This is a genomic window from Acetobacter oeni (genome assembly GCF_011516825.1).
In the GTDB taxonomy this organism is placed as follows: Bacteria; Pseudomonadota; Alphaproteobacteria; order Acetobacterales; family Acetobacteraceae; genus Acetobacter; species Acetobacter oeni.
Map to the genome: position 1 here is coordinate 57,499 of NZ_WOTA01000005.1, position 115,343 is coordinate 172,841.

Here is a 115,343-nt window from a genome sequence, read left to right on the forward strand (position 1 = left end):
TTCGAATGAATGAGGCGGGAGATGGTGATTCCCGCCGCGGTGCCGGCATAGGAGGTCGGAGGGTACAGCACGGTATTCGGCAATGTGACGAAATCGGTCTTTGTGCTTTACCTGGCTGACTGCAGGGCGGTCAGCATGTGCGGGGTCAGCTTTTTTTCCGGTGCGAACATCATCGGGCTGAAGACCGCGACGAACGGAATAACGGTATCGGGGACGAAGGCGCCTTTTTCGTTCGGAGTGCGTGTGATTGCGATCGGTTGATTCTGTGAGATCTGGATGGCGCGCATGAAATGGTTGGATTCATCGGCCACCTGGAATGGCGGGGTCAGCAGCAGGCAGACCGGCCCGGCGATCAGCATGAACAGGCCGAAGAGTTTACAGACAGGCCAGCCGGAGAAATATGCGAACAGGTTTGTAAAGCGGATTTCCGGAGATTTCTGCTTCGCGATAAATCTGTTCAGTGCGCTGACCAATTTATTCTCCTCCGGGCAGGCTTTTTGCCTGTTATTCCGGGCGTGTAAAGAATGAAGGCTGGCTGTGCGGGTGTAAAAGTCGTTCCGGGACACGGGTGGCAATGAGAATTGCGGGATCGCCTGGATTTCAGAGGAAGGTCCTGACAAATTCGTCGAGTTCATCGGCTTCGGCTGCGGGTTTGTCGGTTCTTATACGGGCGACGCGGGGGAAGCGGAGGGCGACGCCGCTTTTGTGTCGTTTTGAATACTGCGCGGCGTCGAAAGCGATTTCCAGGACGAGGCCCTGCTCGACTTCGCGGACCGGGCCGAAGCGGGCGGTGGTATGGGCGCGGACCCAGCGGTCGAGGAATTTCAGTTCCTCATCGGTAAAACCGGAATAGGCTTTACCGATGGGCACGAGTTCGCGGCCGTTCTCGCCTTCCCGCCACAGGCCGAAGGTATAATCGGAATAGAAGCTGCTGCGTTTGCCGTGTCCGCGCTGGGCATACATCATAACGGCATCGACGGTCAGGGGCTCGCGTTTCCATTTCCACCAGGGGCCGCGCGGGCGTCCGGGGACATAGGGGCTGTCGGCGCGTTTGAGCATCAGGCCTTCGATGCCTTCTGAGCGCGCGCTTTCGCGCAGGGCGGCGAGTTCGCTGAAATTTTCGAAGGGGATCAGTTCGGACAGTGTCATGCGGGGCGGGGACAGCCGGGCGAACCAGGTTTCGAGTCTTTTTCTGCGGGCGTCGAAGGGCAGATTTCTGAGGTCTTCGCCATCTTCGAACAGGATGTCGTAGAGGCGCACGCCGGCGGGGCGGTCGCGGAGCATGGTTCTGGCCGGTGATTTCCGGTTGAGGCGTTGTTGCAGGTCGGCGAAGGGGGCGGGTTCGTCGCCCTGCATGACGAGCAGTTCGCCGTCGAGCACGACGTGGCTGTCGAGGTCGGTGAGGATTTCCAGCAGGTCGGGGAAAGCGTGGCCGATATCTTCGGCGGTTCGGGTGTAGACCCGTTCTCCGCCAAGGGTTTTCACGAGCTGGGCACGGATGCCGTCCCATTTCCATTCGGCGCGCCAGTCTGACGGATTGAAGGTGGTCAGATCGACGCCTTCCAGCGACTGGGCAAGCATGGGGGGTCTGAAGACGGGGGCGTCTTTCGGGTCGGGCCTGGGGGCGTGGCCGCTGATCCAGGCGAAGAGCGGGGTGTAGGGTGGTTCCAGGCCGTGCCAGACTTCCTCGATTTCGTCGGGTGTGACGCTGCCTGATTCGGCCAGGGCGGTTTTGGCCAGGCGGGCTGAGGCGCCGACACGCAGGGAGCCGGTGATGAGTTTCAGGATGGCGTAGCGGGAAGAGCTGTCGGAGATGTCGAGCCATCCGGCCACAAGTTCCGGCAGGTCTGCTTTTGGCGTGGTTTTCAGGGCTTCGACGACTTCGGCCAGGCCTGGGGGCAGGCTGTTCGGGCGTTCCGCCCTGCCCCGCCAGATCAGCGCGACCGTTTCGGCGAGGTCTCCGACATAGTCATAGGACCAGGCGAAGAGTTCCGGGTCGGTGCGTTCCATGGCGAGGGCGCGGAGCATGGCGGGTTTTGCCGCCGTGAAGGACAGCGCGCCGGCCATTGCGGCGAGGGCGTATCCGCGATCGGGATCGGGGGTTTCGGCAAAGTAGTTTTTCAGCAGGGCGATTTTCGTATTGCGGGAGGGGGTGAAGGCGAGCCGTTCCAGCAGGGCGGCGAAGGCGATCATGCCGTGACCTCGTCGGCTTCGGTTTCACTTTCGGTTTCGTCTTCCTCTTCGTAGCCGACAAGACGGAGGGCGCGGCCCTTGATGCCGCGCAGGCCGAGGGCGTGGATGAGGGCTTCCTCTCTTCCGTGTGTGACCCAGACTTCGGAGGCGCCGGTTTCCTCGCAGGTTTTGAGGAGCGCGTCCCAGTCGGCATGATCGCTGATGATGAGAGGAAGTTCCACGCCGCGTGCTTTGGCGCGTTGCCGGACCTGCATCCATCCTGACGCGAGGCAGACGACCGGGTCGGCGAGGCGTCTGGCCCAGCGGTCGGCGATGGCGGAGGGTGGTGCGAGCACGATGCCGCCGCGCAGTTCGGCTTTTTCGGCGACGGTAGCCTGTTTTAATTCTCCGAGCGGGATGCCGAATGTTTCGTAAAGCGCGCACATACTGATGAGAGCGCCGTGCAGCCAGACGGGTCTGTCGTAGCCGCTCTGTCTGAGCAGGGCGATCAGGCGCTGGCATTTGCCGAGCGCGTAACAGCCGACGACGTGGGTTCTGTCCGGAAAGAGTCTGAGATTATGGAGGAGTTTCGCGATTTCGTGGGCCGGGTCCGGGTGACGGAAGACTGGCAGGGCGAAGGTGGCTTCCGTGACGAAGAGATCGCAGGGCACGACCTGGAAGGGTTCGCAGGTCGGGTCGGGAGCGCGTTTGTAATCGCCGCTGACGACGGCGCGTTGTCCTTCGTAGTCCATGACGATCTGGGCGCTGCCGGCGACGTGGCCGGCGGGGGCGAGCCGGAGTGTGACACCGTTAATGGTGATTTCTTCACCGTATGCGAGGGGCTGCTGCACGTCGCCGGCGCGGTCGTCGCCCATGCGGAGGCGCATGATGGCGAGGGTTTCCGGTGTGGCGATGACGCGCCTGTGGCCGGGGCGCGCGTGGTCGGAGTGGCCGTGGCTGATGACGGCGCATGCGACGGGGCGCAGCGGGTCGATGTAGAAACCACCCGGAATGCAGAACAGTCCTTCCGGTTCAGGTGCCAGCCAGTCCATATTCACCCCTCCCGCTTACAACGCCTGAACCTGATCCGGTGTTCCGCGTTTGTTCAGTTATATGAGAGATCCGCTTCCTCCGGTATTCAGAACGTGGTTCGCGCGGCGTGGCTGGCGCATCCATCCGCATCAGCTTGCGATGATCGAAGCGGCTCGACGCGGGGAATCAACGCTTCTGATCGCGCCGACCGGCGGGGGCAAGACCCTGGCCGGCTTTCTGCCCTCTCTCATTGAGTTGTCAGAAAAGCCTGTTCAGCCGCCGAAAATACATACGATCTATGTCAGCCCGCTCAAGGCGCTTTCGACCAACATTGCCGACAGTCTGTCCCGCACCGTTGCGGAGATGGGGCTGCCGGTTTGCATAGAGACCCGCACTGGTGACACGTCAGCCACGCAGAGAAAGCGCCAGCAGAAAACGCCGCCGCATATTCTGCTGACGACGCCGGAGAGTCTGAGTCTGCTGCTCTCATATCCGGATGCGGCCGGGACTTTTGCCGGGCTCAGAGCGCTTATCATTGATGAAGTTCACGCTCTTGCCGGGACCAAACGGGGCGATCAGCTTGCTCTCTGCGCCGCGCGCCTGAATACGCTCGCGCCCGCGCTCCGGCGCAGCGGCCTTTCCGCCACGGTTTCCTGTCCGGATGCGATCGCGGCCTGGGTGTCTCCGACCGGGAATGCGGATGACATCCGTCGGGTCGTTGCGTGCGAGGGGGCGGAGCCGGACGTGTCGCTGCTGCTGCCAGACCGGAACGGGTATCTTCCGTGGTCGGGTCGCATGGGTCTGGGGAGCACGACGGCCATTCTGACTGAGATCGCGCGGACGCGGCTCACCATTGTTTTCGTCAATTCCCGTGCTCAGGCTGAGCTGCTGTTTCAGGAACTTTGGAAACATAACACCGACAATCTGCCCATCGGTCTGCATCACGGCAGTCTTGGCGCGGAGAAGCGGCTGCGCGTGGAACAGGCGATGGCTGCCGGGCAGCTTCGCGCTGTTGTCGCCACGTCTTCGCTGGATCTCGGGATCGACTGGGGCGATGTGGAGCAGATCATCCAGGTTGGTGCTCCGAAGGAAGTCACCCGTCTGGTGCAGCGGATCGGGCGGGCGAATCATCGCATGAACGAACCTTCTCGCGCGCTTCTCGCGCCGGCCAGCCGGTTTGAGGTTCTGGAATGCGAGGCGGCGAAGGAGGCGGTTGCGGCCCGCGATCTGGACGGGCCGCCTCCGGGGCCCGGCACGCTCGATGTTCTGGCCCAGCACATCATGGTCACGGCGTGCAGCGGTCCTTTCTTTCCGGACGCGCTTTACGATGAGGTTCGCCGCGCCGCGCCTTATTGGGCTCTGTCGCGAAAAGATTTCGATGATGTGCTGGGGTTTGTTCAGGACGGGGGCTACGCGCTTAAGGCGTATGAGCGTCACCACCGGTTGTTTCGTGATTCCCTCGGGCAGTTCTGGGTTCGCAACGAGCGGATCATGAAGCAGTTTCGCATGAATATCGGCACGATTGTCGATACGCCGATGCTGCGGGTCAGAACCCGCGGGGGGAAGCAGATCGGCGAGATCGACGAATACTTTGCCTCAACCCTGGTTCCGGGCGATACGTTCCTGCTCAGCGGCGAGCTTTTCCGGTTTATCGGGATGCGGGACACGACGGTTCAGGTCTCAAAGGGCAGTTCGAAGGAGCCTCGTATTCCTGTTTACGGGGGTAACCGGCTTTCCATTTCGGCCAGTCTTGCCTCCCGTGTCCGGGCCATGCTGCATAATCCCGATGCGTGGCATGTTCTGCCGGAACCGGTGCGGAACTGGCTGGACATGCAGCGGCGCCGTTCTCATCTGCCGGGCGCTGACAATCTTCTTGTTGAGACATTTCCGCATCGCAACCGGTGGTATCTTGTGGCGTGCTGTTTTGAAGGGCGCAATGCTCATCAGACCCTGGGCATGCTTCTTACGAAGCGGCTGGAGCAGGCGGGCGCCGGTCCGCTTGGGTTTGTAGCCAGCGATTACATGCTCGCCTGCTGGTCTGTTCGGGAACCTGTTAATATTGACAGGCTGTTTGACGAGGACATGCTGGGCGACGACCTGACTGAGTGGACCGCGAACAGTGCCATGCTGCGCCGGACGTTCCGGGATGTTGCGATCATCTCCGGGCTCATTGAGCGCAATCATCCCGGGCGTGAAAAAAGCCGGCGCCAGATGACCATCAGCAGCGATCTGCTCTACGATGTTCTGCGCAGGCACGATCCCGATCATGTTCTGCTTCGCGCCACCCGGGCGGACGCCGCTCATGGTCTTACGGATCTTGACCGGATTGCCGCCATGCTGAAGCGGATCAGGGGCCGCATCGACCATGTGCGTCTGTCGCGCGTCTCTCCCCTCTCCGTCCCGCTCATGCTTGAACTCGGTCGGGAAAAAATCAAAGGTGGTGCGGGAGAGGAGCAGCTTCTTGCTGAAGCGGACGCGCTTTTTGCCGAAGCGGACGCATCCGGATGACAGCTTCACCCGTTATTCTGGCGGGCGAGACGCTTCTGCTGCTGCCGGAAGGCGCGGTCTTTCATCCTGCCGGCAGGACGCTGATTGTCGCTGATCTTCATCTGGAAAAAAGTTCGTCCCGTCGGGAGGCGGGGCTATTGCTGCCTCCTTACGATACCGGTGTGACTCTGGAGCGCCTTACGGCTCTTGCTACACACTGGCAGCCGCAACGGATCATTGCTCTTGGTGACAGTTTTCACGACCGCGAGGCCGGCGAGCGGCTCTTATCCGCTGACCGGGCGCGTCTGGCTGTTCTTGGGGAGATGGCGGAGCTGCTCTGGCTGACCGGCAATCATGATCCGGTTGCTCCGGCAGATCTGCCCGGAGTCTGGCAGGCGGAGCATCAGGAGGGGCCGCTCCTGTTCCGTCATATTCCGGCTGGCGTCGTTCCGCCGGGGTTTGCTGAACTGGCCGGACATTTTCATCCGAAAGCACGTGTCACGCTCAGGGGGCATACGCTGTCGCGGCCGTGTTTCGTAATGGACGGGCGGCGTTTGCTGCTGCCTGCTTCCGGCGCCACCACGGGCGGGCTGGATGTGCGGGACCCCGCTATTTCCGGGCTTTTTCCGGGTCCGATGCAGCTCTGGCTGAGGGGGAGGAACCGTCTCTTCCGGATGACCTTACGCGCGGGCGATGTGGAGTAACTGTTTTACGGATCAGACGGGGGTGGCCGGGGGGCGCCATAATCGGAAGGCTGTGTCATCGCCAGTAACTGCTGCACGGCCTGGCTGGCCGCCGCCAGGTTGGAGCCGGACGGGTAGGCTGTTTCCTTCATCACGGCCAGCAGGGCCGCGCGGTCCGCGATCAGAAGTCCTGACAGTTTCTGCGGGGTCATATCGCCGGACATGACGGTGCCCCGTGCCATGCCATGTGCCATCAGATAGGTGTAAATCAGCGTATGCGGGGTTGTCCTCAGGCTGACCTCCGACGAAGTCTGGCAGGCGGATACCGCGCAGAGCACCGCTATGACACCGGCCGGGCGCAGGGTCGCGCGCAGACGCCTGGATCCCCGACGCAGCATGGCGGAAGTCCGGCCGGGCGGGTGCATGATGTTTTTTCCCTGATGCAACAGGTCATCTTTCCGGTTATGGCGGACGAACCGTCAGGAGGTGGGACGAAAGCACATGCGACCGGCAACTCCGAAACAACGCGGATCACATGGTTCCGAACTTATCCTTCCGCACAGTCGCGGGCAAACCCGGCCCGGCGGACACCCGCGGCATCCGGAACTTATGCTGTCATGAGACTTCCCGATTTTGAAGCCTGGGCCATTTTCGCCAGAGTTGCCGAACACGGTTCTTTCGCGAAAGCCGCCGATGACGTGCAGCTCTCCAGGCCCACCGTTTCCAAAGCCATCACCAGACTCGAAACGTCGCTCGGTCTTTCCCTGTTCAATCGCAGTTCCCGCCAGCTTTCCCTGACGGAGATGGGGCGCCAGCTTCTCGCTCACGCCCGTCAGCTCATTGCTGAAGCGGAGATGGCTGAGGCCGAGGCGCGCGAGACGATGCTGATCCCGACGGGACAGGTGAGAATCGCGGCGCCGATGACGTTCGGGATTCATCATCTGTCACCGCTTCTGCCCGGATTTTTCACCCGCTATCCGGATGTTGATGTCGCCATCGACTTCAGCGACTCTCTTGTGGATGTCATTGCTGATGGCTTCGACTTCGCGGTCCGTATTGCGACCCTCGCCGATTCCTCGCTCAGAACCCGCAAGTTGTGCGATGTCAGGCTGCTTCTGGTCGCCAGCCCCGTCTGGATCGACAGGACGGCGCCTTTACGCAGCCCGCAGGATCTCGAATCCCATAAGGGCTTTGTTTATACCGGCACGAGCACGCCCGGGCTGATCCGCCTGGCCTGTCGCACCGGAGAAACCTGCACGCTCACGCAACGCGCGGGCTTTCGCTCCAACAACGCCGAATCTTTTCTGCCTTCGCTTGAAGCGGGGTTTGGCTACGGGTTTTTCCCCGAATTCATGATCTGGGAGGCTCTGCGCGACGGCCGTCTGAAAAGGCTTCTGCCTGAGTGGCACGCCTCTCATGTCGGCATCTGTCTGGTCTCGCCGCCGAACGCCCTGCGTCCGAAACGCGTCCAGGTTCTTATGGACTATCTGTCCGAAACCGTGCCCGCGGCGCCGTGGGTCCGCCGCGAAACGGACGAACCCACATCTCTGTAATCCGCGTCTCCGGAAGGTGCGGAGGTCGGATCAGGAGGCCAGTTTTGTTGCGATCCCGGCGACATGGGTTCCGAGATATTTCGCGCCGTCCAGTTCCGTTACGGTCGGCTGCCGGGAACCGTCGGCCGCCGCGATGGTCGATGCGCCATAGGGGGTGCCGCCCTCGACCTGATCCAGACGTGTCAGTCCGGCGAAGCTGTAAGGCAGTCCGCTGACGATCATGCCGTGGTGGATCAGGTTGGTCATCAGCGAGAACTGTGTCGTTTCCTGTCCGCCATGCTGGCTGGCCGTGGAGGTAAACACGGCTCCCAGCTTGCCGATCAGGGCGCCTTTTGCCCAGAGGCCGCCAGTCTGGTCCCAGAAATTCGCCATTTGTGACGGCAGACGGCCAAATCGTGTCGGCGCTCCCAGGATAATCGCGTCGTATTCGGGCAGTTCGGCCGGCGTTGCGAGCGGAGCTTTCTGATCGAGCTGGAAATGGCTTGCCTTTGCGACTTCCTCCGGCACCAGTTCCGGAACGCGCTTTACGACGGCTTCGGAACCGGCTTCCCGCACGCCGTCGGCCACGGCGTAAGCCAGCTTTTCGACGTGTCCATAGGATGAATAATAAAGAACCAGCACTTTCGGCATCAGGTCACTCCTTTTCAGATCTTCGCCGTACCGGCGCCGGTTGTTCAGCGCGGATATGCGGCGTTGCAAAGATACTGTCCGCCCGGGCGGGGCACAGAGAAAATAACGAAACGCACGGTTTCGGTTTTTTCCGGAAAATTCCGTGCCCCGGTCAGAACGATTTCAGTAGCCGGTCAAGATATTCCAGTTCCTGAGGCGGACGTGTCCTGTCCGAATCACGCCGGCGAAGCTCTTCCTCGATCTCGTGCGCCCGCTCGCGCGACATCGCATCGGGGATATGGCCGCCCTGATTTGTCCCGCTATCATTGCCTTCTCCCGTCGCGCGGCCCAGCGGATCGCGGTCGGCGTTCTGATCGGAACCGGAGCCTTCATCGCTGCCGTCATCGCCGTCGTCGCCGGAGTCACCCGAGCCGCTCTGGTCATTGCCGCTGCCGTGACCGCCGCCGAAGGAGGGCACGAAACTCGTCGCCCCGGAACCGCCGCCCTTGCTCTGCAATGACTGCTTCATCTGCTGGCGGCTCTGCCGCAGATCCTGAAGCGCCTTCTGCTGCGCCGTCACCGCCTGAGAATCGTTGTTCTGCGCCAGCGCATGTCGCGCGTCCTTCATATCGGCCTGGGCTTTTGCGAATGCCGGGGGCGTCTTGCCTGTCAGTTCCTTAAATTCCTGGCTCAGTTCGTCCGTTGCCCGCATCAGCGCGTGCTGGGAGGCGCGGTCGGCCTGCTGCTGTTCCGCCGACGTGGCTTTCGCAGCGTCCGAATTCTCTGCCGGCCGGGGCTGAGAGGAATCCCCTTCCTGCGCGTTCTGGCCCTGATCATTCTGGCCCTGCCCGTTCGGCCTCGGAGCGGGCTGAGCATTCTGTCCGGGCTGAGGTTCGCTGCCCTCTTCACCTGGCGGAGGGACAAGACCCAGCTTCCGCAGAAGATCCTGCGTCGACATGGTTGAAAGGTCCTGGTCTCCGTCTTCATCCGGCGGAGTCATGCGGTCCCGCCGCGTCGCGTCGGCCCGGTGCGTCTTATCGATCCGTGACTGTGCGTGATCGAGCAGCGAGGTCTGCTGCTTTACCAGATCCTGCAAACCCGCCTCCTGCTCCTGCAACTTCTGCTGTGCCTGCATCTGCTGCGCCATCTGCGCCAGATCCTGTGGCGTTGCATTGCGCATCCGCTCGATGGAATCCTCAAGCTGTTGCAGCTTGTCGCTCGCACCCTCGCGCCCTTCGGCGGCATCGTCCTGAAGCTGCTTCATCAGTTGCTGAAATGCCCGGTCTCCGTTCTTCGACAGGCCCGGCAGATCCGGAACCGCTGTTCCGTCCCGCATTGCCTGTTGTGCGAGCGCCTGCATTTTGCGCGAAATCGCCTGTCTCAGCGCCTGCATCCGGCGCTGCAACTCGGCCTGTTCCTGCGGGCCGTGCGCGTTATCCTCGCGCATATGCCGAAGCTGCTGCTCCACGGCTTCCTGCGCGGCCCGCACATCGATCGACGCCAGGGCGCCTTCAGAACCGCCATGCAGCCGGTCTTCGATATCCAGCGCGAGATCCCACAGCCGCCCGACGGCCTCGTCCCGCGCGGCATCGTCGGCGACGTCCTGATCTTCGAGCAGAGAAGCCGTTGCTGTCAGATTCAGAAACATTCCGGTATTTTCGGCGATTGGTCCCGGTGTTTCACCCAGCGCCGCCAGATCTTCCGCCGCCGCGCTCCGCGATTCCGAACCCAGCGCCAGCCTTTTACGCAGGTCCAGCACGGCCCGCGCCACCGGCGACTTAAACTGCTGCGATCCGAGCGTGAACGTCACCGCCTGGCTTCGTCCTTCCTGGTGACTCACGCTGGTCGCCACCAGAACCGCCGAGACCTGCTCTCCGGCCCATGGATCGGACGACAGATCGGGCGTGGCGGTCCCCTTTGCATCGATCGGATGGCCCGAGAGCGGCAACGGGATGCGCAGCACCCGTTTCTTCGCGAGGAAGGACGGGTGCGCGAGCCGCATTTCCACGACAAGTGAGGCAATCCCGTACGCATGATGCGCCTCGAACGGAATCCGCGTCCGGCGGCCGCCTTTTTCGCCGCCGGGGTCTTTGCCCCATTTGACTGACGGCACGGAGTCCGGCGCGACTGTAATATCCCATCGCGCGATTGTTCGCCCGCGTGCCCGGAGCGCGAGAACGCCCGAAGATTCAAGTTTCCCCTCGACGCGCCATGATCGCCTGTCCAGCGCCTTTAATGTCTGGCCTCCGAGATGCCCCGAAAGTTCCGGCGCGCCGTGCAGTCCGGTCACTGTTGCTGTCAGGACGGCGCCCTGGGGCACGGAGCCCGGGGCCGTGGCACCCGGTGACCCGGTCTGGCTCAGGAAAACCGGGGCCGAAGGGGCATAGGCCGGCGGGGTAATCCATGCTTCCACATGCGGCATCGGCACATCCGGATCGTCCCATCCGGGGACGAACCCGGCCTCAATCCGGCCGGGCGCGTGACTGCCCGCCAGCGCCGCCGCAATCACCACGGCCGGCACCAGCAGCAAAGCAGCCCGCCAGGGATCGCCCGATGCGAACCGCAACTGCGGCCATCCTGTCCGCAGCGGCCCGAGCGCCGCGACAAGGCGGCTCTGATAGGCCGACCACAACGCTCCTGATCCGATCCCCGCCGAGCGGTCTGTCAGGCTGGCCAGTGGCCGGTTCCGCAATCCCGACGCCTGCTCGATCCGCTGGTCCGCTGCCGCGCCGGTCGGTGGCTGGTAACCACGCAGTCCCCGCCGCGCGAGGAGGCCTGTCCCCGCCAGGCATGCCAGTTCGACAAGACCGTGCAGCCAGTCCGGCAGTTGCTGCGGCACCCGCAGGAGTGTTGCCAGGACATAAAGCAACAGAACGGAGAGGGCCGGAATGAGCCGGCGGGCGACCTGTTCCGTTACGAGGACTCTGTGTGCTCTCCGCCGGGCGGCTTCCAGCATCGTCACCGTCGGAGGGAGGCCTGGCAGAACCGGGTCCGTGTTTCCGTGCTGCTGTGCGCCGCTCATGCCGTCTGCTTGATCCATTCCGGAACCACTTCGTCCGCCCACAAAGTTTCCACGTTCTGACGTGGCCGGATCACCGACCATCGCTCGCCATCCACCAGAACCTGGGCTGCCAGTGTGCGTGAATTATACGTGGAACTCATCACCGCTCCGTAAGCTCCGGTGTCCAGCACGGCCACTCTCGCCCCGCGTTCCAGCCGGGGGAGCACCCGTGCCGGCGCGAATGTATCTCCCGACTCACAAACCGGGCCGACAACGGCGACTGTTTCCACATCGGCGACGGCATCGCGGGGTGATAAGGGGACAATTCCATGCCAGGCATCATAAAGAGAAGGCCTCAACAGATCGTTCATCGCCGCATCGAGAATGATGAACGGGACGCCGCCTGTCACCACCTTGCGCAGCACGACCGTTGACAGGAGCACACCGGCCGGCGCCGCGATCCAGCGTCCCGGCTCGATCGCCAGGCGTACGTCCAGGCCACCGAGCTCCGCGCGGATGGCACCGGCCCAGGCGTCCGGCGATCCTTCGCCTTCATCACGGTAACAGATTCCCAGTCCGCCGCCGCAATCCAGCGCGCTGACGGGATAACCCGCTGCCCGCGTGGCTTTCACCAGCGTCGCCAGCCGGGCATAGGCCTCGCGGAACGGTTTTGCCGACAGAATCTGGCTTCCGATATGCATCGCGTAGCCGGCGGGGCGGAGGCCTGGCAGTTCCGAGGCACGCCGGTAAAGCGCGAGCGCCTCGTCATACGGCACGCCGAACTTGTTTTCCGCCACGCCGGTCGTGATCTTGGCATGCGTGCCGGCATCGACGTCCGGATTCACGCGGAGCAGCACTGTCATCTCCCGGTTGCACGCGCTGGCGAGCGCCGAGAGAATCTCAAGCTCTTCGGCGCTTTCGACATTCACCTGGGCGATGCCTTCGGCCAAAGCCAGCCGCAGTTCCGCGTCTGTCTTGCCCACGCCGGAAAACACGATGCGGGAGGCTGGAATCCCTGCATTCCGCGCCCTTCGCAGTTCGCCGCCGCTGACTACATCCGCTCCGAACCCGGTTTCGGACAGGATTCTGAGAACCGCCACATGGTCATTCGCCTTCACCGCGAAGTGCGGCGCGACCGAAAGCCCGGCCTGCGTCATGGCGCCGAGCAGACGCTGCGCCCTTACCCTCAGCGTTCCCGCGCTCATCACCCAGCATGGCGTACCGACCTCATCCGCGATGGCGGAGAGCGGCACGCCTTCGAGCATCAGCCCGCACTGCACATCGGATGTGAGCTGGGGATGCGTTGCGAGAAGGTCGCGCACGGTTGGGTCAGGGGTGGTAAAAACTGTCGGTTCGGCCATTCGCGCACGTTACCGGCTCCGCCTCCGCTCTCCAAGGGGCAACGCGGGGCTGCCGGCTGTTACATGGCAGATGGCCACCTGGCTGATCGGGGGACTTCAGAATAAACGTAGCCTTAACCGATTGGGTAAAGATAAAACGCGCGGCATGGGAACACACCCCCTGAACGGAGCCTGTGGATGAGCAAAACCGCCCCCTGCCTGACCGGCTTCTGGAACGGGCAGTTCACCTATCCCCGCATCCTTAATCCGGAGCATTTCACCGCGTCTCTTTTTGAAGCGGACGGGCTGCTGGGGGGCAGCATTACGGAGCGGGCGAGTTCCGGCACGGCCGGGGGGCTTCGCTTTCTCTCATCCGTGCATGGGAAACGGGATGGGTTTGCCGTCCGTTTCACCAAAACTTACGAAAGCGGCAGCCGTCAGCATGCTGTCATCTATACTGGCATGCTGAGTGGGGATGGCGCTGAGATCGAAGGGCGCTGGCATATCCCTGGCTCCTGGTCGGGGAAGTTCCTGATGATCCGCAATTCCGGTGTCAGTGCAGAAAGTGTGACCGAAACCGAGGAGCTCATCCAGGCGCGGTTCTGAAATATCCATGCCACGGACAGGCGGGCGGGACATTTCAGGCAGGTATTCTGTTGCATATCCGACACGGTGAAAACCGGCTGAATAAAACGGTGATTATTATGCGGCCGGCTTTCCGGTTGCCGGAGAGGGTGCGGGCTACCGGACGACATCGTTGCAGGCTGATTTTCAGTATCCTGAACATCCCGGTGCAACCACAACTTTTCACGATGCGGCCATCCTGGGTGGCCAGTTCACAACGAATTTCTAATTCGCTCCCTGAAGGACGGACGTTACGGCAAGGATATTCACGTCGTGTTATGATCTGCTCCGGAGCTTTCCAGGTTTTCCTGTAAGCTCCGGTCAGATTCACGGCATGGCCTGAAAAAAATCATCTCTTCGTGGCGGTTGTGCCGCTTTTTTTCATCAGACAATCACCCGATCCAGCGCGCCGCAGAACCGCTCCATTTCTCCGGCGGAGCCGACGGTGATTCGTGACGCATTCGGCCACACGGGCCAGTTTCGTCCGATATCGATCCCCTGTTCGGCGAAGGCTGCCTTGACGGGGCCTGCCGGTTTCTTCCAGTCCACGATAAACATGTTGGCGTCACTCGGGATATAGGTGATGCCGCGCTGGCGGAGATGCGCGAATGTTGCTTCGCGCGCGGCGATCATTTCATTGCGACGGCGAACGATATTCTGTGCCTGCAAGAGGCTGGATGACCCGACGGCGACCGCTACGATCGACAGTGTTCCGCTTTGATTTTTGCCGTCGTAGCGCATCATTTTCGCATGCAGTTCCGGCTTTGCGAACGAAAAGCCGAGCCTGAGTCCGGCCATGCCGAACAGCTTGGAGAATGTTCGCAGAACGATCACGTCCTGATTCTGCGCCACCAGATAAGCCGCGCTTTTTGCTTCGGAAAAATGCAGATAGGCCTCGTCCACGAGCACAATGGAGCCGGCGGGCTTGTTCGCGACCAGCCAGGCGATATCCGCGACAGGGGTCAGCGTGCCTGTCGGGTTATTCGGCGAGCAGACATAATAGACGCCCGCGTTCGGATCGGCGGCCAGCATCGCTTTCACATCAGTGGCGTAATTGTTTTCTGGCCGCAGCGGGACTTTCGTGCATTTTACATTCAGCCATGCTGCTGTTCGCCAGGATGCCTCGAAGGTCGGGTCGGCTGTCACCAGGCCGCGTCCGGGCGAGCAGAAGGTGACGACCACACGCGAAAGCGGATCGCTTGAGCCGGGCCAGGGCAGAATGTGGCTTTCCGGCAGGGCTTCGACCTTTGATGCGTTGGTAATAAGCTGAGAGCGGAGGTCTCCCGGTTCGTAACGATTGCCCAGTTTTACTGTTGCCGCGCCTGCGACGGCGGCGGAAGGAAATGGCCCTGTCCAGCATTCGTTGGTGCCGATGCGCACCATATTCCGTTTATCCGGGCGGGACATTTCCGGGATATCCGTCGTCGTGGCGGCCCTGCCCGTGCTCATGAATTTCGGCAGTGTCGCTGCGGCGGCAACGGGCATTCCCAGCAGCGCCGCAATACGACCAAACTGGCGACGGGAATAACCGCGGGCAAGAAGCTCCTCGCGGCCTTCTTTAGAAATCATCGACGTCATCCGGCACTCCTGACACGACCGGCTCCGTGCCGGCTCGGATGCCTAACTCTTTACCTGAGCAGAATGACTGTCAATATCCGGTGCGATTTCGCAACGACGGAACGTGTTGCCGGTCTGTTATATGCCGTTCGCTCCGGGATTAAAGACAGAACTCCGGACTGCGTGTCTGAAACGGGAGAGGCACCCCTGTCGTCATCGGTCCCGGTATGCGGCAAACATGTCGTTCCCTGCCATTTGTCCTCTGTGGGATGATCCGTTTTCTTCGGTCCCTGCCCTCCCAATCCGGCACACCTGCCGCCCGCACTGTTCTGAACTCTTCATCTTGCCTGCCAGCCCGCTGCTTCCTATACATTTTTCCCCTGCCATCCCGGCAGCGAAGAGCCTGAAGAGCCTGTAGGACGTCCGGCCATGACCGAAGAGTTCCACCGCATCCGTCGCCTTCCGCCTTATGTTTTTGCGGAGGTCAACAAGGCCAAGGCCGCCGCCCGGGCGCGGGGTGAGGACATCATCGATCTTGGGATGGGCAATCCTGACACGCCCACGCCGCCGCACATCGTCAAAAAACTGGTGGAAACGGTCGCTGATCCCCGCAGTCACCGCTATTCGGTGAGTCGGGGTATTCCCGGTCTCCGCAAGGCGCTGGCCGGTTATTATGAGCGCCGGTTCGATGTGAAGCTCGATCCGGAAACGGAGGTGATCGCCACGCTGGGCTCGAAGGAGGGCCTCGCCAATCTCGCTTCCGCGATCACCAGCCCCGGCGACACGATCCTGGTGCCGAACCCGTCCTACCCGATCCATCAGTTCGGTTTCATCATCGCCGGCGCTTCCGTTCGCTCCATTCCGGCTCATCCGGACGAGAACATGCTGCGTGCTCTGGAGCGTGCCGTGCGGCACTCCGTGCCGAAGCCCACGGCTCTGATCGTCAACTTTCCGTCGAACCCGACCGCCTATCTGGCCGATCTCGATTTCTATAAGGAAATCGTCGCGTTCTGCCGTAAGGAAGAGATCTTCATCCTTTCCGACCTTGCTTATGCCGAGATCTATTTCGGCGATCTCGTGCCGCCGTCGATCCTTGCCGTGCCGGGCGCGAAAGACATTGCCGTCGAGTTTACGTCTCTGTCCAAGACCTATTCGATGGCGGGCTGGCGCATGGGGTTCGCGGCGGGCAACCCGCATCTGATCGCCGCTCTGACCCGGATCAAATCCTATCTCGATTACGGGGCTTTCACGCCGATTCAGGTTGCTGCCGTCGCGGCGCTCAGTGGTCCGCAGGATTGCGTCGCCGAAATCCGGGCGATGTATAAGGAGCGGCGCGATGTACTACTTCGTGGTCTTCAGGGATCGGGCTGGGATATTCCTTCTCCTGAAGGATCGATGTTTGCGTGGGCGCCGATTCCCGAGCCTTTCCGCGATATGGGCAGCGTGGCTTTCTCCAAACTTCTGTTGCAGGAGGCTGGTGTTGCCGTTGCGCCGGGGCTTGGCTTCGGTGAACATGGCGAGGGCTTTGTCCGCATCGGGCTGGTCGAGAACACACAGCGCCTGCGTCAGGCAACACGCGCCATTCGCGGCTTTCTCAACGCACATGGCGTCGGGCCTGCTCAGCCGGCGTCGAAATCCGATAAACAGCCGGTTCTGGAGGACAGCGCATCGTGACATCAGCCCCCGGACACGCCACATCACCCGGACCTCTGCGGCTTGGCGTGGCCGGGCTTGGTACGGTCGGCGCCGGCCTTATCTCACTACTTCGTGACAATGCTGACATCATAACGGCCCGTGCCGGTCGGCCGATTGAGGTCACTGCCGTGGCGGCCCGGGACCGGCATCGTGATCGCGGGATCGATCTCAGCCGTTTTCGCTGGCATGACACGGTTGCCGGTCTGGTCAGTGATCCGGATGTGGATGTTGTTGTGGAGCTTATTGGCGGGGCGGAAGGCACGGCAAGGGAGCTTGTCGAATCCGCGCTGGCCGGTGGAAAGCCGGTTGTGACCGCCAACAAGGCGCTGATCGCCCTGCATGGTGACAGGCTGGCGCGTCTCAGCGAGCAGAACAGGGCGCCGTTGCTGTTCGAGGCGGCTGTTGCGGGTGGTATCCCCGCCATCAAGACCGTGCGTGAAGGGCTGGCGGCAGACCGTCTTCTGTGGATTGGCGGCATTCTGAACGGAACCTGCAACTACATTCTTACGGCGATGCGCGAAACGGGCCGTGATTTTGCGGATGTGCTCGCTGAAGCTCAGGCTCTGGGGTATGCGGAGGCCGATCCTTCCACAGATGTCGATGGCATCGATGCTGCGCATAAGCTGACGATTCTTGCTTCGCTGGCCTTCGGTAATCCGGTTATTTTCGAAAGTGTTCATGTCGAGGGTATTCGCCGTATCGGTGCGCTTGATTTCAGTTTTGCCCGGACGCTTGGCTACCGGATCAAGCTGATCGGTCTTGCGAGGCAGAGCGAAAACGGGGTTGAAGCCCGGGTGGCGCCATGCCTTGTTCCCGAGACCTCGCCTGTTGCTCAGGTTGACGGCGTCTTCAATGCAGTGATCGCGGAAGGGACGTATGTCGGTCGTCTCATGGTTGAGGGGCGTGGCGCCGGGGCGGGTCCGACGGCCAGCGCCGTGGCGGCGGATCTCATCGATCTCGCGCGCGACACGGCTGTTCCCGTATGGGGCACGCGAACGACCGCTCTCACTCCGGTTCACAGTCGTCCGGTATCCGAACGCGAGGGCGCATTTTATATCCGTCTGGCCGTTGAGGACCGTCCGGGGGTCATTGCCGACATTGCGGCCATCCTCCGGGATTGCAACGTGTCACTTAACAGCATGATCCAGCATCCCTCCGCCACACAGAGCGCGCATGTCCCGCTTGTGCTGGTGACCCATCCCACCCCTGAAGCAGGAATGCAGGCAGCCGTTCATAAAATTACTTCTCTTCCTGTCGTTGTTTCCGAACCGGTTCTGATCAGGATCGAAAACATCTGATGGTGCCATAAAAAAGACTGTTTGACCGCCGACGACCCTGACCGGTGCAGTGCCACGTGATACGAAAACACGGGGATGCTGACTGAGTTTTCAGACTGAATCTGCAACGCAGAAATCCGTTGCCGCCCGGAAAAGGCGGCATCATAACCGGAGAAACGCCATGTCGAGCAAAGCCACTCCCAGATCTTTCGTCGTATCGGATCGCAATCTCGCTCTTGAACTCGTTCGCGTTACGGAAGCCGCTGCTCTGGCTTCTTCGCACTGGACGGGCCGTGGTCAGAAGAATGACGCGGACGGGGCCGCTGTTGAAGCGATGCGCACGGCATTCGATACCGTTGCCATCGATGGCACCGTCGTGATCGGCGAAGGCGAGATGGACGAAGCGCCGATGCTTTATATCGGCGAAAAAGTCGGTGCCGGTGGCCCGGCCATGGACATTGCGGTTGATCCGCTTGAGGGCACCAATCTCTGTGCCAAAGACATGCCCAATGCCATTACTGTTGTTGCTCTTGCGGAACACGGTAACTTCCTGCATGCGCCGGACGTTTACATGGACAAGATTATCGTCGGCGCGGGGCTGCCGGACGATGTGACCGATCTGGACGCGCCCATCGGCGAGAATCTCCGCAATCTGGCGAAGGCGCGCGGCAAGGATATTGGCGAGATTGTTCTCTGTGCTCTGGATCGTGAGCGTCATGCCGAGCTGATTGCGAAAACCCGTGAAGCCGGTGCCAGGGTTCGGCTGATTTCAGATGGTGACGTCGCGGCCGGTATTGCCGCCTGTCTTGATACGGCGACCGTTGATATCTATGCCGGGTCCGGTGGCGCGCCGGAGGGTGTGCTGGCGGCGGCGGCTGTTCGCTGTATGAACGGTCAGATGCAGGCGCGTCTGCTGTTTGAAGACAAGACACAGCGTGAGCGCGCATTAAAGATGAATCCGGGCAAGGAGCCTGACAGGAAACTCGGGCTGCATGATCTTGCTGCGGGAGACGTGCTGTTCTCAGCAACGGGCGTTACGACGGGCTTTCTGCTTCAGGGCATCAAGCGGCGCATCAATCATGCTGTCACTCATTCGCTGGTCATGCGTTCCAAGTCCGGGACGCTTCGGTTTGTGGAAGGGCATCATAACTTCAACACAAAAACCTGGATCAGCAGCTAAACCGTGGGAAGCGTGATGCTCCGCGTTTCCGGCTGTCTGGCAGGGTAATCGGTCTGCTTCATGACAACCGGCGTTATTGACACTGACAACGAGGACGGCGCGCTTTCACCCGCTGCGTTCGGGGTGGAATCGAGCCTGTCCGGCGGCCGGTGGCAGTGGCGTCCGAGAGCGGACAGTCCCGTGACGGCCAGGCTGGGTTCGGCGATTGCCCAGCGGTATGATCTCCCTGAGATTGTCGGTCGGGTCATGGTGCTGCGTGGTATTCAGCCTGAGAATGCCGAAACATTTCTCGATCCGACTTTACGCGCGTTAATGCCGGACCCGTTCTGCCTGAAGGACATGGACATTGCGGCGAAACGTCTTGCTGAAGCGATAAGAAATCAGGAAACGGTTGCTGTTTTCGGCGATTATGATGTGGACGGGGCGTGTTCGACTGCGTTGCTCGCTACGCTGATGCGGGATCAGGGCTGTCCGGTTCTCACTTATATTCCGGACAGAATGACGGAGGGTTATGGCCCCAATGCTCCGGCGTTGCTTTCGCTCGCCGATCAGGGTGCCACACTTGTGGTCTGTCTCGATTGTGGCACGGCCGCGGGGGATATTCTGGATTGTCTGAAGGGCCGCGCGGACGTTGTTGTTATCGATCACCACAAATCGGAAGGTCAGATTCCGGACATTGTTGCGACCGTTAATCCGAACAGGTCTGACTGCGGGTCACAGCTCAACACTCTTTGCGCCGCAGCACTGACATTTTTTGCGGCGGTTGCCACTGTTCGCGAACTTCGCAGAACGGGGTGGTTTTCGGAGCAGCGACCGGCTCCGGATCTGCTCCGGCAACTGGATATTGTGGCGCTGGCGACTGTCTGCGACGTGATGCCGCTTACGGGTTTAAACAGAGCTTTTGTCCGTCAGGGTATTCGTGCGATGGCGGGGCAGGCGCGGCTGGGTCTGCGCCATCTTTCGGAGGTTGCCGGGCTTAAGTCCGCGCCTTCTGCTTTTACCTGTGGTTATACGCTCGGGCCGCGCATTAATGCGGGCGGCCGGATTGCTGAATCCGATCTGGGAGTACGGCTTCTCACAACGCAGGACGCTGAAGAAGCGCAGATTCTGTCGCAACGTCTTGATGCGATCAATCGCCGGCGGCAGGAAGTCGAAGCGGATATTCTGGAGCCTGCGATAGAGCAGGCGCAGCTTCAGAACGATCAGGGTAATGCGGTTCTGGTGCTGGCCGATGCGAAATGGCATGCCGGTGTGGTCGGGATTGTTGCCAGTCGGATCAAAGAACGGTTCAATCGTCCTGTTCTTGTCTGCGCGGAGCAGGATGATGGTCAGCTGAAGGGATCGGGGCGTTCTGTTCCCGGGCTGGATCTGGGGGCTGCTGTTATCGCGGCGAGAGAGCACGGGTTACTGACTAATGGCGGCGGTCATATGATGGCCGCCGGATTTAGTCTGTCGAAACTCAATCTGCCGGCTTTTCACGCTTTTCTGAACCAGAGGCTGGCGAATGCGCTTTGCCGGCCTGACCGGACAATATACGAAATTGACGCGCCGCTTTCGCCTCGCGGGATTTCCGTGGAAACCGCGAAGGCGATGGATGTTCTGGCCCCTTTTGGTCAGGGGAATGAAGAGCCGCTGATTTCGGTTTCTGACGTACAGGTTCTGCGGCTGGACCGGATTGGTTCAGATGGCACGACGATCCGTCTTATTCTGGCCGGAGACGGAAACCGTAGTATTAAAGCGCTTATGTTTCGTGTTACCGATGACTCACTTCTGGCGGTGTTTGAAGATCGCACAAGGCCATTTCTCACTGTTATTGGTCATCTTCGGCACGAAGTCTGGCAGGGACGTGAAGGTGTGACATTCTTTATTCGGGATGTGGCAGTGTGTCGTCAGTCGGGCAGGACGACGGCGGAAGCGATCTGACCGGGTTAAGTTAAAGCAGCCCTTTTTCCGCGAAACTCAGCCATCGGCCGTTTCCCACGATGATATGGTCCCGGACGACCAGTCCCAGGATTGCGGCCGCCGCGCTGACCTGTCGTGTCATAGCCAGATCGTCCGGAGACGGTGTCGGGTCGCCGCTTGGGTGGTTATGTACCAGAATGATCGATGTGGCGCCGAGTTCGAGCGCTCTCCGCACGACTTCTCGTGGGTAGACGGGCGTGTGGTTGACCGTTCCGCGGGCCTGGGCCTCGTCCGCGATGAGTGTATCGTCTGACCGCAGGAATAAGATCCGGAACTGTTCGATGACTTCCCGTGCCAGTACTGCTGACAGGTACTGATAAAGGCGTGGCCGGTCTGACAGAATTTCGATGCTCTGCAATGAGGCGCGGTGGAGCCGCAATGCGGCATCCTGCATGATCCGGATTGCGGAAAGCAGATGCGGGCCGACGCCGGCGATGGCTCGTAATGACTGATTTGTTGCCGTGAGAACGCCGGAAAGAGACCCGAAATGAAGCAGTAAACTCTGGCTGAGCTGCCCCGGATCTTCGTGTTTTGGCATAGCGAGCCGGATCAGGGCGGTTACTATGTCGAGATCACTGGTAATACTGTAATCATCTGAAAGTATGTCAGATTTTTTGATCGCGATGGCTGAATGACCGGAATTCGGTTCCGTTTTACGGGAATAGCCAGAAGCCGCTATCTGGGCGTAAAGCAGATTTGAAGGCAATCCGCTGTCGGATAATCCTTTCACGTCTTCGCCCAACCTCCGCCTCCATCTGCACGCAGTGTGCTGACGGAAAAATAACTGCGGTTATTGAGTTATGTAAGTAAGTTCCTGTATTTATGTTTTAGATTATTCCAAATAATATTACTTTTTATATGTTTTTTCGAATATTATTGTTCTATATAAATATTTATTATTTTCTATAATACAAAAAATATTCTAATTATCTAAAGTAATTGTATTATATCATCTATATTATGTGAATATTACCTTAAATTCTCGTTCTGATTCCTGGGCAGAGTGATGTAATCTCTCAGACCTGTCTGGAAATTCGATGTGATTCAAGCTTTGAATGTGGACGCCGGAGCAACGGAGCCGGATGCCCGAAGGGCGAAATGCTACCTGTCCGGCAGGACGTGCAGGCAATGGGAGCAGGCCGGGTCGCTGATGTCGCAGTCAGGGGCGCGGCGGACCACGGAAGATCGGGTCCATGAGGTGATTAACATGGACAGCACGAAAAGCCTGGGGACTATTCTCGCGGAAGGGGCATGGGGATAAATTTCTGCCGGACGACCTCCAGGCGGTGGCTCCTGGCCGTGATTACGAATGTCGCATGGACATGCCACAGGCAAACCGATCCGTGTCTGATTTTATCAGAAGTTATACGATTACGGATCACCTTCGGGAGAAGAGCTCGTTTAACTCAGAACATGAAGTACGTGTTTATATATCTCATGTGAATATTTGAATTCGAAATATAATTATGGCGGGAGACCTGTATTCTCCCGCCTGGTTAATATCAGCCGGCCGGCACAGGGCAAATCGCACAGAGTTTATTGCCATCCGGGTCACGCAGATAGGCGAGATAGAGATCGCCCATTGCTGTCTTACGAATTCCAGGCGGGTTTTCGATCGCCTCGCCACCGTTGGCGACGCCTGCGCGGTGCCAGGCCTCGACATGCTCCGGGCTGTCGACGGAGAAGCCGATTGTTCCGCCATTTGCCGCGGTTGCGGGCTGTCCGTTGATGGGTTTGCCTATCATGAGCTGCTGCTGATGATGTGCATAGACCAGCCGGCCTTTTTCGTTAATTTCGGACGGAGGGATGCTTATTGCTTCAAAGACAGCATCATAAAACTTTTTCGACCGCTCAATGTCATTACTGCCGAGCACGATATGGCTGAACATTAGATTCTCCGTTGTAAACGAGCGGAGCCTGCCATCCGGAACCGAGTTCGACTACCTCAAAAAATGACCCGTCTGGCATCTCGTCTCCGCGCCCCTTACAGTCTGCTTATGACTGATGAGCCCAGGCCCAACCCATCCCGCCGTCGTGTGCTGTCTTCCGTTGCCACAATTGGCGCTGCGGCCTGCCTTTCCGGGCCCGCACGGGGGGATGATATGCCTGTTCCACCGAATGTGCCGGCGAAGCCCGCCGTGCCGCAGGCGCCGGATCATGACCGGACGACTGAGCCCAATGCCTCCCATCCCTCCCCTGCTGACCAGCCCGGCGTGATTTCGCGTCCGGTGGTGAAAACTCAGAGCGATACGCTTTACCGGCCGACCGTTCATTTCTCTCCCGTCACCGGATTTATGAACGATCCTAACGGGCTGGTATTCGATGGAATGCAGTATCATCTGTATTACCAGTATGATCCTTTCGCGCCGTATGCCGGGCGTGTTCACTGGGGCCATGCGACCAGTTCTGATCTGTTAAACTGGCAGGACCAGCCGATTGCCATTGCCGAAACGAAAGATGGAGAAGCCTATACGGGCTGTGCCGTTATTGATGAAAAGAACGCCACGGGGCTTTTCGGGACCGGTGAGAGCCGGATCGTGGCGATCTATACCCGTGCCTCGCCCGAGAAGCAGAGTCAGTTTCTTGCGATCAGCGACGATCATGGCAGGACATTTACTGATTACGTACATAATCCTGTGCTTGATATTGGCAGCAACTCCTTTCGCGATCCGCAGGTTCAGTTTCATAAACCCACGAACCAGTGGGTGATGGTGGTCGCTAAATCGCGGCTGCATCAGATTGCATTTTTTGCCTCTGTTGATCTGATTCACTGGGTACATCTGAGTGATTTCGGACCGTCCGGTTTATTTGGGGTCGACTACGAATGTCCGAATCTTATTGAGATCCCTGTTGAAGGTGGTGGTTCGCGGTGGGTTCTGTTTGTTTCTGTCAATCCGGGCGGCCCGACGGGCGGAAGTATTACTCAGTATTTTGTGGGAAAGTTCGATGGCTCGTGGTTTATTCCGGATGATACGGTTATCGGTCTGACCGATTTTGCAAAAGATGCTTATGCGCTACAGGTTTATAATAATATGCCGCATGGGGAGGCGGTCTCCGTCGCCTGGCTGGGAAACTGGCAGTATTGTCAGGAACTGCCGACGCAGAGCTGGCGCGGCGTGATGACTGTTCCGCGCACGATGACGCTCCGGCGGGATTTTGCCGGGTGGCTTCGTCTGGCGCAGCAGCCGCGGGGAATTGAGACGCTGCGGGAGGTGGCTATTCCTTTTACTGTCCACCGGCTTGAAGCGGGGGCGAGTGTGCAGATCGTCATTCCGGTCGGGACAGCGCTTGATCTGTCCATGAACGTGACCGTTGATGAACGGGCGCCTGATCTTCCACCGGGGGATAAGGGACGGACGGGGCGATTTGTCATCGTGCTCGGCAATGAGGATGGAGAGACGCTGAGCATCGGGTTCGACGCATTTTCGGGGCAGATGTGGCTGGATCGAAATAACCTTCGCGGGTTTGCGCAGCCGTTTTTTACCGGTGAGTTTTCCACGGTGCTGAACCCGGATGATCGCCACTTTGACATCCGCATGATTTTTGATGCCTCGACGCTGGAGATTTTTGCCAACGGAGGGCTTTCTGTCGGGACGGCTCTGGTTTTCCCGGCGGCGCCGCTCGATTTTCTGCGGCTTGAGACAAGCGGCGCCGGGGCGACTGTGGAGAGCCTGTCTCTCTGTCCGCTGCGGAAAGTCACGAACCGCGAAACGGCATTGTGAGGGACGGATCCGACGGAAAACGGGGACGAATCGCCAGGCCGCGCAATCAGGAGCAGGCCTGGCTTATTACTGAGAGGACTGAGTATATTTATGACTGGTATTGAAGACGCGCTTCGCGGATCGGCTGTTCTGTTCGATCTTGACGGGACCATTGTGGATTCACGGGCCGGGATTATCGACAGTCTCCACAGCACGCTCAGGGATCTTGGTCATACACCTGATCCGTCGCATGATCTGAACTGGGTTGTGGGGCCGCCGCTTCGTGATCTGATCGGTGAAATCCTGTTGCATTATAATGACACACGCTGCGACGAGGCGATGGAGTTTTATCGTCGGAACTATGAAAAGAACGGGATGAAGCGGACGCCTGTATTCGCCGGGATGCGTGAGGTGATCCGGGCTGCTGGCGATGCCGGAGCGCGGTTATTTATTGCGACGTCAAAACCGGCGACGCTGGCGCGTGCCATTCTGAAACAGAATGATCTTCTCTCGCATTTCAGCGAAGTGTATGGCGCGCGGCCCGATGACAGCGGGGCTGAGAAGCCGGAGCTGGTTGGCGCTGTTTTGCGGGACCATGAAATTGACAGTCACCGTGCGGTGATGATCGGGGATCGCCGGTTTGATATTTCCGGTGCTCACGCCAACAATGTTCGCGCTCTTGGCGTTCGCTGGGGGTATAGCGGCGCGGGTGAGCTTGAAGAGGCGGGTCCGGAGGTGATTGTCGCGGAGCCGGCTGATCTTCCTGCCCTGATTGCCGGGCAGCTTGCGGCGGCAAAGCGGCACATTCATACGACAACGACAATCTGAGGCAGCGGCCGGGGGTATTCCGTCAGGCGTGTTGTGCGGCTGTTAACGGCGTGACGCGAGGCTCGTTCATCTTCGGGGATGACGGGACCGGGCTGGATTGCGTGTGTCCGGATTGCTCATTGCCTCGTTTTCCGGTCAAGTGTTGCCCCCGAGTAATTACCCCCGGTCATGTGGGGATCAGACAGGTATCCAGGAGAGACAGGCCGTGAGCAGCGCCGACGATTTGACGTTCACCCACCTTCCGCATCCTCATCCGACTTCGCCGGAGAAGCGGGCGGCGATGATGGCCGATCCTGCCTTTGGCCGCGTTGCGACGGATCATATGGTGATGATTCGCTATAAAGAGGGCAAAGGCTGGTATGACGCGCAGGTTATGCCGCGCGGGCCTCTGACGCTCGATCCTTCGGCGGCAGTTCTGCATTATGCTCAGGAAATTTTTGAGGGCATGAAGGCGTTCCGGACGAACGAGGACGGGATTGCGATTTTCCGTCCGGAGGCGAATGCGCGGCGGTTTCAGAAATCGGCGGAGCGGATGGCGATGCCGGTTCTGCCGGAAAAGCTGTTCATTGAGGCGGTCGACCAGTTTGTGAAAGCGGATGCGGACTGGGTGCCGGAAGGCGAGAGTTCAAGCCTCTACATCCGTCCGTTCATGTTTGCGAATGATGCGTTTCTGGGCGTGAAACCAGCGTCCGAGTATATTTTTCTGGTGATTGGCGCGCCGGTCGGGGCTTATTTCAGCAACGGTGCTGTAACGGTCTGGGTTTCGGAGACGTATACGCGCGCGGCGCCGGGTGGAACGGGTGCGGCGAAGTGTGGCGGCAACTATGCGGGTAGTCTGCTGGCTCAGGCCGAGGCGAAGGAGCATGGCTGCGATCAGGTGGTGTTCCTGGATGCCGTGAAGCATCGTTTCGTTGAAGAAATGGGCGGAATGAATGTGTTTTTTGTGTTTGAGGACGGGTCGATTGCAACCCCTCCCCTGACCGGCACCATTCTGCCGGGGATCACGCGGGATTCCGTGCTGACGATTGCGCGTGAGCAGGGTCTGACGGTGCGTGAAGAGCCTTATGCGATTGATCAGTGGCTGGAGGATGCGAAATCGGGTCGTCTGACGGAGGCTTTTGCCTGCGGGACGGCGGCGGCTATCTCACCGATCGGCGCGGTGAAGACAAGTGCGGGTGAGGTGAAGATCGGCAGCGGAACGGGTGCGGGACAGGTGACGGGGGCGTTGCGGACGGCGTTGCTGGGCACGCAGCGCGGACGGGTTGCGGACACGCATGGCTGGGTGCATCGGGTGGTCTGATCTGGCTTTTTGCCGGGATTGTTCCGGGGCTCTGCGTCACACATGATGTGATGCGGGGCCTTTTCGCTTTCTGGCGGACCGGATGTCTGTCTGTGGTTTCGGGATTGCGATCCTGACCGGGATGAAGCGGATTTTCTAAATAAAATGGGATGTCTGTGAAGGGACAGGCATAAAGCGGGACGGTTTTAAACCGGATCTGCTGCGCTGTGTGCCGTTACTGATTGATAAATTTATCTGTTGCAGAACTGCTTGTTGAGACTTTTTTTACTTATTGCGCGGCATAGAGGTCCACAGACATATCCCGGGCGCAAAAAATCATTATGAAAAATCTTTTGATTTGTACAACCTTTTTGACAATCGTTATTTTTCCTGTTGAAAGATCGGCTGCTGCGTCGCTGACGATCAGTGATTCGTCGTCTTCGCCTGTGTCTTTGTCGGGAAACGATACGCTTACTGTTGACAGTGCCGGAGCACTGGCAACCGGGGACGAGAAAGCTGTCACGCTTTCAGACCCGTCGGCTATCAGTATTACGACGGCGGCAGGCAGCACGATTTCCGGTGATGATGATGGGATTCATGCCAGTTCGACGACGGATGGCAGCGGAACGATCAGCATCGTTAATGACGGGACGATCCATAGTACTGGCGGTCAGAGCATTGATCTGGATGATGTGTCGGCTTCCGGCGTGACTACGACCATTACAAATGGTGCCACGGGTCAGCTGATTTCAGATAATGCGGATGGCATCCGGCCTGGAAACAATGCCACTGTTATTAACAATGGTCTTATTTCGGCCAGCGGAGCAACCGGAGAAAGTCATGACGGGATTGATTTTCAGCAGTATTCGGGAACGGTAATCAATAAGAGTGGTGGTGTGATTACGGGAGAGCGTCACGGAATTACGTCCTCAACCAACGTGGATGTCACGAATGAAGCGGGCGGGACGATTATCGGACGGAACGGGTCCGGTGTCGGGTCTGACGGGACGGGCACGGTCGTCAACTATGGCACGATTATTGGCTCTTATGACGGGTCCGGGCCTGGGGATGGTGACGGGGTTGATATTGACGGAGATTTCTCAGTCACCAATTACGGCACGATTTCGGCGCAGGGGGCTGCGGGGTATGACAAAACAGGCCAGCTGAACGTTTCGGAAGGTGTGGCGCTGACCGGAAGCGGCACACTGACTAATGAGGCAAGCGGAGTTATTACGTCCACACAGGTAGGTGTGACGCTGTGCTGTAATGCGGGAACGCAGTCCTTTATCAATTATGGAAGTGTTTACGGGGCGGATGTCGGGTTTCGTTCGACACAGAGCACGGTGACGCTGACGAATTACGGGCAGATTTCAAGTGACCGTTTCGGGATCGATAATATTGCGAACTCCGGGCTCGCGTCTGTTCTGCTGATCGACAATTATGGCAGTATTTCCGGGGCGGCGGATGCGTTGTTTCTGGAAAACGGGACGACGACTGTGCTGACCGTTCATCCGGGCTCTGAGATCAATGGAGCGATCAGTCTTACAGGCTCGCTGACTGTGGACGCGGACACGGCTTACACGCTGTCCGGGGCTCTGAGCGGGACAGGCGATTTTACCAAGACCGGTAACGGCACTCTTGTTCTTGCCGGGGATGCTTCCGGATATAGCGGGGCGGTAACCGTCAGTGCGGGCGCGCTTGAGAGCACGGCGTCCGGTTTTGGAAGTGGTGCCATTACAGATAATGCTTCTCTTGTACTTGCTCAGAAACAGGATGGAACGCTGACGAATACTGTCAGTGGCACCGGATCGCTGCTGAAGACGGGGAGTGGCGATCTCACTCTGACGGCTGAGAATACGTATAGCGGTGACACGACTGTTGAGGCCGGGACACTGACTGTTTCCGGTTCTGTTGCTCAGTCCGCAGTTTCTGTTGAAAACGGCGCCACGCTGACAGGGACCGGCACAACAGGCGCGACGAGCGTTCAGGCGGGAGGGACGCTGAATACGGCGGTCAGCGGCGTCGGCACGCAGTTTCATGTAAATGGAAATCTGGGTTTGCAGTCCGGGTCAGATTATGTCGCGGCGGTCGGGACCAGCGGGAATGCCAGTCAGACCGTAGTGAGTGGCGCGCTGAATATTGGTCAGAGCACGCTTATAGCAGATTCAGCCGCAGGGGCTGTTCTTACAAAGGACAGCCAGTATACGCTGATTACTGCTGCGGGCGGGATTTCAGGGGCATTTTCATCGTTTCAGAGCAATCTCATCAATCCTTATTATTTCCTGTCACCGACGCTGGCTTACAGTACGGACAGTGTTTCTCTGCTGATGGCGCGTAACAGCCGCAGCTATGCTTCTGCGGCTGTTACGCGAAACGAGTATGGGGTGGGCAGTGCGCTCGATACGATGAGCGGGAGTTCGGTGATCAACGCTATTGAGGGGCTGGATGAGAGGGGGGCGCGGCACGCATATAATGCGCTGTCGGGTGAGATCCATGCTTCCGCGCGGACAAATCTGATCCAGGATGCTTTCTATATTCGTAATGCGGCTCTGGACCGGTTGCAGACGGCTGATTGCGTAAGCGGGGTCAGTTACAGCACTGTCAAAACTTCGGATCTGGCCGGGCATAGTACGGCGGGGTGCGATAATCGGGGGGCGGCGCTCTGGGGAACGGCTTACGGGGCATGGGGACGGAATGGTGGAGGAGGGAATGCCGGGGCCACGCATCATGCGACCGGCGGGTTTATTATCGGGGCCGACACCATGGCTTTCGAGACCTGGCGTATCGGCGGACTTGTCAGTTATGGACACACGTCTTTTGATACGGGCGCGGTGAATTCATCCGGACATAGCGACGACGTGAGCGTTGGCGGTTATGCCGGCACACACTGGGGGCATATTCATTTCAAACTCGGTGCTTTTTATAGCTGGGACATGCTGTCTGCGGTGAGGACGGCGGCTATCGCGGGCTATCGTGACCGCCTGAGCAGCAGTTATCCGGGCGGTACGGCGCAGAGTTTCGGGGATCTCTCCTACAGGTTTCATGTCGGAAAAACGGCTGAGGTCGAACCTTTTGCGAATGTGGCCTATGTAAATGTCCATACGAACCATTACCGCGAGAATGGTGGTGCGGCGGCACTTGAGGGGCGCGCTATGGATACGGGGACGACGTATTCTACTTTCGGCGTGCGGGGCGGAGCGTCTTTCAGGCTGGGTGGAATCACCCTGACTCCGAATGCCAGCCTTGGGTATCGTCATACTTACGGGCTGGTGACACCGACGACTCATGAGGCGTTTCGTAGCGGAAGCAGCGATTTTGAAGCAGCCGGAGCTTTGCTTGCCCGGGATGCGGCGGTGCTGAATGCGGGCATGTCGACCAGACTGACGGACCGGGTGGATGTCGGACTGTCTTATATCGGGCAGTATGGCAGGAACTACACGGACAGCGGACTTCGCGGGAAGGTGACGCTGAAGTTCTGAGCGGCGCAAACTGTGTTTTCCCCTGCCCTTGCGGCAGGGCGGGATCAGAGGGGATTTTTCAGATATAATCTGAGCGCCGGGTTTTTGGGCGGGTTTCTTCGAAAGAGAGTATTCTCTTCATGAAGAGAACATGGACTGCTGCGTTTTTTCATCGGGGGCGCTGAAAGAAGGCTGCATTGATCTGTGGGCTTCACAATGTCCCACTGACAGGACGGTCGTACGAAAAGATGGCGTTGCGAGAACAGGAAAGGCTCAACGTATCGGTACCGCGATACGTTGAGGGATATTTCCTTACCGGATCAGTCTGTTTCAGAAATGCAGGGCGCCGTCATACGCAGCGAGAACGGCTTCGTGCATGGATTCCGAGATTGTCGGATGCGGGAAGATGGTTTCTTTCAGTTCGGCTTCCGTGAGTTCGCCGGTTCTGGCGATGACGTAGCCCTGGATCATTTCCGTGACTTCGGCGCCGATCATATGGGCGCCCAGAAGTTCGCCGGTTTTCGCGTCGAAGACGGTTTTTACCAGGCCTTCGGGTTCGCCCATGGCGATGGCCTTGCCGTTGCCGATTAAGGGGAAACGACCGACGCGGATCTGGTAGCCTGCGGCTTTCGCTTTCGCTTCGGTAAAGCCGACGGACGCGATCTGCGGGCGGCAGTAGGTGCAGCCGGGGATTTTTGTGATGTCGATCGGATGGACCGGGAGGCCGGCGATGGCTTCCACGCACATGACGGCTTCGTGGCTGGCTTTATGAGCGAGCCAGGGCGCGCCGGCGACATCACCGATGGCATAAATACCGGGTTCACCGGTTTTACACAGGTGATCGGTTTTGATGTGCGTGCGATCGGCCTCGATCTTTGTATTTTCCAGACCGAGTTTTTCGACATTGCCGACGATGCCTACGGCGGAGATAACGCGATCGAACGTCAGCTTTTCCGTGCCTCTGGCTGTGGTGATCTCGACGGTCACATCGTCTTTGCCTTTTGAAAGCGGACCGGGCTTTGCGCTGGTGAGGATTTTCATCCCCTGCTTTTCGAAGGCGGTATGGGCCAGCTTGCTGATTTCTTCGTCCTCGACCGGGAGGATGCGGTCGGCGACTTCGACGAGAGTCACCTCCGATCCCATATTCCGGTAGAACGAGGCGAATTCGGTTCCGATGGCGCCGGAGCCGATGACGAGGAGGCGGCGGGGCAGAATGTCGGGGACGAGAGCCTCGCGGTAGGACCAGATGAATTTACCGTCCGGCTCAAAACCGGGAAGCACACGGGCGCGGGCGCCGGTGGCGAGGATGACGTGCGCGGCTTTCAGCTCAGTCGTGCTGCCGTCGTTCAGTGCGACGGTGATTTTTCGTTTTTTACCGTCCGTGCCGTTGAGTTTTCCGAATCCATTAAAGACAGGGATTCTGGCTTTTTTGAGCAGGTGGCCAATGCCACCGGAAAGCTGCTTTGAGACGGCGCGTGAACGTGCAACGACTTTTTCAAAATCGAAGCGGGGATTGTCCACGGTGAAGCCGAACTGTCCGAGATCGTGCAGGAGGTGGTTGATCTCGGAGGCGCGCAGCAGCGCCTTTGTGGGGATGCAGCCCCAGTTCAGGCAGATACCGCCGAGGTGATTTCCCTCGACGACGGCGACGGAAAGTTTGAGCTGGGCTGCGCGCAGGGCCGCGACGTAACCGCCCGGGCCGCCGCCGATGACAACCAGATCGAAGTCGGTTGTGCTCATATGTGTGCTCCTGAAGTCGTCTCTGACTGAAAGGCTTGATGTCTCAGACCACCAGGCTGATGGGGTTTTCGACGACGGAACGGAAAACCGACATCCATTGCGCGGCCAGGGCGCCATCGACGACGCGGTGATCGACGGAGATGGTTGCGGTCATCACGGTGCCTATAGCGAGGCTGTCGCCTTTGACGACCGGGCGTTTTTCGCCGGCCGCGATGGCGAGGATACCGGCCTGAGGCGGGTTGATGATAGCCGAGAAGGCGCTGATTCCGAACATGCCCATATTGGAGATCGAGAATGATCCGCCCTGGAATTCTTCCGGTTTCAGTTTGCCGGCGCGGGCGCGGGCGACGAGGTCTTTCGTCTCGTTGCTGATTTCGCGCAGGCTTTTCTTATCGGCGTTGCGGATGATCGGGGTGATCAGCCCGTCCGGGATCGAGACGGCGACGGAGATATCGACGTTCGGGTAATGGACGATGGCGTCCGGTGCATAGGACACGTTCATATCGGGGACGCGGCGCAGGGTGAGTGCGGTGGCCTTGATGAGCATATCGTTGACGGAGAGTTTGAACGCATCATCGCCTTCGGGCGGCGAGGCGGCATTCAGTTGCTGGCGGAGGCTGAGCAGCGCGTCCAGCTGCACATCCACGGAGACGTAGAAATGCGGGATCGTCGTTTTAGCTTCCGTCAGGCGGCGTGCGATAACTTTCCGCATTGACGACATCGGAACGGTTTCGGCTTCAGCCGGAAGGACCGCTGTTGCGGCGGGCTTTGCCGGGCCGCGTGTTTTCGCGTTCTCGACATCGCGTTTGACGATGCGACCGTTGGGGCCAGAGCCTTTGATGCCGCTGAGATCGAGACCGGCCTCTTTCGCGATCCGCTTTGCTAGCGGGGACGCGACGATCCGCCCGGTCGGCGTGGCGACCGGTTGCGGGGTTGACGCAGGCGCCATTTTTTGTGGCGCGGCGGCGGTTTTCGGTGTGGCGGCTGTGGCCTCCGGCTGTCTGACCGGTGCGGTTTTCGGCGCGGGAGCCTGCTCGGGGACGGCCTCGCCTTCCTCGATCAGGACGGCGATGGGGGTGTTGACGGCGACGCCTTCGGTCCCTTCGGGGATGAAGATTTTGCCCAGGATGCCTTCCTCGACGGCTTCCACTTCCATCGTGGCCTTGTCGGTCTCGATTTCAGCGATGACCTGACCGGGGCTGATGGTTTCGCCTTCTTTTTTCAGCCAGCGGGCGAGTTTACCTTCCGTCATGGTCGGCGAGAGGGCCGGCATCAGGATATCGGTAGCCATGACGTTCTCCTCAGACCAGTTTGCGGACGGCATCCACGACCCAGTCGGGCTGTGGCAGGGCCAGTTTTTCGAGGTTGGCGGCGAACGGCATCGGCACATCCACGCCGGCGACGCGGACGGGCGGCGCATCGAGCCAGTCGAAGGCGTGTTCGATGACCTGCATGACGATTTCCGCGCCGATTCCGGCGAACGGCCACCCTTCTTCGACGGTGACCAGGCGGCTGGTCTTTTTCACGCTTTCGACGATCGTTTCGGTATCGAACGGGCGCAGGGAGCGAAGGTTGATGACTTCGGCGTCGATCCCCTGTTCGGCCAGAAGGTCGGCGGCGGCGAGCGCGGTGCCGACGCTGATCGAGAAGCCTACGAGAGTGACGTCTTTGCCGGGGCGTTCGATCTTTGCCTTACCGATCGGCAGGATAAAATCTTCATCGACGGGACAGGGGAATTTCTGTCCGTAGAGAATTTCGTTTTCGAGGAAGATCACCGGGTTCGGGTCGCGGATGGCGGCGCGGAGCAGGCCTTTGGCGTCGGCGGCGGACCAGGGAGCGACGACCTTCAGGCCGGGGACATGGGCGTACCAGCTGCCGTAGCACTGGGAGTGCTGCGCGCCGACGCGGGATGCGGGGCCGTTCGGGCCACGGAAGACGATGGGGCAGCCCATCTGGCCGCCGGACATATAGAGGGTTTTGGCGGCAGAATTGATGATCTGGTCGATGGCCTGCATCGAGAAATTCATGGTCATGAATTCGACGATGGGTTTCAGGCCGGTCAATGCGGCTCCGACGGCCATGCCGGTGAAGCCGTGTTCGGTGATCGGCATGTCGAGCACGCGCTTTTCGCCGAATTCGTCCAGCAGGCCCTGGGAGACTTTATAAGCGCCCTGGTACTGGGCGACTTCCTCGCCGAGCAGGAAGACGTCCTCGTCGCGGCGCATTTCCAGCGCCATGGCGTCGCGCAGGGCTTCACGGACAGTGATTTCTGCTGTCTCGCCCCAGTCTTTTTCGGGTTCGGGGGCGGATTTTACCGGGGCAGCCGGGGGGCTGGCGGCTTCGGGCACCTGGGTCGCGGGCTTTTCCCCGGCGGCGGATTTCGGGGCGGTTCCGGTCGCTTCGGCGGGGGGCGTTTCGCCTTCCTCGATCAGGACGGCGATGGGGGTGTTGACGGCGACGCCTTCGGTGCCTTCGGGGACGAAGATTTTACCGAGAATGCCTTCCTCGACGGCTTCTATTTCCATCGTGGCCTTATCGGTCTCGATTTCAGCGATGACCTGACCGGGGCTGATGGGTTCGCCTTCTTTTTTCAGCCAGCGGGCGAGTTTGCCTTCCGTCATGGTGGGCGAAAGGGCCGGCATGAGAATCTGAACAGCCATAATGTATCAAGCCTCTACGAGCACGTCTGTGTACAGTTCGGACGGATCGGGCTCGGGGCTCGTTTCAGCGAACTCTGTCGCCTCGGCAACCACGGCCTTTACGCCGGCTTCGATTTTTTTCAGATTTTCTTCTTCGACACCGGCGGCCAGCAGCGCGTTGCGGACATGGTCGATCGGGTCGCGTTTCTGACGGATTTCATCGACTTCTGTGCGGGCGCGATATTTTGCCGGATCGGACATCGAGTGACCGCGATAGCGGTAGGTCGACATCTCGAGAAGGTAGGGACCATTGCCGGCGCGGCAGTGTGCGACGGCTTCTTTTGTCGCTGCGTTGACGGCCGACACATCCATGCCGTCGATCTGTTTGCCGGGGATGCCCCAGGGCTCGCCGTTGCGCCAGAGTTCTTTGGAGGCGGAGGCGCGTTCGACACTGGTGCCCATGCCGTAGCGGTTGTTTTCGATGACGAAAATGCAGGGGAGTTTGTGCAGGGCGGCGATGTTGAAGCTTTCGTAGACCTGGCCCTGGTTCGACGCGCCCTCACCGAAATAGGCCACGGAGACTTCGTCGGTTCCGCGGTATTTGTTAGCAAAGGCAAGGCCGATACCGAGCGCGACCTGGGCGCCGACGATGCCGTGGCCGCCGTAGAAATTCTTTTCCCGGGAGAACATGTGCATCGAGCCGCCCTTGCCGTGCGAATAGCCGGTGGCACGCCCGGTCAGTTCGGCCATGACGCCTTTCGGGTCCATGCCGGCGGCGAGCATCTGGCCATGGTCACGGTAGGAGGTGATGATTTTATCGCCCTGTTTCAGTGCAAGCTGAACCCCGACGACGACGGCTTCCTGTCCGATATAGAGGTGGCAGAAGCCACCGATCAGACCCATGCCGTACAGCTGGCCGGCTTTCTCTTCGAAGCGCCGGATGAGAAGCATGTCGTGAAAGGCATGTTCCAGTTCCTGTGTTGAGAGGCCGGGATCGTTTCGTCCCTGGGTGGCCATGCCCGCACCGTCATTCATAAACCGCGCTCCATTTACTCATCGCATGAAGAGTCGGCAGAGACGCCCGGAGAGGCGCTCTGTCTGGTCTTCGCCTGAATTCAGCCCGACTCGCCGGGCGCTACGAAAGTCCCGGACCGACCACCGGATTTTTGCATAAGGCGTATATCTCCGATACGCATTGTTCGATCCAAAGCCTTACACATGTCATAAACTGTTAGTGCGCAGACGGTCACGGCCGTCAGTGCTTCCATCTCAACGCCTGTGGGTCCCGTGGTTTTCGCCACGGCTTCAATTTCGATCCCGGAGGCATCCGGTTTGAGAAAAACCTTGAGGGATGTGAGAAAAATCGGGTGGCAGAGCGGGATGAGATCAGAGGTTTTTTTGCCCGCCATCAGGCCTGCGATCCGGGCGGTGGCGATCACATCACCTTTTGGTGTGTTGCCGCTCACGATCAGGTCGAGAACATCCGGTCTGATGTCGATACGACCACGGGCGGTGGCGGCCCGCTCCGTATCAGGCTTGGCGGAGACATCCACCATGACCGCGTTGCCCGCGGCGTCCAGATGGGTGAGGCCCGGCTTTGTCGCGGCTGCCCGGCTGTCTTCGCCGGGAGGAGACATCGGTTTGTGCTCTGTCACAGGTTTTGACAGGGCTTAGCTGTTGCCCAGCAGCGCGCGGATGCCCGCGCCCGGATCGGGGTTGCGCAGCAGGGATTCTCCGACGAGGAAGCCGCTGGCGCCGACGGCGCTCAGGCGCTGGACGTCCTCGTGTGTTTTGATGCCGCTTTCCGAGACGATAATTTTATCCGGCGGGACGAGCGGCGCGAGGTTTATGGTCGTCTGAAGATCGGTCCTCAGGGTTTTGAGGTCGCGGTTGTTGATCCCGATCAGAGACGTGTCGAGCACGAGTGCGCGGTTGAGTTCGTCTTCGGAGTGGACTTCCACGAGAACATCCATGTCCAGGCCCTTGGCGTGATCGACGAGGTCGGCGGCTTCCTCGTCGGTCAGGATGGCCATGATGAGCAGGATGCAGTCGGCGCTGATCAGGCGGGTCTCGTAGACCTGCCAGGGATCGACGATGAAGTCCTTGCGGAGGATCGGCAACTGACAGCCGTTACGGACGGCAACGAGATCATCGGGGCTGCCGTGAAAGCAGGAATTTTCCGTCAACACGGAAAGGCAGGCGGCGCCGGCGGCTTCGTAGGATTTCGCGATGGCGACGGGGTCGTACGGGTCACGGAGCAGGCCTGCGGAAGGCGAGGCTTTCTTGATTTCTGCGATCAGGCCCGGGGTCTGGTCGGCGGTTTTTTCCTTGAGCGCCCGGCCGAAACCGCGCGGTTGAAAATCGATTTCGCGCGCTTTCGCTGAAATTTCTTTCAGGCTTGTCAGGGTTGAACGGTGAGCCACTTCGATGCGCGTCCGCGCGACGATGCGGTCGAGCACATCCGGAGCGCATTCGGCGACGTGCTCAAGAGTTTTATCCGGTGTCTCGTTCATCATATTTCTGTCTCGCAACTGGACGTGAATAACAACGCGCGACGTCTCGTGCGCAGCATGGCGTGAAAAACCGTCTGACGTTCGGAGATCCGGCCCCTGAAGGCATGATGGCGGATCGTGGCGTTGCAGACGGAAACTGTATATCCGGCCCCGGTCATTGCCTTATGACACCTGCCCGTTGCCGGGCCGCGATGTGCTGGCGCGGGTCGCGTTCAGGACGGCCAGGGCGGCGCCGTTATCGAGCACATGGGCTGCCGAAGATACCAGACTCTTCAGCGCGGCGGGAACGATCCGGTTGTCTTTCAGAAGCATGCCCTGTCCTGCCACATGCAGGGCGCAGGCAGCGTTCAGCAGGACTGTATCGCGGTACGGACCTTTGCTGCCGTGCAGCAGGGCTTCGAGAGCGGCGGCATTCTGAACCGGGCCGCCGCCTGCGATGGCGGAAACGGGGGCTTCGGGGAGTCCGGCCATGTCGGGGGTCAGGCTGAAGCTGAAACGGGTACCGTTTTCGAGGGCTTCGACGTGGGCAGGACCGGCGAGCGTGACTTCATCGATGGTGCCAGCGGTTCCATCCGGATGATCGCCCGGGATTTCGCCGCAGACGCACCAGATGCGCTCTGATCCGAGCTTTTCAAGGGTATCGACGATCGGTTTCATCCACTGCATGGAGGAGACCCCGATGAGCTGCCGTCTGACCTGTGCGGGATTGGCGAGCGGGCCGATGAAGTTGAAGAGCGTGCGGATGCCGAGGGCTTTGCGGGCGGAGGCGGCGTGCCGCATGGCGGGATGGTGTTCGGGGGCCGACAGGAAGGCGAGCCGGCGGTCGCGCAGATCTGCGCCCAGTGTGTCGGGGTCTGTCTTCAACGGCACGCCGAGCGCTTCGAGCACATCCGAGGCGCCGGAGAGGGAGGACAGCGCGCGGTTGCCGTGTTTGGCGACCGGGACGCCGAGTGCGGCCAGAACGAACGAGACGGCAGTGGACACGTTGAGGGTGCCGTGGCCGTCGCCGCCGGTTCCGCAGACATCGATGGTGCCGGCGGGTGCGTTCGGGACGGCCTTCATCCTGGCGCGCATGGCCCGGACGGCGCCGATGAGTTCCTGAGGCTGTTCGCCGCGCACGCGCATGGCCATCAGCAGGGCGGCGATGCGGGATTCACCGACGAGACCGTCCATGATCAGACCGAAAACGTCCTCGGCTTCCTGTTCGGAAAACACTTTTCCTGTGGCGGCGGCTGTCAGAAAATCCTGAAAGCGGCGTTCGCCCTGCGCCGGAACGGAGGATGCGGGCATTATGCGGCATCCTGAGAGAGCATTGTCATCGGTTCAGGCGGCTCGCGACAGATCGTGCCACTGGCGGGCGATGGACAGGAAATTCCGCAGAAGATCGTGCCCGTTTTCCGAGGCGATGCTTTCCGGGTGGAACTGCACGCCGTGGATCGGGAAATGCCGGTGTTTCAGGCCCATGATGATGCCGTCTTTTGTCCAGGCGGTGCGTTCCAGCACATCCGGGCAGGTTTCGGGCTCGACGATGAGGCTGTGATAGCGAGTAGCCTGGAAGGGATCGGGCAGTCCTGCGAAGACGCTGGTGTTTTCGTGGAAAACGGGGCTCAGCTTCCCGTGGACGGGTTTCGGGGCGCGGGCGACTTTGCCACCATAGACCTGGCCGATGGCCTGATGGCCCAGGCAGACACCGAGGATCGGGGTTTGCGGGCCGGCGGCGCGGATGAGATCGCAGCAGATGCCGGCTTCGGTCGGGGTGCAGGGACCGGGTGAGATGACGATGGCTTCGGGCCGGAGGGCGATGGCCTCTTCGACGGTCAGGGCGTCGTTACGGCGGACGTCACACTCGGCTCCGAGTTCACCGAAATAGTGAACGAGGTTGAATGTGAAGCTATCATAATTGTCGATCAGCAGGATCATGACATTATGATGGCCTTCACACCGGCTGCGGTCAAACATTGTTGATATCCGGCTGTGGTGTTTCATCCGAATTCAGTGAGTTTCCGTTTATGCATCCGACTGAAAAACAGCGCTGTTCTCCCGCTCGGGCGACCGATGACGTTAACCATTCGGCGGGACCGGTGCGCGGGGTGAGACGGCGTCCACGAATCTATCTTGCGGGAGATCTGGTTTTCCGGCCCGGGGCGGAGGCGATCTTTGCCGGCCTGAAACAGATCTGCGCCGAAGCCGGGCTTGAGGGGGTCGCGCCGCTGGACGGGCAGATGGATCTGAGTGGTCTGGAACCGGGATTTGAGACCACGATGGCCATTATTTCGGCGGATCGCGGGCTGATGGACGGATGCGATGCAGGGCTGTTCTGTCTCGATCCGTTCCGCCGGGCGGCGGATATGGACCCCGGGACGGCGGTGGAGATCGGCTATATGGCCGCGCAGGGGAAGCCGCTCTGCGGCTACACGGTGGACGGACGGTTTTATCCGGAGAAGGTTCGGGACTACTGGCGCAAAGCCTGGGGGGCGGAATTGCAGCGGCGGTCGGGTGCTGGCGGGAGCGGCGATCTGGAGGACACGGATGGGATCATCGTGCATTCCGAGGGCATGGTTCAGAACGGGATGACCGAGGGGTTCATCCGGCTGTCCGGTGGTACGGTAGGGGTTGGGGCGACGCTGTGTGAGGCCGCCCTGTCGGCGATCAGGGTGCTGGCGGAGCGTCTGCTTCCGGCGGAGTGACCGCCGGTTCGGTGATGGTGGGTTCAGTGATGGCGGGTTCGGCTTTTCGTTCGAGGACGGCGGCGAAGAAACCGTCGGTTTCGTCTTTTGCGGGAGAGAGCGAGAGGATCGGAGAGTCCCGGAACCGCTCGGGGATCTCGGCTGTGTCCGGGGCGACCAGTGAAAAATCGCTGTTGCGGGCCATGAACGCGTCGATCTGGTTGCGGTTTTCGGCGTCGAGGATCGAGCAGGTGGCGTAGACCATGCGACCGCCGGGACGCACCAGGGCGGCGGCTCGGTCGAGGATGTCGGCCTGCTTGACGGTGAGTTCCTTCAGGTCCCGTTCTTCGAGCCGGACGCGGGCGTCCGGGTTACGGCGCCAGGTGCCGGTTCCGGTGCAGGGGGCATCGACGAGGACGCGGTCGAAGGATTTCGCGCGGCGTTTGGCCCATTTGTCGCCGGGGGTGAGCAGATGGCGTTCGACGTTGTGGGCTCCGGCGCGGCGGAGGCGGCGGACGGCGCCGTCGAGACGGGGAACGGAGACATCGCAGGCGATGATGTGGCCGCGATTCTGCATGGTCATGGCGATGGCGAGCGTTTTGCCCCCTGCCCCGGCGCAGTAGTCGAGGACGCGCATTTCGGGTGTGGCGCCGAGCATGGCGACGACGAGCTGGCTGCCTTCGTCCTGGATTTCGACGAGGCCGTCTTTGAAGGCGGCGCTGCTGGTGACGGGCAGACGGCCCGGCAGGCGCAGGCCCCAGGGGGAGAGCGGGGTCGGTTCGGCGTGGAGGCCCTCGCGCATGAGTTTTTTGCGGACGGTTTCACGGTCGCCGCGCAGGGTGTTGACGCGGAGATCGAGGGTGGCTTCCTGGCCCAGGGCTTCCAGTTCTTTTTCCAGATCGGCGCCGAATCGCGCCTGGAGGTGGGGGAACAGCCAGTCGGGGATTTCGAGCCTTACGGCATCGGGCTGCTGTTCTGACGGGTCGGCTCTGGCGATGCGGTCGAGCGTGTGGCGTTCGTTCTGGGTGAGCGCGCCGGGCGCAAAGCGGCCTTCGACGAAAGCCTGGGAGATGGCGCCGGGGGTTGAGCCGGTCAGGATCTGCCGGCTGGCGATGCGCAGGCGTGGCGTTGGCTCGCCACCGGCGCGTTCGATGAACCAGGCGGCGCGACGCCAGTGACGGAGGGAATCCCAGACCAGGGCGGAGATGGCTCTCCGGTCGCCGCCGCCGATAAAGCGTCGTTCACGGAAAAAGCTGTTGGCGACGGCGTCGGCGGGGCGACGGGGCGCGGCGTCCATTTCCGCCAGCAGGTCGATGGCGGCGGCAAGCCGGGCGGAGGGCGTCATACGTGATCCTGGTATCCGGGAGAGAGCGGGTGGTGCCGGACGGCGGCGGGTGCGCCGTCCGTCCGGCGGTACGATCAGTCGCGCCGGTAGTTTGGTGCTTCGCGAGTGATCGAGACATCGTGGACGTGGCTTTCGCGGAGGCCGGCATTGGTGATGCGGCGGAAGCGGGTTTTTGTCTGGAGTTCTCCGACCGTGTTGCATCCGGTGTAGCCCATGCCGGCTTTCAGGCCGCCGACGAGCTGATGGACAACGGGGCCCATGGCGCCTTTGTAGGGCACCTGGCCTTCGATGCCTTCCGGCACCATTTTGCGGGTGTCCTTGACTTCGTCCTGGAAGTAGCGGTCGGCGGAGCCGCGCGCCATGGCGCCGAGGCTGCCCATGCCGCGATAGGATTTGTAGGAGCGGCCTTCGTAGAGGAAGACTTCTCCGGGGGATTCGTCGGTGCCGGCGAGCAGGGAGCCGACCATGACGGCGTCGGCGCCGGCGCCGATGGCCTTGACGAGATCGCCGGAGGTGCGGACGCCGCCGTCGGCGATGGCGGGAACGCCGAGTTCATGACAGGCGGCGGAGGTTTCGAGCACGGCTGAGAACTGCGGGACGCCGACGCCCGCGACGACGCGGGTGGTGCAGATCGAGCCCGGACCGATGCCGATTTTCACGCCGTCGGCGCCGACATCGATGAGGGCGCGGGCGGCTTCCGGGGTGGCGACGTTGCCGGCGATGACCTGGACTTCGCTGCCGGCGCGTTTAATGCTTTCGACGGCGCGGAGGACGCCGGAGGAATGGCCGTGGGCGGTGTCCACGACGAGCACGTCCACCCCGGCTTCGATCAGGAGGCCGGCGCGTTTGAAACCGTCCTCGCCGACGCCGGTCGCGGCGGCGCAGCGGAGGCGGCCCATACCATCTTTCACCGCGAGCGGGTGGGTGACGGCTTTATCCATGTCCTTGACGGTGATGATGCCGATGCAGCGATGGGCGTCGTCCACCACGAGGAGTTTTTCGATACGGTGTTTGTGCAGGAGTTGCCGGGCGGTGCTGGCGTCGGCGCCATTGCGGACCGTGACGAGATTCTCGCGGGTCATGAGTTCGCTGACGCGCTGGCCCGGGTCGTTGGCGAAGCGGACGTCTCGGTTGGTGAGCACGCCAACGAGTTTCTGCGAGGAGGGCTCGATGACGGGCAGGCCGCTGATGCCGTGATGGCTCATGATGGCGCGGACTTCGGCGAGGGTCTGATCTGGGCCGACGGTGACGGGGTTGACCACCATGCCGGATTCGAAGCGTTTGACGCGACGGACCTGTTCGGCCTGTTCGGCCGGCTCGAGGTTTTTATGAATGACGCCGAGGCCGCCCTGCTGGGCCATGGCGATGGCCATGGCGTCTTCGGTCACGGTGTCCATGGCGGCGGAGACCAGCGGGATATTGAGGTCGATGGTGCGTGTCAGGCGGGTGCGGGTATCGGCGTGGGCAGGCAGCACGTCGGAGGCTGCCGGGACAACGAGGACGTCATCGAAAGCGAGGGCTTCGGTGATACGATCGTAAAGTGAACCTTTTGAAGCCATGGCGCGGGGACCCCTGATTGCGTGCTGCGGGCGTCCCGATTCCATTTTCAGGGCGGCTGCCCTGTGCACAATCGTATTTGCCAGCGGACACGGGCGACGACGAAGCCGGCGCGGCGTGTCCCGGGCGGAACGATGTGTCAAGCGAGCCTCGGGTTCCCGACCGTTGGCGCTTCCTCATAAGTACAAGGGATACGGCTGACAAGAAAAACACGCGGTCTTTTGGCGATTTTTTTACCGGGAGGGCCTGCGCGGGCGCACAGGGATACTATCTGTACATTTTGCCGGAGATTTAGTGCGGGGCCTGTGGCACATTGCAGGGTTGCTCTTTTATGGCTGAGCGGGCGACCGGAAAACAACAGGGGCGCAAAGCTCCGACAGGGCCGGAGACAGGGTGTGGGTTTATTTCATCACAGCAGGGGCCGTCGGGACGAGCCGACGCTTCCTTCAGAACGGCCGGACGCGCTTATGGGCGTTGTGCTGGCCTCGGCGCTCGGGCCCGCGGTGGACGCGCATCCGGAACGTGTGAAGGACCGGGAGCAGGCTATTCTCGATCTTTGCCAGACGGCGCATTTTCGCCCGGAGGGGCTGACGGGTCCGTTTATTCTGCATCTTTCGGTCAGCGGGCATTCGGGGCTGGTGTTCGACGTTCATAATGAAGAAGACACGCCGCTTTATACGTATGGGATTTCTCTTTCGCCTTTCAGTCGCCTTATCAAGGATTACGCGCTGATGATCGAGAGTTTTGAGCTGGCGATGGAGGAGGGCAACCGCACGAAGGTTCAGGCGATCGATATGGGGCGGCGGGGTGTTCATGACGAGGCGGCGGAGCTGCTGACGGAGCGGCTGAAGGGGAAGATCGCCATGGATCTGCCGACGGCGCGGCGGCTGTTTTCGCTGATGTGTCTGCTGGCTCAGAGGCGGTAGGCCGGTTCCTCGTGAGATCTGAAAGGATGTGCGCCGTCGATGACTGAGGCTGCTCCCGGCGCCGAGGCGCTGATGCCCTGGTTTCCTGTTACACTGCGGATGGATTCCGCCGCGTCCGCGCTTGTGGTCGGTGGAGGCGGTATCGCGGCGAACAAGGTCGCGCTGCTGGCGACGACGGAGGCGGCTATTACCGTGCTTTCGCCGGATCTCAATGCGGAGCTGGTCCGGCTCGTGGCGCGGGGGCGGATCTCTCATGATCCCGTTCCGGTTTCGCGGGAGGTTCTGGGGAAGCATCTGCCGGGGAAGCGGCTGGTCTTCGCGGCGACGAATGATCGCGCGGTGAACCGGCTGGTCGCGGAAATGGCCCGGGGGATGAACATTCCGGTCTGCGCGGTCGACGATCCTGATCCCTCGACGTTTATTACGCCCGCGATTGTGCGTCGTCCGCCGGTTCTGGTGGCGATTTCCACTGCCGGGGCGGCTCCGGTTCTGGCGCGGCGTCTTCGGGAGCAGATTGAGAGTCTGTTACCGGCGCAACTGGGGCGGATGGCGCGGTTTATGCAACGTCTGCGTCCGGCGGTTGCGGCGCTGCATCCGGTGGCGGAGACGCGCAGGCGGGTGTGGGAGCGGTTTCTGGACGGGATCGGAAGCGAGCAGGCGCTGGCGGGCGATGAGGCCGGGGCGCGGCTGACGCTGGAGCGGGAAGCCCGGGGCGAGACCGGCTCCGGAGAGGTGTGGCTGGTCGGCGCGGGGCCGGGAGATGCGGATCTTCTCACGCTGAAGGCGCTGCGGCTGATGCAGAATGCGGACAGTGTTCTCTACGATCATCTTTTGCCGCCTGAGATTCTGGAGCGGGTGCGACGGGATGCGGAGCGGGTGTTTGTCGGCAAGCAGCGCAGCGATCATGCGTTACCGCAGCCGGCGATCAACGATGAGCTGATCCGGCGGGCACGGGCGGGCGAGCGGGTATTGCGTCTGAAGGGGGGCGATCCGTTTATTTTCGGGCGTGGAGGCGAGGAGATCGAGGCGCTGATGGCGGCGGACATTCCGTTCCGCATCGTGCCGGGAATTTCGGCGGCGAACGGGTGTGCCGCGTCGGCGGGGATTCCGCTGACTCATCGGGATTGCGCGCAGTCCTGTCTGTTTCTGACCGGTCATGCGCGGGCGGACGGGACGCTGGATCTGCCGTGGGACACCATTGCCCGGCGCGGGCAGACGGTGGTGATTTACATGGGGCTCGGCGGCATTGCGATGCTGTGCGAGCGGCTGATGCGGCATGGTCTGCCGCCGGACTGGCCGGCGGCTGTTGTGGAAAAGGGTACGCAGCCGGATCAGCGGGTGGTTGTCGGGGATCTGCGGTCGCTGCCGGAGCAGGTCATGGCTGAGGTATTTCGCAGTCCGTCGCTGATTATTGTGGGTGAGGTTGTGCGGCATCGGGTAGTGTCACGGTCTGTTTCGCCGGATGTGACGGCGGGTACTGGTGGCGGCCCACCGGAGGTTGTATAGCCGGATTATGTTCTCGCTTTCCTCTCTGATGGCTCTCCTCCAGGTCGTTCTGATCGACATTACTCTGGCCGGGGACAACGCTGTTGTTGTTGGTCTTGCCGTCAGGCGGCTTGAGGCTTCGCAGCGCAGAATCGCGGTTCTGACAGGTGTTGGCGCGGCGGCGGTGATCCGGCTGGCGCTGGCTGTGGTCGCGACGAAGATGCTGGCGATCATCGGGCTGCGGTTTGCTGGTGGTCTTTTGCTACTCTGGGTCTGCTGGAAGATGTATCGCGAGCTTCGCAGACCGGATGTTCATGACGAGGATGGCGCGCCGGCTCCGGGGGCGCTCCGGAGCGCCATTATCCGGATTATCGTTGCCGATCTGTCGATGAGCCTGGATAATGTGCTGGCCGTTGCCGGGGCGGCGGGCGAGCACATCTGGGTGCTGGTGTCCGGGCTCGCTATTTCCGTGATTCTCATGGCGGTTGCGGCGACTGTGATTGCGCGTCTGCTCGACCGGTATCGCTGGATTGCCTGGGTTGGCCTGCTGGTTGTTCTGGGGGTTGCCATCGAGCTGATCGTGGGCGGCGGGCATGAGGTTCTGGAGCATGTGACTTGACCGGGCGCCGGCTTCGCCTGATTGCGGTGACGGCGGGGCTGTCCGCCTGTTCCGCCGCGCCGCAGACCGGACCGGCGGTGGTGTCGCCTCCGGCCTGGCCGACGGAGCAGCAGGCGACGACGGCCGCTGTGTCAGATGATGTGGCCGCACGGCTGACGGTCTGGCTTCGGCTGACAGGTCCGGGCGATCCCGCGATTCCCGCGAAAACTTACGCGGATTTTCTGGCCACACGGCCCGTGTGGCCGCGCTGGCATATGATCGAACTGCGTTATCAGGCGGCGCTTGCTGCTGAACCCGATGATGCGGTTGCCTCGGCCTTGTGCGGCGAGCGCCCCCCTGCCACGGCGAAGGCGCTGAGCCGCTGTGTGGGTGTGGCCGGAAAGACGCCTGCGATGCGGGATGCGGCGCGCGCGATCTGGCGCAACGGGGCGGAGGGGGCCGGGGACGCCGCGCTTGTGCGGTTGCTGTTCGCCGCCGATCTGACGCCGGGGGACAGCTGGGAGCGGTTTTTGCGGGAGGAGCGGACCGGGCAGCTGACGGCGGCGGCGCAGACGGTGAGTTCTCTCCCGGCGGACAGGGCCGGGCTGGCGGCGGCACGGCTGGCGTTTCGCAGGAATGACGCCGATGCGGAAACGGCACTGAGCGCCCTGCCCGCCTCTGAGGCGTCCGATCCGATGCTGGTGGTCGATCATGCGCGCTGGCTTCGGAAGGCGCAGCGTGAAGACGATGAGCTGGCTTTGTGGAAGACGCAGGGTTTCGCGGTTGAATCGGAGGCGCCGGCGTCTGCCAGGGGTGCGTTCTGGACGGAACGGGATGCGCTGGCGCGCGATCTGCTGGCGGCGGGACGGGCGCAGGATGCGTTCACGCTAGCGGATGACACGACGCAGACGGACGACACGAAGCGGTGGAACGCGGCGTTTCTGGCCGGCTGGGTTTCTCTGCGGCAGTTGCATAATCCCGCGCAGGCCGAGGCTTTTTTCAGAAAGATGACGGAGAGTCGTTCGCTTCTGACGCGCAGCGGCGGGTATTACTGGCTTGGTCGCGCTCATGCGGAAATGGGCAATATGTCGTCGGCCACGGCTGACTGGCAGCGGGCGGCGGAAACGCCTCAGACGTTTTACGGTCAGATGGCTGTCGCGGCGCTGGCGCATGGGGGCACGACGCTGCTGTCTCCGGCGCAGCCGTGCCCGGCGCTCCGGGATGCGTTGCAGCGCTGGCAGCGGACGACCCGGGGTGGCGCGGATGTGACGGCGACGACCGTGCATGTGGACGGCAGCGACCTGGCGCAGGCGGCGCAGATTCTGGTGTCGTGGAACGACCGGGCGCATGCGCGTGAGTTTCTGAATCTGTTGCTGGCGCAGGATAATGAGCCGTCGGATCAGCGGGCTGTCGCGGAACTCGCGGTGAAGCTGGGGATACCGGATATCGGAGTCGCTGTGGCGCGGAAGGCGAGCATGCGGGGCGTATCGATGCCGGACATGGGGTGGCCGGAGCCGTTTGCCGAACCTTCGACGGATCTGCCTCGCGGGCTGCCGCTCGGGCTGATGCGGCAGGAGAGCAATTTCAATCCGGATGCGGTGAGTTCGTCGGGGGCGATCGGGCTGATGCAGCTGCTGCCCGGCACGGCGCGGGATATGGCGCGGGCGACCGGGGCAGGAAGTCTGAATGTGGCGGAGCTTCATGCGCCGTCCGTCAATATTCAACTGGGCACGGCTTATCTGGACCGGATGTATAAGAAATTTGACGGTGTGGTGCCTTATACGGCGGCGGCATACAATGCCGGCCCGCATCGGGTCAGTCAGTGGCTGGAAGCGGGTGGCGATCCGGCACGGACGGGTGCGGACCAGGACGCGCTGATCGACTGGATCGAGCAGATTCCGTATTCCGAGACCAGAAGTTATGTAAAACGCGTGTGGGAAAGCATGGTTGTTTATTCAGTCCGCGATCAGGGCTGACGGGGTCGGCAGCGAAAATCCGCCCGGTGGACTCTGTGGCCGGTGGTTGCTGTTATCTGCCCTGCCCGTTCCGCTTCGGAGAGTGAATTTTGAACACAGAGACCGAGGATCAGGCCCCGGCGCCGTCAGCACGCAGACTGTCGCCTGAGGGGGCCTCGCCCGCGATGGCGCAATGGTTTGCGCTGAAGGCCGAAAATCCGGAATTTCTTCTGTTTTTCCGGATGGGCGATTTCTACGAGTTGTTTTTTGACGATGCGATTGCGGCTGCTTCGGCGCTCGACATTGCGCTGACGGCGCGGGGGTCGCACGGGGGGGAGCCGATTGCGATGTGCGGGGTGCCGGCGGCGGCGGCTCCGGCTTATCTCTCCCGGCTGATCCGTCGCGGGTTTCGGGTTGCGGTTGCGGAGCAGACGGCGCAGGCGCCTTCGAAGAAGGCGGGAAAGGGGGGCAAATCCGGGCCGGCTCAGAAAGGTCCCCTGCCCCGCGCTGTTGTCCGGCTGGTGACGCCGGGCACGCTGACCGAGGATGAACTGCTGGAGCCGGGGCGGTCCAATCTGCTTGTGGCGCTGGTGCCGGGCGGTGGCGGGCGCGGAGAGGCCGATTTGCGTGGCGTTGCGTGGATCGACATTTCCACCGGGCAGTTTGAGACGGCATCGTGCGCTCCGGGCGAGCTGGGGCATCTGCTGGCACGGCTTGATCCGGCGGAGATCCTGGCGTCGCAGGACTGCGATCTGGGGGAGTATGAATCCCGGCGTCATCCGGGGGCGGCGGTGCCGCCGGCTCATGCGGCACGGGCGCGGCTGGCGGAGACGTTCAGCGTGGCCAGTCTGGATGCGTTCGGCACGTTTACGGATGCCGAGGCGGCGGCGGGTCTGATGGCGGTCGAGTATATCCGGCGGTCTCAGGCGGGGTCGATGCCGCGTCTGTCGCATCCTCAGCCCCAGGCGGACCGGGATACGCTGGGGCTCGATCCGGCGACGCGGGCCAGTCTCGATCTCCTGCGGGCGCGGGATGGCGGTGTTGAGCACACGCTGTTTTCGGCGGTGAACCGGACGGTGACGGCGGCGGGCGCGCGGCTGCTTTCGACCTGGATCGCTGCGCCGCTGACCAGCCCCGAGCGGATCGGGGCACGGCAGGCCTGCTGGGACTGGCTGCGGCATGACAGCGCCAGCCTGGAAGCGTTGCGTCAGGTTCTTCGCGGAGCGCCTGATATTGACCGGGCGCTGGGGCGGCTCTCGGTCGGTCGGGGGCAGCCACGCGATCTGGCGACGTTGTGGGATGCGGTGAGTGCGGCGCACAGGGCGGCGGCCGTGCTGGAATCGGTAAAGCACGGGACGCGGCCGCCGCTCATGGAAACGGCGCTGACGGCTTTGCGTGGCGCGGGGGCACTGGAAGGGGAACTGGAGCGGGCGCTGGCGGATGAACTCCCTGCCCGGCTTGAAGACGGCGGGGTGATCGCGGCTGGTTATGACGGCGAACTCGACGCGCACCGGGCCTTGCGGGATGATTCGCGTCGGGTGATCGCGACGCTTCAGAACGAATATGCACAGCGTTTTGGCGTGGCGAGTCTGAAGATCCGGCATCATGCACAGCTTGGCTATGTCATGGAGGTGCCGGTCGCCGCCGGGGCAAGGCTGCGGGAGCGGGACGATCTGAGTTTCCGGCAGGGCACGACGGGTGCGGCGCGGTTTGCGACTGAGGAACTGATCGATCTGGATTCCCGGATCAGCGAGGCGACCGAGCGGGCCGCCATCCGGGAGCGGCAGATTTTCGGGGCACTGGTTGCCAGGGCGCTCGATGACAGGGAGTTGCCGCCGCTGGCGCGGGCGCTGGCGCTTATGGACGTGGTGCAGTCATGCGCGGGGCTGGCGACGGGCGGAACATGGTGCCGGGCCAGGATCGATGACGGTACGGCGTTTGATCTGACGGCCTGTCGTCATCCGGTGGTTGAGGCGGCGCTGGGGACGGGCGCGCGGTTTACGGCCAATAACTGCTCTCTGGAGGCGGATCATCGGGTGATGCTGCTGACGGGGCCGAATATGGCCGGGAAATCGACATTTCTGCGACAGAACGCGCTGGCAGTGATTCTGGCTCAGGCGGGGCTGCCGGTTCCGGCGAAGGCGGCTCATATCGGGGTGGTTGACCGGCTGTTCTCGCGTGTCGGCGCATCTGACGATCTGGCGCGGGGGCGCTCGACCTTCATGGTTGAGATGACGGAGACGGCGGGCATTCTGAATCAGGCGGGGCCGCGTTCTCTGGTTGTTGTTGATGAGATCGGGCGCGGGACATCGACGCTGGACGGGTTGTCGATTGCGTGGGCGGTGCTGGAGGCGATGCACTCGACGCTGCGCTGCCGGACGATTTTCGCGACCCATTTTCATGAGCTGGCGCAGCTTTCGGAAACGCTGCCCCGGCTTTCCCCGCATACGATGGCGGTGCGGGACTGGAAGGGCCAGGTGGTGTTTCTGCACGAGGTTGTTCCGGGTTCGGCGCGGAAGAGCTGGGGCGTGCACGTGGCGCGGCTGGCGGGTGTGCCTCTGCCGGTGGTGAATCGTGCGGCCCGGCTGCTGAAGGAACTGGAGCAGGAACATTCCGTCGGGCAGCGTCCCCTGCCACTGTTCGATGATTTACCGGCGGCGTCTGAGGCGCAGCCGGAGGGCCGGAATGGCAGCGAAAATGTCACACGGGAGATTTTCGAGCAGGTGCTGGGCCTTGATCCTGATTCTTTGTCTCCCCGCGACGCGCTTGCCGCGCTATATCATCTGAAGAATGCGGCGCTTGAAACCGAAAATCGTCTGGCCCGACCATAGTTTCCCCTTCCCTCCGGATTTCCGAGCCTGATCTGAACACTATGTCCAGTCTTCAAACAGTTGCTTCTCCTGTCGTTTCAGAGGTTTCTCTTTCCGGTGGCGACGGTTCGTTATGTCCTGAGCTGCTGGCGGACAGCCTGTCGGCCGCGCTGCACGATGCGGGCGGCCCGGATGGCACGCCACCGCCCCGGGATATGGCCCTGACCATTTTCCGGCGGCATCTCGGGCGGTATCAGACCGATGTGCGGGCGCAGTTCGAGAACCGCGAGATCAAGGGCGTGGATGCGGCGAAGGCCCTGGCGGCGTATGCTGATGTGCTTGTGAAGGCGCTGGCGGAGTTTGCCGGGACGGCTCTGGGGTTCGGGCAGGAGGCGCTGGACCAGATCGTGGTTGCGGCGACCGGTGGTTATGGCAAGAGGCTGCTTGCGCCGTTCAGTGACATCGATCTGCTGTTTCTGACATCCGAGCAGCCGTCGGCCGATGTTCTCAGTCTTGTTGAATATATCCTGTATTTTCTGTGGGATATGGGGCTGAAAGTCGGTCATGCGACGCGCTCGATCAGCGAATGCGTTGCGCAGGCGGAGCAGGATACGACCGTGCGGACAGCGCTGCTGGATGCGCGGATGCTGATCGGCAGTTTCAGTCTGTTCGCGATGTTTGAGGCGCGGTTTATCGTGGCCTGCGTTGAGGCGGGGTCGGCGCGGTTTATCGCTGACAAGCGGGCCGAACGGGCGGAGCGGCATCGCCGGTTCGGGGACAGTCCTTATCTTGTTGAGCCGAATATCAAGGAAGGCCGGGGCGGTTTGCGGGACATGCAGACGCTCTACTGGATGTGCCGGTATATTTTCGGCACCCGGCATGTGTCCGATCTGCTGGCACCGGAATTTACCCGGCTTGGTTTTCTGACCGAGCAGGAAGCGGCGCGGGCGCGGCGGTCCTGGGATTTTCTGTGGACGGTGCGGCTGCATCTCCATTACGTCGCTGGTCGTGGCGAGGACCGGCTGACTTTCGACATGCAGCCCGTGGTGGGCGGACGCATGGGCTATACGCGGCACGGGCGGCAGAACGGTGTCGAGCGGTTCATGCGGCACTATTTTCTGACGGTGCGCGAGGTCATGCGGCTGACGCATGTGCTGGAGCCGACGATCATGCGGGTGGCGCTGGGGCCGGCGGCGCATGTGATGAAGGCGGACGACGCGATGCGTGAGGCGGGCTTCACGCTGATCGACGGCAAGATCCTGGCGGACCGGGGGGTATCGTTCGAGGCTGAGCCACTGAAGATGTTCGAGTTGCTGGAATGGGCGCGGCTGCGTCATCTGGCTCTGCATCCGCTGGCACGTCAGCAACTGATCCGGTGGGAGCGCAGGGCTTCGACATTGCGGTCGAACCCGAAGGCGGCGGAGATTTTTCTGGATCTGCTGTGCGATGACCGTCCGACGCGGCTCAGGCGCCCGGCTGCCCGGGAGAAGAAGGACGAGCTGGCGGTTTCTGAGACTGAGCAGAACAGTCATCTCGACCATGTGCACTGGCTGCGGGTACTGAATGAGACCGGGCTGTGGGGCGGGCTGATCCCGGAATGGTCACGCATTGTCGGGCAGATGCAGTTCGACACGTATCATATCTTCACGGTCGATGAGCACACGATCGAGGCCATCCGTATTCTGCGCTGTGTCGAGAACGGCACGATGGCGGATGAGATTCCGGTTGCTTATGAACTGGCGCGGGGCATTCAGTCACGGCGGGCGCTTTATATGGCGGTCATGCTGCATGACATCGCCAAGGGGCGTGGCGGCGATCATTCCGAACTGGGTTCGGAGATCGCTCTGGAGCTGTGTCCGACGCTGGGGCTTTCCGGCGAGGAGACGGAGACGGTTTCGTGGCTGGTGCTCCAGCACCTGCTGCTGAGTCATACGGCGTTTCAGCGCGACATTGATGATCCGAAGACCATTCTGGATGTGGCGGATGTGGTGCAGTCGCCGGAGCGGCTGCGGCTGCTTCTGCTGCTGACGATCGTGGATATGCGGGCGGTCAGTCCGCGCGTGTGGAATGCGTGGAAGGCGACGCTGCTTCGGGAGCTTTATACGCGTGTGGCCGAGGTGCTGGAGGGCGGACTGGCGACGCCGGAGCGCGATATGCGTGTGGCGCATAGCAAGGCGATGCTGGCTGAGTTGCTGGCTGAGGAAGGTGCCTCGAAGGCTGAAACGGATCATTTTCTTGAGCTTGGCTATGCGGGGTACTGGCTGTCCTTTGACCAGGAAACGCAGCTTCGTCATGCGCGTCTGATCCGTGAGGCGGAGGCGCGGTCCGCGCCGTTTGTGATCGAGACGCAGCCCCTTCCCTCACGCGGGGTTACGGAAGTGACGATCCATACGCAGGATCATCCGGGGCTTTTTGCTGAGATCGCCGGGGCGATGGCGCTTGCCGGGGCCTCAATCGTGGATGCGCGGATTCATACGCTGACCAACGGCATGGCGCTGGATACGCTGTGGATTCAGGATGCGTCGGGCGAGGCGTTCGATGAGCCTCACCGTCTTGCCAGGCTGTCTGCTCTGGCGGAGCGGGCATTACGGGGCGGGCTCGATATTGAGGCGGAGATCAGGAAGAATCAGCCGGGCCTGACGATGTCACGGACGCGGGCTATCCACGTGCCGCCACGTGTTGTGATCGATAACCGGGCGTCCAATTCGCATACCGTCGTGGAGATTAACGGGCGTGACCGGTCCGGGCTGCTGCATGACGTGGCCAGCGCCCTGAATGAGCTGAAACTTCAGATCGGGTCGGCGCATATTACAACTTATGGCGTTCGGGCGATCGACGTTTTTTATGTAAAAGATCTTTCTGGCCTGAAGGTGACGGACGAGCGGCGCCTCGCGCATATTCGCGAGCGGCTGCTGACCGGTCTGAAAAAGGCCGAGGAGAAGATCAATCCTGGCTATCATGAGTCAGAACTGACTGCGGATCAGCCGGAATAAGGTGGTTTTCCCCGTGAGTCTGTCTGGTGGAATGACCTGACGGGTGTTTGTTTCAGAGTGCGGGGCGTACTCTGCCGGCGGGTAGTGCCGCGAACTGTGACGGGCCGTAAATCTCTCTGGCGCGTTTGATAAACGCGGAGACCATGAGGCGGACGGCCTCGTTGAACACGACGCCGATGGCTGCCTGGAGCAGACGCGAGCGGAACTCGAAATCGACGAAAAAATCGACGAGGCAGCCTTTTGGGTCTGCCGTAAAGGTCCAGACGTTATTGAGGTAACGGAACGGGCCTTTTTCATAGGTCACGCGGATGACGCGGGGGCGGTCGAGCGTGACGCGGGAGGTAAAGGTTTCGCGAAACGGTCCGAACCCGACGGTGAGGTCGGCGACGAGTTCCTGCGATGTTTTCGATTTTACCCTTACATTTGTGCACCAGGGCAGAAATTTCGGATAATTAGCGACGTCGGCAACGAGATCGAAGATCTGTTCCGGTGTGTAATTAAGAACACGACGTTCGGAATGGGTGGGCATATCAACAAGGTTCCGCGTGAGCTGGGTGCGTCGGAGCGGGCGCGGCTTTTTGCAGTTGCGCGTCTCTGGCGGCGCGCAGGGCGGCGAAGTCGGCGTCTGCGTGATAGGAGGAGCGGGTCAGCGGGGTGGAGCTGACCTGAAGGAAGCCTTTGACACGGGCCATGGCGGCGTAATCGTCAAACTCCGCGGGTGTGACGAAGCGGGCGACGGCGGCATGTTTGACGGTGGGCTGGAGGTACTGGCCCATGGTTATGAAATCTATGTCGGCGATACGGAAATCGTCCATGACCTGCGCGACTTCCGCTTTCTCTTCGCCAAGTCCGAGCATCAGGCCGGATTTGGTGAAGATCGAGGGGTCAAGCTGTTTGACGCGATCGAGCAGGCGGACGGACTGGTAGTAACGCGCGCCGGGGCGGATCGTGGTGTAGAGCCTGGGGACGGTTTCGATATTATGATTGAAAACATCCGGGCGGGCGGCGACGACGATTTCGAGGGCGCCGCGTTTGCGCAGGAAGTCCGGGGTGAGGACTTCGATTGTCGTTTCCGGCGAGGCGGCTCTGATTGAGGCGATCACCTGCGCGAAGTGGTCGGCGCCTCCGTCCGCGAGGTCATCGCGGTCAACGGAGGTAATGACGACATGCCTCAGCCCGAGCTTTGCCACGGCGTCTGCGACGCGGGACGGCTCATCGGCATCGAGCGCGCCGGGCAGGCCGGTGGTGACGTTGCAGAAGGCGCAGGCGCGGGTGCAGATCTCGCCCATGATCATCATGGTGGCGTGGCGCTGTGACCAGCATTCGCCAATATTCGGGCAGGAGGCTTCTTCGCAGACCGTGACGAGGTTGTTGTCGCGCATGAGCTGACGCGTCTCGTGGTACACGGGGTGGCCCGGCGCCTTGACCCTGATCCAGTCGGGCTTGCGCGCGATCGGGTTATCGGGCCGGTGCGCCTTCTCGGGATGGCGGGGCGCCTGGGGATTTTTGCGATGATCGATCAGAACGCGAACGCTCATTGGGTTCCTGTCCGGGCGCGAGAAGAGATTTCTAACAAGTGAGACGAGCGCGATCGATCGTCAAGCGCTGTCTCCGCAAGGCGAGGGCAAGGTTTCGCGAGCAGACAGCGGCGTGCCCTCCGTGATAGGGGTTATGCTCGTCCGTCCGGCCCCTGCCCGTCTTTACAGACATGTCATGGTTGCAAAGCGTCTTATTTTTGCAACATGTGTTTCGGAGCAGTCTTCCGGGCTATCAGTTCTGCCAGCCCGAAGAGTCCCGTGACCACGCAATCTCATCTCGAACGCCTTAATCCTGAACAGCGCGCTGCTATTGAGACCACGGAAGGGCCTCTGCTTGTTCTTGCCGGCGCCGGCACGGGCAAGACGCGGGTGCTGACGACGCGGTTCGCGCATATTCTGCTCTCCGGGCATGCAAAGCCGTGGCAGATCCTTGCGGTGACGTTCACCAACAAGGCGGCGCGGGAGATGCGGGAGCGGATTTCGGCGCTGATCGGCGAACCTGCCGAGGGGCTGTGGCTGGGGACGTTCCATGCCCTGTGCGCGCGGATGCTGCGCCGGCATGCGGAGTATGTCGGGCTGACGAGCGGGTTTCTGATTCTGGACACGGATGATCAGCTTCGTCTGGTGAAGCAGGTTGTGGAACCCTGGCGGATTGATGTGAAGCGCTGGCCGCTGCCCGGTCTGCTGGGGGTGATTCAGCGCTGGAAGGATCGCGGACTGACGCCGGACCGGGTGACGGGGGCGGAGGATTGCGGATATGCGGACGGACATGCGCGGGCGATTTACGCGGCGTATCAGACGCGGCTTCGTGAGCTGAATGCCTGCGATTTTGGCGATCTGATGCTCCATATTGTCGAGATTCTGCGGACGCGGCCGGACGTGCTGGAGCAGTATCATCGTCTGTTCCGCTATATTCTGGTGGATGAGTATCAGGACACGAATACGGTTCAGTATCTGTGGCTGCGTTTGCTTGCGCGGCGGGAGGGTGCTCCGTCGAACATCTGCTGCGTGGGGGATGACGATCAGTCGATCTACTCCTGGCGGGGAGCGGAGGTTGAGAATATCCTTCGGTTCGAGAAGGATTTTCCGGGTGCGAAGATTGTCCGGCTGGAGAGAAATTACCGTTCGACGGCGCAGATCCTGGGGGCAGCGGCGGGGCTGATCGCGCATAATGACGGGCGGCTGGGCAAGACGCTTCGTCCGGGGCGGGAGGATGCGCAGGGGCTGCCTGTACAGATTATCAGCACCTGGGATTCGGACGCCGAGGCGCGGGATGTGTGTCAGCGGATCGAGACGTTGCGGCGTGACGACCATGCATTAGGTGAGATGGCCATTCTGGTGAGAGCCGGTTTTCAGACGCGGGCGTTTGAGGAGCGGCTTGTACAGTTCGGTATTCCTTACCGGATTGTCGGTGGTCTGCGTTTCTATGAACGGGCTGAAATCAGGGATGCGCTGGCTTACATGCGGGTGCTGATTAATCCGGTGGATGATCTGGCGTTCGAGCGGATTGTGAATGTGCCTAAGCGTGGCGTCGGGACGGCGGCGTTGCAGAAGCTGCATGCCGAGGCGCGCGCAAGGCGATCCGGGCTGGCGGAAGCGGTGGAGAGCCTGTTGCAGTCGGATGGATTCCGGGGGAAATCCAGGGAGCGACTGGCTTCTCTGATGGATGTGTTTTCAGGGCAGCGTCGAACTCTTGAGAAAGAAGGCCATGTCGTTGCGGTGAACGGACTGCTTGAGGACAGTGGCTATCTTGAGATGTGGCGCAATGACACCTCTCCGGATGCGCCGGGGCGGCTGGAGAATCTGAAGGAGCTGGTCCGGGCGCTGGCTGATTTCGGGACGCTTGGCGAGTTTCTGGAGCATGTCTCGCTGGTCATGGATGCCGAGGGCGCGGCGGAAGAGGCGCGGGTTTCGGTCATGACGCTGCATGGCGCCAAGGGGCTGGAGTTTGACACGGTGTTTCTGCCGGGCTGGGAGGAAGGCGTCTTTCCTTCCCAGAGAACGCTGGACGAAGGTGGCGACAAGGGGCTGGAGGAGGAACGGCGGCTTGCTTATGTCGGCATCACGCGGGCGCGGCATCGGGCGGTGATTCTGCATGCGGCGAGCCGGCGGATTTATGCGAACTGGCAGGAATCCATGCCGAGCCGGTTTCTGGATGAGTTGCCGGATGAGTATGTCGAGCGCGAGGGCGAGACGCCGACGCGGCGGGACCGGCAGGATTATTCCGGGTTCTTTAGCAACAGTGTGTTTTCCGACAGTCAGAACAGCACGATGGCGCCGCTTGTTGCGAAGCGGCGACGGGTTTCTCCGGTGCATGAGGATCTGATGAACAGCGCGCCGCAGATTGAGGTGGGCGTGCGGGTTTTTCACCAGAAATTTGGATCTGGCGTGGTGGTCAGCGCGGATCGCGGGGCGACTGAGGTGGCGTTTGAGGAGTCCGGCACGCGGCGGGTGATGTCGTCCTATTTGCAGGTTATGTCGGACTAAGATCGGACGGCGTCTTTCGCCGTGCTCCGGGCAGGCATTTCCGCCCTCTGGGTTTGAGAGGCAAGCTCTGATATTCAGCGGGCTTTCGTGGCCGGCTCTCCCGGCTGCCGCCTTACTGCCCTTCGGGAGGAGTGCCAGATGACCGCTTCACGCCGCAGACATGCGACCGGACTTGAGACCATTTCCGTCACGGTGCCGGAGGCCGGGGTTGAAGCGTATGAGAATGCGATCGGTCTGGTCTGCACGACGGTTGGAATTTTCGAGTTCGATGAGGAAGAGAAGCTCTGGCGCGTGGAAGGTGTCAGGGATGCGGGCCACAGAGAGGATGAACTGGTGGCGGCGCTGGCGATTGCCGCGCTGACCAGCGGTATTTCGGCTGAACCTGAGCGCTCGGAGACGGAATCCGAGGGCTGGCTGGCGCGGACGTATGAGTCGTTTCCGGAGCAGAATGTCGGGCGGCGGTTTACGGTTCGGGGATCTCATCTGGATGAGCCGGGACCGACGAACCGGATCACCATCACGCTTGATGCCGGTATGGCGTTCGGCTCCGGCGAACATGGTTCGACGCGGGGATGTCTGCGGGCGCTTGAGAAGATTGCTTACAGAAATCCTCAGCGCATTCTCGATCTGGGATGCGGGTCCGGCATTCTGGCGATGGCGGCGGCGGCGCTGTTTCACCGGCATGTGCTGGCGACGGATATTGATCCGTGGTCGGTGCGGATCACGGAGGCGAATGCGGCGCGAAACGGGTTGTCGCGGCTGGTTGAGGCGCGGCTGGGTAACGGGTGGTCGACTCCTCAGATCCGGCGGGAGGCGCCGTATGATCTGGTGTTTGCCAATATTCTGGCGCGTCCGTTGTGTCTGATGGCGACGGATCTGGCGGCGAATCTGATGCCGGGCGGCACGGCGATTCTGGCCGGGCTGCTGAACACGCAGGCACGGATGGTGCTGGCGGCGCATCGGCGGTGCGGGCTGGTGCTGGAGACGCATCTGCGTGAGGGGGACTGGGGGACGCTGATCGTTCGCAAGCCGTTTTAAGGGCGCTGGTCTGTTTTGGCGGGGAGGCTGGTTTCGGGTTCTTCAGGGAAAGGGGCCGTTATCTGGTCCCGATTCATTTTTTTCGGATGCCTGCCGCCATCTCCGCTTCGTGAACGCCATGCGTCAACATCGCCCCTGATCGCGTCAAACGATCGTTCGTTCTTTATATTTGAAAGAACGGCAGCAGACGGCGCGAACCGCTCCGTCGGACCCGGAAACCGTTTAACGGCGCGCCGGGCCACATCCTGCCCGGGCAGGAACATATAATGGGCCTCAGCCGAATTTCCCGGGAATCATCTCGCTTTTACTGAATGATATGCTTTTACGTCCTGCGCCGTGCTTCACAAACGGCCTCCCTCCCGGCCTGTCTTCCGTCACCATACCGCCCCTTCCCGGACCCAACGATCGGGTAAGCCTTGTCAGCATCTGCTTTCGTGAGAATAAGGTCATCGACCTGATCGTTTGGCGGGGCTGCAATCGTTTTTATTGATGGAGGTCTGACATGGGGTTCGTGATTAAGCCGGCGGAAGAATGGGATGTGCCGGCGATCCTTGCGATCACCAATCAGGCCATCCGGGAGACGACGGCGCTGTGGGTTTCGGCTCCTTATACCTATGAGGAGCGGCTGGCCTGGTTCCGGCAGCGGCGGGATGAAGGGTTTCCGGTTCTGGTGGCGCATGAAGCGGGGCAGGTTCTGGGGTTCGGGTCTTACGGGCATTTCCGGGTTTATGAGGGGTATTCGCAGACTGTCGAACATTCTGTGTATGTCGATGCGGATTCCAGGAAACGGGGTGTCGGACGGGCGTTGCTGGAGGCGCTGGCTGATACGGCGGCGCGGCAGGGGCTGCACGTTATGATCGGAGCGATTACGGCGGACAATGCGGCGTCGGTCGGGCTGCATGAGCAATGTGGGTTTGTGCGGGGCGGGGTTCTGCCTGAGGTGGGACGGAAATTCGGAAACTGGCTCGATCTTTTGTTTATGTACAAGTTGTTATCCATGAATCCTGATATTGAATCTGAACAGATTGTGTGACTGAAACGGGAACCGCCGGGGCTTCTGGCACGCTGTAACAGCGGATTTGAAACGACAGGACCTGTGAAATGGCCGGTAATTTTGAAACATTCCGCAAAACCTGACAGCGGACGTGCCACCGCCTGGAACGGATCTGGCGCTGTCGGCCATCTGATGGGCGGGGCATGGCGATCCGGAACGGGCGCATGAATGTGTTCAGGCGGACGAGGGCAATCCGGATTGCGATATTGTTCATGCCTGGCCGCATCGGCGGGAGTGCGATCTCAGTAACGCGCGCTACTGGTACCGGCGGGCCGGGTGGCCGGTTTCCTCGCGGTCGGTGGATGCGGAGTGGGAGGTGATTGTGCGGTTTCTGCTGAACCGGGAGGCGTGACGGAAGCCGGGTAAAATTATTTGGCCAGACCCTGACCGCGGACGAGGCGGGCGTAGAGGCCGTCCTGGGCGATGAGTTCGCTGTGGGTACCACATTCGATAGCCTGCCCTTCGTCCATCGCCACCACGACGTCGGCGGAGCGAACTGTAGAGAGGCGGTGTGCCACGACGATGGTGGTGCGGCCGGTACGTATCCGGGCCAGGGCGTCCTGGACCTGCGCTTCGTTTTCACTGTCGAGGGCGCTGGTCGCTTCGTCGAGCAGGAGCAGGCGCGGGTCGCGCAGGAGGGCGCGGGCCAGGGCGATCCGCTGACGCTGGCCGCCGGAGAGGCGACCGCCGCCCGGTCCGACGCGGGTATCGAAGCCGTTCGGAAGGGCCTCGATGAAGGGACGGGCGGCTGCGAGACGGGCGGCTTCCCTCATCTCTTCATCGGACGCAGAGGGACGCCCCATCAGGATATTATCGCGCACGGAAACGTCGAAGAGCAGCGTGTCCTGACTGACATAGGCGATGGCATCCCGCAGGGCGTCGAGGCGCACGTCTCTCAGATCGGCGCCGTCGAGCGTGATTGAGCCGGCCGAGATATCGTGGAGTCTGGGGATCAGGGACAGGGCTGTGGATTTACCGGCTCCGGACGGCCCGACGAGTGCGACGGTCATGCCGGGACGAGCGTCGAAGGAGAGGCTTCTCAGGCCCATGCGACCATCCGGGTAACGGAACGAGACATTCCGGAAGCACAGATGACCGCGTCCGGGCGGGAGGGCGCTGGCGTTCGGACATTCCTGTACGGCTGGTTTTTCGTCGATGACAGTGAAGATGCGGGCGAGGCCGGCGAGGCCTTCCTGCAGGGCGGCGTTGAGGGCGCCCAGGGCGCGGAGCGGACGGGCGGCGAGCAGGAGGGCGGCGACGAAACCGGAAAAGTCCCCGAGCGTGGCGCCGCCCATGGCAGCGCGCCAGCCGGCGAAACCGAGCACGGCGGCGACGGCTGAGCCGCCGAGGGCTTCGAGCAGCGGATCGACGCGAGCGCGACCGTTGGTGATTCTGACGAAGGCTTCATGCAGGAGGTCGAACGAGCGATCGGCCCGGGCCTGCTCGCGGTCTTCCAGGCGGTAGACGCGGACGGTGCGGGCCTGGGAGAAGGTTTCGGTCAGAAGGGCGGCGGTTTCGCCGATCTGTTCCTGCACGTTGCCGGAGGCGCGGCGGACGCGTTTGCCGAGTTTCTGGATGGGCACGGCGGCGATGGGATAAAGCAGCGCGGCGATCAGGCTGAGTTCCCAGTCCATGTAGAACATCGCGGCGATCAGGCCGACGACAGTGACGACATCGCCGAGAGAATTGACGGCGCGGACCATGGCTTCGCGGATGGAGACGGCGTCGGTGGTGAAGCGGGCGGCGATGGAGGCCGGGGCTTCCCGCTCGATACGGGCGACGTCCGTGACCATGAGGTGCCGGAACATCGAACCCTGGAGACCCCGGATCACGACGAGCACCAGTCCCTGGGTTGCCAGAGTCTGGCCGTACTGGGCGGCAGATTTGGCCAGGGTGATGGCGACAACGAGCAACGGAACCTGGTAGAGGATACGCTCGTCGTGAGTGGAGAACATGTCGAGGGCGCGCTGGATGACCAGTGGGTAGAGCGCGGTAAGTCCGGCGGTGAGCACGGTCAGTCCGATCACCGAAGCGATGCGGCTGCGATGACACTTCACCTGCTCGCGCCAGAGTCTGGCGAGGAGAGTTCTGCTGTCGTCGGGGAGCAGGGCGCGTTTCTGACGTGTGGCTGGCGGCGGGACAGGCGGAACGACGTTCATGAGCGTCCTCTACCAGCGCCGCCGGTTAGCGCAAAGATGGCGGACAAAACGGAATTACGGGGCGCGGGAGGTGATCGGAGAGTGCAGCAGAGGACGGGGAGCTGATATCTGGTGTATTATTTTTTAATTATCCTTTACAATCAGAAGATTATTATAATCTAATGATTTTTAGGTTCAGGTATTATTTTATCTGACTGATGAGTGATCGCGCAGAGGCGAGACAGGCTTCTTTTCCATCGCGGCATCCGGCTTCCCGCCAGTGTTGCCGAATTCCGGCAAGAACTTCGCCAACGCGCGGGCCGGCCGGAATACCGAGCGCGACGAGATCGCGCCCGGCCAGAGGAAACACCGGCACCGGATCAGTGGTCAGGTGGTGTCGCAGGGTGTTCCAGTCCGGATTTTCCGATTCATGAGCGTTGCGCTGTGCGGCTTCTGCCTGGGCGAGCCAGGCGCGTCCGGTGAGGACGGTGCGAGGGGTGTCGGCCAGCAGACGGGCGACCCCGGCCTCGTCGGTGGCGAGCTGTGGCGTGGGCGCAGGTTCTCCGCAAAGGCTGACGACTTCGCAGGCGTCGGCGCGGGAGAGGCGGAGACGTTTCACGCATTGCCTGATGAGATCCGGGGAGGAAGCGGCACCTTTGAGCAGGGCGGCGAGACGGAGTCGCGCGTCGGGCGGCGCTCCGCAGGCAATCAGCGAGGCAAGAAGGCCGATGGCGGCATTTCGATGTGACCCGAGTTCCGGAAGACATGGGTTCATCACGCCGGTTTCAGACATCAGCGCGAGCATTTCGGGCGCATGGGGGCCGGTCAGGATACGTCTGAGCTCGGACCAGACACGTTCGACGGACAGAGTCTGAACGAGCACGGCGCTTTCTGACAGTGCTGACAGGATGTGCCGATCGGGCGGCATGTCCCCGAAACGGCCCTGAAAACGGAAGAAACGGAGGATACGGAGGGCATCTTCGCCGATGCGCTCGCGGGCATTGCCGACAAACCGGACGCGGGCGGCGTGGAGATCGGCCAGGCCACCAAAATAGTCATAGACGCGGCCATCGCGGTCACAGGACATGGCGTTGATGGTGAAGTCGCGGCGGGCGGCGTCTTCCCGCCAGTCCTGTGTCCAGGCAACTTCGGCATGACGTCCGTCGGTTCGTTCGTCGCGTCTGAGAGTGGTGATTTCGAATCCCGCCCCGTCGATCACGGCGGTGACGGTGCCGTGAGAGAGGCCTGTGGGAATGGTTTTGATTCCGGTGGCGGTCAGTCTGTCCGTAACCTGTCCGGGAGGCTCGGGCGTGCCGAAATCGAAGTCCGCGACATCTTTTTCGAGCAGCAGGTCACGGACGGCGCCGCCGACCAGGCGGGAGTCGGGCAGGACGGACCAGATTTTTTGCAGGCTCTGCCATGCGCGCAGTGTGTCGAGCGGGAGTCGTCGCTCTGTGATCACGGGGTGTCGTCGTCGCAGTCGGGAATATTTGCATCCGGGCAGCCACGGGGTGCTCTGGCGAGCGGGAAAAACACGCCGCCGCTCCAGACGCCGAGGCAGGGCTGGCCGCAATAGCATCCGGGTTCGGCCAGGGCAGCGAGTTCGTACCAGACCGGGCGGGAGATCCGGGCTTCGACGGGAAGTGGACCTTCGCCGGCGCGGACAGTGAGATAGGGCGGTGTGGCGCTGTCACAGGCATCGAGCGGGACGTCCCACTGTGTGCGGAGCGGGTATTCGGGGCCGGCGGTGATGACGGCATCGACGTTGGTCCGGAAGCAGAGGGTCTGTTCGCGACCGGTGCCGCGCCAGTTCAGTTCGGTGACGACGAAGGGGGCGTCCTCGACTTCGATCGTACCTTCCTCGACGGGGGTCCGGAGCCAGAAAATGCCGTCCGCGGCGCGGCGGAGGGCGGAGGCGAACAGGCAGACCATCGGTTTTCGGCGGATAACACTGCCCTTATAGAGCCAGGAGCCATCTTTTCGGATGAGGAAAGGCAGCTTACCGCACTGATGTGGCTGCTTTTTTGTGCCTTCGGCGTGAAGTTTTGCGATGAGGCCGGACCCGAAACCGGCTGGAAAACTGTCTGGCGTCACGATCGGTTAACTCACATCTGTTTGCCTTGGCGCCATACGGATATAGGGTTGCCCCCCGGCTTGATGTAAGCCCCGGACATGTCAGACTGGACCCATGACGCCAGAAATAATGCCGATTCAGATGATCTCTTTCGCGCCGGACACAGGTTCCGGCTCCTCCGGTCTCTCTCCTGAAGCAGCCACGGCCGCGCAGCGGGCGGATCTTGTTACGGCACAGCTCCAGGCTGTCCGGCAGGAAATCGGCCAGGTTGTGTTCGGGCAACACGATGTCGTGGAGCAGGCCCTGGTGAGCATTCTGGCCGGTGGTCATGCGCTGCTGGTGGGGGCTCCGGGGCTTGGTAAGACGTTGCTGGTGTCCACGCTTGGCACGGTTCTGGGACTGGATGCGCGGCGGGTGCAGTTTACGCCGGATCTGATGCCGTCGGATATTACCGGCAGTGAGATCCTCGATGAGGATGCGGGCGGGCACCGGAGCTTTCGTTTTGTGCCGGGTCCGGTCTTCTGTCAGCTTCTGATGGCCGATGAGATCAACCGCGCCAGCCCGCGCACGCAGTCCGCGCTGCTTCAGGCGATGCAGGAGCATCGGGTGACGATTGCGGGCACGGAATATGCGCTGCCGCGTCCGTTCCACGTTCTGGCGACACAGAATCCGATCGATCAGGAAGGCACGTATCCGCTGCCCGAGGCGCAGCTTGACCGGTTCATGTTGCAGATTCAGCTGACATTTCCGGATGCGTCCGATGAGCGGGAGATGCTGCTGGCGACGACGGGCGCGACTCAGGCGACGGCCCGGCAGGTGCTGACGGTGGAAGAGCTGCTGACGGCGCAGGCGATGGTGCGTCAGCTGCCGGTGGGCGACCGGATTGTGGATGCCATTCTGACGCTCGTGCGTTCGGCGCGGCCTGAGACAACGGATGTGCCTTTGGTGCGGGAAGCGATTGCATGGGGCCCCGGCCCGCGCGCGGCGCAGACGCTGATGCTGGCGACGCGGGCGCGGGCGCTGCTTGATGGCCGGCTGTCACCGGGTCTGGACGATGTGGCGGCGCTGGCGCGTCCGGTTCTGGCACATCGGATGGCGCTGAGTTTCGCGGCGCGGGCGGATTCGCTGCGGGTCGGGGATGTGATTGACGACCTCGTTGGACGTCTGGGCTGATTTTGGCTTCTGACACGCAGTTTACGGCAGGTCGGGCCGGTCTTTTTTCGCGCGTCTTCCGGGGCCTGCGAGGTGAACGGTCGTCTTCATCGTTGGGCGCCGGATTTTCGGGGACCGGTGGCGGGGCTGTGCCCGGGACGGCGGGATCGCTCGCCGGGGAGGCGGCGATGCTGGCCGCGCGGCTGCCGGGGCTGGTGGTTCATGCGGAACGGATAGCCGCGACGGTGGCGGCTGGTCAGCACGGGCGGCGGCGGGCCGGGCCGGGTGAGACCTTCTGGCAGTATCGTCCGGCCCAGCCGGGAGAGCCTGTTACCCGTATTGACTGGCGGCAGTCGGCACGGAGTCATCGGGCTTATGTGCGGGAGACGGAAGCCGAGATCGCGCAGACGGTCTATCTGTGGTGCGATCTCAGTCCGTCGATGGCGTGGTCGTCTTCTCAGGGAGGCAATCTGCCGCAGAAGCGGGATCGGGCGATCCTGCTGCTCCTGGCTCTGGCGACTTTGCTGGAAAACGGCGGGGAGCGGGTTCGGCTGCTGACGTCTGAAGGGCCGGCTGATCTGCCGCCGGGCGCGGGGCGCATTGCGACGCGGATGGCTTTGTCGCTGAGCACTCTGGCGGACCGGCCACAGCGCAGGATTCCTGCTGCGGGTGTGTTGCCCCGGTTTGCGAAGCTGGTGATTGCGGGGGATTTTCTCGGGGATGAGGCTGAACTGACACATGGGTTGCGGCATCTCGCGGCCCGGCCTGTGCCGACACAACTGTTACAGATCGTCGATCCGGCGGAACGGGATCTGCCTTATGCGGGGCGTGTGCGTTTTGTGGGGACCGAAGATGAGGGCGAGGTGATTCTGCCGCATGTGGAAGCGTTACGTCCCGATTATGGAACGATCTTTTCGGAGCGGCAGGAGCGGCTCAGGGCGATGGTGGACGGGAGCGGGCATACGCTTTTGACGCATTTTACCGATCAGTCACCGGCTATGACGCTTCTGGCGCTCAGCGGCTCGGTTTCCGGTCAGTCGGGCGGCGGCCGGTAAAATGATTTTTCACTCCCCTGCCCTGCTCGCAGCTTTTGCGCTGCTTCCGGCGATCTGGTGGCTGCTGCGAGCCAGACCGCCCGCGCCGCGCACGCAGGTTTTTCCGCCGATCGCCCTGCTGCGTCGCCTGAAGCCGGAACAGAACGATGCGTCGACCCCGCCTCTGTGGCTGCTGCTGCTGCGAATCATTGCGGTCGGGCTTCTGATTATCGGGCTGGCGGGGCCGGTATTGCCTGGTCAGCCGGTGGCGCTTCCGGGGACGGGCACGCTGCTTCTGGTGCTTGATGACGGGCTGATGTCGGCGGCGGACTGGAGTGAGCGCAACAACGCGGCGCATGCCATTCTGGATGCGGCGGCGCATGACGGTCGTCAGGTGATTTTCCTGCGCACGGCTCATTCCGACGGGTCTGACACCACGAGTGGCAGTAATGGCGCGGAGCTGAAAGCTGTTGCGCCGGAGCGGGCGACGGCTGTGCTGGATGCGACGCGGCCTGCGCCGTGGGGAGATAACCGGCTTCACGCGGCGGAGCTTCTGCGGACGCTTGCGAAGGCGGGCACGCCGGTTGGTGCTGTGCTGTATATGAGTGACGGGATTGCTTCGGGGGGAGTTGGCGGGGGACAGGCTGATGCGGCTTTTGCCGGGGCGCTCCGGTCGCTGGGGCCTGTGCAGGAAATCCGCTTTCATGCCGGGGAGCCGGTTGTGCTGGTTTCGGCACGTGGGGCCACGTCTTCCGGGGCGGCGGGCAGCGGAGCGGAGACTTCCGGTGTGATGGCGCGGCTTGTCACGGTTCCGGTGGCGACACCGCGCGGGATGCGGGTTCGGGCGCATAGTCAGGACGGCGGAACGCTGGCGCTGACGGAGGTGACGATTCCGGCCGGGGAAGAAAGCGTTGTCGTGCCTGTAACACTGCCATCCGCCATGCGTAATCGGGTTGATATGCTGTCCGTTGACGGGTTTCCGTCCGCGGCGGCGACGATGCTGCTTGATGAGGGAGACCGCCTCCGTCCGGTGGGGCTGATCTCGACGGGGGCGAGCGATACGCCGCTGGTCGGGTCTCTGTTCTATCTGCATCGGGCACTGGGACCGACGGCGGATCTGCGTGAAGGGACGGCGGCCTCCCTGCTGAGCCAGCCTCTCTCCGTGCTGGTTGCGCCGGACGGATCGCTTGCGGACGCGGACACACGGCATCGGGTCGCGGAATGGGTGCATAATGGCGGGACGCTGATTCGTTTTGCCGGGCGCACGGTGGCGGGTCATGCGGATGATGCATCGGATCAGCCGGATATGGATGCCGGTCAGACCGATGCATCGGTTACGGGAGGGCGCAATCCGGTTGAGGCATCGCTTCTTCCCGTTCCGCTGATGCCTGCGGCGCGTCAGCTTGGCGGCACGATGTCCTGGGGAAAGCCGCAGACGCTTGAACCGTTTGCCGCTGACTCTCCGTTTCATGGTCTGACGGTTCCGCAGGACGTGACGGTTTCGCGACAGGTTCTGGCGCATCCTTCGGCGGATCTTCCGGCGCATAGCTGGGCACGGCTGACTGATGGAACGCCGCTTGTGACTCATGCGGGCTATGGGAAAGGTGAGGTTGTTCTTTTCCATGTGACGCCGACGGCGGACTGGTCGAACCTGCCGTTGTCCGGTCTGTTTGTGGATATGCTCGACAGGCTGGTCGAGCACGCGGCGGGGGTTGATGCGCCTGCTGACGAGGCGGTTCTTCCACCGGTGCTGACACTTGATGGTGACGGGGCTCTGGGGGCGCCGCCGCCGTTTGCGCGGGGACTGGCGGCGAGCCGGTTCGGCACGGAGCCGCCTTCTCCCGAGCATCCGCCGGGTTTGTATGGCTCGCGGGCCAGCCGGCGGGCGCTGAATGTGGGCGACACGGTCCGGCATCTCACGGTGGCTGAGCCGGTCGGGACGGTGACGGACCCGGCAGGGCATCGGCCTGACCGGTTTCCCGGGCCTGCTTTGCTTGCGGCTGCTCTGATTCTGCTAAGTCTCGATGCCTGTTTCACGCTGCTTTTGCGGGGCCTGCCTTTTTCCTGGCGTCGGGTGGGACGGCGGAATGTGGTGTCTGTGTTTCTGATCGGCGGGACGTTGCTGGCCGTGTCCGGCTCTGTTCCTGCTCTGGCACAGGGGACCGGCGTGGTTTCGCCGCCACGCCCGGATCTGCCGGCTGGCGGGCCTCCTGCGGCCAGTCCGGGCGTGCCGGGCGCGGCTCTGGAGACGCGGCTGGCGTATGTGGTGACCGGGAACGAGGAAACAGATGCGGTCTCGCGCGAGGGGCTTCAGGGGCTCTCGGGCTATGTGAATGCCAGGACGTCCGCAGTGCTGGGTCATCCGGATGGTGTACGCCCGGGAATTGATGATCTGTCCTATTATCCCCTGCTCTACTGGCCGATTGTTCCGGGTGTACGATCGACGCCGGCGATGACCTCGGCGCTGACGTCCTTCATGGAGCATGGGGGGATGATCATTATCGATACACAGGGTGTCGACGGAACGGCCTCACGCGGAGATGACGATGCTTCAGGGAGCGCCGGAGAGGCACCGGGCAGTGCGGTGGCGCTCCGGCGGGCGACCGAGGGGCTGCCAGTCCCACCGCTGACAAAGCTCAATGATCATCATGTTCTGACGCATACATTTTATCTTCTGCATGAATTTCCGGGGCGTTATGCCGGGCTGCCGGTCTGGGTGGCGCGGGAGGGCGAGGCGGAAAACGACGATGTCAGTCCGGTGATTATCGGAGCATCGGACTGGGCCCATGCCTGGGCTGTCGATGAGAACGGGGACACACGTTTCGCGGTGATTCCGGGAGGCGACGATCAGCGGCGAATGGCTTACCGGTTTGGGGTCAATGCGGTGATTTATGCACTGACCGGCAATTATAAGGCGGATCAGGTCCACGTTCCGGCCATTCTCCGGCGTCTGGGACAATGAGGCCGGTATGATCGACACCTTTACCCGCACGATCGGTTTTGCACCGCTTTTACCGCACTGGCTGCTGGTTGCGCTGGCCGCGATCTGTGCCGCTGCCGTTGTGGCAGGCCTTGTGGCGCGGATGCGCGGGACGCTTCTCCGCGGTCTGGCGGCGGCTGTTGTGCTGTTCTGGCTGTCCGGCCCTCAGACGCTGCATGAGACGCACCGGGATCTGCCGGAGACGGCGCTGGTGATTGTCGATCAGACGGGGTCGATGTCGATCCGCGACCGGGCAGCCATTGCGCGGGCGGCGGCGCGGGTTCTGAGCGAGCGGGCGCGGGCGGGGTTGTCTCTGCGAACCGTGACGGTTCATGGCGAGCGCACCGGAGGGACGCATCTGTTCGACGCGCTTTCGCAGGCGGCGGCAGATATTCCGCCGGAGCAGTTTGCCGGGACTGTCATGATTACGGATGGCCAGACGCAGGATGTTCCGAAGGATATTCCTGACCGGCTGGCGCCGCGTGACGAGCATGGGAATGTCACGACTCTGCCTCTGCATGTGCTGCTTGCCGGGCGGGGCGAGGAAACGGACCGGCGGCTGCGGATTTTACAGGCGCCGCCTTATGCGATTGTCGGCCAGACGGCGACGCTGCGTGTTCAGGTGGATGATCTGGGGCCGGGCACGCATCCTGACACGCCGGCGACGGTCACACTGACGCAGGACGGTGGTGACAGGCTTGAGGTGCCGGTCAGAACGGGATCGCCGCAGGATATTTCGCTGCCGGTGACGCATCCGGGGGAAACGCTGGTCGGGTTGTCCGTCTCGGAGTTGCCGGGGGAAGTTTCGACCGTCAATAACCAGGATGTCGTCAGCATTAATGGGGTTCGTGACCGGTTACGGGTGCTTCTGGTGTCCGGCACGCCCAACCAGGGTGAGCGCGTGTGGCGGCGGTTACTGAAGGCTGATCCGTCGGTCGATCTGGTTCACTTCACCATTTTGCGGCCGCCCGACAAGGATGATGGCACGCCGATGTCGGATCTCGCGCTGATTGCATTTCCGGTGCAGGAGCTGTTTCAGAACAAGATCGGTCAGTTTGATCTCATCATTCTCGATGGTTTTGAAAACCGGCATATTCTGCCGCCGGTCTATCTGCGGAATATCGCGCGTTATGTGCGGCGCGGGGGCGGGCTGTTCCTGATTGCGGGACCGGAATTTACCGGGCCGAATTCCTTGCAGGATACGGTGGTGGGCGATGTTCTGCCTGCTCATGTTCCGTCTTCCGTTCCGGGTGAGCCGGCTGACAGTTCCGGGGGCATTGTGGTACGGCGATTCCGTCCGCAGCTTACGGATGAAGGGCGTCGTCATCCGGTAACGGCCGGGTTGCCCGGCGCGCCGCCGCGCTCGTCTGCCGATGCATTGGATCAGTCCACGCCGGCGCAGGAAATCTCCGGCGTGTGGGGGCCGTGGTATCGGGCATTGCGACCGGACTCGTCGCATGGCGAGACGCTGATGAGCGGACCGGACAAATCGCCGCTTCTGGTTCTCGATCATGTCGATCAGGGGCGTGTTGCGCTGCTGCTTTCGGATCAGATCTGGCTGTGGTCGCGGGGCGAGTATGGCGGAGGGCCGCAGGCTGAGTTGCTGCGCCGGATTTCGCACTGGCTGATGAAAGAGCCCGATCTTGAGGAAGAGCGGCTGGAGGCCGGGATCAGTGACGGGATGCTGACGGTTACACGTCACAGTGAAGCCGGGGGAGCGCCTCCGGCGGTGAATGTTACGATGCCGGACGGGATGAAATCCACGATTCAGCTTCATCAGGTTTCACCCGGGATTTCCCGGGGGCAGATGCCGGCGGCGCTGCCGGGGATCTGGCAGGCTGACGATGGAAGCCATCGTGCGTTTGCGGCACCGAGGCTGACCGATCCGGAAGAGTTTGCCGATCTGCGGCTTACGGCTAGCCATGTCGCGCCGGTTGTTGCGCGCACGGGGGGCGAAATCGGCTGGCTGGGTGATAATCCGGACAGGCCGGTTGTGCCGGCCATCCGGATCGGGACTGTTACGCCGGGGACGATGGACGGTGCGCCGGCGACGGGCGGGGCGCTGACGTTTCCGGCGCGTCATGCTCATGTGCTGACCGGCACGAGCGCGACGCCACTTGTGCCGGCGTGGCTGGCGCTGGTTCTGACACTGCTGGCTCTGGGGGCCGGGTGGTATCGCGAGGGGCGGTAAGACGGGCCTGAAAAATTTGTGTCAGACCTGTTCCGACGGGGCGGTTTCCGGCGGCGGCGCGGTTTTCACGTGGGAAAGGGTTTCCGAGTGGTCGCAATGTGTGTGAAAGGCGCGTCGGCTGGCTGACGGAAAGGCTTATGAAAGCTTCCGGATCGTCAGCCTGTATGCATCGGGTGCGCGTTATCGCGTGAGGTTCCCGGACTGTAGCCACTGACGGCTGCGCCTGCGTTCCTGGACAGCATGCCGGCGGCGGGTATGGCGAGCAGTGAGATGAGGCCGGTGACGAGGAACCCTGCGTCGAAATCGAAGGCTGTGACAGAGGTGTGGCCGAAGACGATCCGGGAGGTGGTGACGGCCAGCGCCGCGATACAGATTCCGGCTGACAGCATGACCTGCTGGAAGGTGGAATAGAAACTTGTTGCCGCGCTCATGCGATTTTCCGGGAGGTCTGCGTAGGCGATCGAATTATAGGCTGAGAACTGGATCGCCTGGACGGCACCGGAACAGATCAGCACGATCGTCAGCGGCCAGATCGGCCAGCCGGGACGGAAGAAGGCAATCAGCGCGAATGTGACGGCGGCGCCGGAGCCGGTCAGCATCATCAGGGTGCGGAAACCGTAACGGCGGAAGAGGCGGATCACGTACAATCGCGAGAAGATGGCTCCGATGGGGGCGGCGAAAGTCACGAGGCCACTTTGAGCCGGGTTTAATCCGAAGCCGATCTGGAGCAGCGAGGGCAGAAGGAACGGCAGGGCTCCGACGGCAATACGGCTGGCCGCGCCGCCTGTCACCGAGAGCCGGAAAGTTGGCACGGTCAGGAGGCTGAAATCGAGCAGCGGGTTGGGGTGATGTTTCATGTGACGGAAATAGGTTGCGAACAGCCCGGCACCTGCCAGCAACAATCCGGCTGAGAGCCAGTAGGGTTTTGTATTGTGGCTGATCATTTCGGCCGCGAAAGACATCAGGGCCAGTCCGCCGCCGGCCTGCAGCATACCGATACGATCGAAGTGCTTTCCGCTCGGTTCCCGGATTTGCGGGATATAGCGCCAGGTCATGAAGAGACCGAGGATGCCAACCGGGACGTTGATGTAGAATGTCCAGCGCCAGGAGAATGCGGAGGTGATGAATCCGCCGAGGACGGGGCCGAGCATCGGGCCGAGTGTGGCGGGCAGCATCATCCACATCATTGTGCCGAGAAGTTCTGATTTGGCGACGCTGCGTAGCAGGACGAGGCGCCCGACGGGAACCATCAGCGCTCCGCCGACTCCCTGGAGCATACGGCCGGCGGCCAGCATGGGCAGGCTGACAGCCTGGCCGCACAGCACGGAGCAGAAGATGAAGATCGTTATGGCGCCCAGCAAAGTCGTGCGGCTGCCGAATTCGTCGGCGACGGCGCCGGAGGCCGGGATGAAGATCGCGAGGCCGACGATGTAGGAGGTGAGCGACACGGAGGCGGCGACCGGATCGACATGCAGGGACTGCGCGATGGATGGGAGCGCCGTGGACAGAATTGTCCCGTCGAGCTGCTCCATCAGCAAAAGGCTTGAGACGGTCAGTGCTATGATCTGTGGTTGTCGGAGCAGCGGCATGACAGGTCAGAAACCTTGTTTTCGGTCCGGGCACAACGGGGGGCGGGACACATTGACGGGCCGCATTCGTCAATTTTGCGTTTTCGAAAGGACTGGCATTCGCAGGGCAACGGAAGAGTTCGCTTTGCGTTATAGACGTGACTGCGGACGCATAAATATTCGATGGATGCATGACGGTATTGTTTTACCTGGAAAAACTTGCATCCGGCGGATGTGCGGTTCCAAATGATGCGGTTGAATCTGCGCTACGGGAATTGTCTTCCGGTTGCGTCACAAAAGAAAAGGGTAACCCTATGGCCGACGATAAAATTAATCCGATCAGGGAAAAGGTCGAAGGCATCGTTGATCAGGCTAAAGGTCATGTGAAAGACGCAGCGGGCGGTCTGGCAGGTGATGCCGGTTTGCAGGCTGACGGTAAGGTTGATCAGCTTGCGGGCATGGCGCGCGAAGAGTTTGCGGATCTCTATGAGGAGGGCGAGGGCCTTATTGAGAAAAGTGTGACATTTGTTCGTGACAAGCCGCTTCTCTCGCTGGGCGTTGCCTGGTTCGTGGGCACGCTGTTCGGCTGGATTGTGATGCCGCGCCGCAACAGGGCCTGATTGCGGTCGTAAATCTGTCCGGGTTTGCGGGGCGATGTCTGAACGGCTTTCCTGAGCCGGGCGGGCGTCGCCCTTTTCTGTTTCCGGCGCATTTTTTCGTGTGATTCAAAAAAGAGGCCCACGGAGGTGTTTTCGCTTAATCGCCTGCTCTGACTCGAATCTTCGGATCGGGGCTGTCAGCTTTCCCTGGTGCATATAATTTTTTCGTAACCCCGACTCTTGCGCCCTCCCCCCATAAGATGGTTTTCCTTTCTTACGAGTCGAAGATCAAACGACTCGCTGATTCAAAGCGAGTCGTTCAAAGGACTGGAGAAAGGATCCTATGCCTGATTTCTCACTGGAAACAGAACATGGCGGTCGCGTAGCCGGGGTCGATGAGGCGGGCTGTGGCCCTCTTGCCGGCCCGGTGGTTGCGGCGGCGGTTGTGTTCGGTTCCGGTGTGCCGGCGGATCTGGCTCTGGTCATAGATGATTCCAAAGTGCTCAAAGCAGCGCGGCGTGAGGATATTGTGCGGCGCCTGCCATCGGTTCCGGGGATTGAAATCGGGATCGGAGCGGCGTCTGTCGCTGAGATTCTCACGCTGAACATCCTTCGCGCGGCCCAGCTTGCGATGCGCCGGGCTGTCGGGCGGCTGCCTGCGCCCCCTGCCCTCGCCCTTGTTGATGGCAACAGGGTGCCGGATTTTGGCGGCGTGCCGGTTCGCACGCTGGTTGGCGGCGATGCGATCAGTCTTTCCATCGCTGCGGCTTCGATTCTGGCCAAGGTGACGCGGGACCGGATCATGAAACGGCTTGATCAGCGCTGGCCCGGGTACGGATGGGCCGGAAATGCCGGATACGGCACGGCCGCGCACAGAACGGCAATCACCGTGCAGGGCTGCACACCGCATCACCGGCGTGGGTTTGGCACGGTTCGTAAACAACTCGCACTTATTCTCACTCAAGGAGACCCAGCATGAGCGGCGCCACGACCCCTATGGAACTGCCGCTTGACCAGATTTTGCGGGGTGAGTGCGTTGACGTGATGCGGATGCTGCCTTCGGCCAGCGTTGACTGCGTGTTTGCCGATCCGCCGTATAATCTTCAGTTGCGCGGAGAGCTGCGTCGGCCTGACGATACGGTTGTGGATGGTGTCGATGACGACTGGGATAAGTTTTCCGATCTCGCGGCTTACGACCGTTTTACCCGAGACTGGCTGAGCGAAGCGCGCCGGCTTCTGCGCAAGGACGGGACGATCTGGGTGATCGGCTCCTATCACAATATTTTCCGCATCGGCGCCATTTTGCAGGATCTTGGATTCTGGATACTTAATGACATTGTCTGGCGCAAATCGAACCCGATGCCGAATTTTCGCGGTCGACGTTTTACGAATGCGCATGAGACGATGATCTGGGCGGCGCGGAGTCAGGACAGCCGGTATCGGTTCAACTATCAGGCGATGAAAGCGCTGAACGATGACGTTCAGATGCGTTCGGACTGGTATCTGCCGCTCTGCACCGGAGGCGAGCGTCTGCGGAACGATCACGGGCTGAAGCTGCATCCGACCCAGAAGCCTGAAAGTCTGCTGCATCGGGTTCTGATTTCGTCCACGGCGGCGGATGATGTTGTGCTTGATCCGTTTACGGGTACGGGCACGACGGCGGCTATGGCGAAGCGTCTGCGGCGCCGGTTTATCGGGATTGAGCGGCATCCGGATTATGCCGAGGCGGCGATTGGCCGTGTTCGCCAGGAAAAAGCGCTGCCGCTTGATGCGATCACGACGACGCCGATGAAACGTGAGGCTCCTCGGGTGCCGTTTGGCAGTCTGGTTGAGCGGAATTTCATCACGGCGGGCACGATTGTCTGTGACAAAAACCAGCAGCTTTTTGCGATCGTGACACCGGACGGAACATTGAGCAGCGGGACGAAGCGCGGGTCGATTCATAAACTGGGTGCGGAACTGACCGGCGCGCCATCATGCAACGGGTGGACGTTCTGGCATCTGGAGCGCGAGGGGAAACTGATTCAGCTTGATGTCCTGCGCAGCGAGAGTCTCGCGGCGGAAGCGGCAGAACTGATCGCGCCCTCATCGGAGGTTCCGATCGCCGCGCAGTGATGCCCGGAAGGGCTTGCCGCCAGGCACGGTGGAAATAACGTGCTCACATGGAAGGGCAGAGCTGGGGCCGCTGACGTTAAGAAATTGCGAGCCCCGGCGAGAGGTCAGCTCCCGCCAAAGCCCAGAAAGCCGACGGAAGGCTGCGGACGACCGCCTGAGGCATCATAACGGGAATCGATGACCTTTTCTGCTCTGGAGGCTTTGCCTCCGACCCTCATATGGCCTGATCCGCCTGCCATATCGATGCCTGAGCTTGCGACTGCGGTCGTTGTCTCGTCACCCGAGCCTTCCAGGCTACGCATCGACAACAGGAAAAATGTAATGTCGTTGCGATTAAGGTCGATCGACATATCCAGAGGCGTCTGACCGAGAACATTGTGACCGCTCAGATCCGCGCCGCGGTTTACAGCCTCACGCGCGCCGCCGAGACTGCCGCGGTTAATCGCCTCGAACAGCGCGGCTGTGGGCTCTATATCCATATTGGAGTGGCCGCCCTCCTCATTTGTCTCCGCACCGGGAAGTGCGGCCGGAGGGGCTGCCTGTTTGGCGGCCCTGCGGTCTTCGGCCTTTTTGGCAGCTTCCGCGGCATCGGCTTCGGCTTCGGCCTGCTCGGCGTCTTCTGCCTGAGCGTGGGCGTGACGCAGCGGAACACCCTCTCCCGCTACGCCGGCGAGGCTGATGGCGAGAGACAGATGGAGGCCGAGCCGGCGCTTCAGGACTGATCTGCGATGAGACATGGTGTGACAATACTCCGTAGCAGATCATTTAATAAAATTTACAGCATTTTGCCAGATCCCTGTACAAATCTCTTTGAGAAGGCCGCTGGTTCGGCAGATGTTCGTGCGGGCGTTCACATATAATGATGCCTCAATGGCCATCCGGAGAAATGTTACTGTTTCATTACGATTTGCATGAAAAACCGTTCGGCTTTCGTTTCGCTGTAATTTAAATATTGATTTATCGAACCTGCTCCACGACTCATTCCACAGGGACTCCGCTCTGAAAAATATCCATTTATTTCAAGTGGATGACTCTTGGCTGTCACTCCTTCTGTTGCTGACCCGCACAGTTTTCATGAACGAGAAGTGCTAGTGTCGTGATTGGATTTTACTGCTATCACGAATGGGCCTGAACGCTTTTTCAGTCATTATGATTACGACGGTCATGATGGGCAGGAGGTGACTGGCAAGACTGGAATCACGCCCGCAGGTTGCAAAACCGGGTGCGGGCCCCGAAAGAATGTGGCGGACGGAAACCGGCAGGATATGGACGAACAGAATACAGTTACCTCTCCGGTCTCGGGCCAGAAAACACCTTCTCCACGCAAACGCAGACGGCTCTGGCTCATTCTGGTTGTGATTGTGCTGGTGATCGTGGCGATCGCCTATTTCTTTCACGGGGGGAGTCATAAATCCGGCAGCAAGCGGCACGGAACGACCGGGGAGAATGTGCCGCAGCCCGTTGCGGTCGAGACCGTGACGACCGGGGATATGCCGGTGGTGCTGACTGAACTCGGCACGGTGATTCCGATCACGACCGTTACGGTGATGCCGCGTGTTGATGGTTATCTGACGGATGTGAAGTTCACGGAGGGGCAGCACGTCAAAAAAGGCGATCTGCTCGCTGTGATCGATACGCGCCCTTATGACGTGGCACTGGCCCAGTATGTGGGGCAGCTGGCCCAGGACCGGGCGCAACTGGAGAAAGCGCGGGTTGATAACGCACGTTATCAGAAGCTCATCAGGCAGGACAGCGTGGCCGCGATGACCGCGCGGGATCAGGAGTTCACGGTCGAGCAGCTTGAGGGAACGGTGAAAGTCGATCAGGCTCTGGTCGACAATGAGAAGCTCCAGCTTGTCTATTGCCATATTCTCGCGCCGGTTGACGGGCGCGTTGGCATTCGCGTGGTTGACCGTGGCAATTACGTTACGGCGGGCCAGTCGGGCGGGCTGGTCATTCTGACGCAGATGCAGCCGATTTCGGTTATTTTTACACTTCCACAGGACCAGCTTTCTGAAGTTGCGGACCGTCTTCGTTCCGCCGGTTCGCTGCCGGTTGATGCTTGGAACAGTTCCAACACCCAGAAGATTGCGACGGGCCAGGTCAGCACGCTGGACAGTCAGATTGACACCTCCACGGGCACGGTGCGTCTGCGTGCGATCTTCACCAATGAGGACGAGCACCTGTTTCCGAACCAGTTCGTTAACGCCCGTCTTCTGGTAAATACGCTGCATAATGCGATTATTGTGCCGAGCAACGCCTTACAGACCGGGCCGAACGGGCAGTTCGTCTATGTTGTGAAAAGTGACAGCACGGTTGATGTGCGCATCGTCAAACCGGGCATTACGGACGGGACACGGACGGTGGTTGCGACTGGCCTTGCGGCCGGGGACAGAGTGGTCACGGACGGGACGGATCATCTGCGCGCGGGCGCGAAGGTTACGATACCGGCGGACAAGCCTTCGACAGATACTGATACGGCGCAGCCGGCTCAGTCTCATCACCGTCATTCGAACTGACGCCTGCCAGTGAATCCGTCACGCATCTTTATCGAGCGCCCGGTTGCCACCACGCTTCTGATGTTTGCCATTCTGATGGCTGGCCTGCTCGGCTATCACTTTCTGCCTGTTTCGGCTTTGCCGCAGGTGGAATATCCGACCATCACGGTAGAGACGTTCTATCCGGGGGCCGGGCCGGATGTGATGGCGACCTCGGTAACGGCGCCGCTGGAGACGCAGTTCGGGCAGATGCCGGGACTGGACCAGATGACCTCGCGCTCTTCGGGTGGCGCGTCCGTCGTTACGCTGCGCTTCGGGCTGACGATGTCCATGGATGTCGCCGAGCAGGAGGTGCAGGCGGCCATCAACCAGGCCAATTCCCTGCTGCCGACGGATCTTCCGGCACCGCCTGTTTATGCGAAGGTCAATCCGGCTGACACGCCTGTTCTGACGCTGGGCATCACCTCGAAGACGATCCCGTTGCCGGAGGTCGAGGACTACGTTGACACCAGGCTGGAGCAGAAGATCAGCCAGATTTCCGGCGTGGGTCTGGTCACGCTGTCCGGCGGCAACCGGAAGGCGATCCGGGTTCGGGTGAACATTCCGAAGCTGACATCGTTTGGCGTTGATCTCGACACGCTCCGCACGACGATCGGCAATGTCAACGTCAACTCCCCGACCGGGACCTTCGATGGTGCCCAGCGGGCTTCGACGCTGCGGGTGGACGGGCAGATTACCAGCACCGATCAGATGATGAATCAGGTGATTGCCTATCAGAACAGCGGGCCGATCCGTATTCGCGATGTTGCGACCGTGGTGATCGGGGCTGAGAACAATCAGCTTGCGGCATGGTCGAACACGACGCCAGGCCTCATTCTGAATGTTCAGCGCCAGCCGGGCGCCAATGTCATTTCGGTCGTGGACAACATCAAGGCCGCGCTGCCGCGCCTGAAATCGTCTCTGCCACCGGGGATTGATATTGTTCCTCTGACGGACCGGACGACGACCATTCGCGCCTCGGTCTCGGATGTCGAGTTTGAGCTGTTTCTGGCGCTTATTCTCGTTGTTGCCGTCATTTTTGTGTTTCTGCGCAATGTTCCCGCGACGATTATTCCGAGCCTTTCGGTGCCGCTTTCGATTATCGGCACTTTTGCGGTCATGGATCTGTTTGGGTTCTCGCTGGACAATCTGTCGCTGATGTCGCTGACGATCGCGACCGGTTTTGTGGTCGATGATGCCATCGTCATGATTGAGAATATTTCCCGTTATATCGAGATGGGCGACGACAGGATGACAGCCGCGACGAAAGGCGCGGGCGAGATCGGATTTACTATTATTTCGCTGACGATTTCGCTGATTGCCGTGTTGATTCCGCTACTGTTCATGGGAGATGTGGTCGGTCTTCTGTTCCATGAGTTTGCGCTGACGCTGGCGATTACAATCGTGCTGTCGGCAGTTGTTTCCCTGACCCTCGTGCCGATGATGTGTGCGCGGCTGCTTTCGGAGCGTCCTCATACCCAGGCTGACGCTCACACGGCTTTCCAGCGCTGGTCGGCCCGGATGGAAGAGGCCACTGAGCGTCTGATCGCGTTTTATGATCGTGGTCTGGATATTGTTCTGGCGCATCAGCGGCTTACGCTGCTTGTTTTCGGAGGCACGCTCCTGCTGACCGGTTTTCTTGCCTGGGAGATCCCCAAGGGGTTTTTCCCGGTTCAGGATACGGGCGTCATTCAGGGTATTTCTGTCGCGGCGCAGTCGACTTCGTTTGACTCCATGAAAAAGCATCAGCAGGAGCTGGCGCAGACTATCCTGAAAGACAAGGACGTGGTTTCGCTGTCGTCATTCGTCGGCGTTGACGGCCAGAACTCGACGCTGAATCAGGGCCGCTTTCTGATCAATCTCCGGAGTCATGACGACCGCAGTTCGTCCGCCCAGGAAGTTGCCGCCCGAATTTCGAACGAGACGGCCGGGATTGCCGGTATCCGTGTTTATCTGCAGCCAGTTCAGGATCTGTCGCTCGATACGACGGTTGCCGCCACGCAGTATCAGTTTCTGCTGGAAAATCCTGATTACAACGAGTTTGAAAGCTGGGTGCCGAAACTGGTTGAGGCGTTGCAGAAGGAGCCGGCGCTTTCTGATGTGACGTCCGACCTTCAGTCTGCGGGGCTTGTTGCGCGGGTGACTCTCGATCGCGCGACCGGCGCCCGGTATTCGATTACGCCGCAGACGATTGACAACGTGCTTTATGATTCGTTTGGCCAGCGCCAGATTTCCACGATCTACACGCAGTCCAATCAGTATCGTGTTATTCTGGAGGCTGATCCCAAGTTCCAGACAAAACTGAGCTCTCTTGATGAGATCTATCTTCCGGGCGTGTCCGGAAACTCTGGCGAGAGTTCGACGGGGCCGACCCGCGCCCCAACATCCGGGCTTGTGCCGCTGGCGGCTGTGACGACGGTCACCCGTGAGACGGCTCCGCTGCTGATCACGCATTTCGGGCAGTTCCCCGCCACGACGATTTCGTTCAACGTTTCTCCCGGCTATTCACTTGGCCAGGCGACGGATGCCATTGAGCGCGTTGAAAAATCCACGGGATTGCCTGCATCTTTCCAGACATCGTTCCAGGGAACGGCCGCGGCCTTCCAGGGGTCACTCGGGAACGAACTGTTCCTTGTCGCGGCGGCACTGATCGCGGTTTATATCGTGCTTGGCATTCTCTACGAGAGTTTCGTTCATCCGATCACCATTCTCTCCACCCTGCCCTCCGCCGGTATCGGCGCACTGCTGACTCTTCGTCTTTCGGGAGCCGGACTGGATGTGATGGGTATTATCGGTCTGGTTCTTCTGATCGGTATCGTGAAGAAGAACGCGATCATGATGATCGATTTTGCCCTGGAAGCAGAGCGGGTGCATGGCCTGTCATCGCTGCAATCGATCAGGCAGGCGGCCACGCTGCGTTTCCGTCCGATCCTGATGACCACGCTGGCGGCGATGCTTGGCGCGCTGCCTATGGTGATTTCGCATGGGACGGGCTCGGAGCTGCGGCGTCCGCTTGGTCTTGCCATTATCGGTGGTCTGGCGCTGTCGCAGTTTCTGACACTTTTCACGACACCGGTGATCTATCTGGCGCTTGATACACTCGCCCGGAAATGGCGCGGGCGGGTGACATCGGGTGTTACCGGCACGGGTCCGGTGTCGGATCATGGCCGGAGCTGATGTCACAATGCTGACCTCGTTCCGGACAGTCCTGCTGTCATGAATCCATGTCGCATCTTTATTGAGCGGCCCGTCGCGACCACATTGCTGACGGTCGCCCTGCTGATTGCGGGGATCATCGGCTATGTGAAGCTTCCGGTTGCCGATCTGCCGAATGTCGATTTTCCGGTCATTCAGGTTCAGGCGCAGCAGGCGGGTGGCTCGCCGGAGGAAATTGCCAGTTCGGTTGCCGCGCCGCTCGAAAAGCATCTTGGTCAGATTGCGGATCTGACGGAGATGACGTCGCAGTCCACCCAGAATCAGGTCCGGATCACACTGCAGTTCTCATTGTCGCGCGACATTAACGGCGCGGCGCGGGATGTTGAGGCCGCGCTGCAGGCGTCTCATGCCGATCTGCCATCATCGCTGCGCCAGAATCCCAGTTACTTCAAGGCAAATCCGAACGGCGCGCCGATTATCATTCTCGCGCTGACCTCCCCCACCCGCACGCCGGCCGCGCTTTACGATCTGGCGAGCAATGTGCTGCAGCAGCATCTTTCGCAGATCCGCGGTGTCGGGATGGTCGATATTGCGGGCAGTGCGCTGCCTGCCGTGCGTGTTGAAATGAACCCGCTCAAGCTGTTCCGGTATGGCATCGGGTTTGAGGATGTGCGCGCCGCGCTGTCTTCGGCGAACGCGCATGGGCCCAAGGGGATTATTGATCAGGACGGAATGCGTTTTACGCTGGACACGAACGATCAGGCCCGGTCCGCGCAGGCTTATCGGGATCTGATAATCGCGTACCGGAGCACCAGGCCTGTTCGTCTGTCGGATATCGCGGAAGTACATGACGGCGTTGAAGACATTCGGAATGCGGGCTTCTTCAATCGTCAGCGGGCGGTGATTGCGGTGGTGTTTCCGCAGGCCGGGGCGAACGTCATTCACACGATCGACCAGATCAAGGCGGAAATGCCGGTTCTCCAGACGGCATTACCGGCGGACGTGGCGCTTCATACGGCGCTGGATCGTTCTCTTACGATCCGGGCTTCGCTGGAGGACACGCAGTCGACGCTTATTATCGGTGTCATTCTTGTTGTGCTGGTGACGCTGGTGTTCCTGCGATCCATTCGTATGACGATCATTCCGGCGATTGTGGTTCCGACCTCCATCATTGCGACATTCGGCGTGATGGAGCTGCTGAATTTTTCGCTCGACAACATGTCACTGATGGCACTGACGGTTTCGACGGGTTTCGTTGTCGACGATGCGATTGTCGTACTGGAGAATATTGCCCGATACATTGAAGAAGGGCTTCCGCCACGCGAGGCGGCGCTAAGGGGTGCGCAGGAAGTTGCGTTTACGGTTCTTTCGATTTCCATTTCCCTGATCGCGGTTTTTCTGCCGATCCTGCTGCTTGGTGGCCTGGCGGGACGGCTGTTCCACGAGCTTGCCATGACGGTGTCGATCACGATCATGATTTCGATGCTGCTGTCTCTTTCACTGACGCCGATGCTGGCTTCGCGTATTCTGAAGCCTGCTTCCGCTCACGCTGAGTCTGCTGTTTCGAAGGGCTCCTGGTTTCAGCGGCTGGCGGGCTCGGCTGGCCGGATTTCCGGGCGCCTGGTCGATGGCATGGCTCAGGGATATGAAGCCAGTCTGGATGTTGCTTTACGGCATAACCGTCTTGTCCTGCTGACTTTGCCGCTGACTCTCATTGTGATGGGCGTGCTGTTTGTTGCCATGCCAAAAGGATTTTTCCCGACCGAAGATACCGGAATGCTGATGGGGCATCTTCAGGGCGATCAGTCGAGTTCATTTACGGCGATGAAGCAGAAGGCTGATGCCGTGCAGGTTGCGGTCATGAAGGAAAAGGAAGTCGAAAGCATTGCGGGGTCCGTGGGTGGCGGACGCGGATCGTCCAATCAGGCGAACCTGTTTCTTCAGCTGAAAGATAAAAGCCAGCGCGGGCCGGCTGAAAATCTGATGGTCCGGATTACGAATCGCCTGAGCAATCTTGTCGGGGCAAAATTTTATCTTATGCAGCCAGGCGCGGTCCGGGCGGGCGCGCGTCAGGGAAATGCCGGTTACCAGTATACTCTTGAGGGCGATACGGCATCTGAACTTTACAGCTGGGCGCCGAAGCTGGTTGCGGCCCTGAGCAGGCACCCGGAAATTCTTGATGTGTCGTCTGATGTGCAGCAGGGCGGATCTGCCATCGTGGCAGCGATTGATCGCGACACTTCGTCACGCGTGCAGATTACGCCGCAGCTGATTTCCAATACGGTTTACGATGCTTTCGGTCAGCGGGCTGCGTCCATCATTTATAACACGCTGAATCAGTATCGTGTCGTGATGGAAGCGGCGCCGGAGTTTAGCGCGACCCCGGACACGATCAATCAGGTCTGGGTCAGTTCATCGGGCGGAAGTGCGGGCGGCGGGACGGTTTCCAATACGATCCGGGTGACCACATCAGACGCGGATGCGGGTAGCACCGCCAGCGAGACGGCAAGTGTCAGCAGTGAGAATTTCCGCAACCAGATTCAAAACCAGCTTGCGGGCGGCTCTTCCACGTCGACTGGTTCGGCCGTGTCGACGGGCAGTGAGACGATGATTCCGATTACTTTCATTACGGACATCTATCCGTCCCGGACGCCGCTTGCAGTCAATCATCAGGGGCAGTCGGTTGCTGCGACCATTTCGTTCAATATGGCTCGTGGCGCTGCGCTGAGCCGTGTGGTTGAGATCATCCAGAACGAAACGGTGAAACTTCATATGCCGTCCACGGTTCATGGCAGTTTTGCGGGAAATGCGGCCCAGTTTCAGCAGTCCGTCAATGATGAGCCGCTTCTGATTCTGGCGGCTCTGGTCGCCGTGTATGTCGTGCTTGGCATTTTGTACGAGAGTTATGTTCATCCGCTGACTATTCTTTCGACACTGCCATCCGCCGGAGTGGGCGCGCTGCTGGCGCTGGAACTTTTTGGCGAGGATTTCTCGCTGATCGCGATGATCGGGGTCATCCTGCTGATCGGCATTGTGAAGAAGAATGCCATCATGCTGGTTGATTTTGCGATCCATGCCGAGCGGGAGACGAACTGTTCTCCTTTGGAGGCCATTCGCACGGCATGTCTGCTTCGTTTCCGGCCGATCATCATGACATCGCTCGCAGCCGCGCTCGGCGCGGCGCCGCTGGTGTTCGGCAACGGTTACGGGGCGGAGATGAGGCGCCCTCTTGGTATTGCGATTGTGGGTGGGCTGCTGGTCAGTCAGGCTCTCACGCTTTACACGACGCCGGTGGTGTATCTGACACTTGACCGCCTGGCGCTGCGTATCCGACGCCGTTCATGGAAAATACATCCTCACCATACCAACCCCCGGGAAGCCTGACGCGGATGAAGACGACGATGCCATGCTGCCACTCACTCCGCGCTATTTTCATGCTTGCGCCGCTGGCGCTGTCGGGCTGCATGGTCGGGCCTGATTACAAGCGTCCGGCTGCAATCATTTCGCCTGCATTCAAGGAATTGCGGCCAGCGCCAGGCTGGAGTTATGCCACGCCGTCTCTGGCTGCGGCTCCGAAGGGGAAGTGGTGGGAGGTTTATAACGATCCGCTGCTGAACAGTCTTGAAGAACGCGTTTCCATCAACAATCAGAATGTCAAACAGTACGAGGCGCTTTATCGCGAGGCCCGGGCGGCGATCAATTCTATCCGGGCGCAGCTCTATCCGACGCTGAGCGGATCTCTGAGTTTCAACCGGAACAGCACGGGCCGAGGGTCGCGTAATGCGTCGTCCGGTGTTCTGGTCAATTACGGGACCGGCTCTTCGGAAACGACATATACGGCATCCAACACGACCGAGACGACGTATGGGATGGGTCCGAGTGCGAGCTGGGATCTGGATTTGTGGGGCTCAATCCGTCGCCAGATTCAGGCGCAGGTCACGGAAGCACAGGCGACGGCGGCTGACCTTGCGAATGCAACCCTGTCCTATCAGGTTCAGCTTGCGACGGCTTATTTCAATCTTCGGTATCAGGACAGTCTGAAAGATCTTCTTCATCGCAATGTTCAGTTTTATGAGCGTTCGCTTCAGATTACGAACAATCAGTATCAGGCGGGCGTTGCTGACCCGACCGCTGTGCTTCAGGCCCGCACGCAGCTGGAACAGACACGCGCTGAGGAAGTGCAGGCTGGAATTGCGCGCGCGCAGTATGAGCACGCTATTGCTGTCCTGGCCGGTGAGGCGCCAGCCGATCTGAATATTGCTCCCGCCATGTTGCCAAGAGCGATCCCGGCCATACCGGTATCTGTGCCGGCGACGCTTCTTCAGCGTCGACCGGATGTCGCTGCGGCTGAGCGGCGCATGGAGGAATATAATGCCCGGATCGGAGCGGCGATCGCGGCGTTTTATCCTGATGTGCAGCTGACGGCTTCCTATTCGTATAGTGGCGATCCTGTTGGCGCGCTTGTTCAGGTGGCGAACCGGATCTGGTCGCTTGGCGCTGCAGCGACTGAAACCATCTTCGAGGGTGGCTCCCGGACGGCGGCGGTGCATGAAGCGAATGCAAATTATAACGCTTATACGGCCACTTATCGGCAGACTGTTCTGACGGCGTTGCAGAGTACTGAAGATCAGCTATCCAATCTGCGTATTCTGGCTGATCAGGCCAAGCAGCAGCAGATTGCTCTGAATGCTGCAAATCAGGCTGTGACTGTCTCGATGAATCAGTATCTTGCCGGCACGGAGATTTATACGACCGTCATCACAGCCGAAGTGACCGCGCTGTCTAATGCGGAGACCGCGCTGGCCATTCAGCAGAGCCGGATTATAGATTCTGTTACTCTTATCGGCGCACTTGGCGGAGGATGGGACCCGACCAGCCTGCCAAGCAAAGACTCGATGCAGACGGATAATCCGTTTCTTCCTTCATTTATCCAGAAGGATAAGAATTAAGGGGAAAGACATCAAAGGGTTAGCCTGTGGGTTTTGCACAGGCTTTAAAAAGAGTACCCATGCGTCAGAGACCGGAAGCGAAACGGCCTCTCATCTTTTGCTTTGCCAGCCGGTCCGCCCTGGCCACCAGCCTCACGGCATCCCGAACTTCGCGCCAGCCCGATCCGTAACGTCTCACATGGGCGATATATATGCGGCGGGTCTTCGTATCGGCGGCCAGTTCCCTGACCGCGTCCCATTCCACCAGCTTCATCCTGTCCTTCTTTTCTTATGATACATGCTGAATAAATCAGCATTTTTACATGATCTGGATATGGCTTTTGAAGCCGAGCAGGGCAGCGTTACGCAGATTGTTCTGAGCGTTGGGATGAATATAATATTCAAAGAGCGGCGTGAAGATGATGCCCGGCATAATATGGATGGCGTAATTCGCTTCCATAACCATGGCACCCCGCTGAACACCTGTTGCATGGTTAGGCATGGTGCCTCCTCTGGCCATCAGATATTGTTCTGTCAGGGACACGCCTTTTGCGATTTTTGTATAGGTAAAGGCAAAACCCATCGTATCGAAGGGGCGTGAGCGGAGGAAGCCACGATTAAGCAGGGCACCGTAAGCGACGTATTCTCGCAGAGAGGTATGCGGATCGTTGTAGGTGATACCCCACAGGGCAGTCAGACCTGAATCCTTGTCACGATAGTGCAGCAGCCGCTGATCGAACATGGCCCAGGTTGCCCATGACGCACTGTGGGTTTTCTGTTTGGCTTTGGTCAGCGCGTAGGGGCGACCGTCTATATCCAGAAAATTGTCGCTCTGTGGCGTACTGAAGAGCTGAGCGCCGAGCTTATAATGTCCGGGAAGTGTGCGATGTCCGAAAATCGGCTCCCAGGCTGTTTCTATGGGGGCTGCGTAACCGATGATATTGGCGCCGTTGAACTTGAAGCCTGTTCTGTGCTGGTAAACCTGGTAAATACCATCTTCGATCGGATAAAGTCCTGTCTGAATATAGACTGACTGAGCGGGACGGCCACGCACGCGGAAACCCCAGGTGGATGCGGGGTAACCGGCATCGAAATTGGTGTCGGTGATTCCTTTTGGACGGCCGCACATGCTTGCGTTCTGGAAGTTGCAGAATAAGGGGCTGGCCGCGAAATCGGAAATTTCGGCCATACGGCCGGCGGCTATCGCGAGGCGTCCGCCGTAAAGCGTTTCCTCGCCATACATATACACCAGATGGACAACGACATTTCCGCCGCCTCCGTAGGTTTCCGATGCGTGATTGAGCCAGTCACCAAACATGCGATTGGCCGTTGTTCCGTAACGACCCACCGTGATCATATGGGTTGCGAAGCCCTGCCATCCCGCGAGCTTTTCCCAGTCGATATCGAGCTGCACCGCGTACTGGCCGGCATTGCTCGCGCCCTGCTTATAATTTACGAAACCGGGGTTGCTCCCGCGTGTCGGGGGTGTAATTGCACCTGCAAATTCGTTGGTATTGTCGATAAGAAGATTGATTCCTCTTGCGCGCAGCCATGCCGACAGCGGGTTTTTAATGACGACTTCCGGGTGCGAAAACGCGGGCACCGAGGTCTGGGTCGTGGCGTTTGGCGGCAATGGTGTAGCGACGAGCTGGCTCGGGGCCGAACCGATATCGCGGTCCATGACCTGCGCCTGAGCAGGCGAGACATTCCCTGCCAGTAACAGGTATGAGGCGGCCATCGCGGCGACAGGGATGCCTGAACGCCGGTAAGGCATATGACCCATAACGGCAACGGGGGAGCCGGTCACAGGGAACGAGCGGGCGAATGATGATGCAGGCTGCATCTTCAGTGACTTTCTGACAGTCGTTTATGGGTGAACAGAGGCCGGAATCCGGAGTATTCTGCATTACAAACGTGTATGCAGATATCCGGTTCTTGATTCTGTCCGGAGTATTTCAGGCTTAATGCACAAAAACTGAAGCAATCAGGCAGAACACAAGGCCGAAGACCGAGATCAGTGTTTCGAGAACGGACCAGGTTTTCAGTGTCTGCGGAACGGTCAGGCCGAGATATTCTTTAATCTGCCAGAATCCAGCGTCATTCATCGGACCCAGGGCGACAGAGCCGGCGCCGGTCACCAGGACCATGAGTTCCGGTGAGACGCCGGTTGAATGCGCGAGGATCGGGCCGACAATTCCGGAAGCGGTTGCCATGGAAACAGTCGCCGAACCGCAGGCGACGCGCACGATGACGGCGAGAAGCCAGGCGAGGATAAGCAATGGCATATGGGCACCGAGTGCGGCGTCCGTGATAGCTTTTGACACGCCGCTATCGACAAGAACTCGGCCAAAGCCGCCGCCGGCACCGATCAGCAGCATGATCAGAGCGGTCGGTCCAAGGCACTCGTTGGTGAAGCGAAGGATGGTCTCTTTGGAAAACCCGCGAGCGGTTCCGAGGACATAGAATGACATGATTGTCGCGAAAACCAGCGCAATATCGGTGTTGCCGATAAAATGCAGCACTGTGTTCAATGACGTATGCGGCGTGCTCAGCACATCTGCCGCAGAGCCTGCGAGCATCAGGATAACCGGGGACAGAATGGTGAAGACTGTCACGGAAAACCCGGGAAGATTGGCGAGCGGTTCGTGATTGACGAACTGTTCCGCGAGAGGATTGACTTCGGTGAGAGGGACGCGTGCGGCGGCAAATCGTCCGAAAAGCGGCCCTGCGATAATGGCGATCGGTGTTCCGATGACGATTCCGTACAGGATCGTGTGACCGACATTGGCGTGATAGGCGCTTACGGCCAGCAGCGCCGCGGGATGTGGCGGGATCAGGGCGTGCGTGACGGAGAGAGCGGCGCCCATCGGGAGAGCGACCCGCAGGAGGGGCATTTTCGTGCGCTCTGCCAGGACGAAGACCAGCGGAATCAGGAGCACGAATCCGACTTCGAAAAAGACAGGCAGACCGACGAGGAGACCGATGACCATCATCGCCCAGTCGACACGATCCCGACCGGCAAAGTTTGAGATTGTTATGGCGATGCGGTCAGCGCCACCGGACTCAGCCAGCATTTTTCCGAGCATTGTACCGAGAGCGATGACGGTGCCGACATGACCGAGAACGTGTCCGGCGCCGGCTTCGAAAGAGCCAACGACCTTATCGGCGGGCATTCCGGCGATGAGAGCCATGACAATCGATGTGACGAAAAGAACGATGAACGGATTCAGGCGGAGGCGCGCGATCAGAACGATGACTGCTCCGATGGCGGCTGCCGCAAGAGAGATGGCAAAAACAGAGCTCATCCCGAGAAGTCTCCCCTTTCTGATGAATTGCTCAACGTTCTGAAACGAAGCGAACAACATTCACTGAAGTAAACGTGAAGGACATATTCTGGCGGAATTTCCGGAAGATCAGGTTTTCTGCCAGAAACGCATTATTCAGACTGCTGACCGTGCCCACAGTTTGTGACGGCGCCATCTGCGCGCGCCTGTACCGATGATTTTACCGGGTGATCTGTGCTGGTGCGGAAAGCAGGCGGTCTTTCTGAAGGCCTCTTTGCGGAACGGTCAGAGAGAGGCAGTAATCCCGCCATCAACCATCAGGACATGGCCGTTTACGAAACTCGATGCGTCTGAAGACAGAAACACAGCCGCGCCGATCAGTTCCTCTGTCTGCCCCCAGCGGGCGGCGGGAGTGCGTTTGCAGAGCCACTCGGTAAAAGCCTTGTCTTCGACAAGAGCTTTATTCATTTCTGTCGCAAAGTAGCCCGGAGCGAGACCGTTGATCTGCAATCCGTGCCGTGCCCAGTCTGTTGCCATGCCTTTAGTCAGGTTTTTCACCGCACCCTTTGTCGCGGTGTAGGGCGCTATGCCGGGGCGGGCGAGTTCGCTCTGGACTGAACAGATGTTAACGATTTTTCCGCGCCCGCGCGGGATCATATGGCGCGCGACGGCCTGCCCGACAAAGAAAACTGCGTTCAGATTTGTTGAGATCAGAGCGTCCCAGTCGGCACGCTTAAACTGATCCAGGGGTGCGCGGCGCTGAATCCCGGCGTTGTTGATAAGGATGTCGATCGGGCCGACATCGCGTTCGATGGCCTCGACGCCCTCAATTACGGCATTCTGATCCGTGACATCGAATGGCGCTGTTACGGCTTTCAGCCCGTCTTTTTCCAGTGCGACGCGGGCGTCCTCAAGGCGGCCGGGATCGCGTCCGTTGAGCACGATTTCCGCGCCGTATTCAGCGAGACCTCTGGCCAGCGTCAGACCGATGCCGCGCGAAGCGCCGGTGACGAGCGCGCGTTTACCTGCAAGTGAAAAGAGACTGTTTTCGGGCATTTGCGCCTCATTACTTTTATTTGCAGGCAGTTTGCATCACCTGTCTCTTTTGTCCATGCTTTAACGTATCTCCCCACGAGGATTTCAGTTTTTACTGTTGGAGTGCGTTTTTTTTGCCAAAGCCGGATCAGTGGTGTGAATAAGGAGCCCCGGCACGGGCAGCAGGCTTAACCGGCGCCGCCGTCTGTTTCGCCAAGTGCGATCCGGACCTCTTCGATGAGTGCTTCGAGAGCGGGTGGCAGCCAGCGCGCTTCCCGCACATAGACGCCAAGGTCGGTGGTCGCGCCTGAGTCACGGAGCGGAATATGGACCAGGCCGGTATTCCCGGGCTCCAGCGCCAGCCAGGACTGGAAAGAAATACCGGCGCCACGGACGACCATGCGATTTGTCAGTTCGATGGAGCCCGTTTCCATGATGATCTGCAACTGGTCGCGATACGGGCGCAGGAACGGCTCCATGACCCAGCGCAGGGACAGGGTGGAAGATGGCAGGATCAGCGGATATTTCAGGCATTCCGCGACAGTGACGGATGTTTTCCGCGACAGGGGGTGGCCTTCGGGGACGATGGCGCCGACCGGAAAGGTAGCGACCGTGATCTGCCGGAGGTCGGTCATCGGTTCCATCGAGAATGCGATTCCGACATCGGTCTGACCGCTGCTCAGGGCTCTGGCGATCATTCCGGGCGATCCGGCTTCGGCGTGAATAACGATGCCGGAATGGCGCGTCATCATCCGTTGCAGGATACGCGGGAGCAGGCCGCCCATGATACCGGCGACGGCCATGATGCCGAGGTGTCCTTCGTGACCGCCCTGGAGTGCCGCGATGCGTTCGTCGGTCCGGCGGGCGTCCTGAACGACGGTGACGATATGTCGTGCGATGATGTCGCCGGCGGCTGTGAGGACCATGCCTCCGGGGAGGCGGTCGAAAAGCGGGGCACCGATTTCCGCTTCCATCTGGCCGAGCTGCCTTGTCAGCGCGGATGGGGTGACGTTGAGACGCCGTGCGGCCTCGCGGATGGAGCCGTACTGACGCACGGCGTCGAAATAAAGGATGGCGCGGTCGTGCAGGCGCAGGACCTTGCCGGGGCGCCATTCCGTCATGGGCTGTTTCTCTTTCCGTGCAGGAACCGTTCGACGATTTCAGCTGTCACGAGAGCGGCGATGACAGCGGGACGTTTGTCACGGATGCCACGGTCACCGATCGGGCAGACGAGAGAGTTGATGCGGTCTTCCGGGATATTCATTTCTCTGAGCCCGTGTTCCAGCCGGCGACGTTTCGTCAGGGAGCCGATCATACCGACATAGGTCAGGTCGCCACGCTCGAGCAGTTCTGCCACGATTACGCCGTCCAGGGCATGGTTATGGGTCAGGACAAGGGCGCCGGCGCCCGGCGGCGCATCTCTGACGACGCGCTCCCATGTGGTGTCCGCAATGACTTCGACACCGGCGGGAACGGTTCCGAATTCTTCAGGCCGGGAGTCGACCCAGATCAGGCGAAGCGGGAGAAGTGCGAGAGCGGCGGCGAGAGCGCGGCCGACATGCCCGGCGCCGAAGAGGAGCAGAACCGGCAGACAGGCTATTCCGGTCGTAATGTGGGCGGCGAGGGTTTCGAGGCCCTCTGCATCAAGGCACTCGATTCCGACGGTCACGCTGCCGCCGCAGCACTGTCCGCTTTCCGGTCCGAGTTGCACGGTCAGTTCGCTGGTGCCGCCGCCGGAGGTAAGCATGGAGCGGGCTTTGAAGATGGCCCGCCATTCGAGTTCGCCACCGCCGATCGTGCCTGATGTATTACTGGCGCTGACGAGCATGAAGGCGCCGGCTTCGCGCGGTGTGGAACCGAGGGCCTTCAATACGGTCAGATGCGCGACAGGTGCGTTCTGCCGTTGCCAGTGGCGGATGGCCTCTATGGGATCATCCATCTGATTGTTCTCAGGCAGTCCCAGGTGCCGCGTGAGCCTCCGCTGTTTTCCGGAGGCGGTCGGCGCAGCGCAGGATGGTTTCGGGTGTTGCGGGGGCATCGAGACGCGGGCAGGTCCGGTAATGGTTCAGGCTGGCGAGGGCATCCGAAATGGCGTGGAGCACGGAGAGGCCATGCACGAAAGGCGGTTCTCCGACAGCTTTGGAGCGAAAGATGCTGTCTTCGCGGTTGGGAGCGTTTTCCAGCAGGCGGACGTTAAAGATGCGGGGACGATCAGAGCAGCCGGGGATTTTGTAAGTGCTTGGTGCGTGAGTTCTGAGGCGTCCGGCGGCATCCCAGACCAGTTCTTCCGTGGTAAGCCAGCCCGCGCCCTGCACGAAGGCGCCTTCGACCTGGCCAATGTCGATGGCCGGGTTCAGGGATTGTCCGGCATCGTGGAGGATATCGACGCGTTCGATCTGCATTTCGCCTGTCAGGGTATCGACGGCGACTTCTGAACAGGCGGCGCCATAGGCGAAATAGAGGAAGGGGCGCCCGCGTCCTGTATCGGGATTCCAGTGGATTTTCGGGGTTTTGTAGAAGCCGTTTGAAGAGAGGGAGATTCGCGCGAAATAGGCGGCTTTGATGAGGTCCGGGAACGGGATCAGCGTGTCGCCTGCTTTGACGCCATCGGGTGTGAAGGCGATTTCCTTTTCGGTTACGGACCAGTGTTCCGCGGCAAACATTATGAGCCGGTCTTTTATTTTTGTAACGGCATCGAGCACGGCCATACCGTTGAGGTCGGCGCCGGATGAGGCTGCCGTTGCGGAGGTGTTCGGAACTTTGCCGGTGTTGGTGGCGGTGATGCGGACACGATCGGCTTCCAGCGCGAATTCGCGCATGACGATCTGGACCATTTTGGTATGGAGCCCCTGCCCCATTTCGCAACCGCCGTGATTCACCTGCACGGAGCCGTCCGTATAGATGTGTACGAGGGCGCCGGCCTGATTGTAGTGGGTTGCGGTGAAGGCGATGCCGAATTTGACCGGGGTCAGCGCGATGCCGCGTCTGATGAAACGGCTTTTTGCGTTGAAGGCTCTGATATCTTCACGCCGCTTTCTGTAATCGCAGTCTTCGGCGAGGGTTTTCATGAGATCCGCCGCGATGCTGTCCTCGACGTTCATATGATAGGGTGTGAGATCCCGGGTGGTCCCGCTTTCGTAGGCATTGCGGAGGCGGACGTCGAGCGGATCGAGGCCGGTGGCGTAAGCGATTTCCTCGATGAGACGTTCGGCGCCGACGATGCCCTGCGGGCCACCGAAGCCGCGATAGGCGGTATTGGACTGGGTGTTGGTTTTCAGCGGCTCTGAGCGCAGGCGGACATCGGGATAGTAATAAGCATTGTCTGCGTGAAACAGGGCGCGGTCCGTGACGGGTCCGGAGAGATCCGCTGACCAGCCGCACCGTGCGGCGAGCACCATATCGACGGCGTGGATACGGCCTTCATCGTCGAAGCCGACATCGTAATCGATGACGAAATCATGCCGTTTGCCGGTTATGGTCATGTCGTCGTCACGGTCGAGGCGCAGTTTGGCGGCGCGCCCCGTGATCGAGGCGGCCAGAGCCGTGAGGCAGGCGGGGCCGTTGGCCTGAGTTTCCTTGCCGCCGAAGCCGCCGCCCATGCGGCGCACTTCAACTGTGACGAGCGCGCCGGGGCAATCGAGAACGTGGGTGACCATCAGCTGGGTTTCGGTCGGGTGCTGGGTGGAGGACCAGACGCGCATTTCGCCATCTTCCCCGGGCATGGCCATGGCGGCCTGACCTTCGAGGTAGAAATGTTCCTGTCCGCCTACGCTGAGGCTGCCGGAGACGCGACGGGGGGCTTTCGGAAGAGCGGCCGGAGCATCGCCCCGGCTCAGGGTCAGGGAACGCCAGACGAGTTCGCCGCCTGCGGCACGGGCCTGGGCGACGTCGAGCACGGCGGGGAGGTCTTCGTATATGATCTTTGCCAGGCGGACGGCGGCGCGGGCCTGAGCGCGGGTTTCGGCCACGACGGCGAAGATCATCTGGCCGTAATATGAGACGGTATCTGTGGCCAGGAGGGGTTCGTCATGCTTGCCGACGGGGCTGACATCGTTATGGCCCGGGATGTCATCCGCTGTCAGGACGAGGACGATGCCGGGGGCCGCGCGGACGGCTTCAAGGTCCATCGAGAGGATACGGGCACTGGCTTTTGTGCTGAGCCCGGGGGCCAGATGCAGAAGTCCTTTTGGTTCGGGCAGGTCGTCGATATAGGCGGCGGTACCGGAAACATGGAGGACGCCGCTTTCGTGACGAAGAGGCTGTGAGGCGCCACCCTTTACCAGTTTCAGCGGAGCATTTTGCGGAGCCGGGCGGGCATTCAGAGCGCTGGTCTCAGCTTCCGTGCCGTCGATCACTTCCGTGGAAAGGCCAGCCATGCCGGCGCCCAGGTCGAAAGGGCTGTCGGGGTCAGACATGGAGTGTCTCCTCACAGGATGTGCGAACGGAGAGGCGGACGGGTTCCGGTCCGGCGGTTTCGGCATGGAAACGTGTCAGAAGATTTCTGGCAACTTCCAGACGGTACCAGGCGGAGGCACGCAGATCCGAGAGGGGCGTGAAATCCTGACTGATGGCGTCACGGGCGGCGGCTAGCGCGGCTTCGTCCCAGGGACGTCCTGTGAGGGCGGCTTCGGCGGCGGCGGCACGTTTCGGGATTGCGGCCATGCCTCCGAAAGCGAGACGTGCTGTCCGGATGCAGCCATCGCGGAGGGTCAGGGAGAAGCCCGCCATCACGGCGGAGATGTCCTGATCGAAGCGTTTGGAGATTTTATAGCCTCTGAACAGCGTTCCTTCTTTGGGGGCCGGAACAAAGACAGCTTCGATAAATTCATCCGGTGCACGATCCTGCACGCCGTACTCTATGAAAAACTTTTCAAGGGAGATACGGCGTTTCTGATCGCCCTTACGGAGGAGCAGTTCGGCATTAGCCGCGATCAGCAGCGGCGGTCCGTCTCCTATCGGGGAGCCGTTTGCGATATTTCCGCACAGGGTCGCCGAATTTCTGACCGGGCAGGCAGCGACACGTCTGAAGGTATCCCGCATTTCCGGCTGGATGGCACAAAGCGGGGCTTCGGCCTCGCTCCAGGTAATGGCAGCGCCGATTGTAACGCCTTCTGCTGTTGTTTCAATGTGTCTCAATTCGGGGATACGACCGATGAACACGATATGAGTGAGCGTGCGGCCAAGTTTTGTGACCCACAGGCCGACATCGGTGGCGCCGGCGACGATGCGGGCGGCGGGATCTGCGTGCAGCGTAGCGGCGAGTTCGTCGGTGCTGGCCGGAATAGTCAGACGACCGGCATCGGTGGAGATGGAGACCCCTGCCCCGCTCTCCATTTCAGCCAGACGGCGGATGATCTTTGCTGTTTCTGCATCGAACCTGTCCGGGCCTGCGTTTAACGCCTGACGCATGGCGCGGATGATCGGGGCATAGCCGGTGCAGCGGCAGAGGTTGCCGGCGAGCGCGTCGTCGATATCGGTATCGGTGACGGGACCGTTTTTTGTTTCGGCACGCTTTCGGAAGGCGACCATCGACATGACGAAACCGGGCGTACAGAACCCGCATTGCGAGCCATGTTGCTCGACCATGGCGGTCTGGACCGGGTGCAGGGCGCCGGACGGAGCGCGGAGATCCTCCACGGTATAAACCTGAGCGCCGTCGAGCATCGGCAGGAACTGAATGCAGGCGTTGACGGCGCTCCAGGCCAGGTCTTCAGTGCCGGTCGCGGAGGTGTTCCGCCGGACTGTGATGATGGTGCAGGCGCCACAATCGCCTTCGTTGCAGCCTTCTTTTGTGCCGGTGCGACCACGTTTTTCACGCAGCCAGTCGAGCGCGGTCATCGCGGGCGGCACGTCGTCCAGGACAATATATTCGTCGCCGAGCCAGAATCTGATTGTGTCGCGCATTGTCCCCCCGCAAACCGGTCACACCATGTTCCGCGTGACGATCTTTCTCCCCCCGGAACGGATCATCGTGTCGCTGGTGAAGAACCGATCTTATAGCGCGCACCCGGTGAGAGCAAAGATGTAGTTGGCCGGCGTCTCTGAGCGCTCTCCGGCTAATGGTTTTTGAGAGTTTGCATCTTGTGTGCCAGGCTCCGGATGAGCGATCTGTAAGGGAGAAAGAGCATGAAATATTCTGCGACTGTCCTGGTTGCCTGCGGATTTCTGACTGTCACGGGGGCTGCCCGGTATGCAGGCGCCCAGACTGTTCAGTCCGCGCATCGGGAAATCCTGCTTCAGTCCACGGCTTCCTGGAACGGTAAGGCCTACACGCACTATGCGGCCGGTCAGCCGCAACTGACCACGATCAGGATTACACTGGCGCCGCATACGGCCCTTCCCTGGCACACTCATCCGATGCCGAACGCGGGTTATGTCCTTAAGGGCCAGCTTACGATTCATGACAAAGCCAGTGGTGACTCGCACACGTTTCATCAGGGTGAGGCTTTCTCCGAATCAGTCGATGACGAGCATCGCGGGGAAAGTGGTGACGCGAAAACGGTTGTCCTGCTGACCTATGCGGGCACGCCGGGGATGCCGACCTCTGTGCCGGCTAAGGGCGAGAAGCCGGAATATTAAAGGGCCGCCTGCGTTATCGGGACGGATGATCGGGAACTGACCTCTTCATTTTATGCTTTCACGTGACGTCTGTGTAAGCGTTCAGGGGCCGGATGACGTCAGTTAAAACTCTTTCGAAATGTCAGCCATCGCTGGCGCGAGGTTTCTGAACGTGGCTCTGAATAATGAAAAAAGAGGCGGGCGCCGTCTGAGACACGACGGAGCAGAGCCTCCGTGCCGGCATCGAAAACCGGAAAATTTTTATATCGGGAAGAGTCGCTTCCGCATCTGGCCTTCCGGCTGCCTCAATCAGCCAGTCTGATGCGGGTTCGTCACATTACGTTCCGTCTGATTGCGGTAGCGAGGAGGATGCTGCTCCCTGAGTGTCCGGAAAGGCACCGGAATAACATTCGCCCCGGCTTGCCGGTCATATAAAAACCGGGGCACACGATTTGATGCCGTCTATTACAATTTAAACGCTGCGGATCATTGTGGTGGTTTGCCGATCACGACAGAGGGAGTAGACAGTGACCATGTTCAGGCCCGTTCCGTCGCGACATATTCCGGCTCTCCCGCCCTGCCCGCCCGACGCCTGCGCCAGTGCGCATGGGATCAGGCGAAGGTGTGTTCCAAATCAGGTGGTTGCACGTGGAAAGCTGCTTCAGCGGGTGGTCTCCATGGGGTCGTCTGTTCTGTGCTGAAGCTGAATACGCTTGATCGATATGTGATGCATCAGCTCTTCATGGCGCTGCTTGCAACGACCGGTGGTCTCGCTGCGCTGATCTGGCTCACGCAGTCTCTCAGATTTGTCTCGCTCGTCGTTGATCGGGGGTTGTCACTTCGGGTCTTTATTGAGCTGACCAGCCTGATGATTCCGTCGTTTGTGGCGGTTGTGCTTCCGATTACGACATTCGTCGTGACGCTTTTTGTCTATCATCGTCTCGCGGGTGATCGGGAACTGACGGTCATGCGGGCTGCCGGACTTTCGCCTTTTGCGCTGGCGCGCCCCGGACTGATCTGCGCGACGACCGCTATGATTCTCACGTTTCTGCTCAATTTGTGGATCGTGCCGGTATCTTACCGGGATTTCAGGGAGTTCGAATTTCAGATCCGCAACAAGATGGCGGCTTTTCTCCTTCAGGAGGGGGTCTTTACCAAGTTATCGGATGCGATGACTGTGTATGTCCGGGAGCGGGATCATACGGGGATGCTGCGCGGGATCATGGTTGAGGACGACCGGATTCCGAACAGTCGTGCCACGATTTTTGCGGAACGCGGCACGATGCTGATCGTCAACGATCAGCCACGTGTGGTAATGTATGACGGCTCCAGACAGGAGATCGATCATAAAACCGGTCGTCTTACCCTGCTCCTGTTCGACCGGAACACACTGGATCTGACCTCATCCAAGCAAGATCAGACGCGACCTCGCGATGCGGCGGAGATGTCTCTGAGCGAATTGCTTCATCCGGATTCGAAAGAGGTCAGCGAGCGTGACACTGGCAAGCTTGCTGTTGAAGGCTGGCGCAGGATCACCTCACCTTTCACGGCTTTTTCCTTTGCCATGATCGGGATGGTTGCCATTTTACGGGGGGCATTTTCACGTCACGGGAACATCAGTCGCCCGCTTTTTGCCATTCTCGCCGTGATCGGACTTCTGGCGCTCAATCTTCTGCTGCAAAACCTCGCCAGCCGGAATATGACTCTCATCCCGCTGATCCTGATCGAAGCGGTGGCACCAGGAATTGTATGCGGCGCTGTCCTGTTCTGGTCTGAATTCCAGGTTTCTCGCCAGGCGGCGAGGCCGTCCACCCGTCCGAACGTCTGAGGTCTGTCGCGGTGGTCGTTTCTGTCACACTCTCGCTCTATATCGCGCGCCAGTTTATTTTGTCGGTGCTGGCGATGACGGCGTCTCTGACCGGGATCGTCTGTCTGTTTGACTTTATTGACCTGCTTCGCCGTGTGGCGACGAAACCGGATGTGCCCACAAGTCTGGTGACGAAAATCGCCGGGCTGCATATTCCGTATTTCTTCATGGAAATTATGCCATTTGGCGTGCTGCTTGGTGGCATTATCTGTTTCTGGCGTCTTACGCGGTCTTCGGAACTGGTTGTGGCCCGGGCGGCGGGTATTTCCGCCTGGCAGTTTCTTGCTGCACCGCTTGCCTGCGCACTGTCTCTTGGCGCTCTGACAACGGCTGTGATTTCTCCGCTTTCGTCTGTCATGTACGGGCGGGCGGAAGCACTGGACGAACAGTATCTGCGTACCGGTGGAGGGCCGCTGACGATGTCAGGCGCGTCTCTCTGGCTGCGTCAGCTTGATTCGGGTCTGGATGCCAGAGGCGTTGCGATCCTGCACTCGCGGGATACGCACCTGAAAGATGGTATGCTTCAGATCCGGGATGTCAGCGTGTTTCGTATTGACCGGCGCGATCATCTCATCCTCCGTATTGAGGCTCCGTTCGGGCAACTGGAACAGGGACACTGGCGGCTTGAACAGGCACGCACCCTTCGGCCGGATGAGATGGCGGGACCTCCGGAGACTGTCATGCTTCCAACTGATCTGACGCTCAATCGTGTGCAGGAGAGCTTCGCCTCCCCCGATACGCTTTCGGTCTGGACGCTGCCTGGTTTTATCCGGCTCCTGGAGCGTTCGGGCTTTTCCTCGATTCGCCACCGGCTTCATTTCGAGGCGCTTCTGGCGCTTCCGATCCTTGCCGGAACGATGGCGCTGGTCGCCGCGGGGTTCTCTATGCGTCCAACACGCCGCGGGGGCGTTGCAAAGATGATCGGATCTGGTGTCGCGGCAGGATTTCTCTTGTTCACAGTCTCGAAAGTTGCTGAACAATTTGGTAACTCCGGAGCGCTGCCGCCATTGCTAGCAGCATGGGCGCCAACCGGGGCGGGACTTTGCCTTGCGGTCTCATTGCTATTGCACCTGGAGGACGGCTGATTGCTCTTTCCGATGACCGGTTCCATACGCTTTCCGCCACGCAGGGTGAGACGCGCGATTGCGGTGTGCCTGAAAGGCGTCAGAGGGCTGACCGGTGCTCCTGGCAGTCTGGCGCGACGAGGCGGGGCGGGAGTCTTCTGGGCCGGTCTTGGAACAACTTCGGCTCTGCTCATTGCTTCTTCTGAAACGGCGCATGCCCAGTTCCGGCCTACGCCTCTGCATCTGAATATGGGTTCCACCGGGTCACGGAACGCGCCTGTCACCTTTCAGTCTGACAAAGTCAGTTATGACGATAAGGCCGGCGTCGTTACCTGGACCGGGAATGTTCAGGTCTGGCAGGGCGACCGCATCATGCGGGCTGACAAGATGACATATGACCGGAACACGGGCATTGTTGCAGCGACGGGCAGCGTCGCTTCCAGTCAGCCCGACGGATCAGTGTTATTTTCGCATTATGCCGAACTGACCGGGAACATGCGGGATGGCGTGATGACGCACGTCAATGCCCTGCTGATGGACAATGCCAAACTGGCGGCGAACGGGATGCGGCGCACCGGTGGCAAGGTTAATGATCTGACCCGCGCTGTTTATACAGCCTGCGAAATCTGCGCGAAGCATCCGACGCGGGCACCGTTCTGGCAGTTCCGAGCCTATAACGCGACGCAGGATCTGCAACATCAGCAGATCGAGTTTCGGGACGTTTACTGGGATATCCTTGGCATCCCGGCTTTTTATCTGCCCTATTTCTCAATCACCGATCCCTCAGCCAAGCGCCATAGTGGTTTCCTTATTCCCGGCATTACGCCACATGACCGCTATCTGGGGACCTACGTTACGATCCCGTATTACTGGGTCATTGATGATCAGTCGGACGTTACGGTGCAGGGTCTCTTTTCCTCGAAAACGGGCCCTCAGCTCAGCGCGCAGTATCGAAATCGCTTTAATTTCGGCACGCTCAATATTCTGGGCGGCGTCGCTTACGATGACTATCGCCATGCCGGCTACACGAACGACTTTGGTGATTCTGTCGGAGCTCAGAATGACCGCGGCATTCAGGGATATATTTTCGCGCGGGGACAGGCATCGATCACCAAAACCTGGCGTGGTGGCTTCAATATACAGATTGCAAGTTCTGCCAACTATATGCGCGACTACCGTGTTCAGGGCTATGGTTCTGATACGCTGAACTCCAATGCCTATCTTGAGGGCTTTGGCACCGGATCCTACAGCCGGGTGGATGGCCAGTTTTATCAGGGCCTCAACCAGGGTGTTATCCGCAACAGCGATCTGCCGTTCGTTATGCCACATTACGAGTACAGTTTTCTGTCTCAGCCCGATATTCTCGGGGGGCGCCTGGGTCTCAATACCAATGATTTTTATGTCTATCGTTCGGATGGGGCGCGAGATCAGCGCGGCGAACTTCAGGCAAACTGGGACCGGCCGTTTCGAACAAGCTGGGGACAGAAATACCTGATCACCATGCGGCTTGATTCGATGGTTTACCGTGCAACCCATCTTAATCAGCAGCCGAATTATTACAATTACGCGAAAACGGCGGTCGAAGGACAGGTTGTTCCGACTGTGGCCGTAAAGATGAACTGGCCGTTCCTGCGTCAGTTCATGAAAGGACATGGAACGCAGATTCTTGAACCGATTGCGCAGGCCATCTACGCGCCAAACACAGGCAACGGTTCGTCACAAAATATGCCGAATGAAGACAGCCTGAATTACGAATTCACCGATTCGACACTATTTGCTCTCAACCGTTATCAGGGAACGGACAGAATCGACGGCGGCCTTCGTGCTAATGTTGGCATGCATGGCAACTGGACGTGGAACGGGCACGTCGTCGACGTTCTCGTCGGTGAGAGCTTTCAGGAACATATAGAGCGTGACCGCCTGCCCTATTCGGGTCTGAATCATCATATGTCGGATGTTGTGGCCCGGGCACGCGTGGAACCAACGCAGTATTTCGGCTTTACCGCGCGGACGCGGGTCAATCCACTGAACGGGGATATCGATTTTGGCGATGCTCTGTTTAATCTTAGCGGGCCACATTTCGGTGTTAACGGCGGTTATGTCTATGAACCCGTAACACCTTATTATTATTACGTTAATGACTATCGTAATTCGGCCCCGCCGGCGGTTTATTATCAGCGGACGAATGAAATCAGTGGTGGTCTTTCCACTTCCTGGGCGAACTGGCATGCTTCAGCGTTTGCCCGGCGCTCGCTTTCCAGGAAGGAGTTTGTTTCCGTGGGTGCGAATGCCGGCATTCAGAATGACTGCTTCGGACTGGATGTGATGTATCTGAAACAGTACACGACAATTGGTGGTCAGCAGCGTAATTCGACTGTTCTGTTCACTCTTACGCTGAAAAGTATCGGCGCGTTTGGGCTGAAATAAGATCAGGACATTTGGGACGTCTGAGGGCGTCTGAGTGCCCGGTTCGCTAATGCGCTTCAAAAGTGCGCGGCTCTCCGCTAAAAGGCGTCAACCCAACCGAAACGGTGAGAGATCAATCTGCATGCGACTGAGCCTTTCCATTACGGGGTCTGCCCTGGCCCTTGTGGTTGCACTTGGTTCGGTCTCCTGTCCGTCCGCCGCGCGGGCGCAGCGGCATCACCATATGCACGAACAGCAAACAACGGACACATCAGGGGCTGCTGGCGACATTGATGACACAGCGTCTCATTCTAAACCCGCTGGCAAGAAAGCCGCGCCGAAACTTGGCGAGACGCAGGACACGATCATAGCGGTCATCAATGGTATTCCGCTGACGCGACGGGATGTTGATAACCGCGGTCGGCTGTTCGCATTATCGACGGGTCTCCCGATGAGTGAAGATCTTATGAGTCGCATGCGGCCTCAGATCATTCGTCAGCTGATTGATGAACGGCTTCGCACGCAGGAAATCCTGAACAGGCATATCAATGTAAGTCCCGAACAGATTGCCGCTGCGATCGATGGAATTGAGAAGCGGAACGGGATGCCCGAACACGCGCTGCGTGACCGGCTGGCGCAGGACGGCGTATCGCTCACTACTCTGATTGACCAGATCCGCGTTCAGATAGGCTGGACTCAGGTGCTTCGGCAGGAGCTGGGATCGCGTTACCGCATGACGTCGCAGGAGATTTCACAGCGAACAGAAGCGCTGCAGAAACAGGAAGGACGTCCGGAATATTTTATCAGTGAAATTTTCGTTCCGGTCGAAGATGCGCGTCATAGCGACACGGAACTGAAATTTACAGAAACCATTATTCAGGAGCTTCGCAAGGGAGCACCATTCTCCATTGTCGCTGCACAATTTTCCCAGGCTCAGAGCGCGCTTGATGGCGGATCTATGGGCTGGGTTCAGGAAGACAGTCTGGATCCGGAAGTTGTAGCTATGGCGCGCAAAATGCCTGAAGGCGCGATTTCGAATCCGATCAAAGTGGCCGGTGGTTACGTCATTGCCACCGTTCTTGGTAAACGGGTCATCGGTCATCAGCCAGGGACCCTGATGAATGTCCGTCAGGCATTTATTCCTTTTGCCGAGCACCTGAACCCGCAGAATCCAACACCGCAACAGCGGCAGGCTTTGCAGACTGCTGTGCAGATAGCTCAGCAGTCGCATAGCTGCGACGATCTCGCTGCCGCCAACAAAAAGCTGGGAGAAGTGCGCCCATCCAATCCAGGCGAGTTGCAGCTTGAACGTCTGAACCCGCAGATGCAGCAGGTTCTGGGGACATTGCCTCTGGGTAAGACAACCCGACCGCTGGTGTCGGAGGACGGGATTGCTCTGCTGATGGTCTGTTCAAAGACGACAAAGAATTTTGCTAATCGCACGCCGAGTGAAATTGCGGATCAGCTTCTGAATGAACGCGTCGAGCAGACGGCGCGACAGCTTGACCGTGATCTGCATCGCAGGGCCGTAATCGACATGAGGTCGAAAACCTGAGCCAGGCAGGTAAAGAGGAGATGAGGGAACCGCTCGCTTCGGTTATCAGTCGGCATAATCTCGACGCAAGGCGGGCGCTGGGACAGCATTTTCTTCTTGATCCTGGCATCACAGACCGGATTACTGAACTGGCAGGCCCACTGGTCGGACGGCATGTAATTGAGGTCGGTCCGGGGCCTGGAGGATTGACACGCTCTCTGCTTGACAGCGAGGCGGCCTCTGTCACTGCGGTTGAAGTCGATCCCAGGGCTGTTTCAGTTATTCGGGAGCTTGCAGAGGAAGCGCCGGATCGGCTGCATCTCGTGGAGGCAGATGCTACCGGGATTGATCTGACCACACTCTGTCCGACGCCCCGCAGGATCGTTGCAAATCTGCCTTACAATGTTGCTACCCCCCTCCTGATTGGCTGGCTCAGACAGGCTTCATCCTGGGAACGTCTTACGCTGATGTTCCAGCTTGAGGTTGCCGAACGTATCTGCGCGGAACCTGACAGTGATCATTATGGCCGGCTGGCCGTCATTTCTCAGTGGTGCGCAACGTGTTCACAGATTATGCGATTACCGCCGGGGGCTTTCTCGCCGCCGCCGAAAGTCTGGTCCTCAGTTGTTGAACTGACCCCACATAATGAGCAGCCTGATCCGGGCTTGTTCCGCGCTATGGAACAGGTTACGGCTGCTGCGTTTGGTCAGCGCAGGAAAATGCTGCGAGGCGCCCTGAAGAGAATTGGTGGTGAGAGGCTTCTGAATGAAGCCGGGATAGACGGGTCTCGTCGGGCAGAAACGCTGGATATCGGCGAATTTGATCGTCTGGCGCGCTGCCACCTGGCTGCTTCTCCTGCCAAGCGCACATAGAATCTGTTTCAGAAATTTCTTTAACGGTGAGAGCATTTTGTGACAGCAGCCGACCTGAGTGTTTTTAACCCGGGGCGCGCCGGTCGATATAGCTGAGTATAGAAACGTCAACAATCCGACCCGAGTTCTGTGGAGACAACACCGGGCCGGAATTTAATACTGTGATTTAAGCCGCCAGGAACGGCTTGCCTTCATGAGCCACAAGAAGATCGTGCATATCTGTCGCATGCTCTTCTTCCTGCGCCAGAATTCTCTCAAGCATAATCCGGGTGGTCGGATCTTTATCCCCAAAATAGCGAATTAATTCACGATAGTGCTCAATCGCAATCCGTTCGGCAATCAGATTTTGCTTTACGAGATCGACCAGCGACCCGGGTTTGCCGTACTCAGCGGCAGAGCGTGATGCGAGGCCTTCAGGGTTGAGATCGGGCACGCCACCGAGCTGGTCGATGCGCTCCGCAGCCCATTGCATATGTGTCTGCTCTTCACGTGCGTGTTCTGCGAACTCAGCCGCAACGCTCTCACTGGTGATTCCGGAAACGGAAATCGAATTCATCGTGTAACGCAATACACAAACGATTTCTGTAGCGACAACCGTCTGAAGCAGATCGATCGCCTTCTTTACATCACCCTGATAGTCAGGCGTCACCGCGCCATCACCGATTGATTTTTTAGCACGTTCACGAAGTGTCTGAATGTCGGACAGAAATGTATTATCCTTGTCCGTCTGTTTTGTAGCCATAGGTCCGTAACTCCTCCATTGAGGTTCTTTCTGAAAACGGTCTGACCTGACTAAAGTTGCAAAATATGTCCATAAAACCCTGCCAGAAAATTACGTTCCGGTTATAATCAATCTTTATCCCGTCCTCTTAATGAAGAGAGTTCCTGAAGTTTTTCTGGTCTGAAGCCGGTGGCGACGACGTAAAGTTCACTTGAATCTTTACGGCTTGCCGGAGGTTTCGCGTGACGCACGTTTGAGAAAACTTTCTTCATCGGATCAAGCATCCGCTTTTCGGACCCACCCTGAAATACCTTCGCCACAAATGTTCCGCCCTCAGCCAGAACGTCCAGGGCGAAATCGAAAGCACCTTCCGCAAGCCCGATAATTCTCAGATGATCTGTTGGTGCATGACCTGTGGTGTTTGGCGCCATATCCGAGAGAACGAGATCGGCTTTGCCGCCCAGCATTTCTATCAGGCGTCCGGGCAACTGGGGATCGGTAAAATCACCTTCGATAATCTCAGCTCCGGCCACTTCATCGACTGGCAGGAGATCGACGCCGACTACACAGGACGCGCCACGTTTAACCGCAACCTGGGTCCAGCCGCCAGGAGCGGCGCCCAGGTCGACCACGCGCTGCCCGGGTCTGATCAGGTGAAAGCGATCATCGAGTTCGATAAGTTTAAAGGCTGCACGGGAACGCCAGCCCTGCTTATGTGCGGCCTGTACATAGGGATCGTTAAGCTGACGAGCAAGCCAGCGTTGCTGAGCCGTGGTTCGTCCCCGTGATTTTTTGAGCGAGACGGCCTTCGTGCGGATATTCTGGGGCGCGAGACCATCTTCGCCGCCATCCCGGACGCCTGGGGCGCTTTTTTTCGTCAGCGCGCGACCGGGAACACGGGGGCCATCGGAGGATGAATTGCCCGACCTGCTGCCGGTGCCGCGCTTTGCGGGAGGAGGAGGAGTGGTCAAGTGCTGTTTACTTCTTCCTGCTGGCGCTATCGGAAAATCCGGACACCTTGTGATGCTACTTTCTGTGCAGCCGGGCGCATCCCTGACGCCTCGCGCCGAAGGAGCCGTTGCTCCGCATCATCCGGGTGAGCAGACCATCGCGCAACCCCCGGTCCGCGACAACGATATCGGAGGTCCACAAGGACAGGAATGCTTCGAAGATGGCGCAGCCGGGCATAACGCAGGAGGCACGTTCCGGGCCGATGCAGGGATGCACGTACATACCTTGCGTGCCCATCCGATGCAAACGTGCAATCGCCTTGCGGGCATTGTCCACGCCCAGATGATATCCGTCGATCGCACAACGAGAGTATCGGGGAAGATCAAGGTCCAGGCTTGCCAGAGTTGTCACTGTTCCGCTGGTACCAACTGCACGCACGCCACCGCAGAGAATTTCCCGACTGATCCGGTGAGTGGTCTCGAAAGCTTTAAGATGCTGCCCGACAAAGGCGACCATATCCCGGTAATTACCCGGTTGACGGGTAGAAAACTGCTCTGACAATGTAATGACGCCAAAAGGCAGACTTATATAGCCGATGACGTCATGCGTGCGTTTCTGCTGATCGAGACGGACCCAGGCAATCTCCGTGGAACCGCCCCCGATATCGAGAAGCAGTCCGCGCGTTGGTTTTCCGTCACTGCTGGCAGAGGATACCGGACTGCTGGCCGACCGTTGCAAACCTGCAAAGAGAAGTTCGGAGCAGCTTTCGACAGCCAGTTCCGCCTCTTCGCGCCCTGAGATAATCTCGAATTCAAGTCCGGTTTCGTCGTGAATGCGTTTTATAAAGGCGCGCCCGTTCTTTGCTCGACGGCAAGCCTCGGTCGCAACGGCACGAAAACCGAATGGCTGTCTGCGGCCAAGGCGCGCAGCACAGGCGTGGAGCACATCCATTGTACGGACCATGGCATCCTCGCCGAGCTCGCCAGTTTTCTGCAACCCTTCGCCTAGCCTTACGATGCGGCTGAAACTGTCAATGACGCGAAACCCGCCATTCACGCGGGCGGCGATCATCAGGCGGCAATTATTGGTGCCCAGATCGATCGCCGCGAACACGTCATCATTATCCTGGCCTGCTGGCCGACGTATGAAAGATCCGGCTTTATCCGCAGGCCAGACCGGGCCAGATGCAGGTTTACCTGATGTAAATACGGCTTCGCGAAGGGGTTGGGGGTTGGTAGCAACCTGTCCTGGCAAAGGCGGAAGAAAGCTGGCGGGCACGGGCGGAGGGGCTGGGATCGCCTCCTCGGTCCGGGGCCAGGCGCGGGAACGGTCCATCGTCTGGTCCTTGGGTTAGGGCAATTTTATGGCAATATTTCAAGAAAATGACGGTGCGGGCAAGCAAAAATTTTCCTGTGGTAAAAGATGCGGAAAAATGCTCTTGCCCGGGCAGTCCTCAGATGGTAACAGCCTGCTCACCGCAGAAACGTGGGCTTATGTGCCACCTTTCCTGTCTTGCTGGGGGATAGTTTAGCGGTAGAACTACCGGCTCTGACCCGGTCAGCCCTGGTTCGAATCCAGGTCCCCCAGCCAGTTTTCTCAGTTTTCAGAAATTTAGCTGTCCCTGTTACGGTGTTTGGGTCTGCCCGATTTTTCAGGACAGAAGCGTTCGGCTGGGGCCTGTTTTTAGCGTCAACACGGCCAGAGATTGCGCGGTTTACCGGCAACAGCGGGTGTCAGTGGGGTGAGACTGTGTCTTCCGGGCGGAATGGCGGGGCGGAAATCGCGTAGAAGCTGAGGGGCTTTTGGCGGGAGGCTTCGATACTGTGATCGGCGCCAGGAGGGATCTGGACGATATCTCCGGCTGAGACCGTGGCGGGGCTTCCGTTCAGCCAGATGGTTCCTTCGCCTGAGTGAATCAGGAAAATCTCTTCGGAGGTGATGTTGTGGCTGGCTGGATAGGTGGTGCCTGCGGCGAGTGTGAAGAGCGCGATGCTCATCCGATCGGAATGGAGTCTGGCTGTTGCGCCGAGCAGTTCCTGCAATGTGCTGCCTGGTGTCGGATGAAGGACGGGCGCTTCCGGGCGTGCCAGCGGGCTGGCGTTTGCGGTCAGGGGGGCTGCCACAAGGGCGGCAATGAGGATGTGTCTGCTTTTCACGGGCTGACGGGTCCGGTTCGGGTGAGTGCGGCGATCTGGCGCTGAGAGGCGGGATAGCGCCGGGTAAGTACGTCGCGCTGGCCGGGCTCAAAATCCTGCGGGATGAAGCCGGGGGCCATTGTGGTGCCGGTGAAGGACCAGCCTCGCGGGCCGGCGGGAGCGGAACCTTGCCAGACATCGCGGGGGACGACGAGGGCTGGATTGTCTGCGTCGAGACTGGCTTCGCGGGCCTGGCCGTCCGGGGTGAGAAGCAGGAAATGGACGGGATCGCCGCCGTAGAAGTGCCAGACTTCATCGGTTTTCAGGCGGTGGAGGGCGGAGAAGCCGATGGTGGTTTCGACATAGAGGATGGCTGTGGAAACGGGGTGCCGGGTATTTCCGTAGCGGGCCGGCAGGGCAGCGCCGTCGACGGTCTCGTCCGTGCGCTGAACCTGGGCGAACCAGCCGCCTTCCACCGGGACGGGCTGCATGTGGAAACGGGCGATGAGGCTGGCGGCGGCCCCGGGCGTGCGGGCATGCGTCGGGGACAGGATGAGGCCGGAGGTGACGAGAGCGGTTATCGCGAGGGCTGTTCTGGCGGGACGCATGGGCTTCCGATGCTTTTCGGAGTTTGTCTGAAAGGCGGGGCGGTCTCCCCTGCCCTGCTCTGGCGGATGGTTCTGTTTACCGGGGCTGACGGTTCTGGCGAAGAGGTTTTCGAGGTGCCAGGGAGGACTGGTTTTCCAGAGGGGTCGGGGTGATTTGCTCGGGGGTCACGTATTGTTTCGGCCCGGTGTGACCGAGGGAGCAGGTTGTGGCGGAGTGCATGGTCGGACGGGCTCGGGCTGAAGGTGGCTGCGGAGTGACATGGCGAGGGCCTGGGTCGGGGTGACCTGTTATTGGGGCTGTCTCTGACGGACGCCGGGAGGATTTATTTCGTTTTTCGGGGGTTGGTTCGGTTTGGGGACGTAAGGGATTCCGGAGAGTTCCGGAAAAGTATGGTCCGGAAGCGGAATGGATTTCAATTCGGTTTTTGGGTGATCTGGCGGGTTGTGTGGTGACTGGGTGCCGGACCATCGGGTTGCGGACGGATAATCCGGGTGGAGCGCTGTTTTTTCAGTCAGGCAATGTAAAACGGGAATATTATCGTAGGATTTATCTGGTATTAATTTTAATTACTTTGATTTTGTGTGGATGTAACAAATATAAAACATTCATCACATTCCTGTGAATATCTGAATATGGCTATCGTTCTTGATGGACATCAATGTCTTCTTCCTGCTTGTGACATATTTTGTCATAATTCTCATCAGGCAGGAGCCATTCCATGACCGACCTTCCCTGGGTTGATTCAAAACCCGAAGCGCCTGAACCCATTCGCGGGGACCGGGGTGCGAGTATTCTCGGGCCTCGTAATCTGCCGCGTGAGCGGGAGGTGCCTGATCTGCTGGCGTCGCCCGACACGGATGCGGGGACCATTCCCAATCTGAAATTTTCTTATGCTGACGCGCGTAATCGTCTGGGGTCCGGAGGATGGGCGCGGGAGATTACCATTCGGGAGCTGCCGGCGGCCACGACGCTGGCGGGGGTCAACATGCGGCTCAAGCCGGGGGGCTACCGTGAGCTGCATTATCATAAAGAAGCAGAGTGGGGCTTCATGATTGCGGGCAAGGCGCGGGTGACGGCGCTGGATACGGAGGGGCGGCCCTTTGTGGACGATGTCGAGGCCGGGGATATCTGGAATTTTCCGGCTGGCATTCCGCATTCCATTCAGGGGCTTGGGGCTGAGGGGTGCGAATTCCTTCTTGTCTTTGATGACGCCAACTTTTCCGAAAACGAGACCTTTCTGATCAGCGACTGGTTCGCGCATACGCCGCGGCGTATTCTGGCGAAGAATTTCGGTGTGCCGGAATCAGCTTTCGCTAATCTGCCGACGGATGTTGAAAAGACCCGCTGGATTTTTAACGGGACCGAGCCCACGGTTGCGAAGGAAGACGCGATCAGATGTCCGCAGGGGCCGTCACCGATCCGTTATACACACCGCTTTCTGAAGCAGGAGCCTGCGAAAGCGGCTGGCGGGACCGTGCGTGTTGTGGATTCCCGCAATTTTCCGGCGGCCTCGACCATTGCGGCGGCGATCAATGTGGTTGAGCCGGGGCGGATGCGTGAGATGCACTGGCATCCGAACAATGACGAGTGGCAGTATTTCGTTCGTGGCCGGGCGCGTATGACGGTTTTCGCATCGGGCGGCAAGGCGCGGACGTTTGATTACTGTGCCGGCGATGTGGGGTATGTGCCGCTTGGGATGGGGCATTATCTGGAAAACATTGGCGATGAGCCTATGGTTTTTCTGGAAGCGTTCAAAAGCGATCACTTTGCCGATTTCTCGGCCAATCAGTGGCTGGGGCTTTCGCCGCGTCAGATGGTGAAGGAACACCTCAACCTGGATGATGAGACGCTGTCGAAACTTCGTCAGGACAAGCCGCTTATTGTCTGATGAGTCTCCTGACACGTTCGGCTCTGCGCGTTCTCGCGCTGGGCCTTGTGGCCGGGTATGTGGATGCCGTGGGGTATGTTGAACTCCACGGCATTTTCACGGCTGCGATGACGGGAAATTCGACCACGTTCGGGATTGCTCTGGCGGACGGGGACCGGGCCAGGGCGGCGGCTGTCGGCACTGTTCTGGGGCTGTTTTTCTGCGGGGCGCTGGCGGCGAGCCTGTTGCGGCGGGCTTTGCCGGCGTATCGTCATGAATGGCTGTGGATGGCGGGGCTGCTGGTTATCGCGCAGGGTGTGCACTGGTCTCATGCGGCGGGTGGCAGTTCGCGGGTTGAGACGCTGCTGCTGGCTGTTGCCATGGCGATGCAGGGCGAGGCGCTTTCGCGGTTTTCAGGTATTTCCGTGCAGACGATTGTTGTGACCAATAACATTGTGAAATTCGCTGATAATATTGCAGGGTTTCTTTGCGGGCTCTGGCGGGGAAAGCCAGGTTTTACGCTGGCTTCGGCGTTGCCGGGGCTTGGCTGGGCGGGGTGTATTGCCGGGGCGTTTCTGTCTGTTTTCGCACGGGGGCTGACTTCGGGGTTTTTTCTGGCTCCGGTGCCGCTCCTGGTGGGGTTGTTTTTTCTGTGGCCGGGGGAAGATGTCAGGTGATTGGAAAGTCACCGCGAGACTTTGCCGATTTTTTTACCGAGAAGGCGCGCTGGTTCCGGGCTGCGTGTGACAACGATCAGCATCATTTTATGATTTGTCGGTGCCTGTTGTTCAGGATTGCCATTGTGGCGATGGCCAGCGCGTAGACGGCGAGGTCGACGGTGGCGAAGTAATATCCGGGCAGGAAGCTGCCGATTGATGTGGAGCGGATGTGGTCGAGCAGTGTGACTGCGCACCAGATCATTGCGCCCCACAGGCATGTGCCGCTCCATTTTGTGACGAAAAAAGGCAGCCCGAGAGGAAGTTTCCGGATAGTCACGTCTGCGGCGATGGTGAGGATCATGAGCAGAAAGATGTTCCGGCGCGAGACCGGAGGTGTAATTCGCTGTTTTTCTCTCTGGTGCTGTCGGGGGATGACGGGGGAGCCGTGTCGTGATGGATCTCACGATCAATGACGGCAGGAACTACAGATTTTCTATCGACACAGGCGGCGCGTCGAGCCTTATTCGCGAAACTGTCGCCTGGGAAGCGGGGTTGATGTGTTTCTGATGTCGAAAACATTAGATTCAGAGTGATGATTTTTTCGAATCATGGCTTTGGGCGTGGCTTTCAGGCGTTCGATGCCGGCTCAAAGAATACGCCTGACTGTTTTCTGCGCGATAGTGCGGGAAAATATGCGACCACTCCGGTTTTCCGGCATTTTTCTGCGACCTTCAATATTCACAGGATGTCAACAATGGGGGGAGAGCTGACTGTCAGCTTTCAGGTGGGCACGTTCGAAAATCGACGTCTCCAGAGATTACGAGGCAGGTCAATACTGAATTTTTGAAAACTACCATTGCCTCTAAGTGTCTGACCGAAAATGAGTTGAGTGATTTCAGCGGGTTATGATTCATGGGTTTGCGAGAACCTGATGAGATCAAGATGGCCTGGACTGAAATCACCCGCGCGCAGTATCGCCGGGACGACCTGGAGTATGCAAGCGACCTTCGCGATGCGGAGTGGGCGCTGATTGCGCCTTTGATGCCCGAGAGGAAACGACTGGGGAGACCACGACGTACGGATTTGCGCCGGGTCATGGAGGCGATCCTCTATATCGTCACGACCGGCTGCCAGTGGCGACAATTGCCCCGGCACTTTCCGGCCTTCACGACCGTACAGGGCTATTTCTACCGTTGGATCCGCGAGGGAAGATGGGAAGCCATGAACCATATTCTCGTGATTCTGTCGCGTGAGCAGGACGGGCGAGACGCCACGCCTTCAGTGGGCATTATCGACAGCCAGTCTGTTAAAACCGCTGAAAATGGCGGCCCACGCGGTTATGACGCGGGCAAGAAAATCAAGGGACGCAAGCGACATATCGCGACCGACATGCTGGGTCATGTCGTGGCGGCTGTCGTACATTCCGCCGACATTCAGGATCGTGATGGTGCGCCGCTGGTAGCGGTCAGGATACGCTCATTGTTTCCCTGGCTTCGCCATCTGATCGGTGACGGGGGATATGCTGGCGAGAAGTTGCGTGGTGCGCTGGCTGAACTCGGCCGATGGACGATCGAGATCGTCAAACGTAGCGATCAGGCCGAAGGCTTCGTCGTCCTGCCCAAACGCTGGATCGTGGAGCGTAGCTTTGCATGGCTCGGACGTTGCCGTCGCCTCACGAAGAATGTCGAGGCAACAATCCCGTCATCCCACGCGTGGTTGATGATTGCCCATATCCGCAGAGTTCTGCGAAAAATCAATCAAACCGCTTTCTGATTCAGGCTCTAACAGGCTGTCGGGTTGGGGTACCAGCCTCTGGCGATCTGGGGTAAGCTTTCAGGATGAGCAGCTTCATCCCATTTGATCGATCGCAGCCGTATCTTCTGCCGCCGGATGTGAAGTCATGGCTGCCGTCGGACGATGTGGCGCATTTCATCGTGGCGGCGGTGGAGCGGGTGCCGCTGGGGGCCTTTTCGGTGCCCCGGCGGACTGGCGGCAAGGCACAGTATCATCCGCGCCTGATGCTGGCGCTGCTGATTTACGCCTATGCGAACGGCGTATTCTCATCGCGTCGGATCGAACGGGCGACGTATCGTGACATCGGTATGCGCTTTGTGGCGGCGAACCTGCATCCTGACCATGACACGATCGCAGCGTTCCGGCGCGGCAATCGCACGGCGATCGAGGCAGCGTTCCTGCATGTGCTGGAACTGGCACGCGAGACGGGGCTGATGCGACTGGGCACGGTGTCGATCGACGGCACGAAGATCGATGCCAACGCCTCGAAATACCGTTCCATCCGTTATGATCGCGCGAAAGAATTGCGCGAGAAGCTGACCGCCGACATCGCCACCCTGATGGAGCGGGCAGAAGCGGCAGATGCGACCGATACGGATCACCAGGCCTTGCCGGAGGAACTGGCCCGCCGGGAGGCTCTGAAGGCAAAGCTGGATGAAGCCTGTGCGCGGCTGGAAGCGGAAGCCCGAGAGCAGGCCGAGACCGCCCGGCCCGAATACGAACGCAAGAAGGCAGCCTTTGATGCGAAGCGGGGACGGCGCGGTCGGCCGCCGAAAGAGCCAGACGATAAACCGCCATCAGACCGGCAGATCAACCTGACCGATCCGGACAGCAAGCTGATGCGTCGCTCCGACGCTCATGAATACCGGCAAGCCTACAACGCCCAGGCCGTGGTTTGTGCCGAGGGCAGCCAGTTGATCCTGGAACATGGGATCGTTGCGACGACGGCGGACGCGCCCAGCTTCGCCGCCACCATCCTGGGCATGGAGAAAAGGATCGGCCTGCCACGCACCGTCCTTGCCGACACGGGTTTCGCCAGCGGCAAAGCCATCGGACTATTGCAGGCCAGCGGCGTGGATCCGCTGGTCGCCATCGGACGCCCCATGGACCGGCGCCCTTATGACTTCCGGCCGGAACCGCCACCCAGGGAGCCGCGCCGGATCACCGAGCCCTGGCGCCTGGAAATGAAGGCCAGACTGCAACAGAACCCGGCAAAAGCCCTTTACACCTTACGCAAGCAGACCGTCGAACCGGTCTTCGGCATCATCAAGAGCATCATGGGCTTCACCCGCTTTCACCTCCGTGGCCTCGCCAATGTCGCAACAGAATGGACGCTCGTCGCCCTCGCATACAATTGCCGCAGGATCACGCGACTGACGGCAGTATAAATGCCGTCGCCTCCGTCACTCACCACTACGGCAGAGCCCAACCCGACAGTCTGCTAGGCGGCCCGGAGGCTGGTGGCGCGCAACTGTTCTACAGTTTTTATTTTCTTTCTACCGCACTGCATGGCCTGCACATGTTGGTGGGGATCGGGCTGATCGCTTGGGTCTGCCAACAGATTTACCGGGGTAGGGGTAAACCACTTCGCCCTATTCCCGTGGAAATCGTCGGTCTTTACTGGAGTTTTGTCGATCTGGTCTGGATCCTGCTTTTCCCTGTCCTGTACCTGATCGGACGGGTGTGATGGTCCGCGTCCTGTCATGCTGGCTTGTGTTGTTATTGCTGCTGGC

At 60.3% G+C, this 115,343-nt stretch carries 86 protein-coding genes, 1 tRNA gene and 1 pseudogene; 47 read left to right on the plus strand and 41 right to left on the minus strand.

Going from position 1 to position 115,343, the window contains the following annotated elements:
* Positions 1-107 precede the first annotated feature (107 nt).
* The 3 genes from GOB90_RS04880 to GOB90_RS04890 all read right to left on the minus strand — a co-directional run bounded on the left by GOB90_RS04880 (position 108) and on the right by GOB90_RS04890 (position 3,224).
* Positions 108-473, minus strand: a complete 366-nt coding sequence (locus tag GOB90_RS04880) for a hypothetical protein (RefSeq protein ID WP_146886590.1) — start codon at positions 471-473, stop codon at positions 108-110.
* Positions 474-600: 127 nt separating this feature from the next.
* The gene (locus GOB90_RS04885) at positions 601-2,193 is read right to left on the minus strand and encodes a cisplatin damage response ATP-dependent DNA ligase (protein ID WP_146886592.1); all 1,593 of its coding nucleotides are present in this window, start codon (positions 2,191-2,193) and stop codon (positions 601-603) included.
* Positions 2,190-3,224: a ligase-associated DNA damage response exonuclease gene (locus tag GOB90_RS04890; protein WP_146886595.1), complete on the minus strand. Its 1,035-nt coding sequence runs from the start codon at positions 3,222-3,224 to the stop codon at positions 2,190-2,192. Before GOB90_RS04890 ends, GOB90_RS04885 begins: the two co-directional genes overlap by 4 nt.
* Before the next feature lie 49 nt (positions 3,225-3,273).
* Here GOB90_RS04890 and GOB90_RS04895 point away from each other — a divergent pair, with 49 nt between their 5' ends.
* Positions 3,274-5,712 carry a ligase-associated DNA damage response DEXH box helicase gene (locus GOB90_RS04895; RefSeq protein WP_456304218.1) on the plus strand — a complete coding sequence of 813 codons (2,439 nt, stop codon included), beginning with the start codon at positions 3,274-3,276 and terminating at the stop codon, positions 5,710-5,712.
* Positions 5,709-6,395: a ligase-associated DNA damage response endonuclease PdeM gene (gene pdeM / locus GOB90_RS04900; protein WP_146886599.1), complete on the plus strand. Its 687-nt coding sequence runs from the start codon at positions 5,709-5,711 to the stop codon at positions 6,393-6,395. Before GOB90_RS04895 ends, pdeM begins: the two co-directional genes overlap by 4 nt.
* Positions 6,396-6,400: 5 nt before the next feature.
* Here pdeM and GOB90_RS04905 read toward each other — a convergent pair whose 3' ends face one another.
* Positions 6,401-6,799 carry a hypothetical protein gene (locus tag GOB90_RS04905; RefSeq protein WP_206752467.1) on the minus strand — a complete coding sequence of 133 codons (399 nt, stop codon included), beginning with the start codon at positions 6,797-6,799 and terminating at the stop codon, positions 6,401-6,403.
* Between the two features lie 192 nt (positions 6,800-6,991).
* Here GOB90_RS04905 and GOB90_RS04910 point away from each other — a divergent pair, with 192 nt between their 5' ends.
* Complete coding sequence (locus GOB90_RS04910) at positions 6,992-7,927, plus strand: LysR family transcriptional regulator (protein WP_146886603.1); 936 nt, start codon at positions 6,992-6,994, stop codon at positions 7,925-7,927.
* 30 nt (positions 7,928-7,957) lie between these two features.
* On the opposite strand, the gene wrbA is transcribed toward GOB90_RS04910, so the two are convergent.
* The 3 genes from wrbA to lysA all read right to left on the minus strand — a co-directional run bounded on the left by wrbA (position 7,958) and on the right by lysA (position 12,898).
* Positions 7,958-8,557: an NAD(P)H:quinone oxidoreductase gene (gene wrbA, locus GOB90_RS04915; RefSeq protein WP_146886605.1), complete on the minus strand. Its 600-nt coding sequence runs from the start codon at positions 8,555-8,557 to the stop codon at positions 7,958-7,960.
* 151 nt (positions 8,558-8,708) lie between these two features.
* Positions 8,709-11,576 carry a DUF4175 domain-containing protein gene (locus GOB90_RS04920; RefSeq protein WP_242011803.1) on the minus strand — a complete coding sequence of 956 codons (2,868 nt, stop codon included), beginning with the start codon at positions 11,574-11,576 and terminating at the stop codon, positions 8,709-8,711.
* Entirely contained in the window at positions 11,555-12,898 is a 1,344-nt protein-coding gene (gene lysA / locus GOB90_RS04925; RefSeq protein WP_146886609.1) for a diaminopimelate decarboxylase, read from the minus strand. The genes GOB90_RS04920 and lysA overlap by 22 nt, the downstream gene beginning before the upstream one ends.
* Before the next feature lie 177 nt (positions 12,899-13,075).
* Between lysA and GOB90_RS04930 the strand changes: the two genes are divergently transcribed.
* Together GOB90_RS04930 and GOB90_RS19635 are read left to right on the plus strand one after the other, a co-directional pair.
* Complete coding sequence (locus GOB90_RS04930; protein ID WP_146886611.1) at positions 13,076-13,483, plus strand: hypothetical protein; 408 nt, start codon at positions 13,076-13,078, stop codon at positions 13,481-13,483.
* Between the two features lie 139 nt (positions 13,484-13,622).
* Positions 13,623-13,730, plus strand: a pseudogene (locus GOB90_RS19635) (carbohydrate porin); the annotation flags it as partial.
* 155 nt (positions 13,731-13,885) lie between these two features.
* On the opposite strand, the gene GOB90_RS04935 reads toward GOB90_RS19635, so the two are convergent.
* Positions 13,886-15,079, minus strand: coding sequence for a pyridoxal phosphate-dependent aminotransferase (locus GOB90_RS04935; protein WP_146886613.1), 1,194 nt, complete (start codon positions 15,077-15,079; stop codon positions 13,886-13,888).
* A gap of 408 nt (positions 15,080-15,487) precedes the next feature.
* Here GOB90_RS04935 and GOB90_RS04940 point away from each other — a divergent pair, with 408 nt between their 5' ends.
* The 4 genes from GOB90_RS04940 to recJ all read left to right on the plus strand — a co-directional run bounded on the left by GOB90_RS04940 (position 15,488) and on the right by recJ (position 21,133).
* Entirely contained in the window at positions 15,488-16,732 is a 1,245-nt protein-coding gene (locus GOB90_RS04940) for an LL-diaminopimelate aminotransferase (RefSeq protein WP_146886615.1), read from the plus strand.
* A complete protein-coding gene (locus GOB90_RS04945) occupies positions 16,729-18,051 on the plus strand; it encodes a homoserine dehydrogenase (protein ID WP_146886617.1) in 1,323 nt (440 codons plus the stop codon). The genes GOB90_RS04940 and GOB90_RS04945 overlap by 4 nt, the downstream gene beginning before the upstream one ends.
* Positions 18,052-18,211: 160 nt before the next feature.
* Positions 18,212-19,210: a class II fructose-bisphosphatase gene (gene glpX, locus GOB90_RS04950; RefSeq protein ID WP_146886619.1), complete on the plus strand. Its 999-nt coding sequence runs from the start codon at positions 18,212-18,214 to the stop codon at positions 19,208-19,210.
* Between the two features lie 60 nt (positions 19,211-19,270).
* The gene (gene recJ, locus GOB90_RS04955) at positions 19,271-21,133 is read left to right on the plus strand and encodes a single-stranded-DNA-specific exonuclease RecJ (RefSeq protein WP_146886621.1); all 1,863 of its coding nucleotides are present in this window, start codon (positions 19,271-19,273) and stop codon (positions 21,131-21,133) included.
* 10 nt (positions 21,134-21,143) lie between these two features.
* Here the strand turns inward: recJ and radC are convergent, their stop codons facing one another.
* Complete coding sequence (gene radC / locus GOB90_RS04960) at positions 21,144-21,902, minus strand: RadC family protein (protein WP_261765929.1); 759 nt, start codon at positions 21,900-21,902, stop codon at positions 21,144-21,146.
* Between the two features lie 309 nt (positions 21,903-22,211).
* Here radC and GOB90_RS04965 point away from each other — a divergent pair, with 309 nt between their 5' ends.
* Entirely contained in the window at positions 22,212-22,433 is a 222-nt protein-coding gene (locus tag GOB90_RS04965; protein ID WP_146886623.1) for a hypothetical protein, read from the plus strand.
* A gap of 241 nt (positions 22,434-22,674) precedes the next feature.
* Here the strand turns inward: GOB90_RS04965 and GOB90_RS04970 are convergent, their stop codons facing one another.
* Complete coding sequence (locus tag GOB90_RS04970) at positions 22,675-23,061, minus strand: VOC family protein (protein WP_146886626.1); 387 nt, start codon at positions 23,059-23,061, stop codon at positions 22,675-22,677.
* A gap of 108 nt (positions 23,062-23,169) precedes the next feature.
* Between GOB90_RS04970 and GOB90_RS04975 the strand changes: the two genes are divergently transcribed.
* The 4 genes from GOB90_RS04975 (at position 23,170) to GOB90_RS04990 (ending at position 30,459) form a co-directional block, all read left to right on the plus strand.
* Complete coding sequence (locus GOB90_RS04975) at positions 23,170-24,894, plus strand: GH32 C-terminal domain-containing protein (RefSeq protein ID WP_146886628.1); 1,725 nt, start codon at positions 23,170-23,172, stop codon at positions 24,892-24,894.
* A 90-nt stretch (positions 24,895-24,984) separates the two neighbouring features.
* The gene (locus tag GOB90_RS04980) at positions 24,985-25,701 is read left to right on the plus strand and encodes an HAD hydrolase-like protein (RefSeq protein ID WP_146886630.1); all 717 of its coding nucleotides are present in this window, start codon (positions 24,985-24,987) and stop codon (positions 25,699-25,701) included.
* A 205-nt stretch (positions 25,702-25,906) separates the two neighbouring features.
* Positions 25,907-27,001, plus strand: coding sequence for a branched-chain amino acid aminotransferase (locus GOB90_RS04985; RefSeq protein WP_146886632.1), 1,095 nt, complete (start codon positions 25,907-25,909; stop codon positions 26,999-27,001).
* A gap of 350 nt (positions 27,002-27,351) precedes the next feature.
* A complete protein-coding gene (locus GOB90_RS04990) occupies positions 27,352-30,459 on the plus strand; it encodes an autotransporter outer membrane beta-barrel domain-containing protein (protein ID WP_173571930.1) in 3,108 nt (1,035 codons plus the stop codon).
* A gap of 309 nt (positions 30,460-30,768) precedes the next feature.
* Here the strand turns inward: GOB90_RS04990 and lpdA are convergent, their stop codons facing one another.
* From lpdA to GOB90_RS05030, 8 genes are all read right to left on the minus strand, one after another.
* Positions 30,769-32,178, minus strand: coding sequence for a dihydrolipoyl dehydrogenase (gene lpdA, locus GOB90_RS04995; RefSeq protein WP_146886636.1), 1,410 nt, complete (start codon positions 32,176-32,178; stop codon positions 30,769-30,771).
* A 43-nt stretch (positions 32,179-32,221) separates the two neighbouring features.
* Entirely contained in the window at positions 32,222-33,469 is a 1,248-nt protein-coding gene (locus GOB90_RS05000; RefSeq protein WP_146886638.1) for a pyruvate dehydrogenase complex dihydrolipoamide acetyltransferase, read from the minus strand.
* A gap of 10 nt (positions 33,470-33,479) precedes the next feature.
* Positions 33,480-34,838 (minus strand): pyruvate dehydrogenase complex E1 component subunit beta, encoded by a 1,359-nt coding sequence (locus GOB90_RS05005; protein WP_146886640.1) that lies wholly within the window; start codon positions 34,836-34,838, stop codon positions 33,480-33,482.
* 6 nt (positions 34,839-34,844) lie between these two features.
* Complete coding sequence (gene pdhA, locus GOB90_RS05010; RefSeq protein ID WP_242011804.1) at positions 34,845-35,834, minus strand: pyruvate dehydrogenase (acetyl-transferring) E1 component subunit alpha; 990 nt, start codon at positions 35,832-35,834, stop codon at positions 34,845-34,847.
* Positions 35,835-35,932: 98 nt separating this feature from the next.
* On the minus strand, positions 35,933-36,454 hold the full coding sequence (gene moaC / locus GOB90_RS05015) for a cyclic pyranopterin monophosphate synthase MoaC (RefSeq protein ID WP_146886644.1): 522 nt from the start codon (positions 36,452-36,454) through the stop codon (positions 35,933-35,935).
* A 33-nt stretch (positions 36,455-36,487) separates the two neighbouring features.
* Positions 36,488-37,330 carry an indole-3-glycerol phosphate synthase TrpC gene (gene trpC, locus GOB90_RS05020; protein WP_373322144.1) on the minus strand — a complete coding sequence of 281 codons (843 nt, stop codon included), beginning with the start codon at positions 37,328-37,330 and terminating at the stop codon, positions 36,488-36,490.
* 162 nt (positions 37,331-37,492) lie between these two features.
* Positions 37,493-38,620, minus strand: coding sequence for an anthranilate phosphoribosyltransferase (gene trpD / locus GOB90_RS05025; RefSeq protein WP_146886648.1), 1,128 nt, complete (start codon positions 38,618-38,620; stop codon positions 37,493-37,495).
* Between the two features lie 33 nt (positions 38,621-38,653).
* Positions 38,654-39,250, minus strand: coding sequence for an anthranilate synthase component II (locus GOB90_RS05030; RefSeq protein WP_146886692.1), 597 nt, complete (start codon positions 39,248-39,250; stop codon positions 38,654-38,656).
* A gap of 170 nt (positions 39,251-39,420) precedes the next feature.
* On the opposite strand from GOB90_RS05030, the gene GOB90_RS05035 reads away from it, so the two are divergent.
* Positions 39,421-40,017 (plus strand): nucleoside 2-deoxyribosyltransferase, encoded by a 597-nt coding sequence (locus GOB90_RS05035; protein ID WP_261765930.1) that lies wholly within the window; start codon positions 39,421-39,423, stop codon positions 40,015-40,017.
* Here the strand turns inward: GOB90_RS05035 and GOB90_RS05040 are convergent.
* Together GOB90_RS05040 and guaB are read right to left on the minus strand one after the other, a co-directional pair.
* Complete coding sequence (locus GOB90_RS05040; RefSeq protein ID WP_146886652.1) at positions 39,980-41,341, minus strand: RsmB/NOP family class I SAM-dependent RNA methyltransferase; 1,362 nt, start codon at positions 41,339-41,341, stop codon at positions 39,980-39,982. The genes GOB90_RS05035 and GOB90_RS05040 overlap by 38 nt on opposite strands.
* Before the next feature lie 74 nt (positions 41,342-41,415).
* Positions 41,416-42,900 (minus strand): IMP dehydrogenase, encoded by a 1,485-nt coding sequence (gene guaB / locus GOB90_RS05045; protein ID WP_146886654.1) that lies wholly within the window; start codon positions 42,898-42,900, stop codon positions 41,416-41,418.
* Between the two features lie 393 nt (positions 42,901-43,293).
* Here guaB and GOB90_RS05050 point away from each other — a divergent pair, with 393 nt between their 5' ends.
* From GOB90_RS05050 to GOB90_RS05075, 6 genes are all read left to right on the plus strand, one after another.
* Positions 43,294-43,824, plus strand: coding sequence for a UPF0262 family protein (locus GOB90_RS05050; protein ID WP_261765931.1), 531 nt, complete (start codon positions 43,294-43,296; stop codon positions 43,822-43,824).
* Between the two features lie 39 nt (positions 43,825-43,863).
* Positions 43,864-45,330, plus strand: coding sequence for a siroheme synthase CysG (cysG, locus tag GOB90_RS05055; protein WP_146886656.1), 1,467 nt, complete (start codon positions 43,864-43,866; stop codon positions 45,328-45,330).
* 7 nt (positions 45,331-45,337) lie between these two features.
* Positions 45,338-45,928, plus strand: coding sequence for a TerC family protein (locus tag GOB90_RS05060; RefSeq protein WP_146886657.1), 591 nt, complete (start codon positions 45,338-45,340; stop codon positions 45,926-45,928).
* Positions 45,925-47,883 (plus strand): lytic transglycosylase domain-containing protein, encoded by a 1,959-nt coding sequence (locus tag GOB90_RS05065; protein WP_242011805.1) that lies wholly within the window; start codon positions 45,925-45,927, stop codon positions 47,881-47,883. The genes GOB90_RS05060 and GOB90_RS05065 overlap by 4 nt, the downstream gene beginning before the upstream one ends.
* 164 nt (positions 47,884-48,047) lie before the next feature.
* Entirely contained in the window at positions 48,048-50,693 is a 2,646-nt protein-coding gene (gene mutS, locus GOB90_RS05070) for a DNA mismatch repair protein MutS (protein ID WP_146886713.1), read from the plus strand.
* 41 nt (positions 50,694-50,734) lie between these two features.
* Positions 50,735-53,665, plus strand: coding sequence for a [protein-PII] uridylyltransferase (locus tag GOB90_RS05075; RefSeq protein WP_146886699.1), 2,931 nt, complete (start codon positions 50,735-50,737; stop codon positions 53,663-53,665).
* Between the two features lie 52 nt (positions 53,666-53,717).
* Here GOB90_RS05075 and GOB90_RS05080 read toward each other — a convergent pair whose 3' ends face one another.
* Both GOB90_RS05080 and lipA read right to left on the minus strand, forming a co-directional pair.
* A complete protein-coding gene (locus tag GOB90_RS05080; protein ID WP_146886701.1) occupies positions 53,718-54,194 on the minus strand; it encodes a type II toxin-antitoxin system RatA family toxin in 477 nt (158 codons plus the stop codon).
* Between the two features lies 1 nt (position 54,195).
* Complete coding sequence (lipA, locus tag GOB90_RS05085; protein WP_146886703.1) at positions 54,196-55,203, minus strand: lipoyl synthase; 1,008 nt, start codon at positions 55,201-55,203, stop codon at positions 54,196-54,198.
* A 204-nt stretch (positions 55,204-55,407) separates the two neighbouring features.
* Between lipA and GOB90_RS05090 the strand changes: the two genes are divergently transcribed.
* The 3 genes from GOB90_RS05090 to GOB90_RS05100 all read left to right on the plus strand — a co-directional run bounded on the left by GOB90_RS05090 (position 55,408) and on the right by GOB90_RS05100 (position 59,761).
* Positions 55,408-57,690, plus strand: a complete 2,283-nt coding sequence (locus tag GOB90_RS05090) for an ATP-dependent helicase (protein WP_173571931.1) — start codon at positions 55,408-55,410, stop codon at positions 57,688-57,690.
* 138 nt (positions 57,691-57,828) lie between these two features.
* A complete protein-coding gene (locus GOB90_RS05095; protein ID WP_146886707.1) occupies positions 57,829-58,728 on the plus strand; it encodes a 50S ribosomal protein L11 methyltransferase in 900 nt (299 codons plus the stop codon).
* Positions 58,729-59,230: 502 nt separating this feature from the next.
* Positions 59,231-59,761, plus strand: coding sequence for a GNAT family N-acetyltransferase (locus GOB90_RS05100; protein ID WP_146886709.1), 531 nt, complete (start codon positions 59,231-59,233; stop codon positions 59,759-59,761).
* 389 nt (positions 59,762-60,150) lie between these two features.
* On the opposite strand, the gene GOB90_RS05105 is transcribed toward GOB90_RS05100, so the two are convergent.
* The 3 genes from GOB90_RS05105 to GOB90_RS05115 all read right to left on the minus strand — a co-directional run bounded on the left by GOB90_RS05105 (position 60,151) and on the right by GOB90_RS05115 (position 63,972).
* Positions 60,151-61,941, minus strand: a complete 1,791-nt coding sequence (locus tag GOB90_RS05105; protein ID WP_173571932.1) for an ABC transporter ATP-binding protein — start codon at positions 61,939-61,941, stop codon at positions 60,151-60,153.
* Between the two features lie 181 nt (positions 61,942-62,122).
* Positions 62,123-63,382: a CCA tRNA nucleotidyltransferase gene (locus GOB90_RS05110; protein WP_173571928.1), complete on the minus strand. Its 1,260-nt coding sequence runs from the start codon at positions 63,380-63,382 to the stop codon at positions 62,123-62,125.
* A complete protein-coding gene (locus tag GOB90_RS05115; protein ID WP_261766056.1) occupies positions 63,379-63,972 on the minus strand; it encodes a DUF1285 domain-containing protein in 594 nt (197 codons plus the stop codon). The genes GOB90_RS05110 and GOB90_RS05115 overlap by 4 nt, the downstream gene beginning before the upstream one ends.
* Before the next feature lie 163 nt (positions 63,973-64,135).
* Between GOB90_RS05115 and GOB90_RS05120 the strand changes: the two genes are divergently transcribed.
* Genes GOB90_RS05120 through GOB90_RS05135 form a run of 4 tightly spaced genes read left to right on the plus strand, consistent with a single transcriptional unit; the run spans position 64,136 to position 71,351 of the window.
* Positions 64,136-65,167, plus strand: a complete 1,032-nt coding sequence (locus tag GOB90_RS05120) for an AAA family ATPase (RefSeq protein WP_408740443.1) — start codon at positions 64,136-64,138, stop codon at positions 65,165-65,167.
* Positions 65,168-65,169: 2 nt separating this feature from the next.
* Entirely contained in the window at positions 65,170-66,201 is a 1,032-nt protein-coding gene (locus tag GOB90_RS05125; RefSeq protein WP_242011806.1) for a DUF58 domain-containing protein, read from the plus strand.
* 1 nt (position 66,202) lies between these two features.
* Complete coding sequence (locus GOB90_RS05130) at positions 66,203-69,142, plus strand: DUF4159 domain-containing protein (protein ID WP_146890479.1); 2,940 nt, start codon at positions 66,203-66,205, stop codon at positions 69,140-69,142.
* A 7-nt stretch (positions 69,143-69,149) separates the two neighbouring features.
* Positions 69,150-71,351, plus strand: a complete 2,202-nt coding sequence (locus tag GOB90_RS05135) for a VWA domain-containing protein (protein WP_146890482.1) — start codon at positions 69,150-69,152, stop codon at positions 71,349-71,351.
* 155 nt (positions 71,352-71,506) lie between these two features.
* Here the strand turns inward: GOB90_RS05135 and GOB90_RS05140 are convergent, their stop codons facing one another.
* Entirely contained in the window at positions 71,507-72,940 is a 1,434-nt protein-coding gene (locus tag GOB90_RS05140) for an MFS transporter (RefSeq protein WP_146890485.1), read from the minus strand.
* 293 nt (positions 72,941-73,233) lie between these two features.
* On the opposite strand from GOB90_RS05140, the gene GOB90_RS05145 reads away from it, so the two are divergent.
* The 3 genes from GOB90_RS05145 to GOB90_RS05155 all read left to right on the plus strand — a co-directional run bounded on the left by GOB90_RS05145 (position 73,234) and on the right by GOB90_RS05155 (position 75,633).
* Positions 73,234-73,539 (plus strand): CsbD family protein, encoded by a 306-nt coding sequence (locus GOB90_RS05145; RefSeq protein WP_146890488.1) that lies wholly within the window; start codon positions 73,234-73,236, stop codon positions 73,537-73,539.
* Positions 73,540-73,861: 322 nt separating this feature from the next.
* The gene (locus GOB90_RS05150; RefSeq protein ID WP_146890491.1) at positions 73,862-74,497 is read left to right on the plus strand and encodes a ribonuclease HII; all 636 of its coding nucleotides are present in this window, start codon (positions 73,862-73,864) and stop codon (positions 74,495-74,497) included.
* On the plus strand, positions 74,494-75,633 hold the full coding sequence (locus GOB90_RS05155; protein ID WP_146890494.1) for a site-specific DNA-methyltransferase: 1,140 nt from the start codon (positions 74,494-74,496) through the stop codon (positions 75,631-75,633). The genes GOB90_RS05150 and GOB90_RS05155 overlap by 4 nt, the downstream gene beginning before the upstream one ends.
* 104 nt (positions 75,634-75,737) lie before the next feature.
* Here the strand turns inward: GOB90_RS05155 and GOB90_RS05160 are convergent, their stop codons facing one another.
* A complete protein-coding gene (locus GOB90_RS05160; protein ID WP_242011807.1) occupies positions 75,738-76,370 on the minus strand; it encodes an ankyrin repeat domain-containing protein in 633 nt (210 codons plus the stop codon).
* Between the two features lie 528 nt (positions 76,371-76,898).
* Between GOB90_RS05160 and GOB90_RS05165 the strand changes: the two genes are divergently transcribed.
* From GOB90_RS05165 to GOB90_RS05180, 4 genes are read left to right on the plus strand one after another with little or no spacing between them, the layout of a single operon-like run.
* Positions 76,899-78,152 carry an MdtA/MuxA family multidrug efflux RND transporter periplasmic adaptor subunit gene (locus GOB90_RS05165; protein ID WP_146890497.1) on the plus strand — a complete coding sequence of 418 codons (1,254 nt, stop codon included), beginning with the start codon at positions 76,899-76,901 and terminating at the stop codon, positions 78,150-78,152.
* A 9-nt stretch (positions 78,153-78,161) separates the two neighbouring features.
* Entirely contained in the window at positions 78,162-81,347 is a 3,186-nt protein-coding gene (locus GOB90_RS05170) for an efflux RND transporter permease subunit (RefSeq protein ID WP_146890501.1), read from the plus strand.
* Positions 81,348-81,386: 39 nt separating this feature from the next.
* Positions 81,387-84,710: an efflux RND transporter permease subunit gene (locus GOB90_RS05175; RefSeq protein WP_146890504.1), complete on the plus strand. Its 3,324-nt coding sequence runs from the start codon at positions 81,387-81,389 to the stop codon at positions 84,708-84,710.
* Between the two features lie 5 nt (positions 84,711-84,715).
* Positions 84,716-86,275 carry an efflux transporter outer membrane subunit gene (locus GOB90_RS05180; RefSeq protein WP_173571934.1) on the plus strand — a complete coding sequence of 520 codons (1,560 nt, stop codon included), beginning with the start codon at positions 84,716-84,718 and terminating at the stop codon, positions 86,273-86,275.
* Between the two features lie 64 nt (positions 86,276-86,339).
* On the opposite strand, the gene GOB90_RS05185 is transcribed toward GOB90_RS05180, so the two are convergent.
* The 8 genes from GOB90_RS05185 to xdhA form a co-directional block, all read right to left on the minus strand.
* Positions 86,340-86,528 (minus strand): hypothetical protein, encoded by a 189-nt coding sequence (locus GOB90_RS05185; RefSeq protein WP_146890507.1) that lies wholly within the window; start codon positions 86,526-86,528, stop codon positions 86,340-86,342.
* 45 nt (positions 86,529-86,573) lie between these two features.
* Positions 86,574-87,992 carry a carbohydrate porin gene (locus GOB90_RS05190; RefSeq protein WP_242011820.1) on the minus strand — a complete coding sequence of 473 codons (1,419 nt, stop codon included), beginning with the start codon at positions 87,990-87,992 and terminating at the stop codon, positions 86,574-86,576.
* 223 nt (positions 87,993-88,215) lie between these two features.
* Entirely contained in the window at positions 88,216-89,559 is a 1,344-nt protein-coding gene (locus GOB90_RS05195; RefSeq protein WP_146890510.1) for a GntT/GntP/DsdX family permease, read from the minus strand.
* A gap of 264 nt (positions 89,560-89,823) precedes the next feature.
* Positions 89,824-90,594, minus strand: coding sequence for an SDR family oxidoreductase (locus GOB90_RS05200; RefSeq protein WP_146890513.1), 771 nt, complete (start codon positions 90,592-90,594; stop codon positions 89,824-89,826).
* A 167-nt stretch (positions 90,595-90,761) separates the two neighbouring features.
* Complete coding sequence (locus tag GOB90_RS05205; RefSeq protein ID WP_146890516.1) at positions 90,762-91,694, minus strand: LysR family transcriptional regulator; 933 nt, start codon at positions 91,692-91,694, stop codon at positions 90,762-90,764.
* The gene (gene xdhC / locus GOB90_RS05210; protein WP_146890519.1) at positions 91,691-92,512 is read right to left on the minus strand and encodes a xanthine dehydrogenase accessory protein XdhC; all 822 of its coding nucleotides are present in this window, start codon (positions 92,510-92,512) and stop codon (positions 91,691-91,693) included. The genes GOB90_RS05205 and xdhC overlap by 4 nt, the downstream gene beginning before the upstream one ends.
* 10 nt (positions 92,513-92,522) lie before the next feature.
* Positions 92,523-94,988, minus strand: a complete 2,466-nt coding sequence (gene xdhB, locus GOB90_RS05215; protein WP_242011808.1) for a xanthine dehydrogenase molybdopterin binding subunit — start codon at positions 94,986-94,988, stop codon at positions 92,523-92,525.
* Entirely contained in the window at positions 94,981-96,477 is a 1,497-nt protein-coding gene (gene xdhA, locus GOB90_RS05220; RefSeq protein WP_146890523.1) for a xanthine dehydrogenase small subunit, read from the minus strand. The genes xdhB and xdhA overlap by 8 nt, the downstream gene beginning before the upstream one ends.
* A 222-nt stretch (positions 96,478-96,699) precedes the next feature.
* On the opposite strand from xdhA, the gene GOB90_RS05225 reads away from it, so the two are divergent.
* From GOB90_RS05225 to rsmA, 6 genes are all read left to right on the plus strand, one after another.
* Positions 96,700-97,152 carry a cupin domain-containing protein gene (locus tag GOB90_RS05225; RefSeq protein WP_146890526.1) on the plus strand — a complete coding sequence of 151 codons (453 nt, stop codon included), beginning with the start codon at positions 96,700-96,702 and terminating at the stop codon, positions 97,150-97,152.
* Between the two features lie 673 nt (positions 97,153-97,825).
* Positions 97,826-98,959, plus strand: coding sequence for an LPS export ABC transporter permease LptF (gene lptF, locus GOB90_RS05230; RefSeq protein ID WP_261765992.1), 1,134 nt, complete (start codon positions 97,826-97,828; stop codon positions 98,957-98,959).
* An 11-nt stretch (positions 98,960-98,970) separates the two neighbouring features.
* Positions 98,971-100,083, plus strand: coding sequence for an LPS export ABC transporter permease LptG (gene lptG, locus GOB90_RS05235; RefSeq protein WP_146890529.1), 1,113 nt, complete (start codon positions 98,971-98,973; stop codon positions 100,081-100,083).
* Positions 100,084-100,095: 12 nt separating this feature from the next.
* On the plus strand, positions 100,096-102,489 hold the full coding sequence (locus tag GOB90_RS05240) for an LPS-assembly protein LptD (protein ID WP_146890532.1): 2,394 nt from the start codon (positions 100,096-100,098) through the stop codon (positions 102,487-102,489).
* Positions 102,490-102,610: 121 nt separating this feature from the next.
* The gene (locus GOB90_RS05245; protein ID WP_146890535.1) at positions 102,611-104,023 is read left to right on the plus strand and encodes a peptidylprolyl isomerase; all 1,413 of its coding nucleotides are present in this window, start codon (positions 102,611-102,613) and stop codon (positions 104,021-104,023) included.
* A gap of 20 nt (positions 104,024-104,043) precedes the next feature.
* Positions 104,044-104,874, plus strand: a complete 831-nt coding sequence (rsmA, locus tag GOB90_RS05250) for a 16S rRNA (adenine(1518)-N(6)/adenine(1519)-N(6))-dimethyltransferase RsmA (protein ID WP_146890539.1) — start codon at positions 104,044-104,046, stop codon at positions 104,872-104,874.
* A gap of 166 nt (positions 104,875-105,040) precedes the next feature.
* On the opposite strand, the gene GOB90_RS05255 is transcribed toward rsmA, so the two are convergent.
* The 3 genes from GOB90_RS05255 to GOB90_RS05265 form a co-directional block, all read right to left on the minus strand.
* Positions 105,041-105,616 (minus strand): ferritin-like domain-containing protein, encoded by a 576-nt coding sequence (locus tag GOB90_RS05255; protein ID WP_146890542.1) that lies wholly within the window; start codon positions 105,614-105,616, stop codon positions 105,041-105,043.
* A gap of 107 nt (positions 105,617-105,723) precedes the next feature.
* Entirely contained in the window at positions 105,724-106,566 is an 843-nt protein-coding gene (locus tag GOB90_RS05260; RefSeq protein ID WP_146890545.1) for an RlmE family RNA methyltransferase, read from the minus strand.
* Between the two features lie 55 nt (positions 106,567-106,621).
* Positions 106,622-107,881: a Ppx/GppA phosphatase family protein gene (locus GOB90_RS05265; RefSeq protein WP_242011809.1), complete on the minus strand. Its 1,260-nt coding sequence runs from the start codon at positions 107,879-107,881 to the stop codon at positions 106,622-106,624.
* A gap of 181 nt (positions 107,882-108,062) precedes the next feature.
* On the opposite strand from GOB90_RS05265, the gene GOB90_RS05270 reads away from it, so the two are divergent.
* Positions 108,063-108,136, plus strand: a tRNA-Gln gene (locus tag GOB90_RS05270).
* A 143-nt stretch (positions 108,137-108,279) separates the two neighbouring features.
* Here GOB90_RS05270 and GOB90_RS05275 read toward each other — a convergent pair.
* Positions 108,280-108,702, minus strand: coding sequence for a cupin domain-containing protein (locus GOB90_RS05275; RefSeq protein ID WP_261765991.1), 423 nt, complete (start codon positions 108,700-108,702; stop codon positions 108,280-108,282).
* Positions 108,699-109,289 (minus strand): cupin domain-containing protein, encoded by a 591-nt coding sequence (locus GOB90_RS05280; protein ID WP_146890548.1) that lies wholly within the window; start codon positions 109,287-109,289, stop codon positions 108,699-108,701. Before GOB90_RS05280 ends, GOB90_RS05275 begins: the two co-directional genes overlap by 4 nt.
* Positions 109,290-110,008: 719 nt before the next feature.
* Between GOB90_RS05280 and GOB90_RS05285 the strand changes: the two genes are divergently transcribed.
* Both GOB90_RS05285 and GOB90_RS05290 read left to right on the plus strand, forming a co-directional pair.
* Complete coding sequence (locus GOB90_RS05285) at positions 110,009-111,178, plus strand: oxalate decarboxylase family bicupin (protein WP_146890552.1); 1,170 nt, start codon at positions 110,009-110,011, stop codon at positions 111,176-111,178.
* Positions 111,178-111,834, plus strand: a complete 657-nt coding sequence (locus GOB90_RS05290) for a YoaK family protein (protein ID WP_146890555.1) — start codon at positions 111,178-111,180, stop codon at positions 111,832-111,834. The genes GOB90_RS05285 and GOB90_RS05290 overlap by 1 nt, the downstream gene beginning before the upstream one ends.
* An 82-nt stretch (positions 111,835-111,916) precedes the next feature.
* Here the strand turns inward: GOB90_RS05290 and GOB90_RS05295 are convergent, their stop codons facing one another.
* Complete coding sequence (locus GOB90_RS05295) at positions 111,917-112,177, minus strand: hypothetical protein (RefSeq protein ID WP_146890558.1); 261 nt, start codon at positions 112,175-112,177, stop codon at positions 111,917-111,919.
* 581 nt (positions 112,178-112,758) lie between these two features.
* On the opposite strand from GOB90_RS05295, the gene GOB90_RS05300 reads away from it, so the two are divergent.
* From GOB90_RS05300 to GOB90_RS05310, 3 genes are all read left to right on the plus strand, one after another.
* Positions 112,759-113,589, plus strand: a complete 831-nt coding sequence (locus tag GOB90_RS05300; RefSeq protein ID WP_173571935.1) for an IS5 family transposase — start codon at positions 112,759-112,761, stop codon at positions 113,587-113,589.
* A 65-nt stretch (positions 113,590-113,654) separates the two neighbouring features.
* Complete coding sequence (locus GOB90_RS05305; protein ID WP_146891249.1) at positions 113,655-114,998, plus strand: IS1182 family transposase; 1,344 nt, start codon at positions 113,655-113,657, stop codon at positions 114,996-114,998.
* On the plus strand, positions 114,965-115,297 hold the full coding sequence (locus GOB90_RS05310; protein WP_242011810.1) for a cytochrome c oxidase subunit 3: 333 nt from the start codon (positions 114,965-114,967) through the stop codon (positions 115,295-115,297). The genes GOB90_RS05305 and GOB90_RS05310 overlap by 34 nt, the downstream gene beginning before the upstream one ends.
* Positions 115,298-115,343: the final 46 nt, after the last annotated feature.

Coding starts and splice junctions, on each gene's coding strand:
- GOB90_RS05030 (WP_146886692.1), bottom strand. CDS start 39,250: ATGATCCTGCTGATCGACAATTATGATAGCTTCACATTCAACCTCGTT.
- GOB90_RS05245 (WP_146890535.1), top strand. CDS start 102,611: ATGCGACTGAGCCTTTCCATTACGGGGTCTGCCCTGGCCCTTGTGGTT.
- moaC (WP_146886644.1), bottom strand. CDS start 36,454: ATGTCTCCTCCCGGCGAAGACAGCCGGGCAGCCGCGACAAAGCCGGGC.
- GOB90_RS05060 (WP_146886657.1), top strand. CDS start 45,338: ATGTTCTCGCTTTCCTCTCTGATGGCTCTCCTCCAGGTCGTTCTGATC.
- GOB90_RS05200 (WP_146890513.1), bottom strand. CDS start 90,594: ATGCCCGAAAACAGTCTCTTTTCACTTGCAGGTAAACGCGCGCTCGTC.
- GOB90_RS04885 (WP_146886592.1), bottom strand. CDS start 2,193: ATGATCGCCTTCGCCGCCCTGCTGGAACGGCTCGCCTTCACCCCCTCC.
- lpdA (WP_146886636.1), bottom strand. CDS start 32,178: ATGAGCACAACCGACTTCGATCTGGTTGTCATCGGCGGCGGCCCGGGC.
- GOB90_RS05105 (WP_173571932.1), bottom strand. CDS start 61,941: ATGAACGTCGTTCCGCCTGTCCCGCCGCCAGCCACACGTCAGAAACGC.
- GOB90_RS05150 (WP_146890491.1), top strand. CDS start 73,862: ATGCCTGATTTCTCACTGGAAACAGAACATGGCGGTCGCGTAGCCGGG.
- GOB90_RS05160 (WP_242011807.1), bottom strand. CDS start 76,370: ATGTCTCATCGCAGATCAGTCCTGAAGCGCCGGCTCGGCCTCCATCTG.
- GOB90_RS04930 (WP_146886611.1), top strand. CDS start 13,076: ATGAGCAAAACCGCCCCCTGCCTGACCGGCTTCTGGAACGGGCAGTTC.
- GOB90_RS05240 (WP_146890532.1), top strand. CDS start 100,096: ATGACCGGTTCCATACGCTTTCCGCCACGCAGGGTGAGACGCGCGATT.
- GOB90_RS04920 (WP_242011803.1), bottom strand. CDS start 11,576: ATGGATCAAGCAGACGGCATGAGCGGCGCACAGCAGCACGGAAACACG.
- xdhC (WP_146890519.1), bottom strand. CDS start 92,512: ATGGATGATCCCATAGAGGCCATCCGCCACTGGCAACGGCAGAACGCA.
- GOB90_RS05280 (WP_146890548.1), bottom strand. CDS start 109,289: ATGCGTCCCGCCAGAACAGCCCTCGCGATAACCGCTCTCGTCACCTCC.
- GOB90_RS05140 (WP_146890485.1), bottom strand. CDS start 72,940: ATGCCGCTGCTCCGACAACCACAGATCATAGCACTGACCGTCTCAAGC.
- GOB90_RS05120 (WP_408740443.1), top strand. CDS start 64,136: ATGATCTCTTTCGCGCCGGACACAGGTTCCGGCTCCTCCGGTCTCTCT.
- GOB90_RS04890 (WP_146886595.1), bottom strand. CDS start 3,224: ATGGACTGGCTGGCACCTGAACCGGAAGGACTGTTCTGCATTCCGGGT.
- GOB90_RS05155 (WP_146890494.1), top strand. CDS start 74,494: ATGAGCGGCGCCACGACCCCTATGGAACTGCCGCTTGACCAGATTTTG.
- GOB90_RS05180 (WP_173571934.1), top strand. CDS start 84,716: ATGAAGACGACGATGCCATGCTGCCACTCACTCCGCGCTATTTTCATG.
- mutS (WP_146886713.1), top strand. CDS start 48,048: ATGGCGCAATGGTTTGCGCTGAAGGCCGAAAATCCGGAATTTCTTCTG.
- GOB90_RS05290 (WP_146890555.1), top strand. CDS start 111,178: ATGAGTCTCCTGACACGTTCGGCTCTGCGCGTTCTCGCGCTGGGCCTT.
- GOB90_RS05305 (WP_146891249.1), top strand. CDS start 113,655: ATGAGCAGCTTCATCCCATTTGATCGATCGCAGCCGTATCTTCTGCCG.
- GOB90_RS04935 (WP_146886613.1), bottom strand. CDS start 15,079: ATGACGTCGATGATTTCTAAAGAAGGCCGCGAGGAGCTTCTTGCCCGC.
- glpX (WP_146886619.1), top strand. CDS start 18,212: ATGTCGAGCAAAGCCACTCCCAGATCTTTCGTCGTATCGGATCGCAAT.
- pdhA (WP_242011804.1), bottom strand. CDS start 35,834: ATGGCCACCCAGGGACGAAACGATCCCGGCCTCTCAACACAGGAACTG.
- rsmA (WP_146890539.1), top strand. CDS start 104,044: ATGAGGGAACCGCTCGCTTCGGTTATCAGTCGGCATAATCTCGACGCA.
- xdhA (WP_146890523.1), bottom strand. CDS start 96,477: ATGCGCGACACAATCAGATTCTGGCTCGGCGACGAATATATTGTCCTG.
- lipA (WP_146886703.1), bottom strand. CDS start 55,203: ATGAGCGTTCGCGTTCTGATCGATCATCGCAAAAATCCCCAGGCGCCC.
- GOB90_RS05185 (WP_146890507.1), bottom strand. CDS start 86,528: ATGAAGCTGGTGGAATGGGACGCGGTCAGGGAACTGGCCGCCGATACG.
- GOB90_RS05095 (WP_146886707.1), top strand. CDS start 57,829: ATGACCGCTTCACGCCGCAGACATGCGACCGGACTTGAGACCATTTCC.
- xdhB (WP_242011808.1), bottom strand. CDS start 94,988: ATGTCTGACCCCGACAGCCCTTTCGACCTGGGCGCCGGCATGGCTGGC.
- GOB90_RS04980 (WP_146886630.1), top strand. CDS start 24,985: ATGACTGGTATTGAAGACGCGCTTCGCGGATCGGCTGTTCTGTTCGAT.
- GOB90_RS05040 (WP_146886652.1), bottom strand. CDS start 41,341: ATGACGCCCTCCGCCCGGCTTGCCGCCGCCATCGACCTGCTGGCGGAA.
- lysA (WP_146886609.1), bottom strand. CDS start 12,898: ATGGCCGAACCGACAGTTTTTACCACCCCTGACCCAACCGTGCGCGAC.
- GOB90_RS05265 (WP_242011809.1), bottom strand. CDS start 107,881: ATGGACCGTTCCCGCGCCTGGCCCCGGACCGAGGAGGCGATCCCAGCC.
- GOB90_RS05075 (WP_146886699.1), top strand. CDS start 50,735: ATGTCCAGTCTTCAAACAGTTGCTTCTCCTGTCGTTTCAGAGGTTTCT.
- GOB90_RS05165 (WP_146890497.1), top strand. CDS start 76,899: ATGGACGAACAGAATACAGTTACCTCTCCGGTCTCGGGCCAGAAAACA.
- GOB90_RS05090 (WP_173571931.1), top strand. CDS start 55,408: ATGTGTTTCGGAGCAGTCTTCCGGGCTATCAGTTCTGCCAGCCCGAAG.
- GOB90_RS05000 (WP_146886638.1), bottom strand. CDS start 33,469: ATGGCTACCGATATCCTGATGCCGGCCCTCTCGCCGACCATGACGGAA.
- GOB90_RS05135 (WP_146890482.1), top strand. CDS start 69,150: ATGATCGACACCTTTACCCGCACGATCGGTTTTGCACCGCTTTTACCG.
- guaB (WP_146886654.1), bottom strand. CDS start 42,900: ATGGCTTCAAAAGGTTCACTTTACGATCGTATCACCGAAGCCCTCGCT.
- trpD (WP_146886648.1), bottom strand. CDS start 38,620: ATGCCCGCATCCTCCGTTCCGGCGCAGGGCGAACGCCGCTTTCAGGAT.
- GOB90_RS05175 (WP_146890504.1), top strand. CDS start 81,387: ATGAATCCATGTCGCATCTTTATTGAGCGGCCCGTCGCGACCACATTG.
- recJ (WP_146886621.1), top strand. CDS start 19,271: ATGACAACCGGCGTTATTGACACTGACAACGAGGACGGCGCGCTTTCA.
- GOB90_RS05225 (WP_146890526.1), top strand. CDS start 96,700: ATGAAATATTCTGCGACTGTCCTGGTTGCCTGCGGATTTCTGACTGTC.
- GOB90_RS05195 (WP_146890510.1), bottom strand. CDS start 89,559: ATGAGCTCTGTTTTTGCCATCTCTCTTGCGGCAGCCGCCATCGGAGCA.
- GOB90_RS05255 (WP_146890542.1), bottom strand. CDS start 105,616: ATGGCTACAAAACAGACGGACAAGGATAATACATTTCTGTCCGACATT.
- GOB90_RS04975 (WP_146886628.1), top strand. CDS start 23,170: ATGACTGATGAGCCCAGGCCCAACCCATCCCGCCGTCGTGTGCTGTCT.
- pdeM (WP_146886599.1), top strand. CDS start 5,709: ATGACAGCTTCACCCGTTATTCTGGCGGGCGAGACGCTTCTGCTGCTG.
- GOB90_RS05100 (WP_146886709.1), top strand. CDS start 59,231: ATGGGGTTCGTGATTAAGCCGGCGGAAGAATGGGATGTGCCGGCGATC.
- cysG (WP_146886656.1), top strand. CDS start 43,864: ATGACTGAGGCTGCTCCCGGCGCCGAGGCGCTGATGCCCTGGTTTCCT.
- GOB90_RS05295 (WP_146890558.1), bottom strand. CDS start 112,177: ATGATCCTCACCATCGCCGCAGACGTGACTATCCGGAAACTTCCTCTC.
- GOB90_RS04905 (WP_206752467.1), bottom strand. CDS start 6,799: ATGCACCCGCCCGGCCGGACTTCCGCCATGCTGCGTCGGGGATCCAGG.
- GOB90_RS05190 (WP_242011820.1), bottom strand. CDS start 87,992: ATGGCCGCCTCATACCTGTTACTGGCAGGGAATGTCTCGCCTGCTCAG.
- GOB90_RS05130 (WP_146890479.1), top strand. CDS start 66,203: ATGATTTTTCACTCCCCTGCCCTGCTCGCAGCTTTTGCGCTGCTTCCG.
- GOB90_RS05285 (WP_146890552.1), top strand. CDS start 110,009: ATGACCGACCTTCCCTGGGTTGATTCAAAACCCGAAGCGCCTGAACCC.
- GOB90_RS05005 (WP_146886640.1), bottom strand. CDS start 34,838: ATGGCTGTTCAGATTCTCATGCCGGCCCTTTCGCCCACCATGACGGAA.
- GOB90_RS05205 (WP_146890516.1), bottom strand. CDS start 91,694: ATGACGGAATGGCGCCCCGGCAAGGTCCTGCGCCTGCACGACCGCGCC.
- GOB90_RS05145 (WP_146890488.1), top strand. CDS start 73,234: ATGGCCGACGATAAAATTAATCCGATCAGGGAAAAGGTCGAAGGCATC.
- GOB90_RS05300 (WP_173571935.1), top strand. CDS start 112,759: ATGGCCTGGACTGAAATCACCCGCGCGCAGTATCGCCGGGACGACCTG.
- GOB90_RS04910 (WP_146886603.1), top strand. CDS start 6,992: ATGAGACTTCCCGATTTTGAAGCCTGGGCCATTTTCGCCAGAGTTGCC.
- wrbA (WP_146886605.1), bottom strand. CDS start 8,557: ATGCCGAAAGTGCTGGTTCTTTATTATTCATCCTATGGACACGTCGAA.
- trpC (WP_373322144.1), bottom strand. CDS start 37,330: ATGAACGAGACACCGGATAAAACTCTTGAGCACGTCGCCGAATGCGCT.
- GOB90_RS05080 (WP_146886701.1), bottom strand. CDS start 54,194: ATGCCCACCCATTCCGAACGTCGTGTTCTTAATTACACACCGGAACAG.
- GOB90_RS04970 (WP_146886626.1), bottom strand. CDS start 23,061: ATGTTCAGCCATATCGTGCTCGGCAGTAATGACATTGAGCGGTCGAAA.
- GOB90_RS04940 (WP_146886615.1), top strand. CDS start 15,488: ATGACCGAAGAGTTCCACCGCATCCGTCGCCTTCCGCCTTATGTTTTT.